Below are 112,649 nucleotides of genomic sequence, written 5' to 3'. Positions count from 1 at the left end.
TCCCGGTCAGGGCATCGGTGATCGAGAGTGCACGCAGCTCCTCTTCCACCCGCTTGAGATCGGAAATATCCGACACGTAGCCATGCCACAACGTGCCGCCCGCGGGTAACTCTTCCGGCGTCGCCTCGCCACGAATCCAGCGCAGGCCCCGTTGTGGCAACAGCACGCGGTATTCCTCGCGCCAATGGCTCAACTGCAACGCCGACAAGCGAATCGAGGCGCGCACCCGCTCCGCGTCCAGCGGGTGGATACGCTCGAAGACCTTCTTTGCATCCTGCTGCAGCACACAGGGCTCGATCTCATAGATATCGCGCATGCCGTCGCTGGCGTAGATGAATTTCCAGTTGTCCCGGGGCTCCAGGGTGAACTGGAAGATCCCTCCGGGCACGTGGGCGCTGAGTTTCTTGAGCAGGCGGTCCCGGGCTGCCAGGGCCTCGTAGGCACGCTTTTGTTCGGTGACGTCCAGGTAGATCGCCAGGTGGCCGATCCACAGTCCATGGTCGTCCAGCAACACCGTGGCCAGCATGTTCACGGTCAGTTGGCTGCCGTCCTCGCGAACCAGGGTCCACTCACGGGCTTCGTGCAGGGTGTCAGGGCTTTCAACCAGCATGGCCTGGCTCGCCGGGATGCGCTTGCCCAAGGCCACGCTCAGGCTGGCGGAGCGGGCTTCCAGTTCCGGCGCCAGGTGCAGGCTTTCCAGGGTGTGGGTGCCCACTACCTGCTCGGCCCTGAAACCCAGCATCTGCTCGGCACCGGCGTTGAAGGTGTTGATGACACCGCGCAGGTCGGTGGCGATGATCGCGACCTGGGTCGCGGCATTCAGCACGCTGCGCAATTGGCCATGAGCACCGCGCAATTCCTGCTCGCGCAGACGCAATTGCGCCGTGCGCTGCTCAACCAGTTTCAACGCACGTTGGCGCTGGCTCACCAGCACATAGAGCAAGGCGCTGAGCAACAGGCTGAGCAGGCCACCCATGGTCAGGACCGTGGACAGCGAAGAGTGGTTGGCCTGGTCGAACACCTGGCTTGGGCGCAATTTCAGCGCATACACACGGTCACCCAACGTGAGGCGGCGCGCGCCGACAAGGTCACTGCTGCCCACCTCATTGCTGGATTCGAAAAGCACGCGATTCTGCAGGTCAGAGGTGTCGACAATCTGCATCACCAGGTTGTCCCGGTCCGGCTTGGGCAAACCATCGGCCACCAACTGGCGCATGCTGATCACCGCCATCACAAAACCATAGGGCTCATTCTGGGACTGCTCGGAAGTGGGCAGATGGCTCACCGGCGCGACCAATAGCACCCCGGTGGCATAGGCCGGCTCTACCCCGACCAATTGCATCGGCTGGGAGACCGCGAGCTTACCGGTGTTCTGCGCGCGCTCAAGCGCTGAACGCCGCAGCGGCTGGGCCAACAGATCGAAGCCCAGCGGTGCGCCCAGCAGGCTCTGGGTCTGGCTGTACAGCACCGGCACGTATTCATCGCGCTCGGGCGCTGGGGCCAACTCGCCGGCCGAATTCAGCTCACGGATAACAAAGGGAGTGCCGCGCTGTTCGGCCACCGCTTGTTCAAATTGGCTGCGCTGCTCGCGGTACACCCGTGGCGCCCAGGAATAAGCGCGGGCGCGCAACAACAAGGGCTGGGCAAAGCCGTCGAACTCCTCGCGGGACACCTCATCGGAATTGACGAAGAAACGCCGCAAGCTGTTCAGGCGCTGCTCCTGGTCTTCGAAGCGTTCCTGCAGGCGGGTATAACGCTCGTTGACCAACAACTGGAAGCGTTGGCGCACCTGTTGCTGATAGAGGTCGGAGGCTGCCCATGCAACGATTGCCGTCAAGGCAAAACCTGCCAGTAACACCACCAATGCCACCAGCCAAGCCGACGCCTGCTCACTGATAAAGCCTAGGATTTTCGGGCGAACGGCTTGCAACGGCATAGGCAACACTCACAACGCCAGCGTGCGGGGGGTGTCACTTTGGCTAGGCCTTAAGTTATAGCCACGGGCCTTGAATTTGACCAGCGCAAAAAAGCCGCAAGCCCGGAATAATCCAGGCTTGCGGCTCTTTTAGTGGCAGCGATCAGCGCGCGGTGATTTTCCACGCCCGGTGGATCTTCGCATTACGCGCGAAATCCGGGTCGATGGTCTTGTCGCTGATTTCCTCGACCACATAGCGCTCGCTGAGGTTGTCCTCCAGCGCGAACTTGCGGAAGTTGTTCGAGAAGTACAACACGCCGCCCGGCGCCAGGCGCGCCATGGCCAGGTCGAGCAACTGCACGTGGTCGCGCTGCACGTCGAAGATGCCTTCCATGCGCTTGGAGTTGGAGAAGGTCGGCGGGTCGATGAAGATCAGGTCGAACTCATCGCGGCTGGCCTCCAGCCACGCCATCACATCACCCTGCTCCAGGCGGTTCTTGTCAGAGAAACCGTTGAGGGAGAAGTTGCGACGCGCCCAGTCCAGATAGGTCTTGGACAGGTCGACACTGGTGGTGCTGCGCGCGCCGCCCTTGGCCGCGTGCACACTGGCGGTGGCGGTGTAGCAATACAGGTTGAGGAAGCGCTTGCCGGCGGCCTCCTTCTGGATACGCAGGCGCATCGGACGGTGGTCGAGGAACAGGCCGGTGTCCAGGTAGTCGGTGAGGTTGACCAGCAGCTTCACGCCGCCTTCGCTGACTTCGGTGAACTTGCCCTGGGCGCTCTGGCGCTCGTACTGCTTGGTGCCGCTCTGACGCTCGCGACGCTTGACTACCACGCGGCTCTTATCGATGTTCAGCGCCTGTGGAATGGCTGCCAGCGCATCGAACATACGCGCGGAGGCTTTTTCCGGGTCGATGGACTTCGGCGCAGCGTACTCCTGCACGTGGACCCAGTCGTGGTACAGGTCGATGGCCATGGAGTATTCCGGCATGTCGGCATCGTACACGCGGTAGCAATCCACGCCTTCGCGCTTGGCCCACTTGCCCAGCAGCTTGAGGTTCTTCTGCAGGCGGTTGGCAAACATCTGCCCGCCTTCGCTCAAGCGCGCCTGCTCGACCACAAGGGCCGGGGCGGGTTTGATCGGGTTACCGTTCTTGTTGTACTGGCGCTCTTGCGGCTCGGCCGGGGCTTGATCGTAAGCGGCTTGCTCACGCTCGGCCTGGCGCTGTTCGGGGGTACGACGCTCGCCGGTGACGAACTGATCCGGGTTGACCTTGATCAGCAGCAACTTGCATGGCAACGCGCCGTTCCAGAACGAATACTGCTTGTGGCTGCGGATGCCCATGCGCTTGCCCAGGTCCGGCGCGCCGGTAAACACCGCCGCTTCCCAGCCCATGCAGGCCTGGCGCAGACGCTCGCCGAGGTTCTGGTAGAGGTACAACAGGCTGGCTTCGTCACCCAGGCGCTCGCCGTACGGCGGGTTGCAGATGACCAGGCCTTTCTGGTTCTGGTCCGGACGCGGCTCGAAGGTGCCGACTTCGCCCTGATACACCTTGATCCAGTGGCTCAGGCCGGCACGTTCGATGTTGTTGCGCGCGGGTTGGATCAGGCGTGGGTCAGCTTCGTAGCCACGGATCCACAGCGGAGACTTGTTCATGCCAATGGCGGCACGTTCAGCAGCCTCCGCGTGCAGTTTCTTCCACAGCGCCGGGACGTGACCGAGCCAGGTGGTAAAACCCCACAGTTCGCGATTCAGGTTCGGCGCCATGTCGGCGGCGATCATCGCGCCTTCGACCAGGAAGGTACCCACACCGCACATCGGGTCACTCAGCGCACCGCCCTCAGCGGCGATACGTGGCCAACCGGAACGGATCAGGATCGCGGCCGCCAGGTTTTCCTTCAACGGTGCCGCGCCCTGCTGCAGGCGATAACCGCGCTGGTGCAGGCTGTGGCCGGACAGGTCGAGGGACAGGATGGCTTCGCCACGGTCCAGGCGCAGGTGAATGCGCAGGTCCGGGTTGATCTTGTCGATGGACGGGCGTTCGCCGGTCGGGGTGCGCAGTTTGTCGACGATTGCGTCCTTGACCTTCAGCGCGCCGAAGTGGGTGTTGTCGATGCCCGAGCCGTGGCCGCTGAACTCAACGGCCAGGCTGCCGTCGGGCACCATGTGGTCTGCCCACTCGATATCCAATACGCCGTGGTAGAGGTCTTCGGCGTCCTTCATCGGGAAACGCTTGAGTACCAACAGCACGCGGTTGGCCAGGCGCGACCAGAGGCACAGGCGGTAGGCGGTTTCCATGTCGGCCATGCCGCGCACGGCCGAGGTGTGCTCGCGGGCTTCCTCAAGGCCAAGCCCGACGGCTTCCTCGATCAGCAGGCCTTCGAGGCCCTTGGGGCAGGTGAGGAAGAGTTCAAAACGGTCCGACATGGGGCATTCCAGGCTTTTCAGCAATAAATGAACGAGCGACGCATCGCCGGTTCGGTTTTCAATCAAGCACTTTTCTTGAAGAGTGCTCGCGTGGCACGAATGTGCCGTCCCACCCCGTCTAATGAGCCCGTGGGCCTTGATTGACGGGGCAGATAAAGAATTTGCAGCAACAAAAAGAAATATCTCGACCCTTCGTCGAATAATAACCGACTGCAACGGGCGGACATTCTCACTAAAGGATTAAACCCATCCTCTTTGCAGGGTGCATCATAGCTGGCTTTGCCCAATAAATGGGGCTAAAAGCCATCCCAGCTTATGGCTATAGCATCGTTATCGTTACGTGCTTATGACAAAACGATCATTGAATCCATGTGACCTATTGGTTAGAACTCAACACAGGTTGGCGCCGTAACGACGCCGACACATTGGCTCGCCACGCCGGCAGCGAGCCCACCAACGGCAGAAAAACTCTGCCCGGCCTCGGACGAGGCCGAAGGATATCAAGACAGTCAACAAGTGAGGGAAACACCCTATGAGAAGACTTAAGCGTGATCCGTTGGAAAGAGCATTTTTACGCGGATATCAATATGGCGTTCATGGCAAATCCCGTGAGCTTTGCCCATTTACTCTACCGTCGGTGCGCCAAGCCTGGATCAACGGCTGGCGAGAAGGACGCGGCGACAACTGGGACGGTATGACTGGCACTGCGGGCATCCACAGACTCAACGAACTTCACGCCGTCGGCTAATCAAGGGCTTTTAATTCCGACACCACCTTTGAATTTGTAACGACTTACCATGCACGCCCCATCCGGGCGGCGGGCTTCGGCCCAGGGGGCTCCTTTTGAGGAGCCCTTTTTATTGCCTGGGCGATGGCGCCTTCGCAATGGCGATTGATCTTTCGGACGCCATCACCGGCACGCCAGCGCCTAACGTTTCGGCAGTGCGGCGATTGCATCCACCGACTGGCGAATCAGCGCCGGCCCCTTGTAGATGAAGCCGGAGTACAACTGCACCAGGCTGGCACCCGCAGCAATCTTCTCGGCGGCATGCTTGCCTTCGGTGATACCACCCACCGCGATGATCGGCAAACGCCCGGCCAGTTCGGCAGCCAGCACCTTGACGATGTGGGTACTCTTGTCGCGCACCGGCGCACCCGACAGGCCGCCTGCTTCGTCGCCATGGGACAAACCTTCGACGCCTGCGCGGCTGAGGGTAGTGTTGGTTGCGATCACCGCGTCCATACCCGAATCCAGCAGGGCCTGGGCCACAAGCACGGTTTCTTCGTCGCTCATGTCCGGGGCAATCTTGATCGCCAACGGCACGCGCTTGCCATGACGCACGGCCAGGTCTTCCTGGCGCTGGCGCAAGGCTTCGAGCAGTTGCTTGAGGGAGTCGCCAAACTGCAGGCTGCGCAGGCCCGGGGTGTTGGGCGAGCTGACGTTGACCGTGACATAGCTGGCGTGGGCGTAGACCTTGTCCAGGCAGATCAGGTAGTCATCCACCGCACGCTCAACTGGCGTGTCGAAGTTCTTGCCAATGTTGATACCCAGGATGCCCTTGTACTTCGCGGCTTGAACCCGCGACAGCAAGTGATCGACGCCCAGGTTGTTGAAGCCCATGCGGTTGATGATCGCCTCGGCTTCCGGCAGACGAAAAATACGCGGCTTGGGGTTGCCTGGCTGTGGGCGTGGGGTCACGGTGCCAATTTCGACAAAGCCGAAACCCAACTGTGCGAAACCATCGATGGCCGCGCCGTTCTTATCGAGGCCCGCCGCCAGCCCGACCGGGTTGGGGAAATCGAGCCCCATCACCGAGACCGGCATTTTTGCCGGTGCCTTGCATACCAGGCCATTGAGCCCCAGGCGGCCACCGGCACCGATCAGGTCCAGGGACAGATCGTGGGAGGTTTCCGGGGAGAGTTTGAACAACAGCTGGCGGGCCAGGGTATACATGGGCGGGCTAGACTCGGATGGCGGCGAAAGGTGGCGGCGATTATAGCCGGGGTCACGGGTAGCGCGCGAGGCGTGAACCTCAATCATCAGTAGCGATGCGCTACCAACTGCTCGTAATACGCCCAGATTTTCTCGGCATACTGCCTGCGCAACGCCTCACGCTCTGGACCTGAACCCGGGCCTGCGTTGTAGGCACCCACCGCCGTCCAGTTGTAGCCAAAGCGCTGGATGAATTCGGCGAGAATCGACGCGCCCACCTCAACCGACAGGCAGGGCTCATTGAGCAACCGATCTTCGGTTATGCCTTGCTTGAGCAAGCGCGGCAAGTGGATGCTGTTGATCTGCATCAGGCCGATATCTCGGGTGCCATTGCGGTTGGTGTGATTCATCGCCTGCGCACGGAAGCCCGATTCCACGGCGGCGATCGCTTGCAGCAACTCGGGCTCGATATTGTGTTGGCTGGCAGCCTGCTCCCAGCAAAATGCCATGACGTGATTGCTGGCCATCGCCACGCTCAACACCAGGGCCTTGCTCCAGAACCTAGCCATGCTTCACCAAGCCCTGTTTCACCGAGCCGTGGCTGACCTGGCCGCAGGACGAGCACACATGTTCCATACGATCCAGCGCCTGGCCCTCGCTTCGCACCGGGCAGGTAAAGCGGTAGCCTCGACCGTAGATCGTCTTGATAAACCCCTTGTCGGCTCCCAGGTACTTGCGCAGCGAGTAAATACAGCGAGTCAGCGACTCCTCGGCAACTTCCCCCTGGGGCCAGGCCTGCTCCAGCAGCCGATCCTTGGTCATCAACACGCCGCCAGACACCAACAGCAGCCGCAACACCTGCCACTCTTTGGGCGGTAGCTGAACGTCAGTCCCCGCCCCCGTCAGCCGACCATCACCATGCAGGGCCCAGCACGCAAAAAACAGGGGAGTCGTCGTCCCTCCCTCACTCACCCTAGCCATTATTACCTCGGCATCCGACTACTGACATTGAAGTCCTCATTTTCATTACTGGCTCAGGTATCCATGCCACGACTATAAGAACCTGCCTCACGACTCACCCTAGGAAAAAGCCCATACCTCCACCGGTTTTGGACACGCACATGTAGGACGCTTCACTACCCACCCTCGCCTGGCAGCCAGGCCTCATACACCTCATGCAACTCAACCCCTAGCCGGTCCTCCAATTGCACCAACTCGCCCAAGGCCATCAAGTGCCCATTAACCCGAACCTCCACGCAGTGAATGACCTGCGGCGCCAACGGTAAGACCTTCCCTGGGGCAAAGGCCGCCAGGCGCCTGCGGCTGATCAGTTGTTCCTGTAGAAGTATTTCCAGATGCATGGGTTAAAACCTTGTTCACTGTGAGACATCGCGCTCCTGCCGAACAAATGCACGCCGGACACGCTCGTATTGCGTAGCCGTCAACGGCGGTGGCCCTACGCCCCCGAACGCCTGATTCAACTCACTGCCCACCGCCTTTGCCTGGATCACGAACAGCCGCACCTGCGTCGAGCCCCCCGTCCGCTTTCGATGAAAGGCGCCCAGCCATAGCCGTCTGCCCTGGGGTAAGCGCACCACACTGTTGACGTTCATCTGCCCCACCGCCGTGTTTTTTTCCCGTCGCCCCGCCTCACTCACTTGGCGCCCCTCTTCAACCTCAAGGCGCATCTCGATCTGGTTAGCCTCGACAAATCGCGGTAATACGCTGACCTCGGTGCCATAGCGCACAGGTTTCCAATCAGTCCGGTCACTGCCAGGAGTGGGCAGATAGAACGTGTGGTTGTCCTGAAACACCGCAGGCACATTCTCCTGAGTAAGAATTACCGGCAACGTCGCCACCTTCGCTCGCCGTCGACGCTCCAATGCGCCGATCTTGGCCATCAGTTGGCTATCCTCCAGTGGCTCCAGGACTCGCGTGGACGACGCGTTGGTTTCCCCATCCCCTTCCAGGCCCAGCTTCTTCAGTTCAGCGCGCTCCACATCCACCAGCCACAGCGAGACTTCGATGGGACGCTTGGGTATGTCGAGTTCCGCTACCAGTTTCTGGATGAAACTCACCTGCGCCGACGTGCCCTTGATCAGCAGGCTGTTGCTGTCCGCGTAGGCGATCACGCCCACACGCTTGTCGGCCAACATGCCCTTGTGCTCGCTGGCCAGCAGGGTCTCAACCATCGACGCCATCCCCGGTACGGTGACCGGTTTGTCGCGCGTGCCGTACTCGCGGTCAGCTACATCGGTGTTGAACACTTGCATGACGGCAAAGGCCTGCTTGCCCACCCGCAGGTCGGCTCTTTGCCGGTCCATCAATTGGGCCAGGCGCAGTACCTGGTCGACATAATTGGGTGGCCCCGACACATAAAATGTTCGCCCCCCACTTTCGCGCAAGGGATGGCGAGACTCATCGATGCCCGAGCGGCGCATGAGGCTGCGCAGTCGATCGACGGATATATGCCGCAAGGTCACCGCCGAGCTCTTTGCCTCGTCAGCGTCATACACATAAAGCGCTTGCCCGTCGCCGTACCAGATCAGCCCCTGTTGCCGCGCAAGATGCTCCAGGGCCTGTTGCGGTGCAGCAAAATCCAGCGTGGCGCTGAGACGTTTACGGGCCACCGCCTGGCTGACAATGATGGGCAAGCCCAGTGGCTCCGAGAGCGCGGTAAATACGGTATGCAGGCTTTCGTGCTGTGCGGGATAGGGCTTGCCCGAGGCAAGCGCACCTGTCGACAGCAGCGCGGCAAATAGCGCGGCGAACCATAACCACCGGCAAAACCGGCGGCGGGGCATCGTTGCAGGTACGTCGGCATACACCGTGGGGTTTCCTGGGCGGTCTGGCATTGAAAGTGTCGCCATACTGAAAGGCCGCCCGGTTTCAATCTTGATGGAAAGTTGACGGCTGCCCGGCCGCGCCGCCCGTGGCATGTGCCTTGCTATGAACTCGGTATCAGAGCCCGCGCCAACGGCGGAGCGTGCTTACGGACAAAGGCGTCGTTACCCGCACTGGCTTGCATCGCCATCTGAGGGAACGACGCTTTTTTTTGAGTGAAAAGGTAGGTGTTGATGAACGATTCGGCAGGCAACAGCCCAATGAACGACCCGCTGGCCTGGGTCAACGGCAGCGATGCGCCGGAAAAGAGCAGCCTTGACCTGGGTTTCATGGCCTTGAGCGACTGCGCCTCGATGGTGGTGGCGGCCACCCAGGGCTTCGCCCAACCCTACGGGCTGACCCTGAACCTCAAGCGCCAATCGTCCTGGGCCAACCTGCGCGACAAACTGGTCAGCGGCGAACTGGACGCCGCCCACAGCCTGTACGGGCTGATTTATGCAGTGCACCTGGGCATCGGCGGCGTTGCGCCCACCGACATGGCCGTGCTGATGGGGCTCAACCAGAACGGCCAGAGCATCAACCTGTCCCATGGCTTGCAGCAACAAGGCGTGATCACTCCTGAGGCGCTCGACCGCCACGTGCACCAAAGCCGAACAAAACTGACCTTCGCCCAGACCTTTCCCACCGGCACCCATGCGATGTGGCTGTATTACTGGCTGGCGAGCCAAGGCATCCACCCGTTGCAGGATGTGGACAGCGTGGTGGTCCCGCCGCCGCAAATGGTTGCGCACCTGCAAGCCGGGCGTATCGATGGCTTCTGTGTCGGCGAACCCTGGTGCGCCAGCGCGGTGAAGCAGAACCAGGGCTTCACCCTGGCGACAACCCAAGCGATCTGGCCCGACCATCCGGAAAAGGTGCTCGGCTGCACCCAGGCATTTGTCGACCAGTACCCCAACACGGCGCGCGTGCTGGTGATGGCGATTCTGGAGGCCAGCCGGTTTATCGAAGAAAGCAGCGAAAACCGCCGCTCCACCGCGCAATTGCTCAGTGGCCGCGAGTACCTCGACGCCCCACTCGACTGCATCGAGCCGCGCCTGCTGGGGGTCTATGACGATGGCCTGGGCAACCAGTGGCAGGATCCCCACGCCCTGCGCTTTTTTGCCGATGGTGAGGTGAACCTGCCTTATCTCTCCGACGGCATGTGGTTCATGACCCAGTTCCGGCGCTGGGGCCTGCTGCGCGAGGACCCCGACTACCTGGGCGTGGCCCGCCAGGTGCAGCAACTGGCGCTTTACCGCCAAGCGGCCGAGGTGCTGGGTATTACCGACAATGGCCAGGACATGCGCAGCAGTCAGCTGATCGACGGCAAGGTCTGGGACGGCTCCGACCCCGCCAGCTACGCGCGCAGCTTCCGCCTGCATGCCCTGGCTGCCCCATCCAACCGCCATGCCTTGCGCTGACAGGAGGCTCCCGATGCTGCGAATCCTGTTGATCAACGACACCCCGCGCAAGGTCGGCCGTCTCAGGGCGGCGCTGATCGAGGCCGGTTTTGAAGTGATCGATGAGTCCGGCCTGACCATCGACCTGCCCGCGCGCGTCGAAACGGTGCGCCCGGACGTCATCCTGATCGATACCGAGTCACCGGGCCGCGACGTGATGGAGCAAGTGGTCCTGGTCAGCCGCGACCAACCCCGCCCCATCGTGATGTTTACCGACGAACATGACCCGAACGTGATGCGCCAGGCGATCAAGTCTGGCGTCAGCGCCTACATTGTCGAAGGCATCCAGGCCCAGCGCCTGCAGCCGATCCTCGACGTGGCCATGGCCCGCTTCGAAAGCGACCAGGCCTTGCGTGCCCAGCTCCAGGCGCGGGACCAGCAACTGGCCGAGCGCAAGCGTATCGAGCTGGCCAAGGGCATGTTGATGAAAATGAAGGACTGCAACGAGGAAGAGGCCTACACCCTGATGCGCCGCCAAGCCATGAGCCGTCAGCAGAAGCTGATCCAGGTGGCGGAGCAGATCATCGCCATGAGTGAGTTGCTGGGCTGATTTGGCGCAGCTCTTGCTAAGGATTCATCACAGGTAGCCAACGGCGGTTGCCCCTCCACGACAAAGACGTCGCACACCCGGTTTGCCCTCGCGAACCCGGTGGCGGCGTTTTTTCGTTTTGGCCCCGGAGACGGGGCCGGTGGGGCGGCCTTCGCCGGCTGTTCCATCACCAGGCCTTCTTACAAGACTCCCAACCGTTGAGGTGCGTGATGAAATCAAGCTTCTGGAAATCCGGGCACACCCCGACCCTGTTTGCCGCGTTCCTGTATTTCGACCTGAGCTTCATGGTCTGGTACCTGTTGGGCCCCTTGGCGGTGCAAATTGCTGCCGACCTGCACCTGACCACCCAACAGCGCGGCCTGGTGGTGGCGACGCCGATCCTCGCGGGTGCCGTGCTGCGTTTCCTGATGGGCATGCTGGCGGACAAGCTGTCGCCCAAGACCGCCGGCCTGATTGGCCAGGTGATAGTGATCTGCGCCCTGTTCGGTGCCTGGAAACTGGGAATCCACAGTTACGAGCAAGCCTTGCTGCTGGGCGTGTTCCTTGGCATGGCCGGCGCATCGTTTGCGGTTGCACTGCCGCTGGCCTCCCAATGGTACCCGGCCGAACATCAGGGCAAGGCCATGGGCATTGCCGGCGCGGGCAACTCCGGTACGGTGTTTGCCGCGTTGCTGGCGCCGGTACTGGCTGCGGCATTTGGTTGGAGCAACGTCTTCGGCTTCGCCTTGATCCCGCTGGTGCTGACCCTGATCGTGTTTGCCTGGCTCGCGCGCAATGCGCCTGAACGGCCCAAAGCCAAGTCCATGGCTGACTACTTCAAAGCCCTGGGCGACCGTGACAGCTGGTGGTTCATGTTTTTCTACAGTGTGACGTTCGGCGGCTTTATCGGCCTGGCAAGTGCCCTGCCCGGTTACTTCAATGACCAGTACGGCCTCAGCCCGGTGACTGCCGGCTACTACACCGCCGCCTGCGTGTTCGGCGGCAGCCTGATGCGCCCATTGGGCGGCGCCCTGGCAGATCGCTTCGGCGGGATCCGTACCCTCTTGGGCATGTACAGCGTGGCGGCGATCTGCATCGCGGCGGTGGGTTTCAACTTGCCGAGTTCCTACGCGGCACTGGCCTTGTTCGTCTGCACCATGCTCGGCCTGGGTGCCGGCAATGGCGCAGTGTTCCAATTAGTGCCGCAGCGTTTCCGTCGCGAGATCGGCGTGATGACCGGCCTGATCGGCATGGCCGGTGGCATCGGCGGCTTCGCCCTGGCGGCCGGCATGGGGGCGATCAAACAAAGCACCGGCAGTTATCAGATGGCGCTTTGGCTGTTTGCCAGCCTGGGCGTGTTGGCCTGGTTCGGCCTGCATGGCGTGAAGCGCCGTTGGAGGACCACCTGGGGCTCGGCCGCCGTGACGGCTGCACGGGTCTGATGAGCCTGCAACTGAGCGTCGCCCACGCCAGTGCCATCGGCCCACGGGCGGAAAACCAGGACGCGCTGCGAGTGGTGACGCCCGTGGCCGAACTGGCGGCGAGCAAAGGCTACCTGTGCGCCATCGCCGACGGCGTGAGCCAGTGCGCCGACGGTGGCCTGGCGGCGCGCTCGACCTTGCAGGCGTTGGCCCTGGATTACTATGCCACGCCACAGACCTGGGGCGTGGCCCAGGCCCTGGAACGTTTGCTGCTGGCCCAGAATCGCTGGTTGCAAGCCAATGGCGGCGGCCAGCCCTTGCTGACCACCTTGAGCGCCCTGGTGTTTCGCGGCCAGCGCTTTACCCTGGCGCATGTCGGCGATTGCCGGGCCTATCGCTGGCTGGATGGCGAATTGCAGCGCCTCACGGAGGATCACGTATGGGAACAGCCGGGCATGCAGCATGTGCTCAAGCGCGCCCTTGGCCTGGATCAACACTTGGTGCTGGATTTTCTCGACGGCCAACTGCGCGAAGGCGAATGTTTCCTGCTGCTGAGTGATGGCGTGTGGGCAACGTTGGGTGATCACAGCATCCGGGCGATTCTGCGCGAACAAGCGGACTTGGAGCGGGCGGTAAACACCTTGGTGAACGCCGCACACCTGGCCGGCAGCCAGGACAATGCCAGCGCCCTGTTGGTACGCGTCGATACCCTCGGCGCGGCGACCCTCGGCGATGCCCTGGTGCAGTTGCAGCAATGGCCACTGCCACCGCCCTTGAAAGCCGGGCAACATTTTGAAGGCTGGCAGGTGGAAAGCGTCTTGGCGCAAAGCCGGCAGTCATTGCTGTACCGGGTGCGGGATGCCCAGCAGCAGCCCTGGCTGCTGAAAACCCTGCCGCTGAGCCGCGACGATGACAGCGACGCCGGCCAGGCCTTGCTGTCGGAGGAATGGTTTCTGCGCCGGGTTGCCGGGCGGGCATTTCCTGAAGTCCACTCCGGCAGCGGGCGCCAGCATTTGTACTATGTGATGCGGGAATATTCCGGCCAGACCCTGGCCGAACTGTTCCAGCATCAAGGCCCCCTGCCCCTGGCGCAATGGCAATCGATAGCCGAACGTTTGCTGCGAGCGGTGGGCATGCTGCATCGGCGGCAGATCCTGCACCGCGATATCAAGCCGGAAAACCTGCTGTTGGGGGACGACGGCGAACTGCGCGTGTTGGACTTTGGCCTGGCGTACTGTCCTGGCCTGTCGGAAGACCACGCCCATGCGCTGCCGGGCACGCCAAGCTTTATTGCACCCGAGGCGTTCAGTGGCGACCGCCCTACGGCCCAGCAGGATTTATACAGTGTTGGCGTCTGCCTGTATTACCTGCTGACCGGGCACTACCCCTACGGCGAAATCGAAGCCTTCCAACGGCCACGGTTTACCCACCCGGTAAGCGCCAGTCGCTACCGCCCCGACCTGCCGGATTGGCTGCCTCTCAGCCTGGAACGGGCCGTGGCTGCTCAGCCAGCCCACCGTTATGAAACCGCCGAAGAGTGGCTGCGCGTGCTCGAACAAGCGGATCGCCAGGAACTGAGCATACGCCCCAGGCCCTTGCTGGAGCGTGAACCCCTAAAGGTCTGGCGCACCCTGGCACTGCTGTCGATGCTGATCAACCTGGTGCTGTTGTACTCACTTTTTCACCGCTGACGTCATCCCTGGACGAGGAACACCTTATGAATGCAAAAGTCTGGCTGGTAGGCGCAGGCCCCGGCGACCCGGAACTGTTGACCCTCAAGGCCGTGCGGGCCCTGCGCGAAGCCGATGTGGTACTGATCGATGACTTGGTCAACCCGGCGGTACTGGAGCACGGCGTCGGAGCGCGGGTGATTACCGTGGGCAAACGCGGTGGCTGCCGATCGACCCCGCAGGCATTTATCCATCGCCTGATGTTGCGCTATGTGCGCCAGGGCAAATGCGTGGTGCGGCTCAAAGGCGGTGACCCGTGCATTTTCGGGCGCGGCGGTGAAGAAGCCCTGTGGCTGCGTGATCGGGGCGTCGAGGTCGAATTGGTCAACGGAATCACGGCGGGCCTGGCGGGCGCGACGAATTGCGCGGTGCCGTTGACGTTGCGTGGGGTGAGTCGTGGCGTGACCTTGGTCACGGCGCATACCCAGGACGACAGCCGCCTGAATTGGCGGGCCCTGGCGGAGGGCGGGACTACGTTGGTGGTGTACATGGGCGTGGCGAAGCTGGAGGAGATCCGCCAGCAATTGCTGGACGGTGGGATGGCGGCGGATATGCCGGTGGCGATGATCGAAAACGCATCGCTACCCCAGCAACGCGAATGTCGCAGCGAGCTGGCACGTATGCATGAGGATGCACAGGCATTTGCCTTGAAGAGCCCGGCAATCCTGGTGATCGGCCGTGTCGCCGGCAGCGAACAGGCCGCATACCTCGCAGCAGCCAGTGCCTGAGGCAAATTCCAGGCGAAAAAAAGCCCGGCCTAAGCCGGGCTTTTTTCTACCACTCAGTAATTACTGAGCTTGAGCTTCTACCGACGCTTCTACGCGACGGTTAACAGCACGACCAGCTTCAGTTGCGTTGTCAGCAACTGGGCGGGATTCGCCGTAACCTACTGCGGTGATGCGGCTAGGAGCAACGCCGTCTTTAACCAGGACTTGCTTAACAGCGTCAGCACGACGCTGGGACAGCTTCTGGTTGTAAGCGTCTGGACCGACGGAGTCAGTGTGACCAGCAACTTCTACGTTGGTAGCTGGGTACTGAGCCATGAAGTCGGCCAGGTTTTTCACGTCGCCGTAGCTGTTAGGCTTAACAACCGACTTGTCGAAGTCGAACTTAACGTCCAGCTCAACACGAACAACCTGAGCAACTGGAGCTTCTGGCTCTGGAGTTGGCTCTGGAGCTGGTGCTGGGGTAGGAGCTGGAGCAACTGCGCCAGCGTTACCGCCGAAGTTCACGCCCAGGCCGACCAGTGCGGAGTAGTCCCACTTGCCGTTGTCCAGACCGTAGTCAGCTTCAACACCGGCACGAGCGTACAGGTTGTTGGTGAAGTAGTACTTCACGCCAGTACCAACGGTAGCGAAGGTAGTCTGGTCGCGACCGCTGTGGCCGTCAGCCTGAACGTTGGTACGGCTCTGGTGACCGAAACCGCCTTCTACGTATGGACGCAGGCTGTCTACGCCAGCTTGACCGAAGTGATACTGGGCAACCAGGCTGCCGGTATCGCCTTTGATCTTCTGGTTACCAGTACCGTCGTTCGAACGGGTGTGGTTGGTCTTGTCGTAGGACAGGTTCAAGGACAGGTCGTCGGTCAGGAAGTAACCGATGCGAGCGCCAGGATTGAAGCCGTCTTCGATGTGCTTGACGCTATCGTTGTACTGCTTCTTGTAGAACAGCTCGCCTTCAACTGCGCCTTGGCCTTGTGCCAGAACGCCGAAAGAAGTAGCGGCAATAAGAGAACCAATGGCCAAGCCCAAGGTGTTTTTCAGTTTCATCCGTTAAATCCCCATCTGGTGATTGTAAAGCAGTCCCACAAACCGGGGGACAACTCGGCGACAAGTCTAACAGAACTTGCCTACACGTAAGAGATATTTGCCACGCACTAAGTTTCAGTCTCGCCCGCAAATTTCTCACGTAATTTATCAAGAGCACGTTTGTAACGCATTTTTGTAGCACTCAAACCCATGTGCATGATGTCAGCGATTTCCTGAAATTCCAGCTCTGCGACAAATCGTAGCACCAGAATTTCCCGGTCAATCGGGTTCACATACACCAACCAGCGATCAAGTCCGCCCTTCTCCTCGGGTGCCGGCGCCTTTTCTTCAGACGCCTCCTCAAGGGGGTCAAGACTCAATGCGTCCATCAAGCGACGCTTTCGCCGTTCCTTCCGATACTGCGTGATGCACTCGTTGTACGTGATGCTGTACAGCCACGTCTTGAACTTCGATTTGCCCTCGAAGTTCTTCAGGCCGTACAGCACCTTGAGCATCACTTCCTGACAGACATCATCCGCATCTCTATCGTTCCCTAAATACCTTGAACAAACGTTGAACAAAGTGCGTTGATATCTGCGCATCAATTCTTCGTACGCGCGTGTTACGTGAAACAGCTCCGTGTGCGAGCGCGCGACCAACTCCTCATCAGAGAGCTCACGGGGGTCATAGCGCGTGGACAGCGTTTGGGCTTTATTCAAAACAAGTCGTGCCGACAGTCAGGTCAATGTCCGCCACAACCCGGTCAGCCGGGCCAGCGGCGGCGTACATTAGCAGGGTTTGCCGGTTTAGCGGCTACTGACCTGCTGCTCCAGGAGAATCCGATTGGACAGCGACACCAGGTCGCCGTCATCGGTCAGCACCGTCGTCTTGACGGTACCGATCTCCTCGATTTGCCCTTCGACCTCGCCCACACGCACCTGTTGCCCAACCTGATACAACTCACGCACGTAGATTCCCGCAAGAATCTGACCGGCAATTTCCCGGCTTCCCAAGCCCATGGCCAGCGCAACGGCCAGACCAACGGTAATCAAAACGATCACAATTACATGGTTGAGCAGGTCAGTCTTGACCTCCAACTGGCTGATCGCGACCGAAATACTAATGATGATCACCAGGCCCTGGGCAATTCGTCCCAGGCCGGCAGCATAGTCCAGCCCCACGCCTTCGGCGGCGCCGCGTACCAGCCCATTGGCCAGTTGCGCCAGCAAAACGCCTACCAGCAGTACCAGCGCGCCGCCGAAAACCTTCGGCAAATACAGCGCCAGCATGTCGAGCGTAGCTGAAACTCGCTCAAGTCCAAGGGATTGAGCCGCAGAAACCAGAAAAATCAGCAAAACAAACCAATAAACGATCTTGCCGATCAATGTCGAGATCGGTACTTGCAGGCCTGCACGCCCCAGCAGCTTGGTCAGGCCGGTGCCTGCCATCAGGCGATCGAGGCCCAGTTTTGCGAGCAATTTGGACAGCAGGGTGTCGAGCAGCTTGGCCACGACAAAGCCCAGCAACACCAGTACCAGGGCACCAAACAGGTTGGGAATGAAATTCGCCACCTTGGTCCACAATGCGGTCATCGCAGTGACCAGGCTCTGGGTCCAGAGATCAAGTTCCATATTCAATCAGCCTTATCAGCAGTGCGAGCAAGAGGTTTACGACGGGAAACGGGCGATACATGGGCCGAACCGTTGTTCAGGGCCATCATCAGCGCCGGTACCCAGCGGCCGAGCAGACCGAACAGGTCTCCCGCACCGACCTGGCGGTTGGCGGTTTTCAACACGCGGCCCAGGCAGGCATCGTCGTCGCGGTTGGACGGCGAGGCATTGAGCATGTCACGCAAAGACTGTTCGAACGGATCGTGCATAAAGACCTCTCGCAAGTGATTTAAAAGACGAGGGTAAATTTCTTGGGGTCACATAAGACCTTTCCTACGTTCAGGTCATATTCAGGTCAAACCCAGCGCAATCGTCGAAAAAGCCACCATTGTCCCAGCGCCACCGAGACCATCAACAGGCACGCAATCATGAATCCATAAGGGCTGGCAGAGAACGGAATCCCACCCACATTGATACCCAGCAGGCCGGTGAGAAAACTCATCGGCAGGAAGATCCCGGTGATGATCCCGAAGCGGTACATGGTGCGGTTCATGCGCACGCTCAAGCGCCGGTCTTCGGCCTCAAGCACAAGCCCCACGCGCTCTCGAGTCAATTCGAGCTCTTCCAGATAGCGGGTCAGGCTGTTGTTCAATTCGTTCCAATAGTCGGCATCGTCATCACAGAACCACGGCAGTTTGATCCGCGTAAGCTGGGCAAAAATATCCCGCTGCGGGGCGAGGAAACGTTTCAGCCCGGCCGCTCGCCGACGGATCTGCAAGACGCTGCCATGTTCCGGAGTATACCGTTCGTCGGTATCGAGTTTTTCTTCCTCTGTATCGACGATTTCAGACAGGTCACTGACCAGATCCTGCACTTTATTGGTCAGGTACTGAGCCATATAAAGGATGAGTTCGGAGGCGGTCTTCGGCCCCTTGCCATCCGCCAGCTGTACCAGCAATTCATCGGTGGCGCGCAACGGACGCAGGCGCAGGGAAATCACCCGGCTTGCTGCGGCGAAGATACGCACGGACACCATGTCTTCCGGCTCAGCCCCCGGGTTGAGGTTGACGCCGCGCAGGAACAACAGCAACTCCGCGTCCGGCAGTGGCAACAGGCGCGGGCGGGTGTTTTCCTCCAGCAGCAGGTCACAGGCGAATTCGCTCAAGCCGCTGGATTTGCGCAGCCAGGTCTGGGTCTGCGGGTGGCTGCGATCCCAGTGCAGCCACAGGCTTTCCTGGGGCTGCAGTTGCAAGTCGTCGAGCTCTGTCCGGGCAATCGAACGCGCACCGCCTTTACCGTCCAGCACCAGGGCATGCACCAGCCCCCATTGCGCGTTTTCTTCCTCGAACATCCTCACCCCGTCGGTTACAGCAGTTTATTCAGGCATTTTCAGCGGGCTGGGCGACACAATCACGCCGTTATTGTCGGCGTAGATGTACTCACCCGGGCGGAACGTCACGCCTGCAAACGTGACCACTACGTTCAGATCGCCGATTCCACGCTTGTCGGTCTTCATCGGGTGACTGGCCAAGGCCTGCACGCCAAGGTCGATCTGGGCGATGACGTCCACATCACGAATGCAGCCGTAGATCACCAGCCCTTCCCAGCCGTTTTTCGCGGCTTTCTCGGCGATCATGTCGCCCAGCAACGCGCGGCGCAGGGAACCCCCACCGTCGACCACCAGCACCTTGCCAGCGCCAGGCTGGTCGGCCTGTTCCTTGACCAGCGAGTTATCTTCGAAGCATTTGATGGTGACAATCTCACCGCCGAAGGAGTCTCGACCGCCGAAGTTGCTGAACATCGGTTCGAGCACCTGCACCAGGTCCGGGTAGGCGTCGCACAGGTCGGGGGTCACGTAATGGTTCATTGAAAAATTCCTTTCTGTCAAAGAAGTGTCTTTCGAAAGAAGCGCCAGCCCAGGCAGGTGCGAAACATCCCATCCGCTTCGCCGCAACGCAATAGCCACTGCGCGACTGAATATGACCAGAAGCGTTTAACGCGTCATATCTTAGCCGCAACCACACACGAGTGAAACGCCCTTGGCAGAGCACTGCCTCAAACCGTGGCCAACACCTCGGCCTGTGCGCCGAACAGCGGTGTGAGCGGGTCTTTCAGCCATTGCGCCACCAGCGGCCACACTTCGGCCTGGGCGGCTTTGCTGACGAGCATTTCAACGTGCCCGAAATCCTCGGTAAAACCTTGCTGGCGGCCGAGGCACAGGTATTGACGGTGCTCGGAGCCGACCTGCTCGAACAGCTTGCGACACGCCCAATCGGGGTCCTGATGGTCGCCGGCAGCACTGACCGCCAACAACGGCACATCAACACTTGCCAGGCCTTTCCACCAGTCGTTTTTCCCTTCGCCAAAACGGCCAAACAGGCCATTCCAGCGCATGGCTTCGATCAACACGCCCGCAGGCTCGTCTTCCGGGCCACGCTTGAACCGCGAGCCGGATAATTCGCCGAAGCGCTTCAGGAGCAAGCGGCCCGTCCATTCCACCGGCGGTACTTTCAACGGCCAGTGGGTGCGACTGACCTGGCAGCCAAACAGGGCCACCGACGCCACTGCAGGCGCGCCAAGGTGCTGCCCGCCCAGTGCCGCAGCCAGGCTCGTGCCGCCCAGGGAATGGCCGATCCAGTGGGGAATCTGCGCGCTTTGCTCACGCACAAATGCGCCAATGGCCGGCAAGTCATAGCGCGCATAGTCGGCGACGCGATTGCGTGTGTAGTCGTGATTGCGCTTGGACAACCCATGGCCACGCATTTCCGGGATCCACACATCAAACCCCTGGCGCGCCAGGTAGGCACCCAGGCCGATCCCTTTGGGCGAATACCAGAAGCGCCGATTGGAAAAACTGCCGTGCAACAAAATAACCGGTATGCCCCGGTTTTCCGGGACATCGGCCAGGCCTAAGCGGGTAACGGCCAGTTCGACGGTGCCGTCAGGGCTGTTACCGGGCTTGAGGCGGTACACGTCTTCACTCAGGTCGCCACGACGTTCAGCGCTGATCAGGGCGACGGGAAACAGGTTGCTGCTGCTTTGCATAATGCTCTTGCACAAAAAAGGGCGGCGTCCGGAAGGAGTTCCGCCCTGCACAGATAAGAATGCCGGTCACCCTCGACAGGTGACCGGCACTTTTGACGTCACGACCTTAGGCGGACGCTTGGCCTTCCGCCAGGAAGAACCAGGTTTCCAGCACGGAATCGGGGTTCAGCGAGACGCTTTCGATGCCCTGTTCCATCAGCCATTTGGCCAGGTCTGGGTGGTCGGAAGGGCCTTGGCCGCAGATACCGATGTACTTGCCGGCCTTGTTACAGGCCTGGATGGCGTTGGCCAGCAGCTTCTTGACCGCGGGGTTACGCTCGTCGAACAGGTGCGCGATGATCCCGGAGTCGCGGTCCAGGCCCAGGGTGAGCTGGGTCAGGTCGTTGGAGCCGATGGAGAAACCGTCGAAGAATTCCAGGAACTCTTCCGCGAGGATGGCGTTGGACGGCAGTTCGCACATCATGATGACGCGCAGGCCGTTGTCGCCACGGGACAGGCCGTTTTCAGCCAGCAGGTCGACCACTTGGCTTGCCTCGCCCAGGGTGCGCACGAACGGCACCATGATCTCGACGTTGGTCAGGCCCATCTCGTTGCGCACGCGCTTGAGGGCGCGGCATTCGAGTTCGAAGCAGTCACGGAACGCTTCGCTGATGTAACGCGAGGCGCCACGGAAGCCCAGCATCGGGTTTTCTTCTTCCGGCTCGTAGAGCTTGCCGCCGATCAGGTTGGCGTATTCGTTGGACTTGAAGTCCGACAGGCGCACGATGACCTTTTTCGGGTAGAACGCTGCCGCCAGGGTGCTGATGCCTTCCACCAGTTTCTCGACGTAGAAGCCCACTGGGTCGTTGTAGCCGGCGATACGCTTGTCGACGCTTTCCTTGATGTCCAACGGCAGGCCGTCGTAGTTCAACAGGGCCTTGGGGTGCACGCCGATCATGCGGTTGATGATGAACTCCAGGCGGGCCAGGCCCACGCCGGCGTTCGGCAACTGCGCGAAGTCGAAGGCACGGTCCGGGTTGCCGACGTTCATCATGATCTTGAACGGCAGGTCCGGCATGGCATCGATGGAGTTCTGCTTGATGTCGAAGCCCAGCTCGCCTTCAAAGATGAAGCCGGTGTCGCCTTCGGCGCAGGAAACAGTGACGCCTTGGCCGTCTTTCAACAGCTGGGTCGCGTTGCCGCAGCCCACGACTGCAGGGATGCCCAGTTCACGGGCGATGATCGCCGCGTGGCAGGTACGCCCGCCACGGTTGGTGACGATGGCGCTGGCGCGTTTCATCACCGGTTCCCAGTCCGGGTCGGTCATGTCGGAGACCAGAACGTCGCCTGGCTGGACTTTGTCCATCTCGGACACGTCCTTGATGATCCGCACCTTGCCTGCGCCGATGCGCTGGCCAATGGCACGGCCTTCCACCAACACCGTACCGGTTTCTTTGAGCAGGTAGCGTTCCATGACGTTGGCCGAAGTGCGGCTCTTCACGGTTTCCGGACGCGCCTGCACGATGTAGAGCTTGCCGTCGTCACCGTCCTTGGCCCATTCGATGTCCATCGGGCACTTGTAGTGCTTTTCGATGATCATCGCTTGCTTGGCCAACTCGCTGACTTCGGCGTCGGTCAGGCAGAAACGCGCGCGCTCGGCCTTGTCGACTTCAACGGTTTTAACCGAGCGACCGGCCTTGGCCTCGTCGCCGTAGATCATCTTGATAGCCTTGCTGCCCAGGTTGCGGCGCAAAATGGCCGGGCGACCGGCTTCAAGGGTGTGCTTGTGCACGTAGAATTCGTCGGGGTTGACCGCACCTTGTACGACGGTTTCACCCAGGCCGTAGGCGCCGGTGATAAACACCACGTCACGGAAGCCCGATTCGGTATCGAGGGTGAACATCACGCCGGCGGTGCCGGTTTCCGAACGCACCATGCGCTGCACGCCGGCAGACAGGGCCACCAGCTTGTGGTCGAAACCCTGGTGCACACGGTAGGAAATCGCACGGTCGTTAAACAGCGAGGCAAACACTTCCTTGGCCGCGCGGATCACGTTTTCCACGCCGCGGATGTTCAGGAAGGTTTCTTGCTGGCCGGCGAAGGAGGCATCCGGCAAGTCTTCGGCAGTGGCCGAAGAGCGCACGGCAACGGCCATGTCCGGATTGCCGGCCGACAGGGTGGCGAAGGCGGTACGGATTTCTTCGTTGAGCTTCTCGGGGAACTCGGCCTCCATGATCCATTGGCGGATCTGGGCACCGGTCTTGGCCAGGGCATTGACGTCATCGACGTCCAGGGCGTCCAGCGCGGCGTGGATCTGAGCGTTGAGGCCGCTCAGTTCGAGGAAATCGCGGTAAGCCTGGGCCGTGGTGGCGAAACCACCGGGCACCGACACACCAGCGCCTGCAAGATTACTGATCATCTCGCCGAGGGATGCGTTCTTGCCCCCCACGTGCTCTACATCATGGACGCCGAGCTTATCGAGGGAAACTACGTACTCTACCAAGGTGATCTCTCCACTTTCTGTGTTGGAAAAGCTCAGGACGCCGGCTGCTCAGTAGGAGCGTTCACCAGCGCTTGTGGCCTGGACCTGGAAAATAAGTGAGAATGCGGCCCACTGCGGGACGGCAAAATCGCGCCTATCATATCCAAGATTCGCCATCAGCTTAAGGCCCAGGGCTCAAATGAAACGATCTGCTTTCTTTATCTCCGACGGCACCGGCATCACAGCCGAAACACTGGGTCAAAGCCTGCTCGCGCAGTTCGAAAACATTACCTTCGCCAAATTCACGCGGCCCTATATCGACAGCGTGGATAAAGCGCGGGCCATGGTACAACAAATCAATCTGGCGGCTGAAAAAGACGGTTTTCGACCGATCATTTTCGACACCATCGTCAATCAAGACATCCGTGAGATTCTCGCAACGTCGAATGGTTTCATGATCGACATTTTCTCGACCTTCCTGGCGCCGCTGGAGCAGGAGTTGAGTGAACACTCGTCTTATTCGGTCGGAAAGTCCCATTCCATTGGGCACAACTCCAATTATATGGAGCGTATCGAGGCGGTGAACTTTGCCCTCGACAACGACGACGGCGCCCGCACCCACTACTACGACAAGGCCGACTTGATCCTGGTCGGCGTATCGCGCTGCGGCAAAACGCCCACCTGCCTGTACATGGCCATGCAATTCGGTATCCGCGCCGCCAACTACCCGTTGACCGAGGACGACATGGAGCACCTGACGCTCCCGGCCGCCCTGCGCGCGCATTCGCACAAGTTGTTCGGCCTGACCATCGATCCGGACCGGCTGACGGCGATCCGCAATGAGCGCAAGCCCAACAGCCGCTATTCGAGCTATGCCCAGTGCGAGTTCGAAGTGCGTGAGGTAGAAAATCTGTTCCGTCGCGAGAATATTGCGCACATCAATTCCACGCATTTTTCGGTGGAGGAGATTTCGGCGAAGATTTTGGTGGAGAAAGGCGTGGAGCGGCGCTTCAAATAATGTTGTCGCCTATTACTTTGTGGTGAGCGAGCTTGCCTCGCGCGGGGCAAGCCCGCTCACCACAAGGATCAAGGCCTACAACTGAAACCTCCCTCCCCCCTGCCCCAACGCCGTCGCCAGCGCATCAAACCCCGCCCGCAACAACTGATCATCCCCCGAGGTGTTGCAGATGCTCGCCCGAATAAACTGCGGCACTGCCGTCTGCCCCACGGCAAAGGCTTCAGCGGTGGCGATCAGGTAATTATTCTGCTTGAGCTCCGCCTCGATTTCCGACGCACGCCACGGCTCCGGCACTTCAATCCAGAAATGCGGACTATTGAGATGGGTGCGGTACTCCAACCCTGTCAGCAGGTCGCGCACCAGGGCCTTGCGTCGACTGATCTCATTGATCTGCTGGCGCAGCAGGTATTCCGCCGTGCCGTTTTCGATCCACTGGGTGGCCAGCTCAAGGGTGACGGGCGTGGCCATCCAGCAGGTCGAACGCAGGGCCGCCGAAATACGGCTGACCAACGCCGGCGGCGCATGCACATAGCCCACGCGCAGCCCGGCGGACACCGCCTTGCTCAGGCTGCTGATCAGAATCGTACGCTCAGGGGCGAAATGGCTGAGGGGCGGCGGCCGGTCTTCCACCAATACACCGTGGGCTTCATCCTCAAGAATCAGCAGGTTGTGTTCGCGACACACTTTGGCCAGCGCTTCGCGACGCGCCACCGAGAGCACGGCGGTAGTGGGGTTCTGGATGGTCGGCGTGCAGTACAGCGCTGAAATTCGGTGATTACGACAGACTTCGTCCAGCGCGCTCGGCAGCACGCCCTCCTCGTCCATCTCCAGGCCGATCAGGCGGATGCCCAACATGCGCGCGGCCGTTATCAGGCCAGGGTAAGTCAGTTGCTCAGTGACCACCGTATCGCCCGCCCGTAACAGCGCCATCATCGCGCACAGCAAGCCATGCTGGCCGCCATTGACGCAAATGACCTGCTCGGGAATCGGATGAAAATCGCGCTGCACCAGCCATTGCGCGCCCGCTTCACGGTAGCGCGGCAGACCGGCGTCCGGAGTGTAGGCACTGATGTCCTGGAGGAACTTGGCGTTGGTCGACAGGGTTTGGAAGCTCTGGGCCAGAAATACTGTTTCCTGCCCCGGGATGTGCATGTTTCGGCTCATGTCGAAGTACTGGCGCGGCTCTTCGCTGAAGTTGCGAAACCCTTCATCGCGCTGGCGCTCCATCCCACGCTTGCGCACGAAAGTGCCGTCACCGACCCGCGCCACAACCAACCCCAGGCGTTCCAGTTCGCCGTAGGCTCGACTGATGGTGCCAATCGTCACACCCAGGTTGTCGGAAAGCACCCGATGAGGCGGCAGTTTTCTTCCCGGTTCAATCAAGCCTTCGAGGATGCCCCGTTCCATGACATCGGACAGGCGCTTGTACTTCACGCCCTGCCCGTTGGACAACCCCTCACGCATAATTGACACCATGTCAATATTTGTTTTGACAGCCATCTTTCGCCCTAATAGTGTGCTTTTACGGGTTCAATCGCCGAATTTTACAACTCATTACAAGCTCAATATAGAGTTCAATTCCGGCTCAGGGAAGCAATAAACGATGCCAATGTCCGCCGTTCTCGAAAATACCGCTAAGACAAAAACCCAAAAACAGTGGCTGGCCGGGCTGATCACCAGTGTGATGTTCCTGATCGTGTGCCTGAGTTGGGGCACCACGTGGCTGGGGATCAAGATTGCCGTGGAGAGCGTGCCGCCATTGACGTCCGCCGGCCTGCGCTTCCTCATCGCCTTCCCGCTGTTCCTGTGTTTTGCCATGGTGCGCCGCGAGCCGATCCTGTTTCCCCGCGAGAGCCGCTGGTTCTTCGTGTTCGTCACCCTCTCCTACTTCAGCGTGCCCTACTACCTGCTCAACTATGGCGAGATGCATGTCTCGTCCGGCCTGACCGCGCTGCTGTTCAGCTGTATGCCGGTATTCATCCTGATTTTCTCCGCGCTGTTCCTGCGCGAACGCATCTACTTTTCCCAAGTGGTTGGCATCGGTATCGGCTTCGGCAGCCTCTACATGATCATCAGGAGCCAGGGCCTGCACCTGGACCACGCCGAGTTCTTCGGGGTGCTGGCGATTCTGACCGCCGCGATCATGCATGCCTTGTGCTATGTCATTACCAAGCAGAAAGGCAGCGCCATCAGTGTGATCACCTACAACACCCTGCCCATCGGCATTGCCGGGCTGATGCTGTTCGTCGCCGGGCTGTGGTTTGAAGCGCCGACCTTCGACGCCATCACCCTGCGCTCCTGGGGCGCACTGTTCTACCTGGGGCTGGTGGCCTCAGTGGGCGGGTTCATCGTGTATTTCATGCTGCTCAAGCGCTTGAGCCCGATCATCCTGTCATTCGTGTTCATCATCTTCCCGGTGTTCGCCGTGATCATTGGCGCCTGGTACGAAGGCGTATCGATTTCCCGCGACCTGATGCTGTACTCGGCCATCCTGCTGGCCGGCTTTGCGATCACCAAGTTGCCGGTTGAAAAACTCCTGGCCAAGAAAAATTGACCTCTTTACAACAACGCGAGAGCCACATGGACGTCCTCCGCCCCTCCGCCCTGGAACAGATCTACGCCCACGCCAGCCGCAGCTACCCCGAGGAATGCTGCGGTTTTATCTTCGCCGACGGCAGCGTGTACCTGGGCAGCAATATCCAGAATGAACTGCACCGCAAGAACCCCGAGATGTACCCGCGCAGCGCGGCCAACGGCTACACGTTCTCGGTGGCCGACACCCTGCTGATGAACAAGGCGTTTCGCAGCGACAACCCGGTGGTGGTGATCTACCACTCCCACCCGGATGTCGGTGCCTATTTCAGCGACGAAGACCAGGACAAGGCACTGTTCATGGGCGAGCCGATCTATCCCGTCAGCTACCTGGTGGTAGACGTTCGCCAGGGCCAGGCCCTGGGCTCCAAGCTGTTTGCCTGGGATGGCAAGCATTTCGCCCTTAACCCTTTCAACGACCTGCACACGGAGTTGTCCATGAACGCTGTCTCTTTCCCCGACATTCTGGTTCGCGTGGCCAAGCTGCCGGAATCGACCCTCGAGGGCACCGGATCGACATTGCGCGAAGTCATTGAAAACCTCTGCAGCAGCCACCCGCAATTGCGCCCGCACCTGTTCCACGAGAAGAACAACCAGCTCAAGGAACACTTCCTGTTTACCGCCGAGGAAGCACTGATCGACGCCGACGAGCCCTTGCCGCAAAAAGCCAGAATCGAAGTTTTGCTCGCCACCTCCGGCGGCATGGATGTCGACACACTGAGCAACGAAGAGGTACAGCGCTACGTACGCCACATCACCCTGCCCGGCGTCGGTCGCGAAGGCCAGTTGAACCTCAAGAAAGCCAAGGTGCTAATCATCGGCACCGGTGGCCTCGGCTCGCCGATCAGCCTGTACCTGGCCGCCGCCGGTATCGGCACCCTGGGGCTGGTGGACTTTGATGTGGTGGAAAGCAGCAACCTGCAACGCCAGATCGTCCACGGCAACAGCACCCTCGGCATGCCCAAAGTCGAATCCGCCAAGCAGCGCCTGCAAGACCTCAACCGCCATATCCAGATCAACGCCCACGACACCGCGCTGAATGCCGACAACGCCCTGGAACTGGTAGGCGCCTACGACCTGGTGATCGACGGCACCGACAACTTCGACACTCGCTACCTGGTCAACGATTCTTGCGTGCAACTCGGCAAGCCCTTGGTGTACGGCGCCATCTACCGCTTCGACGGGCAGATCAGCGTGCTCAACTATCAAGGCGGGCCGTGCTACCGCTGCCTGTTTCCGAGCGCGCCGCCCGCCGAGCTGGCGCCCAATTGCAGCGCCGGTGGCGTGATCGGCGTGCTGCCCGGCGTGGTCGGGATGATCCAGGCCACCGAGGCAATCAAGTTGCTGATTGGCATCGGCGAACCGCTGTCAGGCCGCTTGATGCGCTTCGATGCACTGGCGATGAAGTTCAGCGAGATCCGCTTCAAGCGCCGCGCCGATTGCCCCTGCTGCTCCGAAGCGCGCCACAACGAGACCCTGGCACCCGCCGTGTGCGCAGATGCCGTGCCCACCCAACCCTCCCTGGCCGAAGAGCGCTACATCAAGCCCCGGGTGCTCAAGCAGGTTCTGGAACACCACAGCAGCGCCGATGTGCTGCTGGATGTGCGCGATGCCAGCGAACTGGAAGTGTGCAAATTGCCGGGCGTGGTGCATATCCCCCTGGCCGAACTGGACGGCCACCTCGACAGCCTCAGCCGGGACAACACCCACTACCTGATCTGCTACGCCGGCACCCGCGCCGAGCAAGCCGCCAGTACCTTGCTGGCGGCCGGGTTCGCCAACACCAAAGTCCTGCAAGGCGGCATGAAGCATTGGGTACGCGACGTCGAACCCGACATGCCTTTGTATTGAGCCGAGGATTGAATGATGTTGCATAACTCCATTCTCGAGGTGATCGGCCAAACGCCGATCGTGCGCCTGGCGCAGTTCTCCGAAGACCTCGGCATCGAGGTCTACGCCAAGCTCGAATCCCTCAACCCGGGCGGCAGCCACAAGGCGCGCATCGCCTTGGGCATGATCCTCGACGCCGAGCGCCGGGGCGTGCTGATCCGTGATTCCGGACAAACCATCATCGAGCCCAGCGGCGGCAACACCGGCATCGGCTTGGTGATGGCGGGCAATGTGTTGGGCTACAAGGTGGTGCTGGTGATCCCCGACAACTACAGCCCCGAAAAACAGAAACTGCTGCGCCTGTACGGTGCCAGGGTGGTGCTGTCGGACAGCCGACTGGGCAACAACTCCCACGGTGAAAAGTGCATGGAGCTGCAGCTGGAAAACCCCAGCTACGTGATGCTCAACCAGCAGCGCAATGGCGCCAATCCGCAGACCCACCGAGATACCACCGCCCCGGAAATCCTGCGTGCCTTCGGTGATCGCAGGGTGGATTACTTCGTCAGCGGCATCGGCACCGGCGGGCATATCACCGGCATCGGCGAGACCCTGAAAGCGGCCTGGCCTGGCCTGCGCGTCATGGGCGTGGAACCGGAAGAATGCGACCTGCTGAAAGACCAGCACGCGCCCCATCATATCCAGGGCCTGTCGATCGGTTTGATCCCGAGCATCCTCAACCTGGATGTGATCGACGGCATGCTCAAGGTCTCGCGCCAGGATTGCATCGACATGATGAAACGCATCATGCGCACCGACGCCATCAGCCTGGGCTTGTCGTCCGCCGCCAACATGGTGGCCATCGCCCAGCTCGCCCCGGAACTACCGCCCGAAACGGTGGTGTTGACCATGGTCTACGACAATGCCGACAGCTACCTGCCCAGTTTCGAATAAGCGGTTTTCCAACCAACCACATTACGGGGGTGCCTTCATGGGTGGCTTTATCGACATGCAACAATTGCACGATGAGTTGCTCACTCACCTCATCAAGACCCTCACACCTGTGCAGATGAAGCAGTTGGAGCCGCACCTGGCGCCGCTGATCCAGAATGCCGCACAAGCGGTGGCCGAGGACCTGATCGCCTACGCCTATCGCGACCCGGCATCACGCGGGCGCGGCGAGCTGATCCTGGACTCCTACGCCTCATTCAAGGCGGTGCTGTATTACCGGCTGGCGCATCTGGTGTGGAACTTCCCCGACCAGACCAACGGGACGTTCTCGCGCATCGCCCTCAAGCTGAGCAACCAGGGCAAAGTGCTTTCAGGGGCCGAGATCCACCCGGCGGCGCGTATCGGTCGGCGCTTCGTGCTGGACCACGGCTACGGCACGGTGATCGGCGAAACCTGCGAGATCGGCAACGACTGCTACATCCTCTGCGGCGTAACCCTGGGCGCCCGTGGCATCGCCAACAACCCTGACGGCAAGCGTCACCCGCGCCTGGGCAATAACGTCGAGGTCGGTTCCGGTGCCCGCGTGCTTGGCTATGTGTTGATCGGCGACAACGTGTTCATCAGCCCATCCTGCGTGATCACCCAGGATGTACCCGCCGGCACCAAAGTGAAGGTGGTGAACCAGATCCAGCTGCAAAAAAATGACGAGTCGGACCACAGTAACTACCTCGGCGCCTTCGCATTGGATGAGCGTCTGCACGTGGTCGGCGAGGTCAATACCAGCCACAAGGTCACGGTACTGGATGCCGACTTCTACCCCCTGCCCGGGCTGATGCTGGAGCCCACCGTGAAGGAACGTCACCACCTGCAATTTCGCCTGCACCGTGTCGAGTCGGGCGACCACCTGCCGCGCCTGCCACTGAACCTGAAGGTGTGCGGCCCGGAGTTTGAAATCACATTGCTTTCCCCCCCTGGCTTGAGTGCGATGGTGCGTTCCCTGTTGCAAGCCAGCCCACTGATTGTCGGAGGTTGAACATGTCCGTGCATACCATGGAAACCCTGGCGCTGTTCGACAGCGCGCCCTACCAGAACGCCTTCAGCGCGCGGGTGATTGCGGTCAGCGAACAGGGTATTGCCCTGGAACACACGCTGTTCTACCCCACTGGCGGCGGACAGCCGGGAGACACCGGTCACCTCACCCTGGCCGACGGTACGCGCATCGAAGTGACAGGCACGGTGCGAGACCCGGTGTTACGTTCCATCATCTGGCACCAGGTGGACCACTGCCCACCGCAGTTGACTGCCGGCGTGCAGGTGGACGCCGGTCTCGATTGGGACCGGCGCTACCAGCACATGAAGATGCACACCTGCCTGCACCTGCTGTGCTCGATCATCGACGCACCGGTGACGGGATGTAGCATCAGTGCAGACAAGGGCCGCCTGGATTTCGACTTGCCGGAAATGACCCTCGACAAAGACAGCATCACTCGCGACCTCAATGCGCTGATCGAGCAGGCCCACCCGGTGAAAACCCTGTCGATGCCGGCCACCGAGTATTCCACCCTGCTGCAGATAACCCGCACCCAGGCGGTGGCGCCGCCGGTGATACAGGGCTCGGTACGGGTGATTGAAATTGCCGGCATTGATATCCAGCCATGCGGGGGCACCCATGTGATCAACACCGAAGAAATCGGACGGGTGTTCTGCGAGAAGATCGAGAAGAAGAGCAAGCACAACCGCAGGGTGATCCTGCGGTTTGAGTGAACACGATTCAATGTGGGAGCTGGCTTGCCTGCGATGCAGGCAACTCGGTGCCTCAGGCAAACCGACGTGATGCTATCGCAGGCAAGCCAGCTCCCACATTGACCCTGTAACGGCTTAGATCACGAACAGGTCCACAAACCGATTGACTGGGGTGGCCTCAAGCCGTGCCTGGTCCTTGCACAGCGCAAAAATCTCGGCACTGCGCTGTCCGGTGAACCGCGTCGCCAGGTTGGCCTTGAACTTGTCTTCGAGCAATGGAATGCCGTCCACCCGGCGGCGGCGATGGCCGATCGGGTATTCCACCGCCACCTGTTCGGTATGCGTGCCATCCTTGAAGAACACCTGAACCGCGTTGGCAATGGAGCGCTTGTCGGCCTCCAGGTATTCACGGCTGTAGCGCGGGTCTTCGACGATGACCATCTTGTCCCGCAGTTCATCGATGATCGGATGCGCGGCGTGGAATTCATCCTCGTACTGCTCGGCCACCAGGTTGCCGAACGCCAGCGGCACCGCCGTCATGTATTGCAGGCAATGGTCGCGGTCGGCGGCGTTGGCCAGTTGGCCGACCTTGGAGATGATGCGAATCGCCGATTCATGGGTGGTGATCACGATGCGCTCGATTGCATGCAGGCGATCTTTCACCAACGGGTGCAACGTCACCGCCGCTTCGCAAGCAGTTTGTGCGTGAAACTCGGCGGGGAAGCTGATCTTGAACAGCACGTTTTCCATCACATAGGTGCCGTAGGCCTGGGACAGGCTGAACGCGCGCTTGTCCTGCGGCTTGAGCGCCAGGTCCTTGTTGGTGTGGCTGAACAACACATCGTAGAACCCCCATTGCGGCGCGCTCAATACGCCAGGAATGCCCATCTCGCCGCGCAGCGCGATATCCGCCAGGCGTACGCCCCGACTGGAGGCATCGCCCGCGGCCCAGGATTTGCGCGAGCCGGCATTCGGCGCATGGCGATAAGTGCGCAGCGCCTGCCCGTCCACAAATGCATGGGACAAGGCTGCCAACAGTTGCTCACGGTTGGCGCCCATCAGCTTGGCGGTGACCGCCGTGGAGGCGACTTTCACCAACAGCACATGGTCAAGGCCCACGCGGTTGAAGGAGTTTTCCAGGGCAATCACGCCTTGGATTTCGTGGGCCATGATCATCGCTTCCAGCACTGCGCGCATGGTCAACGGTGCGTCGCCATTGGCCACGCGCTTTTGCGACAGGTGATCGGCCACGGCGAGGATGCCGCCGAGGTTATCCGAGGGATGGCCCCATTCGGCGGCGAGCCAGGTGTCGTTGTAATCGAGCCACCGCACGATGCAGCCGATGTCCCACGCGGCCTTGACCGGATCCAACCGGAACGACGTGCCCGGCACCCGCGCGCCAAACGGCACCACCGTGCCCTCGACGATCGGCCCCAGGTGCTTGGTGCATTCGGGGAAACGCAGGGCCAGCAGGCCGCAGCCCAAGGTGTCCATCAGGCAGTTGCGGGCGGTGTCCAGTGCGTCCTGGGAATCGATCCGGTAAGTGAGGACATAGTCGGCGATGTCCTGCAGGACTTGGTCATAGTCGGGACGATTGTTCTGGTCGACGTTGGCGCTCATGGCAGTACTCCAAGAAGAGGGTTGGGATCAGTCCTCGGGCTCACGGTTGTCAAAAAGCAGATCTTGGATGCCTGCCTTGGAATAGATATCTCCTGTGGGAGCGGGCTTGCTCGCGAAGGCGGTGTGTCAGGCACTGAAATGTCACCGTTCCACCGCATTCGCGAGCAAGCCCGCTCCCACATGGGTCCAGTATTGAACCTTAGAAGGCGTCGCCGGGGACGCGCACGAAGCCTTCCATCAGCACGCGCGCGCTGCGGCTCATGATGGCTTTCTTCACCACCCATTCGCCGTTCACCTGAGTGGCTTCAGCGCCCACGCGCAACGTGCCGGACGGATGCCCGAAGCGCACTGCGTTACGCTCGACACCACCGGCTGCGAGGTTGACCAACGTCCCGGAAATCGCCGCCGCGGTGCCAATCGCCACCGCCGCCGTGCCCATCATCGCGTGGTGCAGCTTGCCCATGGACAGCGCCCGCACCAGCAGGTCCACATCACCCGCCTTGATCGCCTTGCCACTGGACGCCACGTAATCCGCAGGCTTGGCCACGAATGCCACTTTCGGCGTGTGCTGGCGCTGGGCGGCTTCGTCCAGGTGCTTGATCAGGCCCATGCGCAAGGCGCCGTGGGCCCGCACGGTTTCGAACATCGCCAGGGCCTTGGGGTCGCTGTTGATCGCGCCTTGCAGCTCGGTGCCGGTGTAGCCGAGGTCTTCGGCGTTGATGAAAATCGTCGGGATGCCGGCATTGATCAGCGTGGCCTTGAAGGTGCCGACACCGGGCACTTCCAGGTCGTCGACCAGGTTGCCGGTGGGGAACATCGAGCCGCCACCGCCCTCTTCTTCTGCCGCCGGGTCCATGAATTCCAACTGCACTTCGGCGGCCGGGAAGGTTACGCCGTCGAGTTCGAAGTCGCCGGTTTCCTGCACCGCACCGTCAGTGATTGGCACGTGGGCGATGATGGTCTTGCCGATATTGGCCTGCCACACCCGCACCACGGCCACGCCGTTATGGGGCACACGGGCCGGGTCGACCAGGCCTGCGCTGATGGCGAAGGAGCCAACCGCGGCCGACAGGTTGCCGCAGTTGCCGCTCCAGTCCACAAACGGTTTGTCGATGGAGACCTGGCCAAACAGGTAGTCCACGTCGTGATCGGCGCGGGTACTTTTAGCCAGGATCACGGTTTTGCTGGTGCTCGATGTAGCGCCACCCATGCCGTCGATTTGCTTGTCGTAAGGATCGGGACTGCCGATCACCCGCAACAGCAAGGCGTCGCGCGCGGCACCCGGCATCTGCGCCGATGCGGGCAGGTCCTTGAGGCTGAAAAATACGCCCTTGCTGGTGCCGCCACGCATGTAGATGGCGGGGATCTTGATTTGCGCTGCGTGTGCCATGGTTACCTCTCAGGCCGTCGCCGCCGATTCCAGGAAGTCCTGGGCAAAACGTTGCAACACGCCGCCCGCCTCGTAGATCGACACTTCTTCAGCGGTGTCCAGGCGGCAGGTCACCGGCACTTCGACACGTTCGCCATTCTTGCGATTGATCACCAGGGTCAACTGCGCACGCGGGGTGCGCGCACCGACCACGTCGTAAGTCTCGCTGCCATCGATCTTCAGGGTGTTGCGGTCGGTGCCCGGCAGGAACTCCAGCGGCAACACGCCCATGCCCACCAGGTTGGTGCGGTGGATGCGCTCGAAACCTTCAGCGGCAATCGCTTCCACACCGGCCAGGCGCACGCCCTTGGCCGCCCAGTCGCGGGACGAACCCTGGCCGTAGTCGGCGCCGGCGATGATGATCAGCGGCTGCTTGCGTTCCATGTAGGTCTCGATGGCTTCCCACATCCGCGTGACCTGGCCTTCGGGCTCGATACGCGCCAGGGAACCCTGCTTGACCTTGCCGTTTTCAACCACCATTTCGTTGAACAGTTTCGGGTTGGCGAAGGTCGCGCGCTGCGCAGTCAGATGGTCGCCGCGATGCGTTGCGTACGAGTTGAAGTCCACTTCCGGCAGGCCCATTTTCGCCAGGTATTCGCCGGCGGCGCTGTCGAGCATGATCGCGTTGGACGGCGACAGGTGATCGGTGGTGATGTTGTCCGGCAGCACCGCCAACGGGCGCATGCCCTTGAGCGGACGTGCGCCGGCCAGCGCGCCCTCCCAGTAGGGTGGACGGCGGATATAGGTACTTTGCGGACGCCAGTCGTACAGCGGCGCGACTTTCGGGCCGGTGTCTTCGTGGATGGCGAACATCGGGATATACACCGCGCGGAACTGCTCAGGTTTCACCGAAGCCTTGACCACTGCGTCGATCTCTTCGTCGCTCGGCCAGATGTCCTGCAGGCGGATTTCCTTGCCGTTGGCATCGAGGCCGAGCACGTCTTTCTCGATGTCGAAACGGATGGTACCGGCAATCGCATACGCCACCACCAGCGGCGGCGACGCGAGGAAGGCTTGCTTGGCGTACGGGTGAATGCGCCCGTCGAAGTTGCGGTTGCCCGAGAGCACAGCGGTGGCGTACAGGTCGCGGTCGATGATTTCCTGCTGGATTACCGGGTCCAGCGCTCCAGACATGCCATTGCAGGTGGTGCAGGCGAAGGCCACCACGCCAAAACCGAGCTTCTCCAACTCGTGGCCCAGGCCCGCGTCTTCGAGGTACATGGCCACGGTTTTCGAACCGGGGGCGAGGGACGATTTGACCCATGGCTTGCGGATCAGCCCAAGCTTGTTGGCATTGCGCGCCAGCAGGCCTGCGGCAATCACGTTGCGCGGGTTGCTAGTGTTGGTGCAGCTAGTGATGGCCGCGATGATCACCGCGCCGTCGGGCATTTGCCCCGGCACGTCATCCCACTGGCCGGAGATGCCTTTGGAGGCCAGGTCACTGGTGGCCACGCGGGCGTGCGGGTTGCTCGGGCCGGCCATGTTGCGCACGACGCTGGACAGGTCGAAGGTGAGACCACGCTCGTATTGCGCGCCCTTGAGGTCGTCGGCCCACAAGCCGGTGTGGCGAGCGTATTGCTCCACCAGGGTGACTTGTTCGTCTTCACGGCCTGTGAGTTTCAGGTAGGCGATGGTCTGCTGGTCGATGTAGAACATCGCCGCGGTGGCGCCGTATTCCGGGGCCATGTTGGAGATGGTCGCGCGGTCGCCCAGGGTCAGTGCCGAAGCACCTTCGCCGAAGAACTCCAGCCAGGCGCCCACCACTTTCTGTTTACGCAGGAACTCGGTCAGCGCCAGCACCATGTCGGTGGCGGTGATGCCCGGCAGCAGCTTGCCGGTGAGTTCCACGCCGACGCTTTCCGGCAGGCGCATCCACGACGCGCGGCCGAGCATCACGCTCTCGGCTTCGAGGCCGCCGACGCCGATGGCGATCACGCCCAAGGCATCTACATGGGGGGTGTGACTGTCGGTGCCGACGCAGGTGTCCGGGAAGGCCACGCCGTCGCGCACCTGGATCACCGGGGACATTTTCTCCAGGTTGATCTGGTGCATGATGCCGTTGCCAGGCGGAATCACATCGACGTTCTTGAAGGCTTTTTTGGTCCACTCGATAAAGTGAAAACGGTCTTCGTTGCGACGGTCTTCAATGGCGCGGTTCTTCTCGAACGCGTCCGGGTCAAAACCACCGGCTTCGACGGCCAGGGAGTGGTCGACGATCAGTTGGGTCGGCACCACCGGGTTGACCTGGGCCGGGTCGCCGCCTTGCTGGGCGATGGCATCGCGCAGGCCGGCGAGGTCGACCAGCGCGGTCTGGCCGAGAATGTCATGGCACACCACACGCGCCGGGAACCAGGGGAAGTCGAGGTCGCGCTTGCGCTCGATCAACTGGCTCAGGGACGCGTTGAGGGTGGCCGGGTCACAGCGACGCACCAGGTTTTCCGCAAGCACGCGGGAGGTGTAGGGCAAGGTGGCGTAGGCGCCGGGGGTGATTGCTTCAACGGCCGCACGGGCGTCGAAGTAGTCCAGGCGGCTGCCGGGGAGCGGTTTGCGGAATTCAGTGTTCATCGTCAGGACTCGGTCACGGTGGTTGCAAAAGGAGCCCACGGATCCTGGGAGAGAATGCGATCAAAAGGTGGGAGCGGGCTTGCTCGCGAAGGCGGTTTAACAGTCGCCATGTGTGTTGAATGACACACCGCTTTCGCGAGCAAGCCCGCTCCCACATTTTTGATCCGGTTTCACCCCGGGTTCAGCGGTTTCTCCATTCAGCGACGTTCGATTGGCACGAACTTGCGCTGCTCTACGCCGGTGTATTCGGCGCTTGGACGGATGATGCGGTTGTTGGCGCGCTGCTCGAACACGTGGGCAGCCCAGCCCGTCAGGCGCGAGCACACGAAAATCGGCGTGAACAGCTTGGTCGGGATGCCCATGAAGTGGTACGCCGAGGCATGGTAGAAGTCGGCGTTAGGGAACAGCTTCTTCTGCTCCCACATGGTTTTGTCGATGGCTTCGGAGACCGGGAACAGCACCTTGTCACCTACTTCGTCAGCGAGTTTTTTCGACCAGCCCTTGATCACTTCATTACGCGGGTCGTTGTCTTTGTAGATCGCGTGGCCAAAGCCCATGATCTTGTCCTTGCGCGCCAGCATACCGAGGGTGCCTTCCACCGCTTCTTCAGCGGACGAGAAGCGCTCGATCATCTCCATCGCCGCTTCGTTGGCACCACCGTGCAGCGGGCCACGCAGGGAGCCGATGGCGGCGGTGACGCAGGAATACAGGTCGGACAGGGTCGAGGCACACACCCGTGCAGTGAAGGTCGAGGCGTTGAATTCGTGCTCGGCGTAAAGGATCAACGACACGTTCATCACCTTGACGTGCAGCTCGCTCGGTTGCTTGCCATGCAGCAGGTGCAGGAAGTGGCCGCCGATGGTCGGCTCATCGGTCACGCAGTCGATGCGTTTGCCGTCGTGGCTGAAGCGGTACCAGTAGCACATGATCGCCGGGAAGGCGGCGAGCAGGCGGTCGGTGATGTCGCGCTGCACGCTGAAGTCTTTTTCTGGCTCGATATTGCCCAGGAACGAGCAACCGGTGCGCATCACGTCCATCGGGTGGGCGTCGGCGGGAATGCGTTCCAGCACTTCTTTCAGCGCTTGCGGCAGGTCGCGCAACTTGCTCAGCTTGGCGCTGTAGGCCGCCAGCTCGGCTTTGCTCGGCAGTTCGCCGTACAGCAGCAAGTACGCGACTTCTTCAAATTGCGCATCGGCGGCGAGTTCGCGCACGTCGTAGCCGCGATAGGTCAGGCCAGCACCGGCCTGGCCCACGGTGGACAGTGCAGTCTGCCCGGCCACCTGGCCACGCAGGCCGGCGCCACTCAATACTTTTGCTTCAGCCATTTCTCTTCTCCAATCTTGTATTTATAAGGAGGCCTTGGTTAATCGCGGCCCTGTAGGAGCCGGCTTGCCGGCGATCGGCCCTTGAGGCTTGCGCCAGGTTCGAAGGCGCAATCGCCGGCAAGCCGGCTCCTACAGTTGTTCGTCAGGCATTTATTTCTTGGCGGCAAACAGCGCGTCGAGCTTCTGCTCGAAGGTGTGGTAGTCGATGCGATCGTAAAGCTCCATGCGGGTCTGCATGGTGTCGATCACGTTCTGTTGGGTACCGTCGCGACGGATCGCGGTGTAGACATTTTCGGCCGCCTTGTTCATGGCGCGGAAGGCCGAGAGCGGGTACAGCACGATGGAAACATCAGCAGATTTCAACTGTTCGGTGGTGTACAGCGGCGTGGCGCCGAACTCGGTGATGTTGGCCAGGATCGGCGCTTTCACACGGGAGGCGAACAGCTTGTACATGTCCAACTCGGTGATGGCTTCCGGGAACACCATGTCGGCGCCGGCCTCGATGCAGGCGGCTGCACGTTCAAGGGCAGATTCCAGGCCTTCGACGGCCAGGGCATCGGTACGCGCCATGATCACGAAGCTGTCATCGGTGCGCGCGTCCACGGCAGCCTTGATGCGGTCGACCATTTCCTGTTGGGACACGATTTCCTTGTTCGGGCGGTGGCCGCAGCGCTTGGCGCCGACCTGGTCTTCGATATGGATCGCGGCCGCGCCGAACTTGATCATCGACTTGACGGTGCGCGCCACGTTGAACGCCGAGGAACCGAAGCCGGTGTCGACGTCCACGAGCAGCGGCAGGTCGCAGACGTCGGTGATGCGGCGCACGTCGGTCAGCACGTCATCCAGGCCGGTGATGCCCAGGTCCGGCACGCCGAGGGAGCCGGCCGCTACACCGCCGCCTGACAGGTAGATCGCCTTGAACCCAGCGCGCTTGGCCAGCAGCGCATGGTTGGCATTGATCGCGCCCACCACCTGCAAGGGGTGTTCACTGGCGACGGCGTCACGGAAACGCTGGCCTGGGGTGCTCTTGTTATTGGAAGTCATCATTCACCTCGTGATTGGGCAGCACCGTCCGGGAAGTGACGGGCAATGTTGCGTTTGGACGCGCCGATATGCCGGCGCATCAACAGTTCGGCCAGTTCACCGTCGCGATCGGCAATCGCGTCAAGAATGCGGTGGTGCTCGGCAAAGGCCTGGCGTGGACGATTGGGGGTGGCGGAAAACTGGATGCGGTACATGCGCACCAATTGGTACAGCTCGCCGCAGAGCATTTGAGTGAGGGTGCGATTACCGGCGCCTTGAATTATCCGGTAATGAAAATCGAAGTCGCCTTCCTGCTGGTAATAGCCGACACCGGCCCGGAAGGCTTCGTCGCGTTCGTGGGTGTGCAGCACTTGGCGCAGCTCTTCGATCTCCGCGTCCGTCATGCGCTCGGCTGCCAGGCGGCACGCCATGCCTTCGAGGGATTCGCGGATTTCATAGAGTTCGATCAGCTCGGCGTGGGTCAAGGACACCACACGCGCGCCGACATGCGGCACGCGCACCAGCAGGCGCTGGCCTTCCAGGCGGTGGATCGCCTCGCGCAATGGGCCGCGGCTGATGCCGTAGGTGCGCGCCAGTTCCGGCTCGGAGATCTTGCTGCCGGGGGCGATCTCACCCTTGACGATGGCGGCCTGGATACGCCGGAAGACGTTCTCGGACATCGTCTGCGAATCGTCTTGCGCCATCACTGGGGTTTCCAGCTGATCCAGCATATTGTCGACACCTTTAAAAGCAATGCCGCAAAAACTAGCCAATCAGCCCAGGATAGTCAAAGAATAAATCCACATTGTCGACAATCGTCTAATAACTGCTGTTGCACCCTATCGGGGCATGGCCGGCTGCCAGCGCTGGCGCCAAAAAAGCATCATGTTAGAATGCCCGCCACTTTTGCCTGACATCATTGGATGAAACGGCGTACGAGGGAGTTTGCGCAGCAATGCCAGTCGCCTTGAATTGAACATCGCACTGCCGCCTCGGGATCTATGAGACTCAAACCCTTCCTTCTATTGATGTGCCTGTTGACCGCACCCAGCCTCGGCGCTGCCGCCGAGAAGACCGTGTATGGCCTCAACGAATATGCCCAACTGGCCGGAATCGACCTGGAAGTCGCCGCCAAACTGGACACCGGTGCCAAGACCGCGTCCCTCAGTGCCCGTGATATCAAGCGCTTCAAGCGCAACGGCGAATCCTGGGTGCGCTTCTATCTGGCCATCGACACCGCCCATTCCCACCCCATCGAACGCCCCCTGGCCCGCGTGAGCAAGATCAAGCGCCGCGCCGGTGACTACGACCCCGATGAGGACAAGAACTACACCGCCCGTCCTGTGATTGCCCTGGATATCTGCATGGGCACCGCTTTACGCAGCATCGAAGTGAACTTGACTGACCGCAGCGCATTCCAATATCCGCTGCTGATTGGCTCCGAAGCGCTGAAGCGCTTTGATGCGCTGGTCGACCCCAGTCTTAAATACGCAGCAGGCAAACCTGCCTGCGCCGCCGACGCTCATACCGCCGAGTAAACCGAATGCGCTCTCTGACCCTGCACCTGAGAATCCTGATCACCATCCTGGTGGTCCTGGGTATTTCGGTCACCGCCTACCAGATTTTCGTGCAGGGGATCCCCGTGACCGAGAATGCCACCGATGACTTGTGGAACGTCGACGCCAAGGTCGAGTTTGTTGCCAGCGCCAAGGACCCGGTGAAGATCCAGATGTTTGTGCCGCCCCTGAACCGCGACTACGTGAGCCTGAACGAAAGTTTTATCTCCAATAACTACGGGGTCAGCGTCAACCGGACCGACGGCAACCGCAAAGTCACCTGGTCTGCGCGCCGGGCCAAGGGCAACCAGACGCTGTATTACCGCGTGGTGTTGATCAAGCGAGACCGAGCCGACAAGGTCAAGCTGAAGGGGCCGACCTTTCGCGACAGCATTGCGGTAGAAGGCCCGGAGAAAATCGCCGCCGAGGCTCTGCTGGCACCGATTCGCCAGCACTCGGCCGACGTCGAAACCTTCGTCAGCGAAGCCATCAAGCGCACCAACAACCTCAATGACGACAGCGTCAAACTGCTGCTGGGCGCCGACACCTCGGTTGCCAAGCGCGCCAAGATCGTCGAGTTGGTGCTGTCTATCGCCCACGTGCCGGTCGAAAAGGTCCACACCATCCGCCTGGTAGCCGACCAACCGCAAGCCCCGGAACTGTGGCTGCGCAGCTTTAATGGCAGCGACTGGTTGTACTTCAACCCGGAAACCGGCGAACAGGGCCTGCCGGCCGACCGCCTGCTGTGGTGGACCGGTGATGAGAACCTGATCACCGTCGATGGCGGTAAGAAAGCCGTGGTCACCTTCAGCCTGAACAACAGCGAGATGAATGCGATTCGCCTGGCCAAGCTGACCGACGAGAACACCGACGCCAACTTCCTCGAATACTCGCTGTACGGCCTGCCGCTGCAGACCCAGCAGACCTTCATGATCATGGTGATGATCCCGATTGGCGTGCTGGTGATCCTGATCCTGCGCAACCTGATCGGCCTGCAGACCCTGGGCACGTTCACCCCGGTGTTGATCGCCCTGGCGTTCCGCGAGACGCAGTTGGGCTTCGGGATTGTGCTGTTCACGATTATCACGGCGCTGGGGCTGTCCCTCAGGTCGTACCTGGAACACTTGAAGCTGCAGATGCTGCCGCGGCTGTCGGTGGTGCTCACCTTCGTGGTGGTGCTGATCGCGGCCATCAGCCTGTTCAGCCATAAATTGGGCCTGGAGCGTGGGTTGTCGGTGGCCTTGTTCCCGATGGTGATCCTGACCATGACCATCGAACGCCTGTCGATCACCTGGGAAGAACGCGGCGCCAACCATGCGCTGAAAGTGGCGATTGGTACGCTGTTCGCCGCATCCCTGGCGCACCTGATCATGAGCGTGCCGGAACTGGTCTACTTCGTGTTTACGTTCCCGGCGGTCCTGCTGATCCTGGTGGGTTTCATGCTGGCCATGGGTCGTTATCGCGGCTACCGCCTGACCGAGCTGGTGCGTTTCAAGGCCTTCCTCAAGGCTGATTCGTAATGTTCGGCTTCTGGAAGACCTGGAAGGCCCTGGAAGCGCGCGGGATCATGGGCATCAACCGGCGTAACGCCGACTACGTGCTCAAGTACAACAAGCGCAGCCTGTACCCGATCGTGGATGACAAGATCATCACCAAGGAACGTGCGCTGGCCGCCGGCATCCATGTGCCGGAAATGTACGGGGTGATCTCCACCGAGAAGGAAATCGACAAGCTCGACGACATCATCGGCGGGCGCAGCGACTTCGTGATCAAGCCGGCCCAGGGCGCCGGCGGTGACGGCATCCTGGTGGTGGCGGACCGCTTCGAAGGGCGCTATCGCACGGTGTCCGGCAAGATCATCAGCCATGAAGAGATCGAGCACCAGATCTCCAGCATCCTCACCGGCCTGTACTCGCTGGGCGGCCACCGTGATCGCGCGCTGATCGAGTACCGCGTGGTGCCCGACCAGATCTTCAAGAGCATCAGTTATGAAGGCGTGCCGGACATCCGCATCATCGTGCTGATGGGCTACCCGGTGATGGCCATGCTGCGTTTACCAACACGCCAGTCGGGCGGCAAGGCCAACCTGCACCAAGGGGCGATTGGCGTGGGTGTCGACCTCGCGACCGGCCTGACCCTGCGGGGCACCTGGCTGAACAACATCATCACCAAACACCCCGACACCACCAACGCGGTGGATGGCGTGCAACTGCCCAACTGGGACGGTTTCATGAAGCTTGCGGCGGGCTGCTATGAGCTGTGCGGCTTGGGCTATATCGGCGTGGACATGGTGCTCGACCAGGAAAAAGGCCCGCTGATCCTGGAGCTGAATGCGCGGCCTGGGCTGAATATCCAGATCGCCAACGACTGTGGCCTGACCCTGCGCACCCATGCAGTGGAAGCCCGGCTGGAAGAGCTGAAAGCCGCCGGCGTGACGGAAACCCCGGAAGAACGCGTGAAGTTCGTGCAGGAAATGTTTGGGCATATTCCACCTGTGGAAGGCTGAAGATCGCATCGCCGGCAAGCCGGCTCCTACAGTGGAATGCGGTACAATTGCCGCCCCTTCTATGCCTATAGCTGATTCGCCTCGCATGTCGACCTGCTCTGTATTCCCACTGCCTTACCAGGCCAACCCCGCTGCGTATTTTGCGGCGATTCGCCATGCGCCTGGTGCCGTGCTGCTGGACAGTGGCCGACCGGCGGCCGAGCGCGGGCGTTATGACCTGCTGAGCGCCTGGCCGCACGCAACCCTGACGGTTTCACCTGACGAGAGCGGTAGTGATTTCCTGCAACGCTTGCGCGAAAACCTGACCCAGCTGGGTAAAGCGGATCTACCCGCCGGCTATGAGTTGCCGTTTGCCGGCGGCCTGATCGGCTACCTGAGCTATGACTTCGGCCGGCACCTGGAGCACATGCCGCACTTGGCCGCAGACGACCTGCACCTGCCGGATGCGCGCTTCGGGTTGTATGCCTGGGCATTGATCAGTGACCACCAGGCGCAAACCAGTCAATTGGTGTTTCACCCGGCACTGGCCGATAGCGAGCGGCAACGGCTGATCGCCTTGTTCAGCCAGGTACGTGTCGACACCTTGGCCACCTTCACACTTCAGGGCCCGATGGCGCCTGACCTCACCGCCGAGGCTTACCGCCAGGCCATCCTGCGTATCCAGGACTACATCCAGGCCGGCGATTGCTACCAAGTCAACTTCGCCCAGCGTTTTCGAGCGCCGTGCAGCGGCGATCCGTGGGTGGCTTATTGCGCCCTGCGCGAAGCCTGCCCCACGCCCTTCTCCGGGTTCCAGAGCCTGCCGGACGACGGTGCGGTGCTGAGCCTGTCGCCTGAGCGTTTCGTGCATATCAGCGAGGGTCGCGTAGAAACCCGCCCCATCAAAGGCACCCGCCCACGTGGGCTGACACCCGAAGAAGACGCTGCCAACGCCGACGAACTGCTGGCAAGCCCCAAGGATCGCGCCGAAAACCTGATGATCGTCGACCTGCTGCGCAACGACCTTGGCCGCACCTGTCGCATCGGCTCGGTCAGCGTGCCGGAGTTGTTCAGCCTGGAAAGCTACCCCAATGTGCATCACCTGGTGAGCAGCGTGACGGGTGAGTTGGCCGACGACAAAGACGCCCTCGACTTGATCGCCGGCAGCTTCCCCGGTGGCTCCATCACTGGCGCGCCGAAGATCCGCGCCATGCAGATCATCGACGAACTGGAACCGACCCGACGCGGGCTGTACTGCGGCTCGCTGGTGTACCTGGACGTGCGCGGCGAGATGGACAGCTCGATCGCCATCCGCAGCCTGCTGGTGAAGGATGGCCAAATATGCTGCTGGGGCGGTGGTGGGATCGTGGCGGATTCGCAATGGGAAGCGGAGTATCAGGAGTCGCTGACCAAGGTGCGCGTGTTGTTACACACGCTGGAAAACCTGTAGCAGCCAAGCCTTTCCTGGCTCTCGTCGACAGCGCCGGCCGACAGGAAAAAACCTCAATCAGAACGTTTATGGACTGTATTCGGGCCGGACGATAGCGTCCGGCTCGGACCGTCCATTAGCCGTCTGTGAGGGATCACATGAACCGACTGCTTACTCGTCAGAAATTGTTTCCGGGATTGCATCTCCATCCAGCCGCGCCTATATTCTCCCAAATTGGGAGATCAGCGCGATGCGCATAATCGCTCTCTCAACCCTACGAATATTCTGGGAAAGCCATCCAGCCTATTCCGACGCCAAGACCCCCCTGGTCGAGCTGTACCGCCATCTGGAAAGCGCGACTTACCCAACGCCGCAAGCGCGTAGGAACTCACGCGCAGTACGACCAGATCAACGCGGAGACCGTGTGATGAACATCAAACCTATACATTCCCAGGAAGACCTTACCGCGGCACTTGCGCGCGTGGAGCAACTATGGGGAGCGGAAATCGGCTCACCTGAGGGTGACGAGCTGGAAATTCTTGCTGTCCTCATTGAGAAGTACGAGGCAGAGCATTTTCCGATGCCGCCCTCGGATCCTGTGGGAGCGATCAAATTTCGCATGGAGCAACTGGGCATGACCGCCCGGGACCTGGAGCCATTTATCGGCACCAGTGGGCGGGTGTCCGAAGTGCTCAATCACAAGCGCAAGTTGAGCTTGTCGATGATCAAGCGCTTGCACGAAGGCCTGAGTATTCCTTATGAGCGGTTGCTTGCAGGGGTTTGACTGGAAAATATACGGTGGCTGTACTGGCCCCTTCGCGAGCAAGCCCGCCCCCACATTCGGCCGCATTTCTACACGATAAACGCAGTCGAATGTGGGAGCTGGCTTGCCTGCGAAGAGGCCATCCGCCGCACTGAAAAACTTACAGGCTCAACGACCGATTCGACGCCTTGATAAATTCTTTCTTCAAATCCTCGAACGTATGCACCGCTGGAAACTGCGGGAATTCACGGATCACATTTTCCGGCGCATGGAACAGAATCCCACGGTCGGCTTCGCCCAGCATGGTGGTGTCGTTGTAGGAATCACCCGCGGCAATCACCCGGTAGTACAGGCTCTTGAAGGCCAATACCGATTGGCGCTTGGGGTCTTTCTGGCGCAGTTGGTAACTCACCACGCGGTCGGTTTCGTCGGTAATGAGGCGGTGGCACAGCAGGGTCGGGAAACCCAGTTGGCGCATCAGCGGCTGGGAGAACTCGTAGAAGGTGTCCGACAGGATCACCACCTGGAAGCGCTCGCGCAGCCAGTTGACGAACTCGATGGCGCCGTCCAGGGGCTTGAGGGTGGCGATCACTTCCTGGATGTCGGCCAGCTTGAGCCCGTGCTCATCGAGGATACGCAGGCGTTGCTTCATCAGTACGTCGTAGTCGGGAATGTCCCGGGTGGTGGCCCGCAGGGATTCAATACCGGTTTTTTCGGCGAAGGCGATCCAGATTTCCGGAACCAGCACCCCTTCCAGGTCGAGACAGGCAATTTCCACAAGACACTCCCATTTGTATGTTGTTGGTTGAGCGAGCAAAAGGACTGCCGAACTCTAGCGATTCAAGCTCGCCGCCGCAACGCAGAGCGGATTTTGATACCATCGCTTCCCTATAGAGCGCTCAGCGCCACTGACCTGTAGGAACCGTCCTGATGAACCAAGCCTTCGACGTCGCTGAACTCGCCGCGACTTATGCCAACAAATCCGCCCAGGATATTCTCAAGCTGGCGTTCAGCCAGTTCGGTGATGACCTGTGGATTTCCTTTAGCGGCGCCGAGGACGTGGTGCTGGTGGACATGGCCTGGAAGCTGAACAAGAACGTCAAGGTGTTCAGCCTCGACACCGGCCGCCTGCACCCGGAGACCTACCGGTTTATCGAGCAGGTGCGTGACTTCTACAAGATCGACATCGAGCTGATCTCGCCGGACCAGAGCAAGCTGGAACCCTTCGTCAAAGAGAAGGGGCTGTTCAGCTTCTATAAGGACGGCCACGGCGAATGCTGCGGTGTGCGCAAGATCGAGCCGCTGCGCCGTAAACTTGCAGGCGTGAAGGCCTGGGCCACCGGCCAGCGCCGCGACCAGAGCCCCGGCACCCGCAGCCAAGTGGCGGCGCTGGAAATCGACACGGCCTTCTCCACACCGGAACGCACCCTGTACAAATTCAACCCGCTGGCACAGATGAGCAGTGAGGAAGTCTGGGGTTACATCCGCATGCTGGAGCTGCCGTACAACAGCCTGCATGAGCGCGGCTTCATCAGCATCGGCTGCGAGCCCTGCACCCGCCCGGTACTGCCGAACCAGCACGAGCGCGAAGGCCGCTGGTGGTGGGAGGAAGCCACGCAGAAGGAATGCGGGCTGCATGCGGGGAATATCATCAGCAAGGCCTGATTTTTTCGCAATCGGGTCATCAATGTGGGAGCGGGCTTGCCCGCGATGGCGGTGGACCAGTCGGAATTTTCGTGGCTGATTCTCCGTCATCGCGGGCAAGCCCGCTCCCACAGTTGTTTTATGTGCACGATCAACATGTACACATAGATGTAACGATCGGTGCCATTTATGTGTGCAATTCTTCTAAAGCCGCACCATAACGTAACACCTCTACTCGCTCGCTATTTCCCATCGCGGTTCACACCGCTCCTCGAAAAAATAAATAGCTGTTCAAACGGTCAATTTATATCGCTTTTAATTCAGCTATTTATATTCATCCCCTATAAAAACGAAATTACCCAGCACTTTCATAGATCGAAAACTGGCACGCATGTGGCTTAAGGTGAAAAACGCTTTGTATACAATAAATACAAAACCTACATACACTTTGCCATCGGCGGCATGGCTGCCGATGTGCTGGAGCCTGCCGGAATGCGTACAAGCCTCTCGAACAACATCGCACTGGATCTGCCCTCCTCTTCCCTGAACCCCGAAGCCACCCGTCCCGGTCCATTGGTGCTCAGCCCGCGCCTGCATAACAAGGACCTGGCACCCACCAAAGTCGAAGGCCGGCGCTGGGGGCGCTATAGCATCTTCGCGCTGTGGACCAATGACGTGCACAACATTGCCAACTACTCGTTCGCCATTGGCTTGTATGCATTGGGCCTGGGCGGCTGGCAGATTCTGTTGTCGTTGGGTATTGGTGCGGCGCTGGTGTACTTCTTCATGAACCTGTCGGGCTATATGGGCCAGAAGACCGGCGTGCCCTTTCCGGTAATCAGCCGCATCAGCTTCGGCATCCATGGCGCGCAGATTCCGGCGTTGATCCGCGCAGTGATTGCGATTGCCTGGTTCGGTATCCAGACCTACCTGGCGTCAGTGGTTTTCCGGGTGCTGCTGACGGCGATTCATCCAGGCTTTGCCGAATACGACCACAACGCAATCCTTGGCCTTTCGTCCCTCGGCTGGGCATGTTTTGTGGCGATCTGGCTGGTGCAGTTGGTGATCCTGGCCTACGGCATGGAAATGGTGCGCCGCTATGAGGGCTTCGCCGGGCCGGTGATTCTGCTGACCGTGGCGTCGTTGGCCGGTTGGATGTATTTCCAGACGGGCGGAAACATCGCCTGGTCGATCCGCGAACCCCTGAGCGGCGGCGAGATGTGGCGCAATATCTTTGCCGGTGGCGCGCTGTGGCTGGCGATCTACGGCACGCTGATCCTCAATTTCTGCGACTTCGCGCGCTCCTCGCCCTGCCGCAAGACCATCCAGGTCGGCAACTTCTGGGGCCTGCCGGTAAATATCCTGGTGTTTGCCGCGATCACCGTGTTGCTGTGCGGCGGGCAGTTCCAGCTCAATGGCCGGGTGATCGAAAGCCCTACCGAGATCATCGCCGCAATCCCGAACACCTTCTTCCTGGTGCTGGGCTGCCTGGCCTTCCTGATCGTCACCGTGGCGGTGAACATCATGGCCAATTTCGTTGCGCCGGCCTTTGTGCTGAGCAACCTGGCGCCCAAGTACCTGAACTTTCGTCGCGCCGGTTTGATTAGCGCCACGGTGGCCGTACTGATCCTGCCGTGGAACCTCTACAACAGCCCGCTGGTGATCGTGTATTTCCTCTCTGGCCTGGGCGCGCTGCTGGGCCCGTTGTACGGGGTGATCATGGTCGATTACTGGCTGATTCGTAAAAGCCAGGTCGACGTACCGCAGCTGTATAGCGAAGACCCGAACGGCGTTTTTTACTACAGCCGTGGCGTCAATCTGCGGGCGGTGGCGGCGTTCATTCCGGCGGCCGTGATCGCCATTCTCCTGGCCCTGCTGCCCGGCTTCGCCAGCGTTTCACCGTTTTCCTGGATGTTTGGCGCCGGTATTGCAGGGTTGCTGTACGGGCTGATTGCCAAGCGCCAGCCGTTCTATGCCGATGTCAGCGGCGAAAGCATTGCAGTCGATAACGTCAGTCATTAATCAAGGACCTTCCATGCGTATCCTCGTGGTCAACGTCAACACCACCGAATCCATCACTGAAACCATCGCCCAGCAGGCGCGGGCCGTGGCTGCGCCAGGCACCGAAATTGTCGGGCTCACCCCTTACTTCGGCGCGGAGTCAGTGGAGGGCAACTTCGAAAGCTACCTGGCCGCCATCGCGGTGATGGACCGGGTGATGGCCTACGACCAGCCGTTCAACGCGGTGATCCAGGCCGGCTACGGCGAGCATGGCCGCGAAGGCTTGCAGGAACTGCTCAACGTGCCGGTGGTGGACATCACCGAAGCCGCCGCCAGCACGGCCATGTTCCTGGGCCACGCCTATTCGGTGGTGACCACCCTGGACCGCACTGTGCCGCTGATCGAGGACCGCCTGAAACTGGCCGGCCTCTACCAGCGCTGCGCCTCGGTGCGCGCCAGCGGGATGGCGGTGCTGGAACTGGAAGAAGACCCGCTGGCGGCCATGGAAGCCATCGTGCGCCAGGCTGAACTGGCCATCAGCGAAGACAAGGCCGAAGTAATCTGCCTGGGCTGTGGTGGTATGGCTGGGCTGGATGAACAGATCCGCTACCGTACCGGCGTGCCGGTAGTGGATGGCGTGACCGCAGCGGTGACCATTGCCGAGTCGCTGGTGCGGTTGGGGCTGTCGACGTCGAAGATCAGGACCTATGCAACGCCGAGACCGAAAAAAGTCATCGGTTGGCCGGGCCAGTTCGGACGGTAGACCGAGGTGTGGCCATCGCGGGCAAGCCCAGCTCCCACAGGGGAAGGCATTCCAAGGTGGGAGCTGGCTTGCCTGCGATGGCCGCGATGCGGTGTGAGCGTGCAATCAAATGGCACTGAATCGCTGCCCCAACTGCTGCTCGGCAAACTGCTCAATGATGAAATCTACAAACGCCCGGGTCTTGCCGGGCAGCAGTTTGTGTTCGGCGTAATAAATGGAGATGTTGCCGTCGTCGACACACCAGTCGGGCAGCACACGCACGACTGCACCGCTGTCGAGAAATGGCACGGCCATCGGCATGCTCACCAGCGCAATGCCCAAGCCTTGGGCACTGGCGCAGCAGGCGGCTTCGGAGTCGCTCATGGTCATGCTCGGCTTGAGTACCAGCGGGCTGTGTTCACGCTCGATACTGGTCAACTGCCAGGAACGGATGCGACCGGTCTGCGGTGAACGGATAAGAATGCCTGTGCAGTGCGCCAAGTCTTCTGGGGTTAACACCGGCGCGCGTTGCGCCAGGTAGTCCGGTGACGCCACCAGCACGCGATGAGCCGGCGTCAACTTACGCGCCACCACGCCCTGGGGCAGCTCGAAACCACCACCAATGGCGGCATCGAAGCCCTGCCCGATCAGGTCGACCTGGCGGTTATCGAAATGCCAGTCCGGGCTGATATCCGGAAACCGCTGCATGAACGTCCCCAGCAGCGGCACCACATAGCGATTACCAAACACCGTACCCATGCTGACCTTGAGCGTGCCCACTGGCCGTCCTTCGGCACTGGCCAGGTTGGCCACGGCGTTCTGGATGGTGGTGAGGCTGCCACTGACTTCGTCGAGAAACAGTTTGCCAGCCTCGGTCAGCGTCAGGCGCCGAGTGCTGCGCTGGAACAAGCGCACACCCAGGCGCGCCTCCAGCTTGGCGACACTTTTGCCGACGGCTGCCGGGGTCAGGCTCAGGTGCCGGGCCGCCTCGGCAAAGCTGCCACCTTCGGCGCTGCGCACAAAACATTCGATACTGCCAAAGCTTTCCATATCGCCCCACTCTAAACTTTTGGTTTACACAGACTATCGCAATCACGGTCTACCGGGAGGGGCTGGCGAGGTCGATACTCGGTTCCAACAACAAGGCATCCCGCCTTGAACAGCTAGGAGATCGACATGACCACACAACACCTCAGCGGCAAAGTCGCCTTGATTCAAGGCGGTTCTCGCGGCATCGGCGCCGCCATCGTCAAGCGCCTCGCAGCACAGGGCGCCGCCGTCGCCTTTACCTACGTCAGCTCCGCCGCCAAGGCCGAAGCACTGCAGAACAGCGTGATCAGCGAAGGCGGTAAAGCCCTGGCAATTCACGCCGACAGTGCCGATGCCGGCGCCATTCGCAACGCGGTCAACGCCACGGTCGAAGCCTTTGGGCGCCTGGACATTCTGGTGAACAACGCCGGTGTGCTGGCCATCGCGCCGCTGGAAGACTTCAAGCTGGAAGACTTTGACCAGACCCTGGCGATCAACGTACGCAGCGTGTTTATCGCAACCCAGGAAGCGGCCAAGCACATGGGTGACGGTGGTCGTGTGATCAATATCGGCAGTACCAATGCCGAGCGCATGCCGTTTGGTGGCGGTGGCCCGTATGCAATGAGCAAGGCGGCGCTGGTGGGGTTGACCAAAGGCTTGGCGCGAGACCTGGGGCCGCGTGGTATCACCATCAACAACGTGCAGCCTGGGCCGGTGGATACCGACATGAACCCGGCCAACAGCGATTTTGCCGAAAGCCTGATCGGGTTGATGCCGGTGGGTCGGTATGGGCATGTCGAGGAAATTGCCAGCTTCGTTGCCTACCTGGCTGGGCCAGAAGCCGGTTACATCACCGGTGCAAGCCTGACCATCGATGGTGGCTTCAGCGCCTAGGGCTTCCTGAACACCGCAAATCAAATGTGGGAGGGGCTTGCCCCCGATGGCGGTGTAACAGCCAGCTCATTCGTGGCTGCCCCACCGCAATCGGGGGCAAGCCCCCTCCCACATTTTTAACCGCGATCAGTCAAGGTCGAGGTGGCAGGCCGTAGGCCGCCAGGTCAAAGTCCGCGAGCTTGCGGATGATCTGGTCGGCATGGTGGTATTTGCTGTCGGCCATGGCTTCATCCGGTACGGCGATGGCAGTCATATGGGCAGCTTTGGCAGCAGTGACGCCGAAGGGTGAGTCTTCGAATACCAGGCAATCCTCCGGTGCAACACCCAGGCGGCGGGCGGCGGTGAGGAAGATGTCCGGCGCGGGCTTGGCGGCGCCGACTTCCGGGTCGTCAGCGGTGACGATGGTGTCGAACAGGCCAAACCATTCGCGGTGCAAGGTGGTCTTGTGGCCAAACGAATTGCGCGACGAACTGGTGCCCACGGCAATCGGGATGTGATGTGCCTTCAAGTGCCGCACCAAGGCTTCGGCGCCGGGCATGCCCAAGGCTTTTGGGAAGCGCTCGCTCATCAGCGGTTCACGGATCGTCAGGAATTCGGCGGGCGTGATTGGAAGATCCAGCGCCCTCACCACGTAGTCAGCCAAATCCTGGGCGCCGCGCCCGATGATGTGCTGCTTGATGCTCCAATCGTAGGTGCGGCCGTAGCGTTCGGCGATGATCTGTGTGACTTCGGTGTAGATGCCTTCAGTGTCCAGCAACAGCCCGTCCATATCGAATATCACAGCCTTGATTGGGCCGACTCTACGCGGTGCGTTCATCAAAACAGATCCTTGGGGGGAAGGACTAAAAGGATTCAGCACAATAACGGTCACACTTGTCAGCAAGCAACCCTTTAGACTGTGAACCTCACCTTTCAAAGTACCCGCAATGCTTTACCGCCTAGCTGCCGACAGCCTCGTGCTATTTCACTTGAGCTTCATCCTCTTTGTCCTGTTCGGCGGGTTGCTTGCGCTGAAATGGCGCCCGGCGATCTGGCTGCACCTGCCCGCCGCGGCATGGGGCGTGGCGGTCGAAGTGTTCCACCTGCCCTGCCCACTGACCCGCTGGGAGAACCTGTTTCGTCACCTCGCCGGGCAGGACGGCTATGGCGGTGGATTTATCGAGCATTACATTCTCACGCTGATCTACCCCGCCGGTCTGACTCCGCAGATCCAGTTGGGCCTGGGCGCGTTGGTGCTGGTGATCAACATCGCCGTATACGGATGGTTGATCCGGCGTTATGTACAGGTTTGAGACAGCTTCACTGGTAAAGAATCAAACTCCCTCATTCCCTTCACAGACGCCCCCATGTCCGAAGCCTTCGAAGTCCCCAGCCCTCACGAAAAACACATCGAACACACCACCGAGCATGCCCACGGCCGCGGCGATAATTTCGCCAGCCGTATCGCCGTGATGACCGCCCTCATGGCCACCCTCGGCGCGATGCTCAGCTACCAGGCCGGCTCGACCGAAAGCGAAGCGGCGATGGACAAGAACAACGCCGCCATCTTCAAGACCGAAGCGGCCAACCAGTGGAACTACTACCAGGCTAAATCCAGCCGGCAAAACCTCGCGGAACTGGCCACTCACATTCCGGGTGTGGACGCGGTGCATTACAAGGAAGAAATCGAGCGCTACAAGAACCAGAAGGAAGACGTGCGCAAACAGGCCGAGAAGCTTGAAGCCACGTCGAAGGAATGGGATGAAAAATCGGAACAGGCGCTGCACCAGCATCATCGCTGGGCCCAGGCAATGACCGCGATTCAGATCGCGATTTCGTTGGCGGCGATTACCTTGCTGACGCGGCGGGAGTGGTTGAAGCGGATGTCGTACACCGCAGGCGGCGCAGCAGTGATACTAGGGAGCCTCGCCTGGCTGCATATCTGACCACTTCCAAACACACAGTACCTGTGGCGAGGGAGCTTGCTCCCGCTGGACTTCGCAGCAGTCCCATCTTCATGGCCGCTTCGCGGCCCAACGGGACGCTGCGACGGTTCGACAAGCTCCAGCGCCACAGCCTATGCACTACGCAGCATCGAATCAGGCTCGGTTCGCCGCACGGCTATGGTGGAAGTACAGATACGCCAGCCCGATAGGCGCAATGAAAATCGCCATGGTCCAGCAGATCGCCATGGTGAACACCTTGACGGTCAGCATCAGAATGGCATTCACAAAGAACACGTTGTTGCCAAAAATGTAATCCATGATGCTTTCGTAAACGAAACGCGCGTAGGGATAAAGCAGGCTGTTGACCACGCAATAGAACAGCGCGCCCAGTGTGAACACACCGGTTTTCGAATGGGTCAGCGCGGTATAGATCAGCACGGGAAAAATCAGCCCGAACAGGAAGTTGCGGATGTAGTACTGAGCAGAAAGCCCGCCAAATGTCTTGCGAAGTACCGGGTGCATTTAGATCCCTCTGAATGGCTTTATTGGAAAGGCGGCGACCTTAACAAAGCTTGGAAATCTTCTCCAGCGTTGATGTAAGCCCTTTGCCATTACAGCGCTGCAGAGTAAAAGGAATGGCGAACAACTCACTTCAAGCCGAGGGAAAACCGGTGTCCGCATAACCCGAAGAAACCGTGGCTTCGGGGTTGACGGCTTGGGTGTACGCACAGGCCGGAAGCGCGGGGTGGTAGTCTTGCCACCTCGGAAAAGTCGACTACAGGGAAGTACTGATGCGGATTCTGTTTTTAGCGCTGGGCTGTTTATTGATCACCGCCTGTTCAAGCAACCCGAAAATACTGTTTGAAGAACACGTCAAAAATAGCACCACGCCGTTAGCACTAACTCCCTCCGAGGCCATGCACAATACGCAGGCGGTGCCCATGCCGATCGACCCGGGATGGCGGCCGCCCCAGTGGAAAATCACTGCCGCGGAACCGCGCATCCTAATCAACGAGGTACCGTCGAACTACCGGTTGTTCAGCGTCGCCTTGATAAAGGACAAACCCTTCCATATCGACGTCAACTCTTGGTGCGTCAACTCGTGCCTGGGGTTCAGCAAATACGCCCTGAACCCTTATTTGATCTTGATGGACGCCCAAGGCAATGTGCAGGCTGAAGGCTTTGGCAAGGCGACGGGCATCGTGGGGGTTATCAGCCAAGTCTTGAAGGGCACGGTGAAAAGCAGCGGGACTTACTACCTTATCGTCGCAGCCGATAACCGCACGCCAGGGGAAACCATTGTTATCGACAATGTACTGCTGATGGGTGCAGCGGCGAGCCCGATAGCACCGTTGCGTATTGGGATGGGAAGTTATCCGTTTGGGTCGGTGGGGCCCTTGTTGAATACGGAAGAGGCGCCTTGAGGATGTGGGCCTGCTAATTGATTTGGGCCGTTTCCTACGGCCTATTCAGAAGCGCCACTCTCCCACTTCAAATTCGACCCGCCTATAGTCCAGCGGTCGCTCACATGGCGACCGGGTTTGGCGACTCGACTACAAGATGGCAGAAGCCTCCCGGCGGATTTGCGGGATGCCCCTGCACGCAATAAGCTGCTCCATGGTAGCTGTGCGTGGGAGACCTTCGGGTCTGCCGGTCTTAGTCCGTTCTTGTCCCGGTTCGCCAACCTGCGTACAGCTGCCACCTTTTGTTTGGCGACAAATGCGTGGCTCCCCCCCCTAAGTGAACGGACTTAACGCATGAACCCATACATGGCCCTCACCAGCAACGACAGCACCACGCCTGCCCTTTTCGTCGACACAACCGTCCCGCTTGAAATCCTCCTCGACGCCGCGAACTATCGACTTCGTGCTGTGACGCAGGTGCTTGAGAACCTCGCGCTGCGTAGTGAGATAAGCAGCGATGCGGTGGTACTCAGCGACTTTGCCTTACTGTGCTCTATCCCGTTGCGGGATGGGTGTGACTTGCTGGATGTCATAGAGCGGCGAATGGATGTATCGCAGCCCTAGAAGATATTGCATGCCGCTTTAGGACTATAGCTGCCAGTTTCCCTTGGTTCGGTATACCAATCCAAGGGGTGCTGGTTTCCGAGGGCACGTGAAAAGGCCCCCACACCTGGCACAGATGTGGGGGCCATTGAACATAAGCGACGTTATTCGCAATCAGCGTTCCACGTACCGTCAAATGGGAAATAGACCAAAAATGACTCGCGACCGCATCTACAGGTGGGAGGTGTAAACTCCAGCACAGTTCGCAAGCATCAGTCAGGAGATATACGCATCCCACTTAACACCGCGCATCACTAAGCGACCAGTCACCTTTGACAACAGCGCAAGCAGACGCGCGAGGCCAATGGCGGCATCATCGAACCGAAGGTATGAACTGTTGCCTTCCTTGCTAAATAATATTCCTTCATTTTTAATAAAAATTCCTTTCGTGAGATCTAAGTACACATCTGGCTGGCATGCCTCTGGAAGTTCTGTAAGTTTGTGCTCGATGCTTTCCAATGCTGAGCCTCCGTACGTGACAACAACGCTTAAAATTCTAGCGTGCGGCCAATCTAAGTCGCCAAGCTGAACACCCTCTAGCGTAGTAGGCATGAGCGTTTTCACGCTCTCAATATTGAGAGCTACAGCCTCGAGAACAGATGGTGTTATTTCCGTTTTTATTTCGAAGGTTGCTACAGTTCCCTCTTGGAAAATCAAGTCGTGGCCGCTAGCGAACGGAAGTCGAGGCATGGACTTCAACATCAATACGATGTCTTGCTGTTTGGAGCGTCGACCATTCGAGTCGATAATCACTCCGCTCACAACGCTGGTCATTTCTGGAAGATGCGCCACAAGAAAATCTTGAATGAGTCGCTCTCGAGCCGATCCTGCAGTGACAGAATGTCCCAGCACCCTGGTCATTTCGTATTGAGCATTTAACGCTTTAACAGCCCCTTGACAGTATTCAATTAGCGGTTTCATTAAAGTGCTCTTTCTTTGACTTGAATATAGCGATCTTCTAGGAATCGGGGAGCGGCTGCAAATGGTCGAAGCTAACCACACTTCGGTCAAACCTCGACGGCGGGCCTTCCCACACGAGCAATCACAGGGGCATCTTTACGCACCAGAATGACGCGCCAGTCCCATATTGGTCCCATGGGCCTATTTTTTGGACGCAAAAAAACACAAACCCCCGACTTTCTCTAGGAAAATCAGGGGTTTGCGTTTTCAGAATGTGGCGGTGAAGGAGAGATTCGAACTCTCGATACAATTTCTTGTATACACACTTTCCAGGCGTGCTCCTTAAGCCACTCGGACACTTCACCGTATCTCGTCAAACCAGTTCAGTCTGTCGAGGCGCGCTAATGTAGTCGAAAGCCTTTCTGATGGCAAAGGTTTTTTTCAGAATATTCATGCGGTTAGCCCGTTATGCCGTTCAACGCCCGGCAAGGGGTGGTGATTGTGCCATTCTCAGGCATCGGCGGTGTGCGTCTGGGACGGTGATTGCGCCCTGCGTCTGGCATTCCCACGCCCGGTGCAGGGGAAAACCCTGACTGGCCAGTCAGTCACAGCGCTTTACCGGGGCGGGCGTGGTGGGTAACGTCTGCTGCATACTTCTATAACAAGTCCTACAAGGAACCGCGTCATGAGTGAGTTGATTGCCTACCACCTCGAAGACGGTATCGCGACCCTGACCTTGAGCAACGGCAAGGTCAATGCCATTTCTCCGGCGGTGGTCAGTGCGTTTAATGAAGCGCTGGACCAGGCGGAGAAGGACCGGGCGGTGGTGGTGATCACCGGTACGCCGGGGATTCTGTCGGGTGGTTATGATTTGAAGGTGATGACCGCCGGTCCTAAAGAGGCGATCGGCCTGGTGACGTCCGGCTCGACGTTGGCGCGTCGTCTGTTGTCGCACCCGTTCCCGGTGATTGTGGCGTGCCCTGGGCATGCGGTGGCCAAGGGCGCGTTCCTGCTGTTGTCGGCGGATTACCGGATTGGCGTGGTAGGTCCGTTCAGCATTGGCCTGAACGAGGTGGCGATTGGCATGACCATGCACCACGCCGGTATCGAGTTGGCGCGGGATCGTCTGCGCAAGTCGGCGTTCCATCGCTCGGTGATCAATGCCGAGATGTTCGACCCACAGGGCGCGTTGCAAGCCGGTTTCCTCGACAAGGTGGTGGCACCGGAAGAGTTGCACGCCGCAGCGCTGGAAGCGGCGCGTCAGTTGAAGAAGCTCAATATGAACGCTCACAAGCACACTAAATTGAAGGTGCGTAAGGCGCTGCTGGAAGCCTTGGACGACGCCATCATCCAAGACCAAGGGCATATCCTGAGCTAAGCCCTACACCTGATACGCCAGAGCCCGACCTTGAGTCGGGCTTTTTCTTACAAAGAATTCTGATTCTTCTACAGCCGCTCTAGCGTGCCCATGTCGGTAGATGTTGAAACATGCTCTTAAACATCGCCTATCTCCGAGCTGTACCGGGGTAATTGCCGAATACAGTGCACAACCGTACACTGCGCCACCTTTTTTCCCGATGGGCCGTGTCGATGCTTTTTCTGTTACGTATGTTGTTGATGGGCCTGCACTTTATGCTCGCCGGTGTACTGGGCGTGCTGGTCGGTCTGTGCCGGCCGTTCAATCCGGACAACAGCCGTCTGTGCGCACGCCTCTACGCGTTGCCGGCCATGTGGATCCTGCGGCTGAACGTAAAAGCCGATGTGGACTCGCTGCGCCACAAACCCGGCACTTGCGTGATCATTGCCAACCACCAGTCCAACTATGACCTGTTTGTGTTCGGTAACGTGGTGCCGCATCGCACTGTGTGCATCGCCAAGAAAAGCCTGAAATGGGTGCCGCTGTTCGGCCAGTTGTTCTGGCTGGCGGGCAATGTGCTGATCGACCGGGGCAATGCGCACAAGGCACGCCGCGCGATGCTCACCACCACCCGCACGTTGCAGCATGAGGACACGTCGATCTGGGTGTTCCCGGAGGGCACGCGCAACCTGGGTAAAGGGTTGCTGCCGTTCAAGAAAGGCGCGTTCCATATGGCGATTGCGGCCGGTGTGCCGATTGTGCAGGTGTGTGTCAGTAACTACGTGACACACATGCAGCTCAATCGCTGGAACAGTGGGGATGTGCTCATACGGTCGTTGCCGCCGATTCCTACGACTGGCCTAACTTCGGATGACATCCCGGCGTTGATGCAGGCGTGTCATGTGCAGATGGATGAATGCATCGCGCAGATGGACCGCAAGTTGCGAGCTGTCTGAACATTCTGGGGGCGCTTCGCACCCCGGCGCGAGCAAGCTCGCTCAGCACAAAAAAGCTTGCCGCTACGACGGAACGCCATTCAGGCTAAGCTGCCCAACATCTGTCCTCCCAATAAGAAGCGATCAGCACCATGGGTAGAGTTGTTGCGGCCGCCGTCTACAGCGCCGGTAAGAAAGTCACTGATATCACCCTTGATGAAGGCGCGGCCTGGGCCGCCAAACCCGACCACTTTGTGTGGATCGGCCTGGAAGAACCCGATGCCCAGGAGCTGGCCAACCTGCAACGCCAGTTCAACCTGCATGAATTGGCCATTGAAGACGCCCTTGAAAAACACAGCCGCCCCAAACTGGAAACCTTCGGCGATGCGCTGTTTATCGTTACCTACTCACCGGTGCGCGAGAACGGCAAGCTGGAGTTCATCGAAACCCATATCTTTGCCGGCAACGGCTACATCATCACCGCACGCAACGGCCACTCGGCGTCCTACGGCTTTGTGCGCCAGCGCTGTGAGGCGCGGCCGCTATTGCTGGAGCATGGGGAAGATTTCGTACTTTATGCGCTGCTGGATTTCGTCACCGAGAACTACCAGCCGGTGAGCGAAGCGATCCATGCCGAGATCGATGAGCTGGAGCGCAATGTGCTGTGCAGTTCGTTGAGCGAGCGTGATATCCAGAAGATCCACGGCCTGCGCCGCGACGTGCTGCGGCTCAAGCGCTACGTGGCGCCAATGGTGGAGATCAGCCAGGAGTTGCAGAAGCTCAGCTTTCCGTTTATCGACAAGAACATGCGCCCGTATTTCCGCGACGTGCAGATTCACGTGACGCGCCAGATGGAAGACCTCACTACCCTGCGCGATATCGCCAGCCAGACCATCGAGATCGGTGTGTTACTGGAGGCTTCGCGCCAGAGCGTGGTGCAGCGCAAGTTCGCCGCGTGGGCAGCGATACTCGCCTTCCCCACCGCGGTGGCGGGGATCTACGGGATGAACTTCCAGAACATGCCCGAGCTGCAATGGCACTACGGCTATTTTGCGGTGCTCGGGTTTATTGCGGCAGGCTGCACGGGTTTGTGGGCGAGCTTCAAGCGTTCGGGTTGGCTTTAAACCCGGGCCTCGGGCTTGTGCGCCACAAAACGCATCATCCATTCCGCCACGGTTGCACCGTGGTGGTCACGCTCCAGGCTGGCGACGCCGTTGGTGTAGACCTTTTCGCCCAAGGTTGTCTGAAGGATCTCAAGCAACTCGCGGGAATAGTCGTGGATAAATTCCGGGTGGCCCTGGAAGCACAGCACCTGGTCGCCGATGTGGTACGCCGCAAACGGGCAGAACGCGCTGGATGCAATCACTGTGGCGTTCTCCGGCAACGTGGTCACCTGGTCCTGGTGGCTGATCAACAGCGTCAGCTCTTCCACTTCCGGGCTCATCCACGGCGCCTTGGCATCGAGCTTGTAGTCGTGAATGCCCATGCCCCAGCCCTGGCCGGCGCGTTCGGTCTTGCCACCCAGTAGCAGTGCCAGCAACTGGTGGCCGAAGCAAATGCCGAGCAGCTTGTCGCCGCGCTCGTAACGTTCGAGCAGGTACGTCTTGAGCGTCTGGATCCATGGGTCGGTGCCGAAGGAGTCGGCCTTGCTGCCGGTCACCAAGTAAGCGTCGAACACTTCGTCGTCGGACGGGTATTCACCGTTCACCACGTTATAGACAACAAACTCGGCGGGAATCGGTTGCTTGGAAAACAGGCGCTTGAACATCTGCCCGTAGCCTTGGTATTGATCGATCAAGCCTGGACGCAGGATATCGGTTTCCAGGATACAGACGCGTAGCGACATAAAAAATACCTGACACGGTGATGGGAATAATGCACACCCCAGAGCCTGCCTTGAAATACCCCTTCAAGGCAAGCCCCTCCTGCTTCACCGGAACACGTCACCTTGCGCTGCTTTCTCCAGCAACAATGCCGGCGGCGTGAAACGTTCGCCATATTGCTCGGCCAGGTAACGAGCGCGGGCGATGAAGTCGTTCAAACCGTACTGGTTGATGAACTGCAACGCACCGCCGCTCCAGGCCGCGAAACCAATGCCAAAGATCGAGCCCACGTTGGCGTCCGCCGTGGACATCAACACCCCCTCCTCCACACAGCGTACGGTCTCGATGGCCTGGATAAACAGCAAGCGGTCGCGCACATCCTGTGGCGAGATGCGTTGGTCGGGCCGTTCAAAGCGGCTTTTCAGCTCTGGCCAAAGGTATTTCTGTCCACCGTTGGGATATTCATAAAAACCGCCCCCCGCCGCCTTGCCCACGCGTTTGTATTCGTTGACCAACAGATCGATCACCGCCGTTGCCGGGTGTGTCGGCACGGCCTTGCCTTCGGCCTGCAGATCCTTGGCCGTCTGCTGCCTTATATGGCTCATCAGGCTGAGGGAAACTTCATCCGACACCGCCAACGGCCCCACCGGCATACCGGCCTTGCGCGCTTCGGTCTCGATCATCGGCGCCGCCACGCCTTCGCCCAACATGGCAATTCCTTCGTTGGTGAAAGTGCCAAACACCCTTGAGGTGAAGAACCCACGACTGTCATTGACCACGATCGGGGTTTTCTTGATTTGCAGGACGAAGTCGAAACCTCGCGCCAGGGTTTCGTCGCTGGTGCGCGCGCCCTTGATGATTTCCACCAGGGGCATCTTGTCCACCGGGCTGAAGAAGTGCAGGCCAATGAACTTGCTTTGATCCGGCACCGCCGTGGCCAGGCCGCTGATGGGCAAGGTGGAGGTGTTGGAGGCGATTACGGCCTCGGCGCCGACCACGCTTTGCGCCGCAGCAGACACCTTGGCCTTGAGGTCGCGGTCTTCGAACACCGCTTCGATGATCAAATCACAGCCCGCCAGGTCGGCATCGGCGGCCGTAGGATGGATACGCGCCAAGGTGGCTTCCCGCTGTTCGGCGGTCAATTGCCCACGGCTGACCTTCTTGTCCAGCAGCGCCGCCGAATGCGCCTTGCCCTTCTCGGCGGCTGCCAGGTTGATGTCCTTGAGCACCACCTCGATGCCTGCGCTGGCACTGACATAGGCGATCCCCGCCCCCATCATTCCAGCGCCCAGCACACCGACTTTGCGCGTGACGTAGGGTGCATACCCTTGCGGCCGTGAACTGCCGGCGTTGATCTCGTTGAGCTGGAACCAGAAGGTGCCCATCATGTTTTTTGCCACTTGCCCGGTTACCAACTCCGTGAAGTAGCGGGTTTCGATCAGGTGCGCGGTGTCAAAGTCCACCTGGGCGCCTTCAACGGCAGCGCAGAGGATTTTCTCCGGTGCGGGGAAACAGCCCTGGGTCTTACTGCGCAAAATCGACGGTGTAATCGCCAGCATCTGCGCGACTTTCGGGCTCGACGGGGTACCGCCGGGGATCGAGTAGGCCTTGTTGTCCCACGGCTGCCTGGCATCCGGATTGGCCAGGATCCAGGCACGGGATTGGGCCAGCAACGCTTCGCGGTCCACCGCCAGCGCATTGATCAGGCCAGCTTGCAGCGCCTGCTGCGGCCGCACTTTCTTGCCTTCCAGCAAATACGGCAGGGCCTTTTCCAGCCCCAGCATGCGCACCATGCGCACCACGCCGCCGCCGCCCGGCAGCAGGCCCAGGGTGACTTCCGGCAACCCTAGCTGCACCGACTTGTCGTCCAGCGCGACACGGTAATGACACGCCAGGCAAATCTCCCAGCCGCCCCCCAGCGCCGCGCCATTGATGGCGGCCACCACCGGTTTGCCAAGGGTTTCCAGGCGCCGCAGCTGTGCTTTCAACACCAGCACGCTGTCATAGAATTCCTTGGCGTGAGCCTTGTCGACCTTGATCAGTTCATTCAAATCGCCACCGGCAAAAAATGTCTTCTTGGCCGAGGTAATCACTACCCCGGCGAGGCTATCTTTTTCCGCCTCCAGGCGCTCCACCGTGGCCGCCATGGCCTCGCGGTACACGCTGTTCATGGTGTTGGCGCTTTGGCCGGGCATATCGAGGGTCAGCACGACGATGCCGTCCTGGCCTTTTTCGTAACGAATGGCTTGGGTCATGACAGATTCCTTGGGCTCAGAGGCGTTCGATAATGGTGGCGATGCCCATGCCACCGCCGACACACAAAGTGGCCAGGCCATAGCGCTGCTGGCGCACTTCCAGCTCGTCGAGCAGGGTGCCAAGGATCGCGCAGCCGGTGGCGCCCAGCGGGTGGCCCATGGCGATGGAGCCACCGTTCACGTTGACCCGCGCCGCGTCGATGCCCATGTCCTTGATGAACTTGAGCACTACCGAGGCAAACGCTTCGTTGACCTCGAACAGGTCAATGTCCTCAACACGCAGCCCAGCCTTGGCCAGGGCCTTGCGTGTGGCAGGCGCGGGGCCGGTGAGCATGATGGTCGGGTCGGTACTGGTGACCGCCGTCGCGACGATGCGCGCCCGTGGCTGCAAGCCCAGCTCGCGGCCCTTGGCCTCGGAGCCCATCAACATCAGTGCAGCGCCATCGACGATGCCGGAGCTATTGCCGGGCGTATGCACGTGGTGGATGCGCTCCACATGGCTGTAGACCCGTAGCGCGGTGGCGTCGAAGCCCATCTGCCCCATCATTTCAAAACTGGGCTTGAGCTTGCCAAGGCCTTCGAGGGTGGAGTCGCCGCGAATGAATTCGTCATGGTCGAGCAGCACAATGCCGTTCTGGTCCTGCACCGCAATCAGCGACTTATTGAAGGCACCGTCCGCACGGGCCCTGGCCGCTTTTTGCTGCGAATGCAGGGCAAAGGCGTCGACGTCCTCGCGGGTGAAACCTTCCAGGGTAGCGATCAGGTCTGCACCAATGCCCTGGGGGGTGAAATGGCTGTGCATATTGGTCTGGGGGTCGAGCACCCAGGCGCCGCCGTCGCTGCCCATGGGCACACGGGACATGGACTCGACGCCACCGACCACCACCAGGTCTTCGAAGCCGGAGCGCACCTTCATCGCGCCCAGGTTGACCGCTTCCAGGCCTGAGGCGCAGAAGCGGTTGATCTGCACGCCGGCGACGCTGATGTCCCAGTCCGCCACCAGCGCGGCGGTCTTGGCGATGTCGGCGCCTTGGTCGCCCACGGGGGTCACGCAGCCGAGCACGATGTCGTCGACCTGATGGGTGTCGAGGTCGCTGCGTCGGGCCAGGGCGGTGAGCAAGCCGGCCACCAGGTTCACCGGCTTGACGCTGTGCAAGGCGCCGTCAGGCTTGCCTTTGCCACGGGGCGTGCGTATCGCATCAAAGATCAAAGCTTGGGTCATGACGTCCTCGAACCGCTGTGCATGTGTGCCTCTACCTTAGGCCCGATTGACACGGTTTCAATGACGGATGCGCTCATTGCTTTTGACCGCCTCGCTCGGACGAACGGTAGCCAACGTCGGCAATTACCTGATTAATCGTTTTAGCTGTCTAGCCAAGGCATTGGCGCCAAGATGGCGATATGCCTCATGCCTTTTTAAGCTCAAAAGTTGATTAGCTGATATGAAATGGGTCTAAGCCACGAAGAACGAGGGCTCTAAGGTTCAATCAGTAAGAAGTTGCTGCCGGGTTTTGCTGGAGCAACTGTAAGAAAAGCGACACGTCATCTCGCCATACTGAAATAAAAACCGGCACGCATTTGACGCTCAGGAATAACAACAAAAGGCAGTCAGCCATGTTCAAACATTCGAAAGTACGTCAGGCGGGACTCATTCTGTTCGCCACCACACTGATTCTGATCTTGCCCAACTTAACCAAGGTTATGGGGTGACCCCTCCACGCCCACATTGCGTGCCATCACAGCACAGGGTTTGCAGCTTTTGGCAGCACCTGCCGGGACATTGCGCATAGCGGTCCTGCAGGGGCTGCCTTTTTGCGTGTCGAATTCCGGTATCGTTAGCCTAAATACACCTTTGATTCGAGCCTGCGTCTTGAAACCCATCATCGCCCTCCTCGCCGTGCTGATCACGCTTCCCGCTGCGGCCGCGCAATTGACCATCGAACTCGACCACACCCGCAAGACTTGGCAGACCGCCGACTTGCTCAAGCACCCACAAGCGCAGTCGGTGCAGATCGCTGATGACGTGTCCTACAAGCGCACCATGACCTATCGCGCCGTGCCGCTGGCGGTGCTCCTACCGGGATTGAAACCTGAGAGTCACCTGCAAGCCGTTGCCCTTGATGGATTCGCCGCCGAACTCACGGCTGCGCCGCTGCTGGAGAAACGCGGTGCCCGCGCCTGGCTCGCGGTGGAAGATCCCGCCCAGCCATGGCCTGCGCTGGCCGACGGCAAACCGAGTGCCGGGCCGTTCTACCTGGTGTGGACCGACCCGCAAGCCGGGCACATCAGCCCGGAGCAGTGGCCGTTCCAGATTTCGGGGATCAAGCAATTGAAGACCGTCGCGGAACGCTTTCCGGCGCTGCTGCCCGACCCGAAACTGGCGGCCAATGACCCGATCAACCAAGGCTTTGCGCTGTTCCAGAAGAATTGCCTGGCCTGTCATCGTCTCAATGGCGCCGGTGATGCGCAGGTGGGGCCGGACCTGAATATCCCCTACAACCCCACCGAGTATTTTGGCGGTGATTTCCTCAAGCGCTATATCCGTGACCCGCAGAGCCTGCGGCATTGGCCACAGGCGAAGATGCCGGCGTTTGCCGCCAGTGTGTTGCCCGACAATGAGCTGGATTTATTGGTGGGGTATTTGAAGCATATGGCCGGGCGCAAGCAACAACCCTGATCTTGACGTTGCCCCTGTAGGAGCCGGCAAGCCGGCGCCTACAGTTGATCTGCGGTGTTCTGGGTTATTGCTGCTGGACAGAAATAACCGGCGTCGGCGCCACGAACACCTTGGCATGCATCTGTTCATGCCCGCCGCCACGGCGCATGCCGCGTACCGGGCAGGCGTCGAGGTAATCCAGCCCCACCGCCAGCTTCAAATGCCGCTCCGGGCGGGCCAGTTGGTTGGTCACGTCAAAGCTGTACCAGGCGTCATCCAGCCAGGCTTCGGCCCAGGCGTGGCTGGCCAGGTGCGTGCTGTCCTCCGAGTACAAATACCCCGACACATACCGCGCCGGAATCCCCAGGCTGCGTGCGCAGGCCAGGAACGCATGGGTATGGTCCTGGCACACGCCTGCACGGCCAGCGAAGGCTTGCGCGGCGCAGGTGTCGACCTCGGTCGCGCCAGGCGTGTAGACCATCGTCTGGCTGAGCGCATGCATCAGGTCGATCAGCGCCGTACGGTCGCGACGCTGATGGCAATGCTGGTCGGCAAACCCGCGCAGGGCTTCATCGGGCTCGGTGAGGCGGGTACAGCGCAGGAATGGGAACGCCGATTGGCTCTCATGCTCCGCCTCGCGCAATTCGTCGATGTCCACCTGGCCACGGGCGCCGATGATAATGGCGTCATGGGGTTCATCCAGGGTCAACACATGCAGGATGTTGCCGAACGGGTCCACCTGGGCGCGCACCGGACGCGGCAGGTCAAGCTGCCAACTCAGTACGTGCTGGCGCTCGCTGTCGTGGGGCGTGAGGCGCAGGTACTGGATGCTGGCGCGCACTTGGTCTTCGTAGTGGTAGGTGGTTTCGTGGCTGATGGAGAGTCTCATGCCGCCTCCAGGTAGGAACTGTAGATGGCGTCGCCCAACTGGCGGACCAAGGGGATAAAGTCGGTCAGCCAGGCGTGCAGGCCTTCCTCAAGGATTTCATCGATGGCGGTAAAGCGCAGGCGCGCATCCATCTCGGCGGCCAGGCGCTGGGCCGGGCGGCCATTGATACCTGGCAGGCTGGCGAGGATCTGGTCGATCTCCTCACTGCAGGCCCGCAGTGAGCGCGGCACATCGGCGCGCAGCAGCAACAACTCGGCGACTTGCCGCGCGCCGGGGGCGTCGCGATAAATCTCGGTGTAGGCCTCGAACGACGACAACGCACGCAGCAAGGCGCTCCATTGATAGTAGGCGTGGGCCGTGCCATCCGTGACTGCTTCAGCACGGTCACCGGCCATTTCGTAGCGGGCGTCCAGCAGGCGCAGGGTGTTGTCGGCACGTTCGATAAAGGTGCCCAGGCGAATGAAGCGGAAGGCATCGTTGCGCATGATGGTGCCGTAGGTGGCACCGCGGAACAGATGGGACCGCTCCTTGACCCACTCACAGAACCGGCTCATGCCATAGCGGCTCAGGCCCTGCTGGGCGATGTCGCGAATATCCAGCCAGGTCGCGTTGATGTTTTCCCACATGTCGGCGGTAATTCGGCCACGCACCGCATGGGCGCTGGCCCGCGCCGCGCCGAGGCAGCTGTAGATGCTGGCCGGGTTGGCCGCATCTAGGGCAAAAAAGTGCAACAGGCGCTCGGCGTGCAGTTCGCCGTGGCGTTCGTGGTAATCCTCCAGGGTGCCGGTGATCAACAGCGGCATAGCCAGTTCATGCAGGCCATCACCGCGCCCGTCCTGGGGCATCAGCGACAGCGAATAGCTGACATCGAGCATGCGCGCGAGGTTTTCCGCGCGCTCCAGGTAGCGCGACATCCAGTACAAATCCGAGGCAGTTCTACTCAACATGGCATCAGTCCTCGACCACCCAGGTGTCTTTGGTGCCGCCACCCTGGGACGAGTTGACCACCAGCGAGCCTTCGCGCAATGCCACGCGGGTCAGGCCACCGGGGACCACACGGGTTTCCTTGCCGGACAACACGAACGGGCGCAGGTCGATATGACGTGGCGCAATGCCGTTTTCGACAAAGGTCGGGCAGGTGGATAAACACAGGGTTGGCTGGGCGATATAGGCGTGGGGCTTGGCCTTGATACGCGCCCGGAAGGCTTCGATTTCCGCCGCTGTGGACGCGGGGCCAACCAGCATGCCGTAGCCGCCGGAACCCTGGGTTTCCTTGACGACCAGGTCTGGCAGGTTGGCCAATACGTGGGAAAGTTCGTCGGGCTTGCGGCACTGGAATGTAGGAACGTTCTTCAGGATGGGTTCTTCGTCCAGGTAAAAGCGGATCATCTCGGTGACGAAGGGGTACACCGACTTGTCATCCGCCACCCCGGTACCGATGGCATTGGCCAGCACCACATTGCCGGAGCGATAGGCCGCGAGCAGGCCGGGCACGCCAAGCATGGAATCCGGGTTGAAAGCCAAGGGATCGAGGAAGGCGTCATCCAGGCGACGGTAAATCACGTCCACGGCCTTGGGGCCATCGGTGGTGCGCATGAAGACGCGGTCATCGCGCACGAACAGGTCGGCGCCTTCCACCAGTTCCACGCCCATTTCACGAGCAAGAAAGGCATGCTCAAAGAACGCGCTGTTGAAGCGGCCCGGGGTCAATACCACCACACTGGGGTTGTCCAGGGGGCTGGAGCTTTTCAGGGTGTCCAGCAACAGATTGGGGTAGTGGTCGATGGGCGCGATGCGTTGGGCGGCGAACAGCTCGGGGAACAGGCGCATCATCATCTTGCGGTCTTCAAGCATGTAGCTCACGCCGCTGGGGGTACGCAGGTTGTCTTCCAGCACGTAGTACGTGCCGTCGCCATCGCGTACGAGGTCGACCCCAGAAATGTGGGAATACAGGTCGCGGTGCAGGTCCAGGCCCTGCATCGCCAATTGGTATTGCTCGTTGGCCAGCACCTGTTCGGCGGGAATGATCCCGGCCTTGATGATGCGCTGTTCGTGATACAGGTCGGCGAGAAACATGTTCAGCGCCTTGACGCGCTGGATACAGCCGCGCTCGACAATCCGCCATTCGCTGGCGGGAATGCTGCGCGGGATGGTGTCGAAGGGAATCAGGCGCTCGGTGCCCTGCTCGTCCCCGTACAGGGTGAAAGTGATCCCGGCGCGGTGAAACAGCAAATCAGCTTCGCGCCGGCGTTGAGCCAGCAATTCAGGCGGGGTTTCGGCCAACCAACGGGCGAACTCGCGGTAATGAGGCCGGACCTGCCCTGCCCCATCGTACATTTCATCGTAATAAGTGCGGATCATGCCGAACTCCTTGTCACCCGGGCGCAAGAACCATCGCAAGGCCCGTGCCAGCGGCATAAACACTTAAAAATCAGTGGGTTGAATTACAACCAGAATCCTCTCGCACCGTCCTGGTGCGCAGAATGCCCGGTGCATGGCAGCACGCTTCATCGTAATGCGGGCTTTGCCTATCAACAGCATAGTCAGAGTTGATTTCACTGCCCGCCCAAGTCTGCGGATAATCGGCCCCATCTGCTGAACAGGATGCGTCCTACAGCTTCAGCGAACCGCTCTTCCCTTTAAGCCACCCTCTTGGGTGGTTTTTTTTTGCGCGGTGAATGCGTGGGTGAAATTGTCGAGGCTGCACAAACAAAATCGGCCGACCCAAAGGTCAGCCGATACGCTGTGTTGCTCATACATTGCCGCTACATGGGTAACCCACGCACCTCCTGCTTGACGCCCCATCCCTCGATGATCCCGCCCAGCGGCTCGACCACCGCCTCAAAGTCTTGCTCGAAGTCTCCTATGCCGTCGTAGGTGGCGGACATGATTTTGCTCAGCTCCAAGTACCAGGCGCCATCGTCGCGCGCACTGACCTGAGCATTCAGGGATTCCCCACGAAACTCACCCGCAGCCCTGCGCGCCCGTTCCTCATCCGGGAAAATGGCGTAGAACTCGATGGGGTGAAAACGTGAGAAGTCGAAGCCGCCCTCTTTCATGCGGCGCAGAACGTTGGTGCTGATGTCTTCTTGATAGGCTGTGCTCATGAAAAGTGCTCCTCGAATTGATGGATAGACTTTCCGTGCTTCCCGAAGCCCACGCCTTACTGGCGTGGGGGCTACGGCAAAAACATCACCGCTGGAAAACAAGCATGTAGCTGACAAGACCAGACCTTAGCGATTCATTCGCTGATCTCACTTGCAGAGTAGCGCGAAGCTATCACCTCCACCAGAGGCGCTTTAAGTGTGTACAGGGAATGTTCAGGCGGCGGGAGAGATGTCGAGGATCTGGATACTGTTCTGGTCTTTGAGGATCTTGACCGTAGGCTCGGGCTTGCGGCCCTCCAGGTCATTGAGGTCCAGTTCAGCGGCGATGGGCACCAGTTTGTTGCGAATCATGTGTGCCGCATCTTCGAGGCTGGGCTTCTGATCGCAGGTGAACTGCTCGACGGTCTGAACGCCGTGATCATCAACGAAGGTAATCTGCCACTTTTGCATCGGTGCCTCCTCGATAAAACCCGTGTGTGGGCTTACCACTATCTGGACCTTGAGGGTTCGCCAAACGTTCCACTCAAGTCAGGAGGCACCGGATCAACTGCGCTTATTTTTCAGCGTGTTCTTTCAAGGCTTTCAAGGTGTTGAACGGCGCGTCCACCACAAACTTGTTGGCCAACCACGAAGGCACGCTGCCACCTGGCTCGGTGTGCACCTGGTAAGTGACTTCGGTCTGGTTTTCGCCTTTTGGCACGAGTTTCCAGAAGCCATCGACCTGGGCAACCCGTACGTAACCTTTTTCTTCAGGCTTGTAGGTCGGGACGCCTTCGAGCTTACGGGTCAGGGTGCCGTCGGCCGCCTTGGTGGTGGTGATATGCAAGTAGGAATCACGGTCCGTTACGGGGAACGGGGCCTTGAATTGGGTGTAGGTCCAGCTCTCATCGCCTTTCTTGTCGACCAGCTTCTGGGACTTGCACTCGTGGATCCAGGCACAGGCACCGGCCACGTCTTCCTGCAGGGCGACGATTTTGGCCACAGGCGCCTTGATCATGGTCACACCGCGATAGGCCTTGTACTTGGAGCCGGCAATTTCGCTCAGGGACACCTTGATACCGTCTTCGTCCTTGGCGACTTGCCAATCCTCAGCCTGGGCAGTGGCAGCAAACAACATCGTAAAACCGCACAACACAGCCATTCGTTTCAGCGAACCCATTGTTGTATTCCTTATTGTTGAAGTTCCGATAGTAAAGCCCATCAAGCCGCCGTCATGTGCTCCCACCAGCCGATCAAACGGATCGCATCGGCCTGGTCGGAGCCGCACACCTCGATGTCCGCCTTGAAGTCACTGCACACCGCCGGTCGTTCCGGTTGCCCGAACAGCAGGCATAGCTGTTCGACCGACAGGTGCAGGCAGCGTTCGCCCGCCGGTTTGCCTTGTGGCATACCCGGTAATGGCGAACTGATGGAGGGGGCGATGCAGCAAGCGCCACAGCCTTCACGGCAATTCATGACCAGCAGGTCCTCGACGACTCAATGTGGATGGCCGGGCTAGAGTACGCCCTAAAACAGCCGTTTTAAAATGGTCTAACAGGGGTTTTTCGCAGAAAACAAAAGTGACTGACCAGTCTGCGACAGATGGTCGAAGGGACACGTCACGTTTGTGGGAAAAGTTTACTGCTTGAATTCGAAATCCAGCGCTGCACCTTCCACATCGCGCCGTTCTTCGTTGCGCAATTGCAGCCTCATCTCATTGCTGAGCAGGCGGCCGTTGATCTGGAAAGCACTGTTATCGGTAGGCTTCTCGCCGAACATCGGCGGCAGCAAGGGCACGCTCTTGGGCTTGGGCATGGTGCCAATAGGCTGCAAGTGCCTGACCATGTCCGACGGCAGTGACAAGTCCAACTGTGCCGGCGGCAATTGGGTCTGTGCCACTTCTCGGGACGATTTTGACTTACTGGCCGCACGTTTTTTGGCGGTGGCGGCTGGCTTCTTCACCGCGGGCGCTTTTTTGACGGGTGCCGGTTTTTTCGCGGGCGCCTTCTGTTCGGCGTCGGCCGCAGGCTTGGTTTCGCTCACAGGGGCCGCCGCCAGCGCTGTGCCGACGTTGCACAGGCCTAACAGGCCAATCACCAAAACAGCGCGAAAAATCCGAGTCATATTGCCTACAGCGTTAACGGCAGAGGGCCATATGCTCGCTTGTTGTGCACGGCATGACAAGCGCGGTGATTAGCCAGCTATCGGAGTTGTCCCTTTTTTGCGCCTCAGAGGCCGGCCGCCGTCTCCTGGCATAACTGGCTGGCCAGCATCCCCAGGGTCATCAGCGCCCGCTCTGCCTCGCGGTTCCACGGGGTGCCGCAGTTGAGGCGAATGCAGTGGTTGAACTGCTCGGTATTACTGAAGATCAACCCTGGCGCAATGCTGATGCCCTGTTGCAGGGCACGCACGTGCAGTTCCTGGGTATTGACCCGCCCCGGCAAACTGACCCACAGAATAAAGCCGCCGGTCGGGCGGGTCATTTGCGTGCCTTCCGGGAAATACTGCTGCACCGCCAGCTGAAAGGCGCTGAGGTTCTTGCGGTACTCCTGGCGGATATAGCGCAAATGCCGATCGTAGCCGCCATTCTCCAGGTACGCGGCGACGCCCATCTGCGTGACGCTGCACGCGGAGTGGGTGCTGAACATCTGCAGGCGCTGGATTTCCTGCTGGTACTTGCCGGCGATCATCCAGCCGATGCGCACTCCAGGGGACAGCGTCTTGGAAAAGCTTGAGCAGTAGATCACTCGGTCAAGGCGGTCGTAGGCTTTCAGGGCTTTGGTGCGGCCCAGTTCGAACATCAGCTCGCCATAGATATCGTCCTCGACAATCTGGATATCGAAATCCGAGGCCAAGCGCAGCAAGTGTTTCTGTCGTTCCTCGGGCATGGTGCCGCCCAGGGGGTTGCTCAGGCGCGTGGTCAGTACCAGCGCCTTGATCGACCACTGGTTGGCCGCCAGTTGCAGGGCTTCCAGGCTCATGCCGGTGGAGGGGTCGCTGGGGATCTCGATGACTTTGAGGCCGAGCAGATCAGCCAATTGCAGCAAACCGTAATAGGTCGGTGACTCTGCAGCGATCAGGTCGCCGGGCCGCGTCAGCACGCGCAGCGACATCTGCAAGGCATCGACGCAACCGTGGGTGATGACCACTTCGGAAGGGTCCACCACCACGCCCGCATCGCGCATGCGGATCGCCACCTGGCGGCGCAGCGGTTCGAATCCGGGGCTGAACATGTAGCTGAAGGCCCGTGGGCTCTGGAAGCGCGTGACCTTGGCCAACTGCTGGTGCAACGCGCGCACCGGCAAGTAATCCACACTTGGCACAGCGGCGCCCAACGGGAATACGCCTTCGCGGCGCGACTCGCCCAACACCTGCTGGATGATACTGCTGCGGGTGACCAACCCCGGGCGCTCTACCCGGGCGATATCCGGCGTTGGCGCGGTGAGCGCGGGTGTCTGGTGCACGTAATAGCCAGACTGCGGCCGCGCCCGGATCAGCCCCTGGTCTTCCAGGTTGGCGTAGGCCTGCAACACCGTGGCGTGGCTCACGTTCAACTGCGAGCTCATCTTGCGTACCGAAGGCACACGCTCGCCCGGTTGGTAGACACCGCGCCGGATATCCTCAGCCAGTTGCTGGGCGATACGTTGGTAAAGCAACAGATTGGTCATGACGCAGCACTCGATTTCACGGGTATTTTATTTTTGTGTGAAACATACCGGCACAGTTTAGAAGTGTACGGGGACAGTTGCCACAATAGTCGAGCGCGCGTTGTAGTGACAGCAAAAACTGTGAGGGTGTACACCCAACAAATGTGGGAGGGGGCTTGCCCCCGATAGCGAGGGTTCAATCAACCTATTCGGTGACTGACGCTCCGCCATCGGGGGCAAGCCCCCTCCCACAGTTAAATCGATGCAAGCCTTTATCGGGCTGCGCCCAATTGGCCTTTCTCGTCGGAGAACACAATTTCCACTCGACGGTTCTGCGCCCTGCCCCGCTCGGAAGCATTGGCCTCCACCGGGTACTGGTCGCCATAACCCTCGACCTGGATGCGTTTTTCGTCGATGCCCAGGTCAACCAGCACATCCGCCACCGACTGTGCGCGGTCACGCGACAGTTTGAGGTTTTCGCGCTCGCCGCCGGTATTGTCGGCATACCCCTCGATGCGCACCACACGCTTGGGGTTGAGTTGCAGGAACTGTACGATTTTGAGCACCGTGCGGTTGGCCGAGTTTTTCAGCTCTGCTTCACCGGTATCGAACAGCACATCGCCCAGGGTCATCACCAGGCCACGGTCGGTTTGGGTAGTAGCCAGGCTGGCGATCTGTTCTTCGAGCCATTTGCCCTGCTGCTGCACGCTGATCAGCTTGTTTTCACGCAGGGCCAATTGCAGGCGCTGGCGCTCCAGTTCGAGCTTTACACCCCGCTCTTGGTTGAGCGCCTGTTCGGTATGTTCGCGGGCGATGGCACTGTAGCGTTGGCTCAGGTAGGCGTAATGCACTACATCGGCACCGCTGCCCCAGTAGCTGGACAAGCGATCGGCGCGCGCCAGGGATTCACCGGCGCGGATCACGTCCTTGGGCGCAAAACGCAGCACGTTGGCGTCTTCCTTGACTTGCTGGAAGTCGTTACTTGCCTGCTGCAAGGCCTGCTCGCTGTCGGGATGGGTGGCGCAACCGCCCAACACGGCGGTGCCCAACAGTACCGCACAGCTCAAACCGCGGATCATCGGGCTCATTGGGCTTCTCCCAACTGCAACTGCTTGCGCAGACGGGTGATGCGGGCGTTGAGCACGTTCAACTGTTCCTGGCTCTTGCGGGTCAGCACTTGGGCTTCGGCCAGGCGTGCATCCAGTTCGGCTTGCTCGAAACGCATACGTGCGTTTTTGTAGGATTGGTCGGCCATGCTCGACTTGGCCCGGGCGAACTTGGCTTCAGCCAGTTTCAATTCAGGCGATTCATCCGCGTTGGCCCCCACGGCACTGGCTTGCTCCAAGGCTTGCTGGGTGAGGCGCATTTGTTCATTCGGCGCAGGATCGGCTGCACATCCCGCCAGAGCGACAACGGCGAGGGCCGCGAAAAGAGGTCGAAGAGTCACTGAAAATCCCTACTTTGTTGGGGTGCCGACGGGTTGCTGCAATTGCGCTTTCCAGCGCTCCAGATTGCTCTGCAACGCAGCTTGCGCCACACCGGACGCGGGCAATTCTGTCATCTTTTTGGCCAGCTGTCCGCGCAGCCACGGATCATTGCAGGCCGAGTTATGGGAAATCGCCAGGTACAAGCCCGGCTGATCGATAGGCACGTCGCGGGCCACCAGGTCATTGCTCATGCCCAGGGTCTGCGCCATGGCCATGCCGGAATAACGCCCGGCCAGCACGTAGTCCACCTCCCCCAGCAGCAGCTTCTGGAACGCTGGCGTCAGGGACGGCAGGCGTTGCAGGCTCAGTTGCTCGCCGGCGAAGGTTTCAAAGGCGGCGCTCAAGCGTGCACGCTCCGACACGGCACCCTTGTGCCCATGCAGGTCGGCAGCCGTGGTGTAGGCCAGCGCCGAATCCTTGCGCGTCCACACCAGGTAGTCGAGCTGCACCAGCGCCGGATGGATGTAGTCGAGGGTTTCCAGCTCACCCAGGTTCAGCGGCGCGTCGGCGAGGATATCCATGCGCCCGCTGCGCACTTCCTCCAGGGCCAGGGAGCGTTTGCCACCGTAGAGCAGGTCGACTTTCAAACCGAGGTCCTTGCCCACTTGTTGCAATACATCGGCGGTGGCGCCGATCAGGTGCGTGGGGTCTTGCGGGTCGCGCCAGAGCAACGGCGGTGCGTCCGGGCTGCCGGTGATCACCAGGCGATCGCATTTGCCGGCGGCCAGCGACAGCGTCGGCAGCAATGTGAGGCCCAGCAGTACCGCCCAAGGGCGCAATTCCATGGCGTGTGTCTCCAAGTCAAAAAAAAGCCCGGTCACAAGGACCGGGCTCTTTATAAGTGAAGCGACTGGATTAGACCAGCTTCTCCAACTCAGGGACGGCTTCGAACAAGTCCGCCACCAGGCCGTAATCAGCCACCTGGAAGATCGGCGCTTCTTCGTCCTTGTTGATCGCGACGATCACTTTGGAGTCTTTCATACCGGCCAAGTGCTGGATCGCGCCGGAGATACCGACGGCGATGTACAGCTGTGGCGCAACGATTTTGCCGGTCTGGCCGACCTGCATGTCGTTGGGTACGAAACCTGCGTCGACGGCCGCGCGGGAAGCACCGACCGCAGCGCCCAGCTTGTCGGCCAGGGCGTACAGGTGCTTGAAGTTGTCACCGTTCTGCATGCCACGGCCGCCGGAAACGACGATCTTGGCAGCGGTCAGCTCAGGACGATCCGACTTGGCCAGCTCTTCGCCAACGAAGCTGGAAGTGCCAGCGTCGTGCGCAGCTGCAACGGCTTCAACGGCAGCCGAACCACCTTCGGCGGCAACCGGGTCGAAACCAGTAGCACGCACGGTGATGACTTTGACCGAAGCGTTGGACTGTACGGTCGCGATGGCGTTACCGGCGTAGATCGGGCGCTTGAAGGTGTCGGCGCTTTCTACCGAGATGATCTCGGAGATCTGGTCAACGTCCAGCTGCGCGGCAACGCGTGGCAGGATGTTTTTGCCGTTGGAGGTGGCGGCAGCCAGGATGTGGCTGTAGCCAGCGCCCAGCTCAGCTACCAGCGGAGCAACGTTTTCTGGCAACTGATGCGCGTAGGCGGCGTTGTCAGCGTTCAGGACTTTGCTCACGCCCGCGATTTTCGCAGCGGCTTCAGCCACGGCGCCAGCACCCTGGCCGGCAACCAGTACGTGAATGTCGCCACCGATTTTAGCGGCGGCAGCCACGGTATTCAGGGTGGCCGGGGCCAGCACCTTGTTATCGTGTTCGGCGATTACGAGGATAGTCATGATCAGATCACCTTCGCTTCGTTTTTCAGTTTCTCGACCAGTTCAGCCACCGACTTGACCTTGATGCCCGCGCTGCGAGCAGCCGGCGCTTCAACTTTTACGGTCTTGTTGGTGGAGGCGGTGGAAACGCCCAAAGCTTCAGGAGTAACCGACTCAAGCGGCTTCTTCTTGGCTTTCATGATGTTTGGCAGGGACGCGTAGCGCGGCTCGTTCAAACGCAGGTCGGTGGTGACGATGGCCGGCAGCTTCAGGGAAACGGTCTGCGCGCCGCCGTCGATTTCACGGGTTACAGCTACGCTGTCGCCGCTGACTTCGACTTTGGAAGCGAAGGTGCCCTGGCCATAACCGGTCAGTGCAGCCAGCATCTGGCCAGTCTGGTTGTTGTCGCTGTCGATCGCCTGCTTGCCGAGGATCACCAGCTGAGGCTGTTCCTTGTCGACAACGGCTTTGAGCAGCTTGGCAACGGCCAGGGAGGTCAGCTCTTCAGCGGACTCGACCAGGATAGCGCGGTCGGCGCCCAGTGCCAGGGCGGTACGCAGCTGCTCTTGAGCAGTGGTAGGGCCGATGGAAACCACGACGATTTCAGTCGCCACGCCTTTCTCTTTCAGGCGTACGGCTTCTTCCACGGCGATTTCGCAGAAAGGGTTCATCGACATCTTGACGTTAGCGAGGTCGACGCCGGAATTGTCCGCCTTGACGCGAACTTTCACGTTGTAATCGACAACGCGTTTGACAGCTACAAGAACCTTCATGGATTCCTCGTTACTCTCCGGTGAAAAGAAAGTCGCCTAGGCGAACCTGGCGGTTGATGCTCATCGGCACACAAGGGCACCTCCAAAAACGCAGGCGGCGACCTTGCTCACGGGAAATGATGACCGTTCGTCAGTGGTGACTGAGAGGTCATTCTTTATCGCAGCGTGTAAACTGCGCGCCATTGTCCGGGCACGCGTCACCTGTCTTGCTTTTGGACGTGCTCTTGAAACCTGCAGTCTGCCTACGGTTAGCGCAAAACCGACCGTATATTGACCGGAACACCTATTCTGGTCAATACGGCAAAATAGCCAGTCATAAGCCGCACCACTTTGATTTACCTAGCCTGCGGGCAATTCAAACAAACGTTTGTATTGGACGCTAGCAGTGGTGTAGATATAATGCGCCACCTAGAGAGAAAGGTGGGTCGTCCCCTGCCATTTGGCACAGTGATGATGGATACGACACCGAACCTCCACCCATTAGAAAAAAAAGCCTGTTGAGCCTTGAGTAGGAGATAGCCTGTGGAACGCGAATACATGGAATTCGACGTGGTCATCGTCGGCGCTGGCCCGGCGGGACTGTCTGCCGCCTGCCGACTGAAGCAGAAGGCCGCCGAAGCCGGTAAGGAAATCAGCGTCTGCGTGGTCGAGAAAGGCTCCGAAGTCGGCGCGCATATCCTGTCCGGTGCCGTGTTCGAACCACGCGCCCTGAACGAACTGTTCCCGGACTGGAAAGAACTCGGCGCCCCGCTCAACACCCCCGTGGTGCGCGATGACATCTATGTACTGCGCAGCCCCGACGCCTCCACCAAGGTGCCAGATTTCTTTGTGCCCAAGACCATGCACAACGAAGGCAACTACATTATCTCCCTCGGCAACCTGTGCCGCTGGCTGGCCCAGCAGGCCGAGAACCTCGGCGTGGAAGTCTACCCAGGCTTCGCCGCCCAGGAAGCGCTGTTCGACGAAAACGGCGTGGTGCGCGGGATCATCACCGGTGACCTCGGCGTCGACCGCGAAGGCCATCCTAAAGAAGGCGTCTACACCCCGGGCATGGAACTGCGTGGCAAGTACACGCTGTTCGCCGAAGGTTGCCGTGGCCATATCGGCAAGCAGCTGATCCAGCGTTTCAACCTGGACAGCGACGCCGACGCCCAGCACTACGGCATCGGCCTGAAGGAAATCTGGGAAATCGACCCGGCCAAGCACCAACCAGGCCTGGTCGTCCACACTGCTGGTTGGCCGCTGGACATCATGAGCGCCGAAAACACCGGCGGCTCGTTCCTCTATCACCTGGAAAACAACCAGGTGGTGGTCGGTTTGATCGTCGACCTGTCCTACAGCAACACCTTCCTGTCGCCGTTCGATGAGTTCCAGCGCCTCAAGCACCACCCGGTGCTGGCCCAGTACCTGGAAGGCGGCAAGCGCATCAGTTACGGCGCCCGTGCCATCTGCAAAGGCGGCCTGAACTCGCTGCCGAAGATGGTCTTCAAGGGCGGCGCGCTGATCGGTTGCGACCTCGGCACCCTGAACTTCGCCAAGATCAAGGGCAGCCACACCGCGATGAAGTCCGGCATGCTCGCCGCCGACGCCGTGGCCGACCGCCTGTTTGCCGAGTCCGAAGGCGGTGATGAACTGACCGCTTACGTTGATAGCTTCAAGTCGAGCTGGCTCTATGAAGAACTGTTCGCCAGCCGTAACTTCGGCCCGGCGATGCACAAGTTCGGTCCGATCCTTGGCGCGGGCTTCAACTGGTTCGACCAGAACATCCTGGGCGGCAAGATGCCGTTCACCCTGCACGACACCAAGCCGGACTACGCCTGCCTCAAGCTGGCGAAAGACAGCAAGAAAATCGACTACCCGAAACCCGACGGCAAGCTGAGCTTCGACAAGCTGAGCTCGGTGTTCATCTCCGGTACCAACCACGAAGAAGAGCAACCGTGCCACTTGAAGCTCAAGGACCCGAGCATCCCGATCGGCACCAACCTGCCGCTCTACGATGAACCGGCGCAGCGCTACTGCCCGGCCGGCGTGTATGAAGTGATCACCCAGGAAGACGGCGAGAAGCGCTTCCAGATCAACGCCCAGAACTGCGTGCACTGCAAGACCTGTGACATCAAGGACCCTTCGCAGAACATCACGTGGGTCACGCCGGAAGGCGCGGGTGGGCCGACCTACCCGAATATGTAAGCCCGCTGCTTGAATAAAAAAGGCTCCCAAATGGGAGCCTTTTTTGTGGCCCGAAAAAAGCCAGTCACCTCGGTCAAATGTGGGAACGGGCTTGCTCGCGAAGGCGGCCTGTCAGTTGAGGAAGGTGTTAGCTGACCCACCGTATTCGCGAGCAAGCCCGCTCACACATTTACGGTGTTGTGCCTGGTGGAATTATGCGGCGCGTTCTTCACCAGGATTGCGCAGGAAATAGCGCTTATATTCCCGACTGAACTGCGACGTACTCTGATACCCCACGTTATGCGCCGCCTGCGCCACGCCCATGCCTTCCACCAGCAGCAATTGCTGGGCCTTGAGCAGCCGCAAACGCTTGAGGTACTGCACCGGCGACAACAGCGTGCAGCGCTTGAAATGCTCATGAAACGTCGACGCACTCATGTGCGCATACCCCGCCAGCGTCTCGATATTCAGCGGCTCGGCGTAATGGGCATGCAAGTGATTCAACGAGGTGGCAATCCGGGAAAACTGCCCCTGCTGTTCCACCAATGCGCGCAGCACATCGGCCTGTGGCCCACGCAAGGCGGTGAAGAGCAATTCCCGCACCCGCGCCGGGCCCATGATCCGGCTTTCCAGCGGATCGTGCAGGCACTGCAACAGCCGCTCGACACAACCGCGCATCGCATCGTCGAGCACCACCGAGCTCATTGACTCCAGCGTCTGCGCTGTCGGCGGTGGCCCGGCCTGCATACCCATCGCCATCACCAATTCACCCAACACCACCCGATCAATGCCCACCGTTACCCCGTACAGCGGCGCATCGGCGCCCATGGCAAACGTCTCGCACTCGAACGGCACCGGCATCGCCTGGATCAGGTAATGCCCGGCGCCATACTCCAGCGTACGCGGGCCGAGGTAGGCGACTTTGCTGCCCTGGGCCACGAACATCAGGCTCGGCTCGTAGATCTGCGGCCCACGCGCCACGTCGCAACTGGCGCGCAGTACCTGCACGCCGGGCAGGTTCGTCGGCGAGAAACCGTCGCAGGGCGTAAGCCCTTCGATCAAGGAGACCAGCGTGGCGTTGGCATCGAGATGGCGGGTCAACAACATGGCAAAAAACTTCGCGAATAAGGGATGAGAACATCATCGCAGGTCTGGCGGCCGATGGATCCAAATACGGGGCACTCCCGGACGAATAGGCATGAGACTCGGAGCAATCGCCATGGCCGCATCAGGACCCGGCGCGGAGAATGCGCCACCTCACCTGTCATTGCTTTTGCGAGGTCTCCCCATGTACACCGCCATCGGTTACGCCGCCCAGTCGGCCACCACTCCCCTCGCCCCCATGTCCTTCCAGCGCCGCAGCCCGCGTGTGGATGACGTGGCCATCGAGATCCTTTACTGCGGCGTGTGCCACTCCGACATCCACCAGGCCCGCAACGAATGGGGCATCGCCGTGTACCCGCTGATGCCGGGCCACGAGATCGTCGGCAAGGTCACCGCCGTCGGCGCCAACGTCACCGCGCACAAGGTCGGCGACCTGGTCGGCGTGGGCTGCATGGTCGATTCGTGCCGTCACTGCGACGCGTGCAAGGCAGACCTGGAGCAATACTGCCTCGAAGGCCCGACCATGACCTACGCCACCCCGGACCGCGTCGACGGCAGCAACACCATGGGCGGCTACTCCGACAGCATCGTGGTCAGTGAGCACTTTGTGGTGAAGATTCCGGCCAAGCTCGACCTGGCCAGCGCCGCGCCGATCCTCTGCGCCGGCATCACCACCTACTCGCCGCTCAAGCACTACGGTGTGAAGGCCGGCGATAAAGTCGGCGTGCTCGGCATGGGCGGCCTGGGCCATATGGGCATCAAGTTTGCCAAGGCCATGGGCGCGGAAGTGACCTTGTTCACCCGCTCGGCAAGCAAGGCCGAAGAAGGCCGTCGTCAGGGTGCCGATCACGTGATCGTATCCACTGACGCCGAGCAGATGAAAGCCGCCGCCGGGCACTTTGACTTCCTGCTGGACACCATCCCGGTGCAGCACGACCTGAACCCCTACCTCGACGTGCTGCGCTTTGACGGCGTGCACATCCTGGTCGGCCTGATCGAGCCGGTCGACCCACCGGTCAACGCCGCCAAGCTGATCATGGGCCGAAAAGTCCTGGCCGGCTCCTTGATCGGTGGCATTGCCGAAACCCAGGAAGTCCTGGATTTCTGCGCCGAGCACGGCATCACCTGCGACATCGAAATGCTCGACATCCGTAATATCAACGAAGCCTACAGCCGCATGATCGCCGGCGACGTGAAGTACCGCTTTGTCATCGACATGGCGACCTTGAAGGCCTGATCAGGCCTTCGCGCCCAACTCCGCTGACAGCCGTGCTGCGACCTGTTTGACCACAGGGATCAGCTCGGCCATTTTCTCCAGCGGCATGTAGGGCACGGTACTGGCGATGCTGATGCCGGCGACGATTCGCCGGCTGGCATCGCGCACCGGTGCCGCCACGCAGCGGATCGACGGTTCGTTGTCTTCCAGGTCGAACGCATAACCGCCCACCACGTATTCACGCATGCGCTGCTCGAACTGTGCCCAGGATTGCTCCGGGTGCTGCGGCCATTGCAGGTTTTTCCCACCCGCCGGCAGGCTGACTTCGTACAGGCGCTGCCACTCTTCTGCCGAGTCATCCAACAGCAACGCCTTGCCGATACCCGTACGTGCCAGCGGCATGCGGTGGCCGACTCGCGAACGCATTTCGGGGCCATTGCGGCCAGGGTTCTTGTGCAGGTAAAGCACGTCGTCGTATTCGCGGATGGCCAAGTGGATGGTGTCACCGGTCAACGCCGACAGCTCATCCAGGTACGGGATGGCCAAGGTCACCAGCGGCAGTTCTTCGCGCGCCTGGAAACCCAGCTCAATCAACTTCGGCCCCAGCAGGTAACCCACCTGCGGCACCACACGCAGGTAACGCTCTTCCACCAGGCAACTGGCCAAGCGGTGAGTGGTGCTGCGGGTGGTGCCGATGCGCTTGGCGATCTCTTTCAGATCCCGCGCACCGGCCGCCACCGCCTGCACCACGCCCAGGCCACGCAGCAGGGTCTGGGTGCCGGTGGGCGCGGCGTCTTTGACGGGAGTGTGGGCGTTTTCCTGCATATCGGGCCTATTGGGAAGTACGAAAACGGCGCCATTATGGCAAATCACGGACCTCAATACAGTGGAGATCCAAATGTGGGAGCGGGCTTGCTCGCGACTGCGATGTGTCAGTCAAAGATGTTCTTACTGAACCACCACCTTCGCGAGCAAGCCCGCTCCCACAGGGGTTAGGCGATGTTCTTCCTAGCGTTGTTTCATGCGGTCGATGATGACCGCAAGGAGCAGGATCGAACCCCGGATCACATACTGGTAGAAGGTGTCGATGTTCTTCAGGTTCATCGCATTCTCGATGATCGCCAGGATCAACACCCCGGCAATCACGTGGCGGATCATGCCGATGCCGCCGCTCAACGACACCCCGCCCAGCACGCACGCCGAGATCACCGTCAGCTCAAAGCCCTGGCCAATCATCGGCTGGCCCGAGGTCATGCGCGACGCGAGGATCACCCCGGCCAGGGCGCCGATCAGACCGTGCACGGCAAAGATGATGATCTTGGTGCGATCAACATTCACCCCCGCCAGCAACGCCGCTTCCTGGTTACCACCGATGGCCATGGTGTTGCGCCCGTAAGTGGTGTAGTTGAGCAGCCAGCCGAAGAACACAAAGCACAGCACGGTGATGATGATCGGCACCGGCACGCCCATCAGTTGGCCGTTGCCGAACACGAAGAATCCTTCGTCCATCACGCCGACGGCCTTGCCGTTGGAGAAAATGTACGCCAGGCCGCGCACGATCTGCATGGTCGCCAACGTTGCAATCAAGGCGTTGATGCGCAGCTTGGCGATGACAATGCCATTGATCAGCCCCACCACCAGGCCCATGGCCAACGCCGCCGAGACGCCGAGCACCACGCTGTCGGTGTCGCGGATCACGATCCCCGCGACCACGCCGGCACAGGCGATCACCGAGCCTACCGACAAGTCGAAGTGCCCCGACGCCAGGCAGAACAACATGGTGCACGCGGCGATGCCCACGGTGGAAATCGCCAGGCCCAACCCACGCATGTTCAGCGGCGACAGGAAGTTGTCGATAAACAATGCGCTAAGCACAAAGATGCTCAACGCGGCGAGCAGCATGACCCAATCGTCAAGGAACTTGCGCTGGTTGAAACCCGGCCAGAAGCCCTTTGCAGTTTTTACCTCAGACATCATTCACCTCGAATTCTTCAAGCCCGCGAACGCGGGAGAGCCAGTTGCAACAGCCGTGCCTCGTCCGCTTGGTCGCGGGTGAGTTCGCCAGTCAGGGCGCCTTCGCTCATCACCAGGATGCGGTCGGAGATGCCCATCACTTCCATCAGGTCGCTGGACACCACGATCACCGCGATGCCACTGGCCGCCAGGTTATGGATGATCTGGTAGATCTCCGACTTGGCGCCGATATCGATGCCACGGGTCGGCTCGTCCAACAGCAGCACTTTCATCGGCATCGACAGCCAACGACCGAGAATGGCCTTCTGCTGGTTGCCGCCGGAGAGGTACATGATTTTCTGTTCGGCGTTGGGCGTCTTGACCTTCATGGCTTTGATTTGGTGGTCGGCGTTGTGCTTTTCCCAACCGTCTCGCAGCAGCCAGCCAAACCTGGAATGGGCACCACGGGCACTGATATTGATGTTCTCAGCCACGCTGGACAGCGGGATGATGCCTTCCTTCTTGCGGTCTTCCGGGCACAGCAGCACGCCGGCGGCAATGGCGTCGCGGGGTGACTGCAGTTGCAATGTTTGGCCGCAGAGCTGAAGGCTACCTGCGGTGCTACGGGTCAAACCACTGAGCAGCCGGAACAGCTCCGTGCGCCCAGCCCCGACCAACCCGAACAGGCCAAGAATCTCGCCCTTGTGCACCTGCAGGCTCACCGGCTCACGCAACCCTGGACCGAGCAAACCCTCGACCTTAAGCGCGACCTCGCCCTGTTCCCGTGGCCGGTAGTCGTAGATGTCCTGGATATCGCGGCCAACCATGCACGTCACCAACTGGTCGTGGGTCAGCGCGTTCATATCGTCGAAAGTGCGCACATAACGGCCGTCCTTGAACACCGTCACGGCGTTGCAGATGCGGAACACCTCTTCCATACGGTGCGACACATAGAGCACGACTTTGCCCTCATCGCGCAGGCGGGTGATGATCGCCATCAAGCGGTCGATCTCCCGCGCCGACAAGCTGCTGGTGGGTTCGTCGAAGGCAATCACATGGGCGCCACGGGACAACGCCTTGGCGATTTCCACCAGTTGGCGCTGGCCGAGGGACAGGCGTCCGAGCTTTTCGTCCGGATCGATTTCATCGGCCAGGCCTTTGAGACACGCCAACGCTTGCTTGCGCAATTGACTACGGTTGACCACCCCGAACCGCGTCGGCAAATGCCCAAGGAACAGGTTTTCGGCCACGGTCATTTCCGGCACCAGGTGCAGCTCTTGGTGGATCACCGCGACGCCACTGGCGATGCTGTCGGCGGCAGACTTGAAGTCCATGGTCTGCTCGCCGATCTGCAGTGAGCCGCTGCTCGGCAGGTAAGCGCCACCAAGGATTTTCAGCAGCGTCGACTTGCCCGCGCCGTTCTCGCCCATCAACGCATGCACCTCGCGCGGCCGCGCTTCAAAGCTGATCTGCGCCAGGGCTTTCACACCGGGAAATTCCTTGCCGATGCCGTTGAATCGCAGGGCCGCGCCGGTCATTTCCACAGCCCGATTTTGCTCAACTCTTCCTTGAAGTTGGCGCGGGTGATCAGGGTCACGTTGTCCAGGGCGGTGAACTTGGCCGGCTCGGTGCCTTTGGTGACCCACTCGAACATCGCGCTGGCGGTTTTGTAGCCCGAGGCGTCAGGGCTCAACAGCATGGAGCCGTAGAAACCGGTGTCGGATTTTTTCAGCTCTTCGATGGCGTCAGTGCCATTGATGCCGACGCCAATCACATTGGCAGCCTTGAAGCCGGCGCTCTCGGTGGCGCGCACGCCGCCCAGCACGGTGCTGTCGTTCATGCCGCCGATGATCAGGTTTTTCGCGCCGCTGGGCAGCTTCACCAGGGCCGAGTTGGTGGCGTCCATGCTGCCTGGCACGTCGAGGGTTTTCTGCGCGCTGAACAGGATGTGGTCAGCAGGCAGGCCGGCGGCCTTGAGGCCTTCTACCGAACCGTCAGTGCGTTTCTTGCCGGTTTCCAGCTCGTCGAAGGTGTTGATGACGGCGTAGGTTTCTTTCCAGTCCCAGTTGCGATGCTTGGCTTCGGCAGCCATGGCCTCGCCTTGTTTCTGGCCGATCTTGTAGGCATCGAGGCCGACGTAAGGTACGTCTTCCATGGGCTTGCCCTTGGCGTCGACAAAACGGTCGTCCACCGCCAGCACCTTGAGGTTATTGAGCTTGGCCTTGGCCATGATTGCCGGGCCGAGGGACACGTCCGGCGGGCAGATGACGAAGCCCTTGGCGCCGTTGGCGGCCAGGGTGTCGATGGCCGACAAGGTTTTCTCACCATCAGGCACCGCGATCTTGATCACGGTGAAGCCCTGGTCCCTGCCGGCTTTTTCGGCGAAGGCCCATTCGGTCTGGAACCAGGGTTCTTCGGCCTGCTTGACCAGGAAGCCGATTTTCACTTCTTCGGCGGATACAACGCCGCTGAACGCGACCGCGAGGGCCAGGGTGCCGAGTGTCTTCTTGAGCATGAACCACCTCGTTCTTGTTATCGGAAAACGTCTTAGTCGTGGTACATCACAGACCGCCCGCCATCGATCATCAGGCAGGTGGCATTGATAAAGGGCGCCTCGTCGGTCGCCAGGAACAGTGCCGTCATCGCCACTTCAATCGGCTGGCCGATGCGCTTGGGCGGGTGCAGGTCAAACGCGCGCTGGCGCTCGGCGTGGGGGTCGGGGAAACCGTTCCAGTAGTCGACGTTGAGCTGGGTTTCGATATAGCCCGGCGCGATGGCATTCACACGGATGCCCTTGGGCGCGTATTCGATACCAAGGGCACGGGTAAGGCCGAGCAGGCCATGCTTGGCCACGGGATACGGGAAGCAGCCGGGAATGATGTGGCTGGAATGGGTGGAGGCTATATTGATGATGTTGCCAATGCCCTGCTTGATCATGTGCGGCAACACCGTGCGGCAGCCGAACCAGGCGCCGTCGAGGTCGATGGCGAAGCAGCGGCGCCAGTCTTCGTCGGTCATCTCCAGCGGGTCGCGGAACACGTTGACGCCGGCGCAGTTGACCAGCACATCCACGCGGCCAAAGCGCTCGATAGCCAGGTTGACCAGCGCCTGCCATTGATCTTTGGACGTGATGTCGACGGCTTGTGCATAGATGTCGGCGCCGCGTTCGCGCCAGTGGGCGGCGACCTTCTCGACTTTTTCGCCCTGGATATCCGCAATGATCAAGCGCGCCTGCTGGGCCTGAAAACACGCGACGATTGCCTCGCCAATGCCTTGGGCGGCACCGGTGATGATCACCACTTTGCCTTTGAGCCGTTCGCCACTGGTTGGCTCGGGCACGGCGGGGAGTGACAACGGTTGTGCCTGCATCGCTTCACCTGTTTTATTTTTGGTAGTGAGTGCTGATGCAGCCGACTATAAACCTATCATTTGAAATATCTCAATATATAAATTTGCATCCCATATAGTGAGCAAAGCATGATCTTCAAGGCGAACAAAATCGAATGTGGGAGCGGGCTTGCTCGCGAATACGGTGTGTCAGCCATATATGAGTTGACTGATCCACCGCATTCGCGAGCAAGCCCGCTCCCACATTTTGATCTTCAGTGTTTTTGAAAGGAGCGCTTCAGCCCAGGGCGAAATCGCGCAGCGCATCGCCTTCCATGCGATAGCGCACCCACTCTTCCTGCGGCTGGGCGCCAATGGATTTGTAGAAGGCAATCGCCGGTTCGTTCCAGTCCAGCACGCTCCACTCAAAGCGCCCGCAACCGTTGTCAAAGGCGATCTTCGCCAGGTGGCGCAACAGTTTCTTTCCCGCCCCGCCGCCGCGTTGTTCCGGGTTGATATAGAGGTCTTCGAGGTACAGGCAGTTGCTGCCCAGCCAGGTGGAATAACTGAAAAAGAACACCGCAAAACCAATCGGCACACCATCGCGCGAGCAGATCAGGCCGTGGGCGGTGGCGCCCTCGCTGAACAGGCTGCGCTCGATGTCCACCACACTGGCGATCACTTCATGCCGGGCCTTCTCGTACTCGGCAAGCTCGGTGATGAAAGTCAGGATCTGCGCAGCATCGCTGGGTACGGCGGGGCGAATCTCGATGGTCATGGGCGAGCCTTGGCAATTTCAAAGCTCACATACTAAGGCGCTTTGATGACTGATTGCAGTGCATTTTCACTGCACCTGCGTCGGGCGCCCTTACTCCGTCCACGGGTAACGCTGGCGCCAGCAACCACGTAACAATCAGCCAGGGCCTGCATGGTAAAAAGCCCGGCATAACGCCAACGACCTGAAGGCCGCCCCATGCATCCCAAGCCCCCGGTGAGCACCTCGCTGTTCGCCCTGTTCTGTCTTGCCAGTTTTCTGCTGTCGCTGTCTTACGGCTCGACCTTCCTGCTGTCGTTGCTGATTCACACACGCGGCGGCAATGAACAGGATGCGGGCAGTGTGATTTCCACGGCGATGCTGAGCACCTTTGTGGCCGTGCTGGTCTCCGGGCATTTGTCCGATGCATTGGGCGCGGCACGGGCGATTGCAGGTATGGGCCTGCTGCTGGTGGTGGCGTGCCTGGGCTTTGCACTGATGCCCGGCTTCGGCGAAGGCCTGATGCTGTTTGGCCTGGCCCTTGGGCTTGGGTGGGGTGTGTTCTACACCTTGGGACCGATCATCGTCGCTCTGCTGGTGGAGCCGCAGCATCGCGCCAAATATTTCGCGCTGCTGTCGGGCAGCATGATGAGCGGGATCGGTTCCGGGCCGCTGCTGGGGCGGGCGGCAAGCGCGCTGGAGTTGCCGTTGACCACCGCCTTTTACATTGCCGCTATCGCCAGCCTCGTCGGCGTGCTGCTGTTTTGGCGCCTTGGTGCACAACTCAAGCAACAGGACACCGCGCCAGTGGCGAAAATCTCCTGGGTCGCCACCCGCCAGGTGCTGTCCTCCAAAGCGGCGTTCGCGATCCTGATGGTTGGCCTGGGCGGTTGCGTCTTTGGCGGGCTGTCCTCGTTCCAGACCAGCTATGCGGCGGCGTACGCGCTGGACTATTCGCTGTTCTTTGCGGGCTTCCTGAGCGCGGCGATCACCAGCCGTTTGCTGATCGCAGGATTTGTCGTCAAGCGCGATGCGTACCGCGCGGCGTGTGTGCTGTCGGGGCTGATGCTGCTGTCGGTGTTGATGTTCAGTTTTACGGTGTCCGGAACCCTCAGCTATCTGCTGGCCGCCATTACTCTGGGCGTGGGTTATGGCCTGACCTATTCGGTGATCAACGGGCTGGTCGCCAATGAAGCACCCGGCGGTACGACCTCCCAGGCGCTGCTGTTATTCAGCCTGGCGTACTTTGTCGGGGTATTCGGTTTTCCGCTGCTCGCGGGGCAGATCATCGTCGCGTACGGCCTGCCGGCGCTGCTGTTGAGCCTGGTGGCGGTGGCGCTATTCAACTGGCTGATAACCGTCGCGAGGCTGATCGCGCGACGCGCGTCCACACACAAAATCTTACAGGTCGATCAAGACCGTTCGTCGCCATCAAGGCACGAACGACAAACCCAGGCGGACCAATAGAGGGTAAGGACATTAATCATATGGAGACACCCTCATGAAAAATTCCAAGTTTGCCGCCCTCGCCCTCACCGGCCTGTTGTCTGCTGCGTCGCTGAGCGCCTTTGCCGCCAGCTCGACCACCGGACCTACCGATCCAACGCCTGACGCCACCACCGAGTCGCAGAAATCCATGGGTACTGGCATGGACACCAATGGTGGCGCGGTCATTGAGCCCGGCGCTGACCCGCGCACCCAAGGCAACGATACCCAGCGTCAAGCGCCTGCTGCCGTCGGTAACGGCAAAATGGGCCCATCGGTCAATCAGCCCAACATCAACAAGGGCGATGACTCCAACGTCCCTGGTGCGCCGAAACAACCTGCGCCTTGACCCATCGAACGCAAGACGAACACCCGATCATTTCCCAGTGAAGAGGTACGCATGAACGTCGATAGAAACCTTGAAAAAGAAGTCCTCACCCGCCTGCTGCACGCTCATCCGCAAGGCTTGGGCAAAGAGGTGCTGGATAACTACCGCGGCGAAAAAGAGGTCGCCAGTGTCTTGGCGTTCCTGCAGGACCGTGGGCTGATCAAGGATGGGCATGTGACCACCGACGACGCCGGTGAATATTCGTTGAACCTGCCGATCAAGCTGACCGCATCCGGTGTGGATGAGGCGCGCAAGCTGGACAGCGAGACCCGTCAGTAATCCTGAATACACCGCAACACAGTGTGGGAGCCGGGCTTACCCGCGATAACGGAGTTTCAGTCACCTTATTCCTCGACTGACTGGACGCCATCGCGGGCAAGCCCGCTCCCACATTTTGATTGAGGCTATTCAGCAGTCAGCGCATCAACCTCGGCAGTGCCGGGGGACGTAGCCGGGCCCCGGCGCGTCACCGCCAACGCTGCCGCGGCATTCGCACGGCGTGCCGCTTCGGCAGGTTTCAAGCCCTTCGCCAAGCCCGCAATAAACACCCCCGCGTGCGCATCCCCGGCACCATTGCTGTCCACGGCCTGCACCTTGAAGCCAGGCACATGCGCAACCGCTCCCGGTCGCCCAACCCAGCAGCCATTCGGCCCATCACGAACCACCAGCAACGTATTGGCCGGCAGGTGTCGGCTCAACTCGGGCAACGCGGCGGCTATATCTGCCGCACCGGTAAATGCGAGCGCTTCGGGGCCATTGCTGGTCCAGATGTCGATGCGCGGCAATAACGCGCGCATTGCGGCTGATTCCGGCGCCTTCACCAGCGGGCCTGGGTCAAACACCACCACGATCTCCCGTGGCAACGTCAGCAACCAGTCGATCAGCGGCTGCGCCTTGCCCTCCAGCAACAAGCTGTAGCCGCTGACGTACACATAGTCGTCAGCCTGCGGCACAACCCTGGCCAAGTCTTCGGCACTCAGCTCACCTTCAGCGCCGATATGGGAAATGAAGGTGCGCTCAGTGGTAGCCTCGGTCAGCGATACACACAAACCGGTGTCTTTATCGGTGCTGGCCGTCTGGGCCATTTCCACCCCTTCGGCCTGCATCGCCGCGCGCGCCAGGTCGCCAAAACGCCCATTACCGTGACGCCCCAGGTAGACCACTGGCAGCCCGTTGCGCCGAGCGGCAGCCATCACATTGAAACCGCCGCCGGCTTCAAAGCTGGCCGATTGCGCCAGCACGTCGCCGCCGGTGGCGGGCAAGGTATCGAGGGCCATGACCAGGTCGACAATGACTTGGCCGGTGTGCAGCAATCTAGACATTAGGGCTCTCGACTAAAGCCGGACGACGATCAGCGGCGCCGCCCAGTACCGCGTAAATCCCGCCGGCCACCAGGAAGGTGACGATCCAGCCCAGGCCGTTGTGGCCCAGCCAGGAGTCGGACAAAGGCCCGGCGAACCAGATGTTTTCGGCAGTGGTGCCGATGGTGGTGAAGCTAAAACCCAGCACGATCGCCACGGCCCAGGCACCAAACGCACGCCACTCCACGCCGCCGCGATACCAGTAGGCGCTGCTTGGGCTCACGTCCAGCAGGTCCTTGGGGCTGTAGTAGTGACGGTGGATCAAATCGACCACAAAGATGCCGACCCACGCAGTAATCGGCACCGCCAGCAGCGAAATGAAGGTGATGAACGGGCCATAGAAGCTGTCGGCGATCAACATGAAGTAGATCGAGCCGGCGAAGATCGCCACGATGTCGACGATTACCGCATGCACGCGCTTGACCTTCAAGCCGAGCGTCAGGGTGGTGAGGCCCGCCGAGTACACCGACAGGTTGTTGGACAGCAGCAGCCCGCCGAACGCGGTGATCAGGTACGGCACCGCCATCCAGGTGGGCAACATGTCGCGGATCGCGACGATTGGGTCAGTGGCCGAGGCGAGGTCGTTGTTGCCCACCGACAGCAAGCCGCCGAGGGTAATCAACAACACCAGCGGAATGCCTGCACCAAACGCGGCGGAGGCCACCAGGCGCACGGCCTTGACGCTGCGGTGCTGGTAGCGCGACATGTCGGCGCCGGCGTTGGCCCAACCGATACCGGTACCGGCAGCCATGGTGCCGATGCCGATGATCATCGCACTGAGCGGTGCCGGCGTGGCGTTGAACACGGCGCTCCAGTCGATGGTGGCGCAGAGGAAACCGCCGACCAGGATGTTCAAGGCGCCGAACACGTAAGTGGCCCACTTCTGGATCACCAGCAAGGTGGCGTGGCCCAGGCCTGACACCGACAAGGTCAGCAGCACAAAGATGGCGATGAAGATCAGGGTCAGCACCGGCGCACTTTTCGCCTCGACCGGCGAACCAAACAGGATCGAGCACAACGACAGCAGCACGAAGGCGGCCGTGGTGGTGTTGACGGTCTCCCAACCCAGGCGTGACATCAATGACACCAACGTCGGCCCGATATTGCCGCGCACGCCGAAGATGGCGCGGGACAGCGTCAGGCTCGGCGCACGGCCACGACGGCCGGCGATGGAGATGATGCCCACCACCGCAAAAGAGCCCGCAGCGCCGAGGATGGCGACGATGATCGCCTGCCAGATTGCCAAGCCTCGGAACGCGACCAGGGTCGCGCCCAGCGGCAAGCCAAGAATGCTGATATTCGCCGCGAACCACACCCAGAAAAGTTGCAGCGGGTGACCGTTGCACTCGCCTTCCGGAACCGGTTCGATGCCGCGTGTTTCCAATTGCCCGGCACTTTGGCCGGAAGAGGTCGTGCTCATGAGGGGGTGCTCCAAGTGCCTGTATTGTTGTGGTTGTGGCAGAGAATCAAAGCGTCAACCGGTCATCCTGACTCGACGAGAACTCGTTAGGAGCCGGCTTGCCGGCGATGGCGGTGTCCCAGCCAATGCGTCGCCGGCTCGCCTATCGCTATCGCCGGCAAGCCGACTCCTACGGGGTTCAGCGCAATATCAGCAGCCCTTCGACCAGCGGCTGCAAATCCAGGCCATTGACCTGCTTGACCTGTTCAATCAGCACTTCGGGCCAGCACTGCAGGCCCAGGCACGCACCGAGCATCGCGCCGAGAATCGCGGCGATGGTATCGGTGTCACCGCCAAGGCTGGCCGCCAGGCATAGCGCTTCGAAGGCGTTCATCTCGCCCACCGCCACTTGCTGGGCCAGGGCAAACGACACCACCACCGACTCCTGGGACGCGACAGAAGTACCGATCAATTCGTACAGCAGGTCGGCAAACAGGGCCTTGTCGCCACTGCCGACACTCAAGGTCCGCGCCCAGCTGATGCGCGTGGAAATGCGCCCGCCGGCAACCCAGTGGCCATGGCCTTCGGCCTTCTGGGCAACCTGGGTGCCGATATTCAGCGCTTCGCCCAGGTCCACGCCGTTGATGCCAGCCGACACCACCGCTGCCACCGCCGCCGCACTGGAAATTCCCAGGGAGGTGTTATGGGTGACCTGGCATGCCTGGATCACCGCCTGGATAAACTGCGCCGGGTCGCTGACATCGGCGGCAATCCCCACCGGGGTGATGCGCATTGCTGCGCCATTGGTGGTGCCGTAGCGGCCGGACTCTTCCGGCGTATGACCGGCGAGGATCATGTCGATCGCACGCTTGGTAGACGGCCCCAGCAGATCCTGCGAGCCCTTGGCGCGCATCACTGCCTCCCAATCGATCAGGCGCTGGGCCAGCACGGTAGGCTCGATTTTGCCTTGGCCTTCCACCAGCAATTCGCCGACCAGGATGGCCTGCTCGGTGTCATCGGTGATGGAGCCGGCGGGCATGTTCGGCGCGATCGGCTGGTGGGCGTCGGCATCTTCCAGCCCAGTGATGGCACCGAAACGCGCGCGGACTTGTTCGCGACTCAGGGATTGGGTCGGCATGCCCAGGGCATCGCCCAAGGCCAGGCCGTAGAAGGCGCCGAGGGCGCGGTTGTGCGGGGTCATTTCGAGTTTCCAAACTGGAGGTGCAGGCGAAAGTGCAGCGGGTCGAGCAAGCTTTCGACGTACTCCATGAAACGCTCGCGACGGTCATAGGTGGTACGCGACGCCTTGAGGAACACCGTGCCTGCGGGGCGTCCGAGCAATTCGGCATCTTCATCGCTGAGGGGTTCAGCCCCGATCCATTGGTCCCCTTCGGCGCCGACATAACCGTAGGCGGCCAGGGTGATGGTCAGGGAGTTATCGATCAGGCCCACGTCTGGCAGGCTCTCCAGGCCTCCGGAGGCGGGCATCAACGAGCGCTCCAACGACACGGCGGTGCCATCGGTGGTGCGACGGCGACGGTCGAGGGCGATGAATTGGTCACTGCCGAATCGGCTGAACAGGTCCGGGCGGGTAACGGCTTCCAGACGCAGGATGTCGGTGTTCACCCGCGCGCCTGTGTCGGCCAGGGCCTGAGCCCAACCACTGCGCTGGTCGAGCACCATGCCGTCAAAGGTGACGATGGAGCCGACGCCGCTCTGGGTCGCGATGTAGTTGCGTCGCTTGAGTTCGGCGAGGGCTTCGCGCAGGGTGCCGCGGCTGACCGCGAACTCTTCGGCCAATTGGTGCTCGCCCGGCAGCAGGAAACCGTCAGCCATCACCCCACCCTCGATACGGCGGATGAGCTCGTCGACGACGCGTTTTTTCTTATCAAATCGAACATGTCTAATCATGTACAAATTGATAACCGAAAGCGCCCATTTGCAGCAAGCGAATTATTTCAGGGAAATGAAAAAACCGGCCTCAGGGCTCCAGGCCAATGCGGAAAAACTCCCCACCGCTCCAGACCCCGAGCCAGTTCTGACCGTTGATCGGACGGCTTACCGCCAGCTCCACCAACTGGTAGAACGCGTTGCGGTGCACCAGGGCTTCGAGGTTGGTGCGCACCCGCAGGTACGGCGCAGGTTCCTGTGTGACGGGGTCGATCACCACCCGCAACGGGTGTTCCAGGCCGGCTTCGATCTGGTCGTCAACATTGGTGGTAAAACGCAGCACCTGGTCTTCACCCTGTCCTTCGACTTCGAGGGTTACCGCGACAAACGGCGCATCATCGACGGTGATGCCAACCTTTTCCACGGGGGTGACCAGAAAGTAATCATCGCCGTCGCGGCGGATGATGTTGGAGAACAGCTTCACCATCGGCTTACGCCCGATCGGCGTGCCCTGGTAAAACCAAGTGCCGTCGCGGGCGATGCGCATGTCGATGTGGCCGCAGAAGTCCGGGTTCCACAGGTGCACCGGTGCCGGTCCCTTGCCTTTGGGCAGTTGCGCCAACAGGTCGTTGGCCTTGGCAGAATCGGTCATGGTGCTCTCCTGGTTCTTATTGATTACTCATCCCTAACAGACCACGGGCGTATTGTGCCAGCGGGCGAGCAATCAAATCTTCTGGCTTGTTGTCGTGGAACGTCAGTAAACCGCCACGACTGCGAATACGTGCAGTATCAATCAAATACTGGGTGCTGGTCTCGATCAACATGATCTGGATGACGCCGCTGTCCAGACCGACGCGGTCGAGGGCTTCCTGATCGGCCCATTCATCGGCGTTGCCAATGCGGTCATCCGCCTTGGCGAAGCGGCAGTACAGCAAGTAGTGAGCGCCCGCCGCACGGGCTTCGGCCATTGCCTGTTCCAGGCCTTCCGGCTGACGGGCGCGGCGCACCATGGGGAAATATTCAACAAAGCCGTTGAACGCTTCTTCAGCCACCACGTTCGGTCGCGGATAAGCGCTACCCGGTGGCACGAAAGCGCCCTGAGCGATAAAAATAAAGGAGTCCGGCTGCACGCGAATCGAGGCGGTACGGCGAGTATCGCTGTGGTCCAGCAAGCCGGCATCACTCATCTGATAACGGGTGCCTTCGGCCATATCGCTGACGGTCATGCAACCACTCAGCGTCAACGACGCCAGCAACAAAACCAGACTACGCATCCTAATCCTCCAGAAGCCGGTGACGGAAAACCGGCGAATGGGCGTGAGATGCAGAATCCAGGCCAGTCATCTGCAATGCTGAACAACGGTAGGAGCCGGCTTGCCGGCGATCGCGGCGCATCAGCCATCGCATACGTGGCTGACAGGGCGCTATCGCTGGCAAGCCAGCGCCTACAAGGCCAACATCCATAAGGGGTGTGGTCAGCCGCCGATGATCTTCATGATGGTGGCGCCGCCAGAGAAGGCCACTTCCTGCTTATCGCCCAAGGCCTTCATCAACAGGCCTTGCAGCGCCGGCAACGCTTGATGGCGCGGCTTGTCGAGCAAGTCGCCGATGTAGTGACGGTTACTCGACGACAGGCAGCCATGCAGCCAGCCCGTGGACGACAACCGCAACCGCGAACAGGTACGGCAGAACGGCACGCTTTCGTTGGCGATCACGCCGAAGTAGCCCTTGCCCGGCACTTCGTAGCGCACGGCGGTGGCGTCCACGGGGGCATTGGCTTGCAGGTATTCATACTGCTCGCCGATCAGGCCCAGCAGTTGCTGCAGGCTGACAAATTGCTGCAGGAACGCGTTGGAATCCTTAGCCAGGTGCCCCATGCGCATCAACTCGATGAAGCGCAACTCGTAGCCACGCTCCAGGCAGTAGTCGAGCAGCGGCATGACCTGGTCAAGGTTCTGGCCGCGCAACGGCACCATATTGACCTTGATCTTGATTCCGGCAGCGCGGGCCTGGTCCATGCCATCGAGCACGGTGGCCAGGTCGCCACCACGGGCGATGCTGCGAAAAGCGTCCGCATCCAGGGTGTCGAGGGAGACGTTGATGCGTTTTATCCCGGCGTCGACCAGCAATGGCAGCTTGCGCGCCAGTAACTGGCCGTTGGTAGTCAGGCTGATATCAGTGAGGCCCATGCCACCCACGGCGCCCATGAAGGCTTCCAACTTGGGGCTGACCAGCGGCTCACCGCCGGTGATACGCAGGCGGTCGATACCCGCGGCCTCAATCAGGTACGCCACGCCACGGGCCATGGCCTCGGCCGAGAGCTCGTCCTGGGCAGCCACCAGCCGCTTGCCGTTGGGCACGCAGTAGGTACACGCATAATTGCAGGCTGAGGTCAGGCTGATCCGCAAATTGCGAAAACGCCTACCTTGACGATCAACGATCATGGATCACTCCGGCAGAGGATGGTTCGGGCGCGCTAAAAGCTGACTGAAAAATCAGCTTTTAGCAAGGGTCCATGCCTGAGTATATTCCTGGGGTACTGCGCGCGGCAGCAAATCATTACGTGGAAGGCGATTCCAGCGGTGGATGCTCGGTACTGTGCTTGCGCTTGTTGCCCATGCGCACGCCGATGTCCATCAGGAACTGGAAGAAGCCTTCCTGGTCTTCCAGCACATTGCTCCAGAACGGCGAGTGGTACAGCGCCACGGCGCCGTGCACCAAGGCCCAGGCGGCGCAGTAGTGGAAGTACGGCGGCACATCTTCCAGCTTGCCTTCACTGATGCGGCCCTTGATCAGCAGGGTCAGGCGTTCGAAGTTGGAAGCACGGATCTTGTGAAGCTCCTCGACCATCTCCGGCACCTGATGGCCCTTGACCACCTTCTCTTCCAGGCGGTCGAACAGGCGGTAGCGCTGCGGGTCGCGCATACGGAACTCGAAGTAGGCGCGGGACAGGGCTTCCTTGTCCTTGTCGACGTCGGCCGAATGCAGCAACTCGTTCAAGTCGCGCTCGTAGTCGAGCATCAGGCGCAGGTAGATTTCCGCCTTGGACTTGAAGTGCTTGTAGATCGTGCCTTTGCCGATACCCACGGCATCCGCGATCATCTCGACGGTGACGCTGTCTTCACCCTGTTCGAGGAACAGCTTGAGGGCGGTGTCGAGAATTTCCTGCTCACGGCGGCGAAACTCACGGACCTTACGGGGTTCTTTGTGCATGAGGAAGAGGTCTGCAAAGGTCAAAATAGGGAGGGTTGCGCACGGCCACGGATACGCGGCGATACGATTTACCCGGTGCGAGGGATTATCCCGACTGAACGGTCGCTGGGCAATGCCTATGTGAACCGCAAACGCACTTTACTTTCAGCGTGCCAACGTTTTCATGGATCTCAGTCAGAAATAATACGCAACAACCGCCGCCGTGCACCTGCCCAATGAGAACTCAAGCGAAGCGCGCGTATTCCAAATCTGTTTAAAAAACGACCAGTCGCGACTGGACTGAATCAGATACTGATCAATACTTGAACTGTCGGCGTGACATCTCCCCCAAGTGAAGCGCCGGCCTGGGTACCAACGGACCGTGTGCCCTTGTTTTACTCCTAATGGTCTTAGCCCGGATTCACCCCCCAGAACCCGGGTTTTTTTTGCCTGCGATTTGGTCGCGTCAGCCAGCGACGTGAGCCAGCGGGAACAGGCGCTTGAAGTTCTCGGTGGTCTGCTCGGCAAAGCGCTCATAGGACTCACCCCGCAGCATCGCCAGGTAATCCGCCACATCACGCACGTACTCGGGCAGGTTTGGCTTGCCGCGATGAGGAATCGGCGCCAGGTACGGCGAGTCTGTTTCCACCAGCAGGCGGTCGGCCGGCACTTGGCGAGCGACGTCACGCAGCGCATCAGCGTTGCGGAAGGTCACGATACCCGACAGGGAAATGTAGAACCCAAGGTCCAGGGCGGCCTTGGCCATGTCCCAGTCCTCGGTAAAGCAGTGCAACACACCGGCCTGCGGCAGCGCGGCTTCGCGCAGCAGGGCCAGGGTGTCGGCGCGGGCGCCACGGGTGTGGACGATCACCGGTTTGCCGGTCTGCTGGGCGGCTTGCAGGTGCAGGCGGAACGAGGCCTGCTGCAACTCGGCGGCTTCAGGCTCGTAGTGGTAATCCAAGCCGGTTTCGCCGATGGCCACCACGCGCGGGTGATTGAGTTCACCCAGCAACCAGTCAAGGGCCGGGGCTTCTCCGGGCTTGAGGTCCAGCGGGTGGATACCCACCGAACAATCCACATCGGCATAACGCTCGGCCAAGGCTTTGACGTCGGCGGCGTTTTCGGCGCTGACGCCAATGCACAGGAAGTGCCCTACCCCGCGCTGGCGTGCGGCTTCTAGCGCGGCGTCCAGGGAACCGCCGTGCTGGGCCAGGTCGAGGCGATCAAGGTGGCAATGGGAGTCTACGAGCATAGGTATCTACAACTTCAGTCACGAAAAGTGTCTGGCCGACGATACACCCGCCGGCCACGGGAATTAACGGCGGCCGAGTAACCCGACCCACTGCACCAGCAGCGCTTCAAGCAGCAGCACGCGGTTGAGGTTGGCTTTGCCGAGTACCTTCTGGCGCTGGGCGAGGATCCAGTCCTGGATCGTCAGCACCTTGTCCTGGGCGCTTTTCTGCGCCAGGTATTGCACCACCTTGCGCATGTCCGGCAGGCCCAAGCCGTGTTCGTCCTGGGTCAGCTGGTAGCGCAGGATCAAGCTCGACCAGTCGCAGAACCAGTCGAACAGCAACAGCAGGGGAATATCCTTCCAGGCGCTTTCCGCCAGCTGAGTGGCGGACACTTCCTGCTTGATCAGTTTCTTTACGCCATCCACCACCAGCGCGCGTTGCTCACGCACGCCCTGGGCCTGCAGCTTCACCGCCGCCAACGGCGAGCCAGCCGCCAGGGTCAGCAGCTCGACGCGCTCGTCCTCGGTGCATGCCGGCAACGCCTGCGCCAGCCACTCGAGGCTCATGGCCTCGCTCGGCAGCGGGCATGCCTGCTGCACACAGCGGCTGCGGATGGTCGGCAACAGACGGCTGGACTGGTGGCTCACCAGCAGCAACACGGTATCGCCGGACGGCTCCTCCAGGCTCTTGAGCAAGGCGTTGGCGGCGTTGATGTTCATCGCCTCCACCGGCTCGATCAGCACCACCTTGCGCCCACCCATCTGCGCGGTCTGCACCACGAAGCTGACGAGGTCACGCACCTGGTCGACCTTGATCGCCTTGTCGGCTTCCTCGGGCTCCAGCAGGTAGTTGTCCGGGTGACTGCCGGCCTTGAGCAACAGGCACGACTTGCACTCGCCGCAGGCTTCCAGGTTGACCGGGCGCTGGCACAACAGGCTGGCCATGAGTCGCTCGGCCAGGTCACGTTTGCCGATACCCACCGGCCCATGCAGCAGGTAGGCATGAGCGTGCTGGGCACGGCCGGCCAGTTGCTGCCACAGGTTGTCCTGCCACGGGTAGGCTTCAGCCACGGGCGCGCTCCAGCAATGTTGGCAGCAGGGCATCAATGGCTTGCTGTACCTTGACCAACGGCTGGGCGGCATCCAGCAGGTGATAACGCGCAGGCTCGGCGGCGGCGCGCGTGAGGAACGCAGTACGTACGGCATCGAAGAAGGCCTGGCCTTCCAGCTCGAAACGGTCCAGGCGGCCACGGGCACTGGCGCGTGCGAGGCCCACTTCCACCGGCAGGTCGAACACCAGGGTCAGGTCGGGGCGCAGGTCGCCCTGGACAAAGGTTTCCAGGGTGGCGATGCGCTCCAGGGACAGGCCCCGGCCGCCGCCCTGGTAGGCATAGGTAGAGTCGGTGAACCGGTCGCAGATCACCACCGCACCGCGTGCCAGGGCTGGGCGAATCACTTCGGCCAGGTGCTGGGCACGCGCCGCGAACACCAGCAGCAGCTCGGTATCCGGGTTCATCTGCTCTTCACCTGGGGCCAGCAACACCTCGCGGATACGCTCGGCCAGCGGCGTGCCGCCGGGCTCGCGGGTCAGCACCACCTCGATGCCTTCGCTGCGCAAACGCTCGGCCAGGTAATCGCGGTTGGTACTTTTGCCGGCGCCTTCGGGGCCTTCCAGGGTAATAAACAAGCCAGTCACAGGCAGTCCTTAGTCAGAATTATTGCGGGCTTTGCGGCGCGGCGGTGCCCGGCGTCGGTTCGGCCGGTTTTTCAACCGGCGCCTGCTCGGGCGCGTCCGATGAAGGCGCCGCGTCTTGCGCAGGCTTCACCACCGGTGCCGGGCTGGACCGGTAATCGGCACGGCGCTTGAGCTGGAACTCACGCACGGCGGCATTATGCGCATCCAGGTCATCAGAGAAAATATGGCTGCCGTCGCCCCGTGCGACAAAATACAGGCTGCTGCCCGGCACCGGGTTCAGCGCGGCATGGATCGCCTCGCGGCCGACCATGGCGATCGGGGTCGGCGGCAGGCCGGCGACCATGTAGGTGTTGTAGGGGTTGGCTTCCTTGAGGTGGGCGCGGGTCAACTTGCCGTTGTAGCGTTCACCCAGGCCGTAGATCACCGTCGGGTCAGTCTGCAATAGCATGCCAACCTTAAGGCGCCGCACGAATACCCCGGCGATCTGCCCACGTTCTTCGGGTACGCCGGTCTCTTTCTCCACCAGGGAGGCCATGATCAGCGCTTGATAAGGGTCGGTGTACGGCGCATCGGGAGCGCGCTTGCTCCACTCCTGGGCGAGTACATCATCCAGGCGGTTGTAGGCTTTTTTCAGGAATTCGACGTCGGTCATGCCACGCACGAAGCGGTAGGTATCCGGGAAGAACCGTCCTTCGGGAAACACGCCGGGGTGGCCGAGCTTGTCCATGACTTCGCTGTCACTGAGCCCCGAGAGGGTCTGCACGATCTTTTCATGCTTGGCCAGGGCCGAGCGCACCTGGCGGAAGTTCCAGCCTTCGACCAGGGTCAGGCTGTATTGCACCACTTCGCCACGCTGCCACAGGCCGATCAAGCCCTGCGCCGTCATGCCGGGCGTCATGCGGTACTCACCGCTGTGCAGTGGCTGGCCGTCGAGGTTGAAGCGCCAGTACAGGCGCAACCAAAAGGCGCCTTCCAGCACACCGTCGGCTTCCAGGCGATTGAAGGTACCGGTAGGGGTCGCCCCGGCCGGTACGTCGAGCAATTGCTCCTGGGTCAGGTTCAAGGGCTGCTTCAAGGCAGCATCGAACTTCCAAGCCGAATAGCCCAACAGCAAAGCCGCCGAGAACAGACCAATCAGCAGCAGTACAACCAGTTTTCGTATCAACTCAAATTTCCAATAGCGCGCGAACAATGCCCTGCAGTTTACGGGTGAGCGGCCCAGCCGACCAGCTCATCGCAGCGTACCCGCGCACCGGCCAAATGCCATAAACGCTGTTGCACACAAAGACTTCATCGGCTTGCTGCAGTTGCTCAAGATCGATGTCGGCCACGGCCACCGGGATGCCCAGGGTCTGTGCCTGGGCCAGAATCTCGGCGCGCATGACCCCGGCAACCCCACAACGGGTCAGATCAGCGGTTAGTAACAAGCCGTTGCGCACCAGGAAAACATTGCTGAATACCCCTTCGATGACACGACCGGACATGTCCAGCATCAAGCCTTCGGCATGCTCGGTATCCTGCCATTCGGCGCGGGCGATCACCTGCTCCAGGCGATTGAGGTGCTTGAGACCGGCCAGCAATGGCTGCTCGGCCAGGCGCGTGGCACATGGAAACAGGCGGATGCCGTCCATTCCATGGGCGTGGGGATAGGTCGCGGGCGGACTGCCCTGCAAGATGCGGCGCACGGGTGCGCCAGGGTTGATGCCGTAACCGCGCAGGCTGTCGCCACGGGTCAGGATCAATTTGACAACACCGTCACCCAAGGCGGCGGCATAGGCCAGCACTTCGCTGCGGATCAATGCATGATCCGCAACCAAGGCAAGGCGCCTGCACCCCTCATCGAGCCGGTGCAGGTGACGGTCGAGCAGCAAGGGCTGCCCGGCCTTGACCGCGATGGTCTCGAACAGTCCATCGCCATACGCCAGGCCGCGATCTTTCAGGGGCACGCTGTCCGCTGGCTGACCGTCGACCCAGCTGTGCATCACTCGGCGAACCGGCGGAACACCAGGGAACCGTTGGTGCCGCCAAAACCGAACGAGTTGGAGATCACCACGTCGATCGGCATGGGTTGCGCTTCGTGAGGCACGAAGTTCAGGTCGCAGCCTTCGTCCGGCTCATCCAGGTTGATGGTCGGCGGAGCGACCTGGTCCTTGATGGCCATGACGCTGAAGATCGCTTCGACCGCGCCTGCCGCACCCAACAAGTGGCCGGTCATGGACTTGGTGGAGCTGACCGCCAGCTTGTAGGCATGCTCGCCGAACACCGACTTGATGGCTTCGGCTTCCGCCAAGTCGCCCGTCGGGGTCGACGTGCCATGGGCGTTGATGTACTGCACCTGGTCCGCATTGACCTTGGCATCGCGCAGGGCGTTGGTGATGCAACGCGCAGCGCCGGCACCGTCGGACGGTGGCGAGGTCATGTGGTAGGCGTCGCCACTCATGCCAAAGCCGATCAGCTCGGCATAGATGGTGGCGCCGCGCGCCTTGGCGTGCTCCAACTCTTCCAGCACCAGGGCGCCGGCACCGTCGGACAGCACGAAGCCGTCACGGCCCTTGTCCCACGGACGGCTGGCACGGGTCGGTTCGTCATTGCGCGTCGACAGCGCACGGGACGCGCCGAAGCCGCCCATGCCCAGGCCACAGGCGGCCATTTCGGCGCCGCCGGCGATCATCACGTCGGCTTCGTCATAGGCAATGTTACGCGCGGCCATGCCGATGCAGTGCGTGCCCGTGGTGCACGCCGTGGCGATGGCGTAGTTAGGCCCCTGTGCGCCCAGGTGGATGGACAGGAAACCGGAAATCATATTGATGATCGAGCCCGGTACGAAGAACGGTGAAATTCGACGAGGGCCGGAATCGTGCAAGGTGCGGCTGGTTTCTTCGATATTGGTCAAACCGCCAATACCTGAACCCATGGCCACGCCGATGCGATCACGGTTGGCGTCGGTGACTTCCAGGCCGGCGTTACGCACTGCCTGAAAACCGGCTGCCAGGCCGTATTGAATGAACAGGTCGAGTTTGCGGGATTCTTTTACCGAGAGATATTCCTCGACGTTGAAACCCTTTACCGAGCCGCCAAAACGGGTGGAATAGGCAGAAAGGTCCGTGTGTTCGATCAGACCAATACCACTGTGGCCAGCCAGAATGCCCTGCCAACTGCTTGGCACATCCGTGCCCAGTGGCGACAACATACCCATACCGGTGACTACGACGCGTCTACGCGACACAGCACTCTCCTTTTTCTAATGACGACACTTTTGCTTCAGCGCGTACTTTTCATCAGGGCTAAAGAAAAAACCGCACGCCGTTACAGCAGTGCGGTTTTTCCCTGACAGCAAGCGACGACTACAAACTATTACGCCTGGTGGCTAGTAACGTAGTCGATAGCAGCTTGAACAGTAGTGATTTTTTCAGCTTCTTCGTCCGGGATTTCGGTCTCGAATTCCTCTTCCAGAGCCATCACCAGCTCAACGGTGTCAAGGGAATCGGCACCCAGGTCTTCTACGAAGGAAGCAGTGTTGACCACTTCTTCTTCTTTAACGCCCAGTTGCTCGGCGACGATTTTCTTGACGCGCTCTTCGATGGTGCTCATACCTTGTTTAACTCCTAATGGACAAATTCAGGCAGCTGGCCAGTGGGTAAGTGTATAGAAAGCCTTTTCAGCTTTTCAACTGAAAGCTTCACCCTGTACCCGGTCGGCCACCTGCCTATAAATTAAGTTGCAGCTTTATAACGGATTTTAGACAGCTCGTATGACATTTTTTTGAAGCGATCCGTCACAATTTAACTCATGTACATCCCGCCGTTCACCGGGATTGTAGCCCCAGTCACGTATGCCGCACCGTCGGATGCCAGGAAAGTGACCACATTCGCGATCTCTTGAGCCTGACCCAGACGGCCCAGCGGAATCTGCGTCAGCAACGCTTCACGCTGCGCTTCCGGCAGTTCGCGGGTCATATCGGTGTCGATGAACCCTGGGGCCACCGAGTTGACCGTAATCGACCGCGAGCCGACTTCACGTGCCAATGCACGGCTGAAACCTTCCAGACCGGCCTTGGCGGAGGCGTAGTTTACTTGGCCTGCGTTGCCCATGGCACCCACTACGGAGCCAATATTGATAATTCGGCCCCAACGCGCCTTGGTCATGCCACGCAAAACGCCCTTGGACAGGCGAAACAGACTGTTCAAGTTGGTGTCGACCACGTCGTACCACTCGTCGTCTTTCATGCGCATCATCAGGTTATCGCGGGTGATACCGGCGTTATTCACCAGAATCGCCGGCGCGCCGAACTGTGCGGTGATCTCAGCCAGTACGGCAGCCACGGACTCATCGCTGGTCACGTTCAGCTCAAGGCCGGTGCCTTGCACGCCGTTTTCCTTCAGGGTCGCGGCGATACGCTCGGCGCCCGAAGCGGAAGTGGCAGTGCCGATCACAACAGCGCCCTGACGGCCCAGTTCCAGGGCGATCGCCTGGCCAATGCCACGGCTAGCGCCGGTAACCAGTGCAACTTTACCTTGCAGACTCATGCAGGCTTCTCCTAAGTGCGGAAATCAGGCCAGTGCCGCGCGAGCGGCAGCGAAGGCATCCGGGGTATTGAGGTTGGCGGTCGACACACCGTCGGCGCAACGTTTGTTGAGGCCGGCCAGGACTTTGCCCGGGCCGCACTCGACCAGCTCGGTGGCGCCATTGGCCGCCAGGGTCTGGACCGACTCAACCCAGCGTACGGGCTTGTAGAGCTGCTCCAGCAGGTCGCGCTTGAGGGTGTCGAGGTCGGCGGCCACGGCTGCGCTGACGTTCTGCACCAGCGGGATCTGCGGCGCCTGCCAGTTGATGGCGGCGATGGACTCGGCAAAGCGCTCGGCAGCCGGACGCATCAGCTCGCAGTGCGATGGCACGCTCACCGGCAACGGCAAGGCGCGCTTGGCGCCACGGGCCTTGCAGCCTTCGATCGCACGCTCAACGGCAGCCTTGGCACCCGCAATCACCACCTGGCCAGGGGAGTTGAAGTTTACTGCGCTGACGACTTCACCCTGGGCCGCTTCGGCACAGGCTTCGATCACGACGGCATCGTCCAGGCCCAGGATCGCGGCCATGCCGCCCTGCCCGGCCGGAACGGCTTCTTGCATCAGTTGGCCACGACGCTCGACCAGCTTGACCGCTTCACCGAGGGTCAGGCTGCCCGCCGCCACCAGGGCGCTGTATTCGCCCAGGCTGTGACCGGCCACGAATGCCGGACGCGCGCCACCTTCCGCCAGCCACAAGCGCCACAAGGCGATCGAAGCGGTCAGGATGGCCGGCTGGGTTTTATCGGTTTGATTGAGTTGCTCTTCCGGCCCTTGCTGGGTCAGTGCCCACAGGTCGTAACCGAGGGCGTCGGAAGCCTCTTTAAAGGTGTCCAGGATCAGCGGGTACTGCGCGCCCAGCTCGGCCAACATGCCGAGGGACTGCGAACCCTGCCCTGGAAAGACGAATGCGAGGGATGTAGACATGTAACAAGCCCCTAATGATCTGGTCGTCAAAAATACGCACTCCTACGGTGGGAGCGCACGAAACTGACAGATTGGATGGTCAATTGAACTGGCCGGTCACATTTAAGCACTCCCGGGCCGATTCGCCTAAGGCAACAGGTCCTCTAGACGGCCATGCAAGCGTTGCGGCAGGTTTTCCTGGATCTCGATCAGGGCCCGCGCAATCGCGCTTTGAAAGCCTTCCACGCCGGCCGATCCATGGCTTTTCACCACAATGCCCTGCAACCCCAGGAAACTCGCGCCATTATGCCGCGCCGGGGCCAGGTCAGCCTGCAGGCGGCGCATCAACGGCAGCGCCAGCGCGCCAACCAAGCGCGAGGCCAGGCTCTGCTTGAACAGTGCTTCGATACGCGTGGCGATCATGGTCGCCAGGCCTTCGCTGGATTTGAGCAGGATATTGCCGACAAATCCGTCGCACACCACCACGTCCGCCTCACCGCGATACAACCCGTCACCCTCGACAAAGCCGATGTAGTTCAAGCCGCGCGCACCTTGCAGCAACGTGGCGGCGAGCTTGACCTGCTGGTTACCCTTGATGTCTTCGGTGCCGATATTCAGCAAGGCAACGCGCGGACGCGCCACGCCAAGCGCCTCGGCGGCCACCGAGCCCATTACGGCGAACTGCAGCAGATGCTCGGCGCTGCAATCGACGTTTGCGCCCAAGTCCAGCAACTGGCAGTAGCCCTTCTGCGTCGGAATCGCCGCCACCATCGCGGGCCGGTCAATGCCGGGCAGCGTCTTGAGCACAAACCGCGACAACGCCATCAAGGCCCCGGTATTGCCGGCACTGACACAGGCTTGCACCTTGCCATCACGCAGCAGCTCCAGGGCTACCCGCATCGAAGAATCAGGCTTGCCACGCAAGGCTGCCGCTGGCTTTTCATCCATGGTGATGGTTTCGCTGGCTGGCGTAATCGTCAGGCGCGCGCGATCCACCGCCGGATGGCTGGCAATCAGTTCTTCAAGTAAGGAGGGTTGACCGACAAGGGTCAGGTGCAGCGAGGGTGTTGCAGACAGGCTGGCAATGCAGGCCTGAACAATGCTGCGGGGACCGAAGTCCCCGCCCATTGCGTCTATCGCGATGACTAGAGCAGACAAGTGATTACTCGTCAGCGCCCTTGTCGATCACTTTACGGCCACGGTATACGCCTTCTGGCGATACGTGGTGACGCAGGTGAACTTCACCGGTGGTCTTTTCTACGGACAGGGTGCTAGCCTCGAGAGCGTCGTGCGAACGGCGCATGTCACGGGCGGAGCGGGATTTTTTGTTCTGCTGAACAGCCATAATTGATTAACTCCTAAACGTTTGGGTCACGCTTTAACTGCGCCAATACACTGAACGGGTTGGACCGCGTTACCTCGTCCTCGCTCGGTTCGGGCTCGTCATCGAGGCCCGCCGGCTGCTGGCATTCTTCCGGATGATGAGCAGGCACAATGGGCAAGGCGAGCAAAAGCTCCTCCTCGATCAGTGCATGCAGATCCAAAGGATCTTCGCCCAGTTCCAGCACGTCATAACCTTTCGGCAACGACTGGGTATTCGCACCCTCCTTCACCACAGCATAACTGCACTCGCTGTGGATCGGCAGGGTGACCAGCTCAAGACAACGCTGGCAAACCATTTTGACTTCGGTGTCGATAAAGCTGTGAATGACCACAGATTTACGTTCATCTCGTTCAAAAACGAATTTGGCCTGCACCGTACCGACAGTGTCGGAAAGCGGGTCGCAGAGTCTCTCCAAATCGGCCAGCAGCAACTCACCTTGAAGGGAGGTGCCACGATCAGCCAATTTGCGCGGGTCAACGTGAGGTGGAATCGGGTCATTCAACATAGGCGCAGCATTATAGGGATGCACCCAGCCATGTCAAAGGAAATTCAGCCCTGTGCGTCAGCCGGTCGCCCCGCTAGAATCCCCCGCTGCCCTGAGGAGACGCCCATGCTGCCTTTATTACTTGCATCCAGCTCGGTTTATCGCCGGGAATTGCTGAGCCGCCTGCACCTGCCGTTCATCTGCAGCTCGCCGGATATCGACGAGAGCCACCGCGAAAATGAATCAGCCATTGAACTGGTCAAGCGCCTGGCCGAACAGAAAGCCCGCGCCCTGGCCGCCAGTCATCCCGGGCATTTGATCATTGGCTCCGACCAGGTGGCCGCGCTCGACGGCCGGATCATCGGCAAGCCCCACACCTTCGAGAACGCCCGCGAACAATTGCTGGCAGCCAGCGGTAAGCGCGTCAGCTTCCTCACCGGGCTGGCACTGCTGAACAGCGAGACGGGGCACTGCCAGGTCGATTGCGTACCTTTTACCGTGCACATGCGCGAGCTGGACGTTGAGCGTGTTGAGCGCTATCTGCGGATCGAGCAGCCGTATGACTGCGCCGGGAGCTTCAAGGCTGAGGGTTTGGGTGTGAGCCTGTTCCAGAGCACCGAAGGGCCGGACGCGACCAGCTTGGTTGGCTTGCCGCTGATACGACTGGTGGACATGCTGCTGGCTGAAGGCGTCCAGATCCCTTAAACCCACCACCAAACCACTGTGGGAGCAGGCTTGCCTGCGATAGCGGTGGTCCTGCCACTATAGATGTCGACTGGCCAACCGCTATCGCGGGCAAGCCCGCTCCCACATTTGAATCGATGCGCCTGCTGGATCAGCGCAGGGACGGGCCTTGGAAGCCCATGTAAAAGGCCAGCTTCTCCGCCACACTGGCACCGAGCCGCCTGGAGAAACGATCAAACGGCGATTCTTCCACCGTGAAATCCACCAACTCCTTCTCGCCAATCACATCCCGTGCGACCGAACTGGCACTGCCCAGGCCGTCGATCAAGCCCAGCGGCAACGCCTGCTCGCCCGACCACACCAGCCCGGAGAACAGCTCCGGGTGGTCTTTATCCTTCAAGCGATCGCCACGCCCTTGTTTCACGCTGGCGATGAACTGGCGATGGGTGGTGTCTAGCACGCCCTGCCAGAACTGGGTTTCATCCGCCTTTTGCGGCTGGAACGGGTCGAGAAAAGCCTTGTGCTCACCCGAGGTGTAGGTACGACGCTCCACCCCCAGCTTCTCCATGGTGCCGACAAACCCATAACCGGCCGCCGTCACCCCGATGGAGCCCACCAGGCTGGCTTTGTCGGCGTAGATCTGGTCAGCGGCACTGGCGATGTAATAGGCGCCGGAAGCCCCCAGGTCGGAGATGACGGCGTACAGCTTGATCTCCGGGTGCAGGCCACGCAGACGGCGAATCTCGTCATACACATAACCCGACTGCACAGGGCTGCCGCCCGGACTGTTGATGCGCAGGATCACGCCCTTGACCTTGGGGTCCTCAAACGCGGCACGCAGGCTGCTGACGATATTGTCGGCACTGGCGGATTCCTTGTCGGCGATTACCCCGCGCACTTCGATCAGCGCGGTGTAGTTGGCGCCACGGGTCGCGCTTTTTTCCATGTCCATCAACGGGCTGAACAGCGCCAGCATGGCGATAAGCCAGATAAAGGTCAGCAGCTTGAAGAAAATCCCCCAGCGCCGCGCACGACGCTGCTCCTGGACACTGGCCAGGAGGGTTTTCTCCAGCAGCTTCCAGCTCTTGTCATCACTGCTTTCAGCCTTTTCGGGCGCTTTCCACTCGTCACTCATGCCATCAACCCCAGCAAAGACTTATTGAGCCCGGCTGAGCCAGGCCTGCAATTCGGAAAAATGATCAATCGTCAGCCTGGGCTCATATTGTTGCAAGGCTTCGGCCGCCTGGGCGCCATAGCTGACCGCCACGCTGTCCATGCCCGCATTGCGCGCCATCATCAGGTCGAAGGAAGCATCGCCCACCATCAAGGCCTGGCGTGGCGACACACCGCAATGGTCCAGGATCTGCTCCAGCATCAGAGGGTGAGGCTTGCTGGCAGTTTCATCGGCGGCACGGGTGATATCGAAATAATCTTCCCAACCATGCGCCTTGAGCACTCGGTCCAGGCCGCGACGGGCCTTGCCGGTGGCGACCGCCAGGTGATAACCCTCGGCGCGAAAGGCATCCAGGGACTGCACCACACCGTCGAACAGCGGCGAAGGCGTAGCCTCCAGCGCGATGTAGTGATCGGCGTAATGATCCCGGAAAGCGACCAGCTCAGCGTCGCTGATCTCGGGGTACAAGGTGCGAATGGCCTCAGGCAAGCCCAGGCCGATAATACCCTTGACCGCATGATCGGTGCACAGCGCGTAGCCCGAGCGGGTCGACGCTGCATGCATCGACTCGACAATCCGGCCAATGGAGTTGGCCAGAGTGCCGTCCCAATCGAAAATCAGCAGTTTGTAATCAAGGTGCGACACTCAAACGCTCCACAGTCTTGGCCCACATCTCATCGACCGGAGCCTGCAGCTTCAATTCGCCCCCATCGGGCAGCGGCACCGTGAGCATGTAGGCGTGGAGGAACAGGCGCTTGCCGCCCAGATCGCGGATTTCCTTGGAAAAATCCTCGTCGCCGTACTTGGTGTCTCCGGCGATGCAGTGGCCCGCATGCAGGGTGTGCACGCGGATCTGGTGAGTACGGCCGGTCACCGGCTTGGCCTCGACCAGGGTGGCAAAGTCACCGAAACGGCGCAGCACCTTGAACAGGGTCAGGGCCTCTTTGCCCTCCTCGTCCACTTCCACCATGCGCTCGCCGGAACGCAGGTTGCTCTTCTGCAACGGCGCACGGACGCTCTTAATCGAGCTGGCCCAGTTGCCGCGCACCAGCGCCATGTAGCGCTTGTCCACGCCATCGCCACGCAGGGCGGTGTGCAAGTGGCGCAACATGCTGCGTTTCTTGGCGATCATCAGCAGGCCAGACGTGTCGCGGTCCAGGCGATGGACAAGCTCCAGCTCCTTGGCATCCGGACGCAACTGACGAAAGGCTTCGATCACGCCAAAATTCAAGCCGCTGCCACCGTGGACCGCAATCCCACAAGGCTTGTTGATCACGATCAGCTTGTTGTCTTCGAAGACAATCGAGGCTTCCAGGCGCTGCAACAAGCCTTGGGCCAATGGCACGGGCTCATCACGTTCCGGCACGCGAACCGGCGGCACGCGCACGATATCGCCCGCCTGCAACTTGTACTCAGGCTTGATCCGGCCCTTGTTCACCCGCACTTCACCTTTACGCAAGATGCGGTAAATCAAGGTCTTGGGCACGCCTTTGAGCCTGGCCAGGAGAAAATTGTCGATGCGTTGGCCGGCATATTCCGGCGAGACCTCGAGCAGCTGGACGCTGGGGGTCTGGGGGGCGGTAGTCGTCATGGCGGCGATGATAACAATTTTTTATGGAATTGAAGCACTTAATCATTGCTGCTATAGTCGCGAACGCCGCCAAAAGCGGCCTGGACAGAGGACATGCGGCAAACTGCCGGCCCTGACCATCGCAATTCATCAGGACGCGAGGCCGTCCTACGGGGCTTTCGCCACCCTGGAAGGCTCGAGATTGTAACAAGCGCAGGTGACATGAGGCCTGAAGCGAGTGCAGAAAGCAGAGTGAATACTCGCGTTTTGCGCCGATATTTACGGCCAGTTCACAAAGTGCAGTCAGTCTTGAGCCAGACCATGGCGAATGCTTCGGAAACAACGCCTGTTAAGAGCTGAGTGAGAGCGCAATCGCCCACACCTAGTCTTGTTTAGCCATGAGCGTGGACTCCCCATTGGAGAACACGGTAAATGCCAACCCGCTGCGGATTCTGCGCGCGGCAGCACCCGAATTATCAGGGATACGTGTAGGGTGGAGATGCACAACCGTCGGACCGTGTAGCACTAGGCTTATATTTAGACGCTTCATCTCGTCCACAGTCGCCGGTTGATTCCTCCTCCTGACCTTAGCTTTTGTTGAAGTGGTGCCTTTGTCACCACCGCTAACAAGCAGGACGCGTCCGTCGCGATACCGGCCCAATTGGCTCGTTATTGCTGGACACTGGAGTGGCCAACCACTCTTGACGCACCTGACACCGACCGTGAGAAGTCGTGTGTGCCGAACGCCGTTTCCGGCAGCCCGGAAACCGACGGTACAACATGAAAAGAATGCTGATTAACGCAACTCAACCCGAAGAGTTGCGTGTTGCACTGGTAGATGGCCAACGCCTCTACGACCTGGACATCGAATCCGGTGCACGCGAGCAAAAGAAGGCCAACATCTATAAAGGCCGTATTACTCGCATCGAACCGAGCCTTGAGGCTGCCTTTGTCGATTTCGGCTCCGAGCGCCACGGCTTCCTGCCCCTCAAAGAAATCTCCCGCGAGTACTTCAAGAAAGCCCCCGAAGGCCGCGTGAACATCAAGGACGTCCTGAGCGAAGGCCAGGAAGTCATCGTCCAGGTCGAAAAAGAAGAACGTGGCAACAAGGGCGCCGCCCTGACCACTTTCATCAGCCTGGCTGGCCGTTACCTGGTCCTGATGCCAAACAACCCACGTGCCGGCGGTATTTCCCGTCGCATCGAAGGCGAAGAGCGCAACGAACTGCGTGAAGCGCTGAACGGCCTGATCGCACCGGCCGACATGGGCCTGATCGTTCGCACTGCCGGCCTGGGCCGCAGCAGCGAAGAAATGCAGTGGGACCTCGACTACCTGCTGCAACTGTGGACCGCCATCAA

110 protein-coding genes and 1 tRNA gene (2 of these 111 running past the window's edge) are annotated in these 112,649 nt (G+C 60.5%); 36 read left to right on the top strand and 75 right to left on the bottom strand.

The window, feature by feature from the left end; genetic code table 11:
- A protein-coding gene (locus tag CWC48_RS18415) for a GGDEF domain-containing protein (protein ID WP_100492338.1) crosses the window boundary here: on the bottom strand, positions 1–1,936 show its 5' portion. The gene continues 464 nt to the left of window position 1, outside the view; only the first 1,936 of its 2,400 coding nucleotides appear in the window; its start codon is at positions 1,934–1,936; the stop codon falls past the left edge of the window.
- A 142-nt stretch (positions 1,937–2,078) separates the two neighbouring features.
- On the bottom strand, positions 2,079–4,343 hold the full coding sequence (gene rlmKL / locus CWC48_RS18410; RefSeq protein ID WP_100492337.1) for a bifunctional 23S rRNA (guanine(2069)-N(7))-methyltransferase RlmK/23S rRNA (guanine(2445)-N(2))-methyltransferase RlmL: 2,265 nt from the start codon (positions 4,341–4,343) through the stop codon (positions 2,079–2,081).
- Positions 4,344–4,875: 532 nt separating this feature from the next.
- Between rlmKL and rmf the strand changes: the two genes are divergently transcribed.
- The gene (rmf, locus tag CWC48_RS18405; protein ID WP_002553055.1) at positions 4,876–5,091 is read left to right on the top strand and encodes a ribosome modulation factor; all 216 of its coding nucleotides are present in this window, start codon (positions 4,876–4,878) and stop codon (positions 5,089–5,091) included.
- A gap of 180 nt (positions 5,092–5,271) precedes the next feature.
- Here rmf and CWC48_RS18400 read toward each other — a convergent pair whose 3' ends face one another.
- The 5 genes from CWC48_RS18400 to sctC all read right to left on the bottom strand — a co-directional run bounded on the left by CWC48_RS18400 (position 5,272) and on the right by sctC (position 9,080).
- Positions 5,272–6,297 (bottom strand): quinone-dependent dihydroorotate dehydrogenase, encoded by a 1,026-nt coding sequence (locus tag CWC48_RS18400; RefSeq protein ID WP_100492336.1) that lies wholly within the window; start codon positions 6,295–6,297, stop codon positions 5,272–5,274.
- 86 nt (positions 6,298–6,383) lie between these two features.
- Entirely contained in the window at positions 6,384–6,845 is a 462-nt protein-coding gene (locus CWC48_RS18395; RefSeq protein ID WP_100492335.1) for a transglycosylase SLT domain-containing protein, read from the bottom strand.
- Positions 6,838–7,257 carry a winged helix-turn-helix domain-containing protein gene (locus CWC48_RS18390; protein WP_078049743.1) on the bottom strand — a complete coding sequence of 140 codons (420 nt, stop codon included), beginning with the start codon at positions 7,255–7,257 and terminating at the stop codon, positions 6,838–6,840. The genes CWC48_RS18395 and CWC48_RS18390 overlap by 8 nt, the downstream gene beginning before the upstream one ends.
- 155 nt (positions 7,258–7,412) lie before the next feature.
- Positions 7,413–7,637, bottom strand: coding sequence for a FliM/FliN family flagellar motor switch protein (locus tag CWC48_RS18385; protein ID WP_099493606.1), 225 nt, complete (start codon positions 7,635–7,637; stop codon positions 7,413–7,415).
- Between the two features lie 15 nt (positions 7,638–7,652).
- A complete protein-coding gene (sctC, locus tag CWC48_RS18380; protein ID WP_100492334.1) occupies positions 7,653–9,080 on the bottom strand; it encodes a type III secretion system outer membrane ring subunit SctC in 1,428 nt (475 codons plus the stop codon).
- 273 nt (positions 9,081–9,353) lie between these two features.
- On the opposite strand from sctC, the gene CWC48_RS18375 reads away from it, so the two are divergent.
- From CWC48_RS18375 to cobA, 5 genes are all read left to right on the top strand, one after another.
- On the top strand, positions 9,354–10,580 hold the full coding sequence (locus CWC48_RS18375) for a CmpA/NrtA family ABC transporter substrate-binding protein (protein WP_252992870.1): 1,227 nt from the start codon (positions 9,354–9,356) through the stop codon (positions 10,578–10,580).
- Positions 10,581–10,593: 13 nt separating this feature from the next.
- Positions 10,594–11,169 carry an ANTAR domain-containing response regulator gene (locus CWC48_RS18370; RefSeq protein ID WP_015885342.1) on the top strand — a complete coding sequence of 192 codons (576 nt, stop codon included), beginning with the start codon at positions 10,594–10,596 and terminating at the stop codon, positions 11,167–11,169.
- A gap of 209 nt (positions 11,170–11,378) precedes the next feature.
- Entirely contained in the window at positions 11,379–12,590 is a 1,212-nt protein-coding gene (locus CWC48_RS18365; protein ID WP_034108223.1) for a NarK/NasA family nitrate transporter, read from the top strand.
- Positions 12,590–14,260: a bifunctional protein-serine/threonine kinase/phosphatase gene (locus CWC48_RS18360; RefSeq protein ID WP_100492532.1), complete on the top strand. Its 1,671-nt coding sequence runs from the start codon at positions 12,590–12,592 to the stop codon at positions 14,258–14,260. The genes CWC48_RS18365 and CWC48_RS18360 overlap by 1 nt, the downstream gene beginning before the upstream one ends.
- 26 nt (positions 14,261–14,286) lie before the next feature.
- Entirely contained in the window at positions 14,287–15,027 is a 741-nt protein-coding gene (cobA, locus tag CWC48_RS18355) for a uroporphyrinogen-III C-methyltransferase (protein ID WP_078049747.1), read from the top strand.
- 60 nt (positions 15,028–15,087) lie between these two features.
- On the opposite strand, the gene CWC48_RS18350 is transcribed toward cobA, so the two are convergent.
- The 8 genes from CWC48_RS18350 to ppsA all read right to left on the bottom strand — a co-directional run bounded on the left by CWC48_RS18350 (position 15,088) and on the right by ppsA (position 23,184).
- Positions 15,088–16,068 carry an OmpA family protein gene (locus CWC48_RS18350; protein ID WP_010208496.1) on the bottom strand — a complete coding sequence of 327 codons (981 nt, stop codon included), beginning with the start codon at positions 16,066–16,068 and terminating at the stop codon, positions 15,088–15,090.
- Between the two features lie 107 nt (positions 16,069–16,175).
- Entirely contained in the window at positions 16,176–16,766 is a 591-nt protein-coding gene (gene sigX / locus CWC48_RS18345; RefSeq protein WP_010208495.1) for an RNA polymerase sigma factor SigX, read from the bottom strand.
- A gap of 87 nt (positions 16,767–16,853) precedes the next feature.
- On the bottom strand, positions 16,854–17,678 hold the full coding sequence (locus tag CWC48_RS18340) for a mechanosensitive ion channel domain-containing protein (protein WP_003175519.1): 825 nt from the start codon (positions 17,676–17,678) through the stop codon (positions 16,854–16,856).
- A 2-nt stretch (positions 17,679–17,680) separates the two neighbouring features.
- Positions 17,681–17,926 carry a hypothetical protein gene (locus CWC48_RS18335; protein WP_025854229.1) on the bottom strand — a complete coding sequence of 82 codons (246 nt, stop codon included), beginning with the start codon at positions 17,924–17,926 and terminating at the stop codon, positions 17,681–17,683.
- A gap of 86 nt (positions 17,927–18,012) precedes the next feature.
- A complete protein-coding gene (locus CWC48_RS18330; RefSeq protein WP_078049748.1) occupies positions 18,013–19,008 on the bottom strand; it encodes a zinc transporter ZntB in 996 nt (331 codons plus the stop codon).
- A 24-nt stretch (positions 19,009–19,032) separates the two neighbouring features.
- Positions 19,033–19,524 carry a ribonuclease E activity regulator RraA gene (gene rraA / locus CWC48_RS18325; protein ID WP_100492333.1) on the bottom strand — a complete coding sequence of 164 codons (492 nt, stop codon included), beginning with the start codon at positions 19,522–19,524 and terminating at the stop codon, positions 19,033–19,035.
- 188 nt (positions 19,525–19,712) lie between these two features.
- A complete protein-coding gene (locus CWC48_RS18320; RefSeq protein ID WP_099493609.1) occupies positions 19,713–20,702 on the bottom strand; it encodes an alpha/beta fold hydrolase in 990 nt (329 codons plus the stop codon).
- A 106-nt stretch (positions 20,703–20,808) separates the two neighbouring features.
- A complete protein-coding gene (ppsA, locus tag CWC48_RS18315) occupies positions 20,809–23,184 on the bottom strand; it encodes a phosphoenolpyruvate synthase (RefSeq protein ID WP_078049750.1) in 2,376 nt (791 codons plus the stop codon).
- Between the two features lie 178 nt (positions 23,185–23,362).
- On the opposite strand from ppsA, the gene CWC48_RS18310 reads away from it, so the two are divergent.
- Positions 23,363–24,181, top strand: a complete 819-nt coding sequence (locus tag CWC48_RS18310; protein ID WP_003193298.1) for a pyruvate, water dikinase regulatory protein — start codon at positions 23,363–23,365, stop codon at positions 24,179–24,181.
- Positions 24,182–24,256: 75 nt separating this feature from the next.
- On the opposite strand, the gene CWC48_RS18305 is transcribed toward CWC48_RS18310, so the two are convergent.
- Positions 24,257–25,681, bottom strand: a complete 1,425-nt coding sequence (locus CWC48_RS18305; protein ID WP_078049751.1) for a PLP-dependent aminotransferase family protein — start codon at positions 25,679–25,681, stop codon at positions 24,257–24,259.
- Positions 25,682–25,841: 160 nt separating this feature from the next.
- Between CWC48_RS18305 and CWC48_RS18300 the strand changes: the two genes are divergently transcribed.
- The 5 genes from CWC48_RS18300 to CWC48_RS18280 are packed head-to-tail and all read left to right on the top strand — an operon-like array spanning position 25,842 to position 31,315.
- The gene (locus CWC48_RS18300) at positions 25,842–26,735 is read left to right on the top strand and encodes a DMT family transporter (RefSeq protein WP_164673174.1); all 894 of its coding nucleotides are present in this window, start codon (positions 25,842–25,844) and stop codon (positions 26,733–26,735) included.
- 26 nt (positions 26,736–26,761) lie between these two features.
- Positions 26,762–28,624 carry a molybdopterin-synthase adenylyltransferase MoeB gene (moeB, locus tag CWC48_RS18295; RefSeq protein ID WP_100492332.1) on the top strand — a complete coding sequence of 621 codons (1,863 nt, stop codon included), beginning with the start codon at positions 26,762–26,764 and terminating at the stop codon, positions 28,622–28,624.
- 15 nt (positions 28,625–28,639) lie between these two features.
- A complete protein-coding gene (locus tag CWC48_RS18290; protein WP_078050985.1) occupies positions 28,640–29,554 on the top strand; it encodes a PLP-dependent cysteine synthase family protein in 915 nt (304 codons plus the stop codon).
- A 37-nt stretch (positions 29,555–29,591) separates the two neighbouring features.
- A complete protein-coding gene (locus CWC48_RS18285) occupies positions 29,592–30,584 on the top strand; it encodes a serine O-acetyltransferase (RefSeq protein WP_078049754.1) in 993 nt (330 codons plus the stop codon).
- Positions 30,585–30,586: 2 nt separating this feature from the next.
- The gene (locus CWC48_RS18280) at positions 30,587–31,315 is read left to right on the top strand and encodes an alanyl-tRNA editing protein (RefSeq protein WP_078049755.1); all 729 of its coding nucleotides are present in this window, start codon (positions 30,587–30,589) and stop codon (positions 31,313–31,315) included.
- 114 nt (positions 31,316–31,429) lie between these two features.
- Here the strand turns inward: CWC48_RS18280 and prpD are convergent, their stop codons facing one another.
- From prpD to CWC48_RS18250, 6 genes are all read right to left on the bottom strand, one after another.
- Positions 31,430–32,914: a 2-methylcitrate dehydratase gene (prpD, locus tag CWC48_RS18275; RefSeq protein ID WP_078049756.1), complete on the bottom strand. Its 1,485-nt coding sequence runs from the start codon at positions 32,912–32,914 to the stop codon at positions 31,430–31,432.
- Positions 32,915–33,113: 199 nt separating this feature from the next.
- The gene (gene prpF, locus CWC48_RS18270; RefSeq protein ID WP_100492331.1) at positions 33,114–34,304 is read right to left on the bottom strand and encodes a 2-methylaconitate cis-trans isomerase PrpF; all 1,191 of its coding nucleotides are present in this window, start codon (positions 34,302–34,304) and stop codon (positions 33,114–33,116) included.
- Positions 34,305–34,313: 9 nt separating this feature from the next.
- Positions 34,314–36,908 (bottom strand): Fe/S-dependent 2-methylisocitrate dehydratase AcnD, encoded by a 2,595-nt coding sequence (gene acnD / locus CWC48_RS18265; RefSeq protein WP_100492330.1) that lies wholly within the window; start codon positions 36,906–36,908, stop codon positions 34,314–34,316.
- Between the two features lie 197 nt (positions 36,909–37,105).
- The gene (prpC, locus tag CWC48_RS18260) at positions 37,106–38,233 is read right to left on the bottom strand and encodes a 2-methylcitrate synthase (protein ID WP_078049759.1); all 1,128 of its coding nucleotides are present in this window, start codon (positions 38,231–38,233) and stop codon (positions 37,106–37,108) included.
- Between the two features lie 150 nt (positions 38,234–38,383).
- Positions 38,384–39,277, bottom strand: a complete 894-nt coding sequence (gene prpB, locus CWC48_RS18255) for a methylisocitrate lyase (RefSeq protein WP_078049760.1) — start codon at positions 39,275–39,277, stop codon at positions 38,384–38,386.
- Positions 39,277–39,987, bottom strand: coding sequence for a GntR family transcriptional regulator (locus tag CWC48_RS18250; protein WP_100492329.1), 711 nt, complete (start codon positions 39,985–39,987; stop codon positions 39,277–39,279). Before CWC48_RS18250 ends, prpB begins: the two co-directional genes overlap by 1 nt.
- Positions 39,988–40,257: 270 nt before the next feature.
- Between CWC48_RS18250 and CWC48_RS18245 the strand changes: the two genes are divergently transcribed.
- The 5 genes from CWC48_RS18245 (at position 40,258) to CWC48_RS18225 (ending at position 45,510) form a co-directional block, all read left to right on the top strand.
- Positions 40,258–40,794 (top strand): ATP-dependent zinc protease, encoded by a 537-nt coding sequence (locus CWC48_RS18245; RefSeq protein WP_058427391.1) that lies wholly within the window; start codon positions 40,258–40,260, stop codon positions 40,792–40,794.
- Positions 40,795–40,799: 5 nt separating this feature from the next.
- A complete protein-coding gene (locus CWC48_RS18240; protein ID WP_078049762.1) occupies positions 40,800–42,332 on the top strand; it encodes an inactive transglutaminase family protein in 1,533 nt (510 codons plus the stop codon).
- The gene (locus CWC48_RS18235; RefSeq protein ID WP_016979244.1) at positions 42,332–43,318 is read left to right on the top strand and encodes an alpha-L-glutamate ligase-like protein; all 987 of its coding nucleotides are present in this window, start codon (positions 42,332–42,334) and stop codon (positions 43,316–43,318) included. The genes CWC48_RS18240 and CWC48_RS18235 overlap by 1 nt, the downstream gene beginning before the upstream one ends.
- 85 nt (positions 43,319–43,403) lie before the next feature.
- Positions 43,404–44,747 carry an aminodeoxychorismate synthase component I gene (pabB, locus tag CWC48_RS18230; RefSeq protein ID WP_100492328.1) on the top strand — a complete coding sequence of 448 codons (1,344 nt, stop codon included), beginning with the start codon at positions 43,404–43,406 and terminating at the stop codon, positions 44,745–44,747.
- Between the two features lie 406 nt (positions 44,748–45,153).
- The gene (locus CWC48_RS18225) at positions 45,154–45,510 is read left to right on the top strand and encodes a type II toxin-antitoxin system HigA family antitoxin (RefSeq protein ID WP_100492327.1); all 357 of its coding nucleotides are present in this window, start codon (positions 45,154–45,156) and stop codon (positions 45,508–45,510) included.
- A gap of 139 nt (positions 45,511–45,649) precedes the next feature.
- Here the strand turns inward: CWC48_RS18225 and thrH are convergent, their stop codons facing one another.
- Positions 45,650–46,267: a bifunctional phosphoserine phosphatase/homoserine phosphotransferase ThrH gene (thrH, locus tag CWC48_RS18220; protein ID WP_099493619.1), complete on the bottom strand. Its 618-nt coding sequence runs from the start codon at positions 46,265–46,267 to the stop codon at positions 45,650–45,652.
- Positions 46,268–46,419: 152 nt separating this feature from the next.
- On the opposite strand from thrH, the gene CWC48_RS18215 reads away from it, so the two are divergent.
- The 3 genes from CWC48_RS18215 to CWC48_RS18205 all read left to right on the top strand — a co-directional run bounded on the left by CWC48_RS18215 (position 46,420) and on the right by CWC48_RS18205 (position 49,897).
- Positions 46,420–47,154 (top strand): phosphoadenylyl-sulfate reductase, encoded by a 735-nt coding sequence (locus tag CWC48_RS18215; protein ID WP_100492326.1) that lies wholly within the window; start codon positions 46,420–46,422, stop codon positions 47,152–47,154.
- A 471-nt stretch (positions 47,155–47,625) separates the two neighbouring features.
- A complete protein-coding gene (locus tag CWC48_RS18210; RefSeq protein WP_100492325.1) occupies positions 47,626–49,155 on the top strand; it encodes an NCS1 family nucleobase:cation symporter-1 in 1,530 nt (509 codons plus the stop codon).
- A 13-nt stretch (positions 49,156–49,168) separates the two neighbouring features.
- On the top strand, positions 49,169–49,897 hold the full coding sequence (locus tag CWC48_RS18205; RefSeq protein ID WP_100492324.1) for an aspartate/glutamate racemase family protein: 729 nt from the start codon (positions 49,169–49,171) through the stop codon (positions 49,895–49,897).
- Between the two features lie 105 nt (positions 49,898–50,002).
- Here CWC48_RS18205 and CWC48_RS18200 read toward each other — a convergent pair whose 3' ends face one another.
- Complete coding sequence (locus tag CWC48_RS18200; RefSeq protein WP_078049769.1) at positions 50,003–50,926, bottom strand: LysR family transcriptional regulator; 924 nt, start codon at positions 50,924–50,926, stop codon at positions 50,003–50,005.
- A 126-nt stretch (positions 50,927–51,052) separates the two neighbouring features.
- Between CWC48_RS18200 and CWC48_RS18195 the strand changes: the two genes are divergently transcribed.
- Complete coding sequence (locus CWC48_RS18195) at positions 51,053–51,799, top strand: 3-oxoacyl-ACP reductase family protein (protein WP_100492323.1); 747 nt, start codon at positions 51,053–51,055, stop codon at positions 51,797–51,799.
- A 130-nt stretch (positions 51,800–51,929) separates the two neighbouring features.
- On the opposite strand, the gene CWC48_RS18190 is transcribed toward CWC48_RS18195, so the two are convergent.
- Complete coding sequence (locus tag CWC48_RS18190; RefSeq protein WP_100492322.1) at positions 51,930–52,616, bottom strand: HAD-IA family hydrolase; 687 nt, start codon at positions 52,614–52,616, stop codon at positions 51,930–51,932.
- 109 nt (positions 52,617–52,725) lie between these two features.
- Between CWC48_RS18190 and CWC48_RS18185 the strand changes: the two genes are divergently transcribed.
- Both CWC48_RS18185 and CWC48_RS18180 read left to right on the top strand, forming a co-directional pair.
- Entirely contained in the window at positions 52,726–53,091 is a 366-nt protein-coding gene (locus CWC48_RS18185; protein WP_078049772.1) for a DUF2784 domain-containing protein, read from the top strand.
- A gap of 54 nt (positions 53,092–53,145) precedes the next feature.
- Positions 53,146–53,724, top strand: a complete 579-nt coding sequence (locus CWC48_RS18180) for a DUF4337 domain-containing protein (protein ID WP_028617537.1) — start codon at positions 53,146–53,148, stop codon at positions 53,722–53,724.
- A gap of 153 nt (positions 53,725–53,877) precedes the next feature.
- On the opposite strand, the gene CWC48_RS18175 is transcribed toward CWC48_RS18180, so the two are convergent.
- Entirely contained in the window at positions 53,878–54,246 is a 369-nt protein-coding gene (locus CWC48_RS18175) for a hypothetical protein (RefSeq protein WP_028617538.1), read from the bottom strand.
- Between the two features lie 269 nt (positions 54,247–54,515).
- On the opposite strand from CWC48_RS18175, the gene CWC48_RS18170 reads away from it, so the two are divergent.
- Both CWC48_RS18170 and CWC48_RS18160 read left to right on the top strand, forming a co-directional pair.
- Positions 54,516–55,148: a hypothetical protein gene (locus tag CWC48_RS18170; RefSeq protein WP_100492321.1), complete on the top strand. Its 633-nt coding sequence runs from the start codon at positions 54,516–54,518 to the stop codon at positions 55,146–55,148.
- Positions 55,149–55,481: 333 nt separating this feature from the next.
- A complete protein-coding gene (locus CWC48_RS18160) occupies positions 55,482–55,751 on the top strand; it encodes a short-chain dehydrogenase (RefSeq protein WP_099493628.1) in 270 nt (89 codons plus the stop codon).
- A 255-nt stretch (positions 55,752–56,006) separates the two neighbouring features.
- Here the strand turns inward: CWC48_RS18160 and CWC48_RS18155 are convergent, their stop codons facing one another.
- Both CWC48_RS18155 and CWC48_RS18150 read right to left on the bottom strand, forming a co-directional pair.
- Positions 56,007–56,711 carry a DUF6602 domain-containing protein gene (locus tag CWC48_RS18155; RefSeq protein ID WP_100492319.1) on the bottom strand — a complete coding sequence of 235 codons (705 nt, stop codon included), beginning with the start codon at positions 56,709–56,711 and terminating at the stop codon, positions 56,007–56,009.
- A 254-nt stretch (positions 56,712–56,965) separates the two neighbouring features.
- A tRNA-Ser gene (locus CWC48_RS18150) sits at positions 56,966–57,055 on the bottom strand.
- 320 nt (positions 57,056–57,375) lie between these two features.
- Here CWC48_RS18150 and CWC48_RS18145 point away from each other — a divergent pair.
- From CWC48_RS18145 to CWC48_RS18135, 3 genes are all read left to right on the top strand, one after another.
- Entirely contained in the window at positions 57,376–58,068 is a 693-nt protein-coding gene (locus CWC48_RS18145; protein ID WP_100492318.1) for a crotonase/enoyl-CoA hydratase family protein, read from the top strand.
- Positions 58,069–58,280: 212 nt separating this feature from the next.
- Positions 58,281–59,003 (top strand): 1-acylglycerol-3-phosphate O-acyltransferase, encoded by a 723-nt coding sequence (locus CWC48_RS18140; protein WP_100492317.1) that lies wholly within the window; start codon positions 58,281–58,283, stop codon positions 59,001–59,003.
- A 131-nt stretch (positions 59,004–59,134) separates the two neighbouring features.
- Positions 59,135–60,106, top strand: a complete 972-nt coding sequence (locus CWC48_RS18135; RefSeq protein WP_028617543.1) for a magnesium and cobalt transport protein CorA — start codon at positions 59,135–59,137, stop codon at positions 60,104–60,106.
- On the opposite strand, the gene CWC48_RS18130 is transcribed toward CWC48_RS18135, so the two are convergent.
- The 3 genes from CWC48_RS18130 to CWC48_RS18120 form a co-directional block, all read right to left on the bottom strand.
- Complete coding sequence (locus CWC48_RS18130; RefSeq protein WP_078049820.1) at positions 60,103–60,828, bottom strand: amidotransferase; 726 nt, start codon at positions 60,826–60,828, stop codon at positions 60,103–60,105. The two genes, CWC48_RS18135 and CWC48_RS18130, sit on opposite strands and share 4 nt — an antisense overlap.
- 84 nt (positions 60,829–60,912) lie before the next feature.
- Positions 60,913–63,060 carry a 3-hydroxyacyl-CoA dehydrogenase NAD-binding domain-containing protein gene (locus CWC48_RS18125; protein ID WP_100492316.1) on the bottom strand — a complete coding sequence of 716 codons (2,148 nt, stop codon included), beginning with the start codon at positions 63,058–63,060 and terminating at the stop codon, positions 60,913–60,915.
- A 16-nt stretch (positions 63,061–63,076) separates the two neighbouring features.
- Positions 63,077–64,282 carry an acetyl-CoA C-acetyltransferase gene (locus CWC48_RS18120; RefSeq protein WP_078049822.1) on the bottom strand — a complete coding sequence of 402 codons (1,206 nt, stop codon included), beginning with the start codon at positions 64,280–64,282 and terminating at the stop codon, positions 63,077–63,079.
- 648 nt (positions 64,283–64,930) lie between these two features.
- On the opposite strand from CWC48_RS18120, the gene CWC48_RS18115 reads away from it, so the two are divergent.
- Positions 64,931–65,737 (top strand): cytochrome c, encoded by an 807-nt coding sequence (locus CWC48_RS18115; RefSeq protein WP_078049823.1) that lies wholly within the window; start codon positions 64,931–64,933, stop codon positions 65,735–65,737.
- Positions 65,738–65,801: 64 nt separating this feature from the next.
- Here the strand turns inward: CWC48_RS18115 and CWC48_RS18110 are convergent, their stop codons facing one another.
- The 14 genes from CWC48_RS18110 to CWC48_RS18045 all read right to left on the bottom strand — a co-directional run bounded on the left by CWC48_RS18110 (position 65,802) and on the right by CWC48_RS18045 (position 77,362).
- The gene (locus tag CWC48_RS18110) at positions 65,802–66,605 is read right to left on the bottom strand and encodes a transglutaminase family protein (protein WP_099493634.1); all 804 of its coding nucleotides are present in this window, start codon (positions 66,603–66,605) and stop codon (positions 65,802–65,804) included.
- Positions 66,602–67,552, bottom strand: coding sequence for an alpha-E domain-containing protein (locus CWC48_RS18105; RefSeq protein WP_071493927.1), 951 nt, complete (start codon positions 67,550–67,552; stop codon positions 66,602–66,604). The genes CWC48_RS18110 and CWC48_RS18105 overlap by 4 nt, the downstream gene beginning before the upstream one ends.
- 4 nt (positions 67,553–67,556) lie before the next feature.
- Entirely contained in the window at positions 67,557–68,966 is a 1,410-nt protein-coding gene (locus CWC48_RS18100) for a circularly permuted type 2 ATP-grasp protein (RefSeq protein ID WP_078049825.1), read from the bottom strand.
- A 404-nt stretch (positions 68,967–69,370) separates the two neighbouring features.
- Positions 69,371–69,712 carry a ribonuclease E inhibitor RraB gene (locus CWC48_RS18095; RefSeq protein WP_065873940.1) on the bottom strand — a complete coding sequence of 114 codons (342 nt, stop codon included), beginning with the start codon at positions 69,710–69,712 and terminating at the stop codon, positions 69,371–69,373.
- Positions 69,713–69,925: 213 nt separating this feature from the next.
- Positions 69,926–70,162, bottom strand: a complete 237-nt coding sequence (locus tag CWC48_RS18090) for a hypothetical protein (protein WP_100492315.1) — start codon at positions 70,160–70,162, stop codon at positions 69,926–69,928.
- Positions 70,163–70,265: 103 nt separating this feature from the next.
- Positions 70,266–70,871, bottom strand: a complete 606-nt coding sequence (locus tag CWC48_RS18085) for an START domain-containing protein (RefSeq protein ID WP_100492314.1) — start codon at positions 70,869–70,871, stop codon at positions 70,266–70,268.
- Between the two features lie 41 nt (positions 70,872–70,912).
- On the bottom strand, positions 70,913–71,167 hold the full coding sequence (locus CWC48_RS18080; RefSeq protein WP_100492313.1) for a YkgJ family cysteine cluster protein: 255 nt from the start codon (positions 71,165–71,167) through the stop codon (positions 70,913–70,915).
- Positions 71,168–71,329: 162 nt separating this feature from the next.
- Positions 71,330–71,815, bottom strand: a complete 486-nt coding sequence (locus CWC48_RS18075; protein WP_078049828.1) for a translation initiation factor 2 — start codon at positions 71,813–71,815, stop codon at positions 71,330–71,332.
- A 104-nt stretch (positions 71,816–71,919) separates the two neighbouring features.
- Positions 71,920–73,359 (bottom strand): PLP-dependent aminotransferase family protein, encoded by a 1,440-nt coding sequence (locus CWC48_RS18070; protein ID WP_078049829.1) that lies wholly within the window; start codon positions 73,357–73,359, stop codon positions 71,920–71,922.
- Between the two features lie 251 nt (positions 73,360–73,610).
- Complete coding sequence (locus CWC48_RS18065) at positions 73,611–74,426, bottom strand: OmpA family protein (RefSeq protein ID WP_028617552.1); 816 nt, start codon at positions 74,424–74,426, stop codon at positions 73,611–73,613.
- On the bottom strand, positions 74,423–74,785 hold the full coding sequence (locus tag CWC48_RS18060; protein WP_016980006.1) for a DUF4398 domain-containing protein: 363 nt from the start codon (positions 74,783–74,785) through the stop codon (positions 74,423–74,425). The genes CWC48_RS18065 and CWC48_RS18060 overlap by 4 nt, the downstream gene beginning before the upstream one ends.
- A gap of 9 nt (positions 74,786–74,794) precedes the next feature.
- Positions 74,795–75,610, bottom strand: a complete 816-nt coding sequence (locus CWC48_RS18055) for an ABC transporter substrate-binding protein (protein WP_100492312.1) — start codon at positions 75,608–75,610, stop codon at positions 74,795–74,797.
- A 70-nt stretch (positions 75,611–75,680) separates the two neighbouring features.
- Positions 75,681–76,610: an electron transfer flavoprotein subunit alpha/FixB family protein gene (locus CWC48_RS18050; RefSeq protein WP_028617554.1), complete on the bottom strand. Its 930-nt coding sequence runs from the start codon at positions 76,608–76,610 to the stop codon at positions 75,681–75,683.
- Between the two features lie 2 nt (positions 76,611–76,612).
- A complete protein-coding gene (locus tag CWC48_RS18045) occupies positions 76,613–77,362 on the bottom strand; it encodes an electron transfer flavoprotein subunit beta/FixA family protein (RefSeq protein ID WP_028617555.1) in 750 nt (249 codons plus the stop codon).
- Positions 77,363–77,884: 522 nt separating this feature from the next.
- On the opposite strand from CWC48_RS18045, the gene CWC48_RS18040 reads away from it, so the two are divergent.
- Positions 77,885–79,549 carry an electron transfer flavoprotein-ubiquinone oxidoreductase gene (locus tag CWC48_RS18040; protein ID WP_078049831.1) on the top strand — a complete coding sequence of 555 codons (1,665 nt, stop codon included), beginning with the start codon at positions 77,885–77,887 and terminating at the stop codon, positions 79,547–79,549.
- 192 nt (positions 79,550–79,741) lie between these two features.
- Here the strand turns inward: CWC48_RS18040 and CWC48_RS18035 are convergent, their stop codons facing one another.
- The gene (locus tag CWC48_RS18035) at positions 79,742–80,635 is read right to left on the bottom strand and encodes an AraC family transcriptional regulator (RefSeq protein WP_078049832.1); all 894 of its coding nucleotides are present in this window, start codon (positions 80,633–80,635) and stop codon (positions 79,742–79,744) included.
- 181 nt (positions 80,636–80,816) lie between these two features.
- Between CWC48_RS18035 and CWC48_RS18030 the strand changes: the two genes are divergently transcribed.
- The gene (locus CWC48_RS18030) at positions 80,817–81,869 is read left to right on the top strand and encodes an NAD(P)-dependent alcohol dehydrogenase (protein ID WP_078049833.1); all 1,053 of its coding nucleotides are present in this window, start codon (positions 80,817–80,819) and stop codon (positions 81,867–81,869) included.
- Here CWC48_RS18030 and CWC48_RS18025 read toward each other — a convergent pair whose 3' ends face one another.
- From CWC48_RS18025 to CWC48_RS18000, 6 genes are all read right to left on the bottom strand, one after another.
- A complete protein-coding gene (locus CWC48_RS18025) occupies positions 81,870–82,673 on the bottom strand; it encodes an IclR family transcriptional regulator (protein WP_078049834.1) in 804 nt (267 codons plus the stop codon). It lies immediately after the preceding gene.
- A gap of 183 nt (positions 82,674–82,856) precedes the next feature.
- Positions 82,857–83,822, bottom strand: coding sequence for an L-arabinose ABC transporter permease AraH (araH, locus tag CWC48_RS18020; protein ID WP_028617559.1), 966 nt, complete (start codon positions 83,820–83,822; stop codon positions 82,857–82,859).
- 17 nt (positions 83,823–83,839) lie between these two features.
- Positions 83,840–85,339, bottom strand: coding sequence for an L-arabinose ABC transporter ATP-binding protein AraG (gene araG, locus CWC48_RS18015; protein WP_100492311.1), 1,500 nt, complete (start codon positions 85,337–85,339; stop codon positions 83,840–83,842).
- Positions 85,336–86,316, bottom strand: coding sequence for a substrate-binding domain-containing protein (locus tag CWC48_RS18010; RefSeq protein ID WP_078049836.1), 981 nt, complete (start codon positions 86,314–86,316; stop codon positions 85,336–85,338). Before CWC48_RS18010 ends, araG begins: the two co-directional genes overlap by 4 nt.
- Before the next feature lie 32 nt (positions 86,317–86,348).
- On the bottom strand, positions 86,349–87,170 hold the full coding sequence (locus tag CWC48_RS18005) for an SDR family oxidoreductase (protein ID WP_100492310.1): 822 nt from the start codon (positions 87,168–87,170) through the stop codon (positions 86,349–86,351).
- A gap of 256 nt (positions 87,171–87,426) precedes the next feature.
- Entirely contained in the window at positions 87,427–87,906 is a 480-nt protein-coding gene (locus CWC48_RS18000; RefSeq protein WP_034099874.1) for a GNAT family N-acetyltransferase, read from the bottom strand.
- Positions 87,907–88,101: 195 nt separating this feature from the next.
- Here CWC48_RS18000 and CWC48_RS17995 point away from each other — a divergent pair, with 195 nt between their 5' ends.
- Genes CWC48_RS17995 through CWC48_RS17985 form a run of 3 tightly spaced genes read left to right on the top strand, consistent with a single transcriptional unit; the run spans position 88,102 to position 90,034 of the window.
- The gene (locus tag CWC48_RS17995; protein WP_100492309.1) at positions 88,102–89,349 is read left to right on the top strand and encodes an MFS transporter; all 1,248 of its coding nucleotides are present in this window, start codon (positions 88,102–88,104) and stop codon (positions 89,347–89,349) included.
- Between the two features lie 34 nt (positions 89,350–89,383).
- A complete protein-coding gene (locus tag CWC48_RS17990; RefSeq protein WP_078049839.1) occupies positions 89,384–89,716 on the top strand; it encodes a hypothetical protein in 333 nt (110 codons plus the stop codon).
- 51 nt (positions 89,717–89,767) lie between these two features.
- Positions 89,768–90,034: a hypothetical protein gene (locus CWC48_RS17985; protein WP_078049840.1), complete on the top strand. Its 267-nt coding sequence runs from the start codon at positions 89,768–89,770 to the stop codon at positions 90,032–90,034.
- Between the two features lie 125 nt (positions 90,035–90,159).
- Here the strand turns inward: CWC48_RS17985 and CWC48_RS17980 are convergent, their stop codons facing one another.
- From CWC48_RS17980 to CWC48_RS17885, 20 genes are all read right to left on the bottom strand, one after another.
- Positions 90,160–91,077 (bottom strand): PfkB family carbohydrate kinase, encoded by a 918-nt coding sequence (locus CWC48_RS17980; protein WP_100492308.1) that lies wholly within the window; start codon positions 91,075–91,077, stop codon positions 90,160–90,162.
- Positions 91,070–92,536 (bottom strand): cytosine permease, encoded by a 1,467-nt coding sequence (locus tag CWC48_RS17975; protein WP_025854160.1) that lies wholly within the window; start codon positions 92,534–92,536, stop codon positions 91,070–91,072. Before CWC48_RS17975 ends, CWC48_RS17980 begins: the two co-directional genes overlap by 8 nt.
- A 178-nt stretch (positions 92,537–92,714) precedes the next feature.
- On the bottom strand, positions 92,715–93,716 hold the full coding sequence (locus tag CWC48_RS17970; protein ID WP_078049842.1) for an ADP-ribosylglycohydrolase family protein: 1,002 nt from the start codon (positions 93,714–93,716) through the stop codon (positions 92,715–92,717).
- Complete coding sequence (locus CWC48_RS17965; RefSeq protein WP_100492307.1) at positions 93,713–94,426, bottom strand: GntR family transcriptional regulator; 714 nt, start codon at positions 94,424–94,426, stop codon at positions 93,713–93,715. The genes CWC48_RS17970 and CWC48_RS17965 overlap by 4 nt, the downstream gene beginning before the upstream one ends.
- Before the next feature lie 70 nt (positions 94,427–94,496).
- The gene (locus CWC48_RS17960; RefSeq protein ID WP_078049844.1) at positions 94,497–95,057 is read right to left on the bottom strand and encodes a DUF1285 domain-containing protein; all 561 of its coding nucleotides are present in this window, start codon (positions 95,055–95,057) and stop codon (positions 94,497–94,499) included.
- A 16-nt stretch (positions 95,058–95,073) separates the two neighbouring features.
- Entirely contained in the window at positions 95,074–95,679 is a 606-nt protein-coding gene (locus tag CWC48_RS17955) for a DUF4823 domain-containing protein (RefSeq protein ID WP_099493648.1), read from the bottom strand.
- 201 nt (positions 95,680–95,880) lie between these two features.
- Positions 95,881–96,849: a GTP 3',8-cyclase MoaA gene (locus tag CWC48_RS17950; RefSeq protein WP_100492306.1), complete on the bottom strand. Its 969-nt coding sequence runs from the start codon at positions 96,847–96,849 to the stop codon at positions 95,881–95,883.
- 115 nt (positions 96,850–96,964) lie between these two features.
- A complete protein-coding gene (locus tag CWC48_RS17945) occupies positions 96,965–97,618 on the bottom strand; it encodes a TetR/AcrR family transcriptional regulator (RefSeq protein WP_028617572.1) in 654 nt (217 codons plus the stop codon).
- A 445-nt stretch (positions 97,619–98,063) separates the two neighbouring features.
- Positions 98,064–98,849 carry a TatD family hydrolase gene (locus CWC48_RS17940; RefSeq protein ID WP_100492305.1) on the bottom strand — a complete coding sequence of 262 codons (786 nt, stop codon included), beginning with the start codon at positions 98,847–98,849 and terminating at the stop codon, positions 98,064–98,066.
- A gap of 63 nt (positions 98,850–98,912) precedes the next feature.
- Entirely contained in the window at positions 98,913–99,902 is a 990-nt protein-coding gene (locus CWC48_RS17935) for a DNA polymerase III subunit delta' (RefSeq protein ID WP_100492304.1), read from the bottom strand.
- Entirely contained in the window at positions 99,895–100,527 is a 633-nt protein-coding gene (gene tmk / locus CWC48_RS17930) for a dTMP kinase (protein ID WP_078049849.1), read from the bottom strand. The genes CWC48_RS17935 and tmk overlap by 8 nt, the downstream gene beginning before the upstream one ends.
- 19 nt (positions 100,528–100,546) lie before the next feature.
- Entirely contained in the window at positions 100,547–101,692 is a 1,146-nt protein-coding gene (gene mltG, locus CWC48_RS17925) for an endolytic transglycosylase MltG (RefSeq protein WP_100492303.1), read from the bottom strand.
- Between the two features lies 1 nt (position 101,693).
- Entirely contained in the window at positions 101,694–102,509 is an 816-nt protein-coding gene (gene pabC, locus CWC48_RS17920) for an aminodeoxychorismate lyase (protein WP_100492302.1), read from the bottom strand.
- Positions 102,509–103,753 (bottom strand): beta-ketoacyl-ACP synthase II, encoded by a 1,245-nt coding sequence (fabF, locus tag CWC48_RS17915; RefSeq protein WP_068935423.1) that lies wholly within the window; start codon positions 103,751–103,753, stop codon positions 102,509–102,511. The genes pabC and fabF overlap by 1 nt, the downstream gene beginning before the upstream one ends.
- Before the next feature lie 128 nt (positions 103,754–103,881).
- Entirely contained in the window at positions 103,882–104,118 is a 237-nt protein-coding gene (gene acpP, locus CWC48_RS17910) for an acyl carrier protein (protein ID WP_003175607.1), read from the bottom strand.
- Between the two features lie 191 nt (positions 104,119–104,309).
- Positions 104,310–105,053, bottom strand: coding sequence for a 3-oxoacyl-ACP reductase FabG (fabG, locus tag CWC48_RS17905; RefSeq protein WP_005790544.1), 744 nt, complete (start codon positions 105,051–105,053; stop codon positions 104,310–104,312).
- Between the two features lie 24 nt (positions 105,054–105,077).
- Positions 105,078–106,016 carry an ACP S-malonyltransferase gene (gene fabD, locus CWC48_RS17900; protein WP_021491483.1) on the bottom strand — a complete coding sequence of 313 codons (939 nt, stop codon included), beginning with the start codon at positions 106,014–106,016 and terminating at the stop codon, positions 105,078–105,080.
- A 126-nt stretch (positions 106,017–106,142) separates the two neighbouring features.
- On the bottom strand, positions 106,143–107,153 hold the full coding sequence (plsX, locus tag CWC48_RS17895) for a phosphate acyltransferase PlsX (RefSeq protein WP_099493653.1): 1,011 nt from the start codon (positions 107,151–107,153) through the stop codon (positions 106,143–106,145).
- A 4-nt stretch (positions 107,154–107,157) separates the two neighbouring features.
- Positions 107,158–107,340 (bottom strand): 50S ribosomal protein L32, encoded by a 183-nt coding sequence (gene rpmF, locus CWC48_RS17890; protein ID WP_003179396.1) that lies wholly within the window; start codon positions 107,338–107,340, stop codon positions 107,158–107,160.
- 13 nt (positions 107,341–107,353) lie between these two features.
- The gene (locus tag CWC48_RS17885; RefSeq protein ID WP_010566563.1) at positions 107,354–107,884 is read right to left on the bottom strand and encodes a YceD family protein; all 531 of its coding nucleotides are present in this window, start codon (positions 107,882–107,884) and stop codon (positions 107,354–107,356) included.
- A gap of 105 nt (positions 107,885–107,989) precedes the next feature.
- Between CWC48_RS17885 and CWC48_RS17880 the strand changes: the two genes are divergently transcribed.
- Entirely contained in the window at positions 107,990–108,568 is a 579-nt protein-coding gene (locus CWC48_RS17880; protein WP_078049854.1) for a nucleoside triphosphate pyrophosphatase, read from the top strand.
- Positions 108,569–108,698: 130 nt separating this feature from the next.
- Here CWC48_RS17880 and CWC48_RS17875 read toward each other — a convergent pair whose 3' ends face one another.
- The 3 genes from CWC48_RS17875 to rluC are packed head-to-tail and all read right to left on the bottom strand — an operon-like array spanning position 108,699 to position 111,312.
- Positions 108,699–109,682 (bottom strand): S49 family peptidase, encoded by a 984-nt coding sequence (locus tag CWC48_RS17875; protein WP_100492301.1) that lies wholly within the window; start codon positions 109,680–109,682, stop codon positions 108,699–108,701.
- Positions 109,683–109,703: 21 nt separating this feature from the next.
- Positions 109,704–110,366: an HAD-IA family hydrolase gene (locus CWC48_RS17870; protein ID WP_100492300.1), complete on the bottom strand. Its 663-nt coding sequence runs from the start codon at positions 110,364–110,366 to the stop codon at positions 109,704–109,706.
- The gene (gene rluC / locus CWC48_RS17865) at positions 110,353–111,312 is read right to left on the bottom strand and encodes a 23S rRNA pseudouridine(955/2504/2580) synthase RluC (RefSeq protein ID WP_028617584.1); all 960 of its coding nucleotides are present in this window, start codon (positions 111,310–111,312) and stop codon (positions 110,353–110,355) included. The genes CWC48_RS17870 and rluC overlap by 14 nt, the downstream gene beginning before the upstream one ends.
- 768 nt (positions 111,313–112,080) lie before the next feature.
- Here rluC and rne point away from each other — a divergent pair.
- Positions 112,081–112,649, top strand: partial view of a ribonuclease E gene (rne, locus tag CWC48_RS17855; RefSeq protein WP_177409496.1) — the 5' end (the start) only. Its footprint extends 2,599 nt past the window's final position; 569 of the gene's 3,168 nt are visible here — the first part of the coding sequence; the start codon lies at positions 112,081–112,083; its stop codon lies beyond the right edge, outside the window.

It is taken from the genome of Pseudomonas sp. S10E 269, assembly GCF_002798465.1.
Taxonomy (GTDB): domain Bacteria; phylum Pseudomonadota; class Gammaproteobacteria; order Pseudomonadales; family Pseudomonadaceae; genus Aquipseudomonas; species Aquipseudomonas pergaminensis.
Note: the sequence above shows the minus strand (reverse complement) of the source record. Positions and strands in the feature narration are given on the sequence as shown.

What these genes read in the sequence shown, in the direction of transcription:
- rlmKL (WP_100492337.1), bottom strand. Translation starts at nt 4,343, where the DNA reads ATGTCGGACCGTTTTGAACTCTTCCTCACCTGCCCCAAGGGCCTCGAA.
- rmf (WP_002553055.1), top strand. Translation starts at nt 4,876, where the DNA reads ATGAGAAGACTTAAGCGTGATCCGTTGGAAAGAGCATTTTTACGCGGA.
- CWC48_RS18400 (WP_100492336.1), bottom strand. Translation starts at nt 6,297, where the DNA reads ATGTATACCCTGGCCCGCCAGCTGTTGTTCAAACTCTCCCCGGAAACC.
- CWC48_RS18395 (WP_100492335.1), bottom strand. Translation starts at nt 6,845, where the DNA reads ATGGCTAGGTTCTGGAGCAAGGCCCTGGTGTTGAGCGTGGCGATGGCC.
- CWC48_RS18390 (WP_078049743.1), bottom strand. Translation starts at nt 7,257, where the DNA reads ATGGCTAGGGTGAGTGAGGGAGGGACGACGACTCCCCTGTTTTTTGCG.
- CWC48_RS18385 (WP_099493606.1), bottom strand. Translation starts at nt 7,637, where the DNA reads ATGCATCTGGAAATACTTCTACAGGAACAACTGATCAGCCGCAGGCGC.
- sctC (WP_100492334.1), bottom strand. Translation starts at nt 9,080, where the DNA reads ATGCCCCGCCGCCGGTTTTGCCGGTGGTTATGGTTCGCCGCGCTATTT.
- CWC48_RS18375 (WP_252992870.1), top strand. Translation starts at nt 9,354, where the DNA reads ATGAACGATTCGGCAGGCAACAGCCCAATGAACGACCCGCTGGCCTGG.
- CWC48_RS18370 (WP_015885342.1), top strand. Translation starts at nt 10,594, where the DNA reads ATGCTGCGAATCCTGTTGATCAACGACACCCCGCGCAAGGTCGGCCGT.
- CWC48_RS18365 (WP_034108223.1), top strand. Translation starts at nt 11,379, where the DNA reads ATGAAATCAAGCTTCTGGAAATCCGGGCACACCCCGACCCTGTTTGCC.
- CWC48_RS18360 (WP_100492532.1), top strand. Translation starts at nt 12,590, where the DNA reads ATGAGCCTGCAACTGAGCGTCGCCCACGCCAGTGCCATCGGCCCACGG.
- cobA (WP_078049747.1), top strand. Translation starts at nt 14,287, where the DNA reads ATGAATGCAAAAGTCTGGCTGGTAGGCGCAGGCCCCGGCGACCCGGAA.
- CWC48_RS18350 (WP_010208496.1), bottom strand. Translation starts at nt 16,068, where the DNA reads ATGAAACTGAAAAACACCTTGGGCTTGGCCATTGGTTCTCTTATTGCC.
- CWC48_RS18340 (WP_003175519.1), bottom strand. Translation starts at nt 17,678, where the DNA reads ATGGAACTTGATCTCTGGACCCAGAGCCTGGTCACTGCGATGACCGCA.
- CWC48_RS18335 (WP_025854229.1), bottom strand. Translation starts at nt 17,926, where the DNA reads ATGCACGATCCGTTCGAACAGTCTTTGCGTGACATGCTCAATGCCTCG.
- CWC48_RS18330 (WP_078049748.1), bottom strand. Translation starts at nt 19,008, where the DNA reads ATGTTCGAGGAAGAAAACGCGCAATGGGGGCTGGTGCATGCCCTGGTG.
- rraA (WP_100492333.1), bottom strand. Translation starts at nt 19,524, where the DNA reads ATGAACCATTACGTGACCCCCGACCTGTGCGACGCCTACCCGGACCTG.
- CWC48_RS18320 (WP_099493609.1), bottom strand. Translation starts at nt 20,702, where the DNA reads ATGCAAAGCAGCAGCAACCTGTTTCCCGTCGCCCTGATCAGCGCTGAA.
- CWC48_RS18310 (WP_003193298.1), top strand. Translation starts at nt 23,363, where the DNA reads ATGAAACGATCTGCTTTCTTTATCTCCGACGGCACCGGCATCACAGCC.
- CWC48_RS18305 (WP_078049751.1), bottom strand. Translation starts at nt 25,681, where the DNA reads ATGGCTGTCAAAACAAATATTGACATGGTGTCAATTATGCGTGAGGGG.
- moeB (WP_100492332.1), top strand. Translation starts at nt 26,762, where the DNA reads ATGGACGTCCTCCGCCCCTCCGCCCTGGAACAGATCTACGCCCACGCC.
- CWC48_RS18290 (WP_078050985.1), top strand. Translation starts at nt 28,640, where the DNA reads ATGTTGCATAACTCCATTCTCGAGGTGATCGGCCAAACGCCGATCGTG.
- CWC48_RS18285 (WP_078049754.1), top strand. Translation starts at nt 29,592, where the DNA reads ATGGGTGGCTTTATCGACATGCAACAATTGCACGATGAGTTGCTCACT.
- CWC48_RS18280 (WP_078049755.1), top strand. Translation starts at nt 30,587, where the DNA reads ATGTCCGTGCATACCATGGAAACCCTGGCGCTGTTCGACAGCGCGCCC.
- prpD (WP_078049756.1), bottom strand. Translation starts at nt 32,914, where the DNA reads ATGAGCGCCAACGTCGACCAGAACAATCGTCCCGACTATGACCAAGTC.
- prpF (WP_100492331.1), bottom strand. Translation starts at nt 34,304, where the DNA reads ATGGCACACGCAGCGCAAATCAAGATCCCCGCCATCTACATGCGTGGC.
- acnD (WP_100492330.1), bottom strand. Translation starts at nt 36,908, where the DNA reads ATGAACACTGAATTCCGCAAACCGCTCCCCGGCAGCCGCCTGGACTAC.
- prpC (WP_078049759.1), bottom strand. Translation starts at nt 38,233, where the DNA reads ATGGCTGAAGCAAAAGTATTGAGTGGCGCCGGCCTGCGTGGCCAGGTG.
- prpB (WP_078049760.1), bottom strand. Translation starts at nt 39,277, where the DNA reads ATGACTTCCAATAACAAGAGCACCCCAGGCCAGCGTTTCCGTGACGCC.
- CWC48_RS18250 (WP_100492329.1), bottom strand. Translation starts at nt 39,987, where the DNA reads ATGCTGGATCAGCTGGAAACCCCAGTGATGGCGCAAGACGATTCGCAG.
- CWC48_RS18245 (WP_058427391.1), top strand. Translation starts at nt 40,258, where the DNA reads ATGAGACTCAAACCCTTCCTTCTATTGATGTGCCTGTTGACCGCACCC.
- CWC48_RS18240 (WP_078049762.1), top strand. Translation starts at nt 40,800, where the DNA reads ATGCGCTCTCTGACCCTGCACCTGAGAATCCTGATCACCATCCTGGTG.
- CWC48_RS18235 (WP_016979244.1), top strand. Translation starts at nt 42,332, where the DNA reads ATGTTCGGCTTCTGGAAGACCTGGAAGGCCCTGGAAGCGCGCGGGATC.
- pabB (WP_100492328.1), top strand. Translation starts at nt 43,404, where the DNA reads ATGTCGACCTGCTCTGTATTCCCACTGCCTTACCAGGCCAACCCCGCT.
- CWC48_RS18225 (WP_100492327.1), top strand. Translation starts at nt 45,154, where the DNA reads ATGAACATCAAACCTATACATTCCCAGGAAGACCTTACCGCGGCACTT.
- CWC48_RS18215 (WP_100492326.1), top strand. Translation starts at nt 46,420, where the DNA reads ATGAACCAAGCCTTCGACGTCGCTGAACTCGCCGCGACTTATGCCAAC.
- CWC48_RS18210 (WP_100492325.1), top strand. Translation starts at nt 47,626, where the DNA reads ATGCGTACAAGCCTCTCGAACAACATCGCACTGGATCTGCCCTCCTCT.
- CWC48_RS18205 (WP_100492324.1), top strand. Translation starts at nt 49,169, where the DNA reads ATGCGTATCCTCGTGGTCAACGTCAACACCACCGAATCCATCACTGAA.
- CWC48_RS18200 (WP_078049769.1), bottom strand. Translation starts at nt 50,926, where the DNA reads ATGGAAAGCTTTGGCAGTATCGAATGTTTTGTGCGCAGCGCCGAAGGT.
- CWC48_RS18195 (WP_100492323.1), top strand. Translation starts at nt 51,053, where the DNA reads ATGACCACACAACACCTCAGCGGCAAAGTCGCCTTGATTCAAGGCGGT.
- CWC48_RS18190 (WP_100492322.1), bottom strand. Translation starts at nt 52,616, where the DNA reads ATGAACGCACCGCGTAGAGTCGGCCCAATCAAGGCTGTGATATTCGAT.
- CWC48_RS18185 (WP_078049772.1), top strand. Translation starts at nt 52,726, where the DNA reads ATGCTTTACCGCCTAGCTGCCGACAGCCTCGTGCTATTTCACTTGAGC.
- CWC48_RS18180 (WP_028617537.1), top strand. Translation starts at nt 53,146, where the DNA reads ATGTCCGAAGCCTTCGAAGTCCCCAGCCCTCACGAAAAACACATCGAA.
- CWC48_RS18175 (WP_028617538.1), bottom strand. Translation starts at nt 54,246, where the DNA reads ATGCACCCGGTACTTCGCAAGACATTTGGCGGGCTTTCTGCTCAGTAC.
- CWC48_RS18170 (WP_100492321.1), top strand. Translation starts at nt 54,516, where the DNA reads ATGCGGATTCTGTTTTTAGCGCTGGGCTGTTTATTGATCACCGCCTGT.
- CWC48_RS18160 (WP_099493628.1), top strand. Translation starts at nt 55,482, where the DNA reads ATGAACCCATACATGGCCCTCACCAGCAACGACAGCACCACGCCTGCC.
- CWC48_RS18155 (WP_100492319.1), bottom strand. Translation starts at nt 56,711, where the DNA reads ATGAAACCGCTAATTGAATACTGTCAAGGGGCTGTTAAAGCGTTAAAT.
- CWC48_RS18145 (WP_100492318.1), top strand. Translation starts at nt 57,376, where the DNA reads ATGAGTGAGTTGATTGCCTACCACCTCGAAGACGGTATCGCGACCCTG.
- CWC48_RS18140 (WP_100492317.1), top strand. Translation starts at nt 58,281, where the DNA reads ATGCTTTTTCTGTTACGTATGTTGTTGATGGGCCTGCACTTTATGCTC.
- CWC48_RS18135 (WP_028617543.1), top strand. Translation starts at nt 59,135, where the DNA reads ATGGGTAGAGTTGTTGCGGCCGCCGTCTACAGCGCCGGTAAGAAAGTC.
- CWC48_RS18130 (WP_078049820.1), bottom strand. Translation starts at nt 60,828, where the DNA reads ATGTCGCTACGCGTCTGTATCCTGGAAACCGATATCCTGCGTCCAGGC.
- CWC48_RS18125 (WP_100492316.1), bottom strand. Translation starts at nt 63,060, where the DNA reads ATGACCCAAGCCATTCGTTACGAAAAAGGCCAGGACGGCATCGTCGTG.
- CWC48_RS18120 (WP_078049822.1), bottom strand. Translation starts at nt 64,282, where the DNA reads ATGACCCAAGCTTTGATCTTTGATGCGATACGCACGCCCCGTGGCAAA.
- CWC48_RS18110 (WP_099493634.1), bottom strand. Translation starts at nt 66,605, where the DNA reads ATGAGACTCTCCATCAGCCACGAAACCACCTACCACTACGAAGACCAA.
- CWC48_RS18105 (WP_071493927.1), bottom strand. Translation starts at nt 67,552, where the DNA reads ATGTTGAGTAGAACTGCCTCGGATTTGTACTGGATGTCGCGCTACCTG.
- CWC48_RS18100 (WP_078049825.1), bottom strand. Translation starts at nt 68,966, where the DNA reads ATGATCCGCACTTATTACGATGAAATGTACGATGGGGCAGGGCAGGTC.
- CWC48_RS18095 (WP_065873940.1), bottom strand. Translation starts at nt 69,712, where the DNA reads ATGAGCACAGCCTATCAAGAAGACATCAGCACCAACGTTCTGCGCCGC.
- CWC48_RS18090 (WP_100492315.1), bottom strand. Translation starts at nt 70,162, where the DNA reads ATGCAAAAGTGGCAGATTACCTTCGTTGATGATCACGGCGTTCAGACC.
- CWC48_RS18085 (WP_100492314.1), bottom strand. Translation starts at nt 70,871, where the DNA reads ATGGGTTCGCTGAAACGAATGGCTGTGTTGTGCGGTTTTACGATGTTG.
- CWC48_RS18080 (WP_100492313.1), bottom strand. Translation starts at nt 71,167, where the DNA reads ATGAATTGCCGTGAAGGCTGTGGCGCTTGCTGCATCGCCCCCTCCATC.
- CWC48_RS18075 (WP_078049828.1), bottom strand. Translation starts at nt 71,815, where the DNA reads ATGACTCGGATTTTTCGCGCTGTTTTGGTGATTGGCCTGTTAGGCCTG.
- CWC48_RS18070 (WP_078049829.1), bottom strand. Translation starts at nt 73,359, where the DNA reads ATGACCAATCTGTTGCTTTACCAACGTATCGCCCAGCAACTGGCTGAG.
- CWC48_RS18065 (WP_028617552.1), bottom strand. Translation starts at nt 74,426, where the DNA reads ATGAGCCCGATGATCCGCGGTTTGAGCTGTGCGGTACTGTTGGGCACC.
- CWC48_RS18055 (WP_100492312.1), bottom strand. Translation starts at nt 75,610, where the DNA reads ATGGAATTGCGCCCTTGGGCGGTACTGCTGGGCCTCACATTGCTGCCG.
- CWC48_RS18050 (WP_028617554.1), bottom strand. Translation starts at nt 76,610, where the DNA reads ATGACTATCCTCGTAATCGCCGAACACGATAACAAGGTGCTGGCCCCG.
- CWC48_RS18045 (WP_028617555.1), bottom strand. Translation starts at nt 77,362, where the DNA reads ATGAAGGTTCTTGTAGCTGTCAAACGCGTTGTCGATTACAACGTGAAA.
- CWC48_RS18035 (WP_078049832.1), bottom strand. Translation starts at nt 80,635, where the DNA reads ATGTTGTTGACCCGCCATCTCGATGCCAACGCCACGCTGGTCTCCTTG.
- CWC48_RS18030 (WP_078049833.1), top strand. Translation starts at nt 80,817, where the DNA reads ATGTACACCGCCATCGGTTACGCCGCCCAGTCGGCCACCACTCCCCTC.
- CWC48_RS18025 (WP_078049834.1), bottom strand. Translation starts at nt 82,673, where the DNA reads ATGCAGGAAAACGCCCACACTCCCGTCAAAGACGCCGCGCCCACCGGC.
- araH (WP_028617559.1), bottom strand. Translation starts at nt 83,822, where the DNA reads ATGTCTGAGGTAAAAACTGCAAAGGGCTTCTGGCCGGGTTTCAACCAG.
- araG (WP_100492311.1), bottom strand. Translation starts at nt 85,339, where the DNA reads ATGACCGGCGCGGCCCTGCGATTCAACGGCATCGGCAAGGAATTTCCC.
- CWC48_RS18010 (WP_078049836.1), bottom strand. Translation starts at nt 86,316, where the DNA reads ATGCTCAAGAAGACACTCGGCACCCTGGCCCTCGCGGTCGCGTTCAGC.
- CWC48_RS18005 (WP_100492310.1), bottom strand. Translation starts at nt 87,170, where the DNA reads ATGCAGGCACAACCGTTGTCACTCCCCGCCGTGCCCGAGCCAACCAGT.
- CWC48_RS18000 (WP_034099874.1), bottom strand. Translation starts at nt 87,906, where the DNA reads ATGACCATCGAGATTCGCCCCGCCGTACCCAGCGATGCTGCGCAGATC.
- CWC48_RS17995 (WP_100492309.1), top strand. Translation starts at nt 88,102, where the DNA reads ATGCATCCCAAGCCCCCGGTGAGCACCTCGCTGTTCGCCCTGTTCTGT.
- CWC48_RS17990 (WP_078049839.1), top strand. Translation starts at nt 89,384, where the DNA reads ATGAAAAATTCCAAGTTTGCCGCCCTCGCCCTCACCGGCCTGTTGTCT.
- CWC48_RS17985 (WP_078049840.1), top strand. Translation starts at nt 89,768, where the DNA reads ATGAACGTCGATAGAAACCTTGAAAAAGAAGTCCTCACCCGCCTGCTG.
- CWC48_RS17980 (WP_100492308.1), bottom strand. Translation starts at nt 91,077, where the DNA reads ATGTCTAGATTGCTGCACACCGGCCAAGTCATTGTCGACCTGGTCATG.
- CWC48_RS17975 (WP_025854160.1), bottom strand. Translation starts at nt 92,536, where the DNA reads ATGAGCACGACCTCTTCCGGCCAAAGTGCCGGGCAATTGGAAACACGC.
- CWC48_RS17970 (WP_078049842.1), bottom strand. Translation starts at nt 93,716, where the DNA reads ATGACCCCGCACAACCGCGCCCTCGGCGCCTTCTACGGCCTGGCCTTG.
- CWC48_RS17965 (WP_100492307.1), bottom strand. Translation starts at nt 94,426, where the DNA reads ATGATTAGACATGTTCGATTTGATAAGAAAAAACGCGTCGTCGACGAG.
- CWC48_RS17960 (WP_078049844.1), bottom strand. Translation starts at nt 95,057, where the DNA reads ATGACCGATTCTGCCAAGGCCAACGACCTGTTGGCGCAACTGCCCAAA.
- CWC48_RS17955 (WP_099493648.1), bottom strand. Translation starts at nt 95,679, where the DNA reads ATGCGTAGTCTGGTTTTGTTGCTGGCGTCGTTGACGCTGAGTGGTTGC.
- CWC48_RS17950 (WP_100492306.1), bottom strand. Translation starts at nt 96,849, where the DNA reads ATGATCGTTGATCGTCAAGGTAGGCGTTTTCGCAATTTGCGGATCAGC.
- CWC48_RS17945 (WP_028617572.1), bottom strand. Translation starts at nt 97,618, where the DNA reads ATGCACAAAGAACCCCGTAAGGTCCGTGAGTTTCGCCGCCGTGAGCAG.
- CWC48_RS17940 (WP_100492305.1), bottom strand. Translation starts at nt 98,849, where the DNA reads ATGCTCGTAGACTCCCATTGCCACCTTGATCGCCTCGACCTGGCCCAG.
- pabC (WP_100492302.1), bottom strand. Translation starts at nt 102,509, where the DNA reads ATGCACAGCTGGGTCGACGGTCAGCCAGCGGACAGCGTGCCCCTGAAA.
- acpP (WP_003175607.1), bottom strand. Translation starts at nt 104,118, where the DNA reads ATGAGCACCATCGAAGAGCGCGTCAAGAAAATCGTCGCCGAGCAACTG.
- fabG (WP_005790544.1), bottom strand. Translation starts at nt 105,053, where the DNA reads ATGAGTCTGCAAGGTAAAGTTGCACTGGTTACCGGCGCTAGCCGTGGC.
- fabD (WP_021491483.1), bottom strand. Translation starts at nt 106,016, where the DNA reads ATGTCTACATCCCTCGCATTCGTCTTTCCAGGGCAGGGTTCGCAGTCC.
- rpmF (WP_003179396.1), bottom strand. Translation starts at nt 107,340, where the DNA reads ATGGCTGTTCAGCAGAACAAAAAATCCCGCTCCGCCCGTGACATGCGC.
- CWC48_RS17885 (WP_010566563.1), bottom strand. Translation starts at nt 107,884, where the DNA reads ATGTTGAATGACCCGATTCCACCTCACGTTGACCCGCGCAAATTGGCT.
- CWC48_RS17880 (WP_078049854.1), top strand. Translation starts at nt 107,990, where the DNA reads ATGCTGCCTTTATTACTTGCATCCAGCTCGGTTTATCGCCGGGAATTG.
- CWC48_RS17875 (WP_100492301.1), bottom strand. Translation starts at nt 109,682, where the DNA reads ATGAGTGACGAGTGGAAAGCGCCCGAAAAGGCTGAAAGCAGTGATGAC.
- rluC (WP_028617584.1), bottom strand. Translation starts at nt 111,312, where the DNA reads ATGACGACTACCGCCCCCCAGACCCCCAGCGTCCAGCTGCTCGAGGTC.